Consider the following 111,430-nt stretch of genomic DNA (forward strand, 5'->3'; position numbering starts at 1 on the left):
GCCCTTTAGTTGTGGTGTGTTGTGTTATTTTTTTACGCCAACGCGGCGGGCGGCCGTTTTTCCCCGGGGCCCCGTCGTCGTACGTCACAGGCGTCAGTGGCTGCTGCCCGCCGTGGCCGGCGGAAGCTCCACCTGGACACCGGGGTCGCCCGCGTCCGCCGTGTAGTCCTGCGGCTTGGTCTCGTCGATGCCCTCGGGCGCCTTGACGGCCCGCATGACGAAGGTCAGGACGACCGTGACCAGGACGTTGAGCACGAACGCGGTGAGGCCGATGTAGCCGATCTCCCCGATGCCCGGGATCTCCTCCGACGACCCGCCGAAGTGCTTCTGTGTCGGCGAGGCCACCCCGTACGCGGCGGCCGTGCCGTAGATCATGCCGACCGCCCAGCCGCCGATCAGCGCCCAGCGGTGGAACCAGCGGGTGAACAGGCCGCCCACCAGCGCCGGGAAGGTCTGCAGGATCCAGATGCCGCCGAGGAGCTGGAAGTTGATCGCGACCGTCTTGTCCATGGTCAGGACGAAGACCAGCGCGCCCACCTTCACCAGCAGGGACACGATCTTGGAGACCTGGGTCTCCTGCTTCGGCGTCGCGTCCGGCTTGATGAAGTCCTTGTAGATGTTGCGGGTGAACAGGTTCGCCGCCGCGATCGACATGATCGCCGCCGGCACCAGCGCGCCGATGCCGATGGCCGCGAAGGCCACGCCCGCGAACCAGTCCGGGAACATGTCCTCGAACAGCTGCGGGATCGCCAGCTGCCCGTTGCTGACCTTGACCCCGGCCGCGATCGCCATGAAGCCGAGCAGCGCCAGCAGGCCCAGCATCAGGGAGTACAGCGGCAGGATCGTGGTGTTGCGGCGGATCACCTCACGGCTGCGCGAGGACAGCGTCGCCGTGATCGAGTGCGGGTACATGAACAGCGCGAGCGCCGAGCCGAGCGCCAGCGTGGCGTACGTCCACTGGCCCGCCTCGCCCGGCACCAGCGCACCGCGTGGCGCGCCCGTGGCCGGGTTGGTCTGGCTGTACGCCTCGCTCGCCTTGGCGAAGATCTCGTCGAAGCCGCCCAGCTTGATCGGGATGTAGATGATCGCCACCGCGATCACGATGTAGATCAGCGTGTCCTTGACGAACGCGATCAGCGCGGGGGCCCGCAGACCCGACGAGTACGTGTACGCCGCCAGCACGCCGAAGGCGATCAGCAGCGGCAGGTCCTTGACGAACCAGTTGGTGTCCTCGCCGCCGCCGACACCCATCACGTCCAGCACGGCCTGGATGCCGACCAGCTGGAGCGCGATGTACGGCATCGTGGCCAGGATGCCGGTGACCGCGACGGCCAGCGACAGCCCCTTCGAGCCGAACCGGCCGCGCACGAAGTCGGACGTCGTGACGTAGCCGTGCTTGTGCGACACCGACCACAGCCGGGGCAGGAAGGTGAAGATCAGCGGGTACACCAGGATCGTGTACGGCACCGCGAAGAAGCCGGCCGCGCCCGCCGCGTAGATCGCCGCCGGTACGGCCACGAACGTGTACGCGGTGTACAGGTCGCCGCCGAGCAGGAACCAGGTGACCCAGGTGCCGAACGACCGTCCGCCCAGGCCCCACTCGTCGAGGCTGTGCTCGTTCTCGGCCTTGCGCCAGCGCGCGGCCATGAACCCCATGGCCGTGACCAGCAGGAAGAAGAAGATGAAGACGGCGAGTGCCACGCCGTTCACGCCGTCGTTCACTGCGACGCACCGCCCTTCGAGGCCGAGCGGGCGCGCTGGTCACGCTGCCAGAGCTTGTACGCGATCATCGTCAGGGCGGTGGAGACCAGCACCCACAGCATCTGGTACCAGTAGAAGAACGGGATGCCGATGAACGTCGGGTCGGTCTTCGCGTAGGACCCGACCCACAACATGGCAACGAACGGTGCGACGAGACAGAGGGCGATGACGACGCGCACGGGCGTCACCACCGGCCCTCCTGTGGTTTCTGGGGCTTGTGACATCAGACGGTTCCCGTCCCCTCACTGATCACCGGCATCAATGCGCGGAAATGTAGGTCAGGGCGTAGCACGGTCGTAACCCCTCGTCCGCATAGCGGTATCCAGGCGCCGCTCAACCGAGAGGCAACAGCAACGAAAACCTTGTCAACCGCCCGCTTCGTCGGGTTTTGCGAGCCGGCTCAGGGCCCGGTCCGAGCCTGCTGCGGGCTCAGTCCTGGGGGCGCTTCAGGCGCGCGACGAACTTGTACCGGTCGCCCCGGTACACCGACCGCACCCACTCCACCGGCTGTCCGTCCCGGTCCCGCGAGTGCCGGGACAGCATCAGCATCGGCAGACCGACGTCGGTGCCGAGCAGGCCGGCCTCGCGCGGGGTGGCCAGGGACGTCTCGATGGTCTCCTCGGCCTCCGCGAGATGGACGTCGTACACCTCGGCGAGGGCGGTGTAGAGGGAGGTGTACTTCGTCAGGCTGCGGCGCAGCGCGGGGAAGCGCTTGGCGCTCAGATGGGTGGTCTCGATGGCCATCGGCTCGCCGTTGGCCATGCGCAGCCGCTCGATGCGCAGCACCCGCCCGCCGGCCGTGATGTCGAGCAGCCCGGCGAGCCGGTCGTCGGCGGTGATGTAGCCGAGGTCCAGCAGCTGCGAGGTGGGCTCCAGACCCTGGGCTCGCATGTCCTCGGTGTACGACGTGAGCTGGAGCGCCTGGGAGACCTTGGGCTTGGCGACGAAGGTCCCCTTGCCCTGGATGCGTTCGAGGCGCCCCTCGACGACCAGCTCCGAGAGCGCCTGGCGCACGGTGGTGCGCGAGGTGTCGAACTCCGCCGCCAGGGTGCGCTCGGGCGGGACCGGAGTGCCGGGCGGCGCCGTCTCGGTCATGTCGAGCAGGTGCTTCTTCAGCCGGTAGTACTTGGGCACACGCGCGGTACGGACCGTGGTCCCACCCTCGTTCTCCGCACTGCTGACGTCGGTGCTCATGCTCTGCCTTCCCGGCTCCGGGTGCCGAAACGACCGACATCCCCATCGGCCGCGGCTGACATCGTGGCACGGCTCGGGACGGGGGTGTGCCCCGCACGCTCCGTGATCCCCTTTGTATACCCCTGGGGCGGGGGCTGGTCCAGACCATGGAGGGCGGTCAGATCCCCTGCCACTCCGGCTTGTTGGCGTAGGTGTGCCGGAAGTAGTCGGCGAGCTTCAGCTCGGCGGCGGCGGCCTCGTCGACGACCACCGTGGCGTGCGGGTGCAGCTGGAGCGCGGACGCGGGGCACACCGCCGCCACCGGACCCTCGACGGTCGCGGCGACCGCGTCCGCCTTGCCCTCTCCGGTGGCGAGCAGGACCAGGTGACGGGCCTCCAGGATGGTGCCGATGCCCTGGGTGATGACGTGGTGCGGGACCTGGTCGATGTCGCCGTCGAAGAAGCGGGCGTTGTCCACCCGGGTCTGCTCGGTCAGCGTCTTGATCCGGGTGCGGGAGGCGAGCGAGGAGCACGGCTCGTTGAACCCGATGTGCCCGTCCGTGCCGATCCCGAGCAGCTGGAGGTCCACGCCGCCGGCCCCGGCCAGCTCCCTGTCGTACGCCTCGCACGCGCCCTGTACGTCCTCGGCGGTGCCGTCGGGGCCCATGAAGGCGTCCATCCCGATCCCGAGCGGCTCCAGCACCTCGCGCCGCAGCACCGAGCGGTAGGACTCGGGGTGGTCGGCGGGCAGTCCCACGTACTCGTCGAGCTGGGCGATCCGCGCCCGGGAGGCGTCCACGGCGCCGGAGTCCACCTGGGCCGCCAGCGCCTGGTAGACGGGCAGCGGCGTCGAACCGGTCGCCACGCCCAGCAGGGCGTCGGGCTTGCGTCGCAGGAGCTGTGCCATGGCCCCGGCGATGAGCTCGCCGCCCGCCTTGGCGTCCGCAACGATGACAACTTCCACGGTGGGCCTGCCGATCTTGAGGAGGACTCGACTGGGGCCGGATCCGTGAGCACGGATCCGTGCGGTGGTGCAATGTGGTTTAGACCAATCTCAATCTAACAGAGCGGGCGCGGTGGCCGCGCGCCGAAATTGCCATGTCCGACCGGCCCCGTGGGGGAATCCCAGGGGTTAGGCTGCGTGACGGACGCCCGCGCGGCACCGATGGGACGAACGGCGTCCGACGCATTTACAGGGACAGTGGTCTAGTCCACAATGCGTAGTAGGGCACACCAAGCCTGCCTTCCCCGCACAGGAAGGCGGAACCGAGGAACCGGAGCTCTCTGCCCTGACTGCCCCGGCTCCTCGTCCCTCGGCCGACCGGGACCGCACACCCCACGGCCGATGTTGCTCCGGGCTGCGGTGCCGGGAGGGTTGAGGGTCCCTCTCAGGCGCCGCGGCCCGCGGGTGTTTCAGGCCCCCGCGGACCGCCGGGTACGCTCGCTGACGTGCCCTCCATGAACGAACTCGTACGCCAGCACACCGCCCTCGACGACACCGATCTCGAGTGGCTCCACCTGCTGGTCTCGGAGTGGCAGCTGCTCTCCGACCTCTCCTTCGCCGACCTGGTCCTGTGGGTTCCCACCCGCGACGGCACCCGCTATGTCTCCGTCGCCCAGATGCGGCCCAACACCGGCCCGACCTCCTACCAGGACGACATGGTCGGCCACCTCGTCCCGCGCGGACGCCGCCCGATGCTGGACGCGGCCCTGGACGAGGGCCGGATCGTGCGCGAGGGGGACCCGGAGTGGCGCGAGGAGGTTCCCGTACGGGTCGAGTCCATCCCCGTACGGCGTGAGGGGCGCGTCCTCGGGGTCATCGCGCGCAACACCAACCTGCTCACCGTGCGCACCCCGAGCCGGCTGGAGCTCACCTACCTCCAGAGCGCCTCGGACCTCGCACAGATGATCGCGGCCGGCTCCTTCCCGTTCGCGAACCAGCAGCTGGAGATGGACGCCTCGCCCCGCGTCGGCGACGGGCTGATCCGCCTCGACGCCGACGGCATCGTCCAGTACGCCTCCCCGAACGCCCTGTCCGCCTACCACCGCATGGGTCTCGCCGCCGACCTGGTGGGTCATCACCTCGGGCGGACCACCGCCGAACTGGCCCCTTCCCGCGGTCCTGTGGACGAGGCGCTGGCCAAGGTCGCCAGCGGCTGGGCGCCGCGCGAGTTCGAGATCGAGGCGCACGACGGGGTGATCCAGTTCCGGGCGATCCCGCTCAAACCGAAGGGGACGCGCATCGGTTCGCTGGTGCTGCTCCGTGACGTCACGGAACTTCGCCGCCGCGAACGCGAGTTGATCACCAAGGACGCGACCATCCGGGAGATCCACCACCGGGTCAAGAACAACCTCCAGACGGTGGCGGCGCTGCTGCGCCTCCAGGCACGGCGCATCGGGTCCGAGCGCGGCCGCGCGGCGCTGGAGGAGGCGGTGCGCCGGGTGGGGTCCATCGCGATCGTGCACGAGACGCTGTCCCAGAACCTGGACGAGCGCGTGGAGTTCGACGAGATCGCCGACCGCGTCCTCGCGATGGTCGCCGAGATCTCCCCGGGCAAGGTCACCGGCCGGCGCACGGGCCGCTTCGGCATACTCGACGCCGAGGTCGCCACCCCGCTGTCGATGGTGCTGACCGAGGTGCTGCAGAACGCCCTGGAGCACGGCTTCCGCGAGGGCGAGACCGGCACCGTCGAGGTGTCGGCGGTCCGCGGCGGCACCACGAAGGAGACCCGCCTGCTGGTCACCGTGCAGGACGACGGCGTGGGCCTGCCCGAGGGCTTCGACCCGCACACCGCGGGCAACCTCGGTCTGCAGATCGTACGGACCCTGGTGGAGGGCGAGTTGGGCGGCACCTTCGACATGGTGCCGGCACCGGAGCGGGGGACCAGGGTGATCCTGGACATCCCGGTGCAGTCGGACAAGTAGCGGGCCGTCCGGGCCAGTGGCGGGCCCGGGCGGGTCGCGGGCCCGGACGGCAAAGAGCCCCGGACCACTGAAAGCGGCCGGGGCTCTTGCTCGACTGCGCGCTGCGGCTCGGGGGCGGGAGATGCGTACGCGCCGTACGCGCCGCCAAGCTCAGGCTGTCAGCAGGGGTGGGTTGTCAGGCGGATGCCTGACGGGCCCGGTTGCGGGCGGCACGGCGCTTCATCGCGCGACGCTCGTCCTCGCTGAGACCACCCCAGACGCCGCTGTCCTGACCGGACTCGAGTGCCCACTGCAGGCAGCTCTCGATCACCGGGCAGCGGCGGCAGACGGCCTTGGCTTCCTCGATCTGCAGCAGCGCAGGACCGGTGTTGCCGATGGGGAAGAAGAGCTCGGGGTCTTCCTCGCGGCAAACGGCGTTGTGACGCCAGTCCATGGCTGCTACCTCTCCTAGGTATGTAATGCGATTGCTTGTGAATGTGAACGCTTTCACGAATCCCCCGACAAGGGAAGGGCCGACCGCCAGGTTCGCTGGCGTGGTCCTTGGGTTTGAAGAGGGGTTCCGGTGATCTGTGGAGGCCGGTGTTGCGGGCCGTCCCGATCGCCAAGAAGAGACTCGCAAACCTCGGCGGCGGATACAACCCCTTCCGGAAAGTTTTTTTTGATTCTTCGGTGTCGACTAGGTCACAGCCGTACTTCTATGGGGTGGATCCTGGCCTAAACGTTCGACTGAAAGGACTTTGGCCCTTTCTGCTCACACAATCACACGCAGTGCACGGCGTACGCCTGTGAACGTCACGCTGGTTCGCAGCCCCAGGTGGTCACCGTCCATCTGGAGGGGCAGTGGCACCTTCGAATGCAAGGTGAAGCGCGTCAGATCGTGCTGGGAGACCACATGCCTGCCGCGGGGTCCGCACTCCGGGGACGAAGTGAGCAACTGGGTGCCATACCGGGCAACCGCGGCGGTGGAGAGCCGGTGCAGACCGAAGAGATCGAGCGCCGTATCGAACGAGGCCTTAGGTGACGCGTAGATCGGGCGATTGCCGAGAAACGTCCACGGCGAGGTGTTCGAGACTATGGAGAGCGCCAGATCGGTGACCGGCTCCTCGTCCGGGTGCTCGAACGTGATCACCCCGTTCCGGCGGTGCGGATCGCCGAGCAGCTGGCGGACCACCTGGCGCATGTACAGCGCGTGGGTCGACTTCCTGCCGCGCTCCCGCTGCTGCTCCACCCGGCCGACCACACCGGCGTCGAAACCCAGCCCCGCGTTGAAGGTGAACCAGCGGGCCGGGACGGCCTCGTCGTCCGAGCCCGGCGTGCCCGAGGTCAGACCCAGGCCGACGGTGCGCTCGCGACCCTCGCGCAGCGCGTCCAGCAGGACGCCGGTGGCCTCCACGGGCTGGTTGGGCAGGCCCAGGGCGCGGGCGAAGACATTGGTGGAACCGCCGGGGACCACGGCGAGACCGGGCAGGTGCTCCGGGTCGGGCCCCGCGTGCAGCAGACCGTTGACGACCTCGTTGACCGTGCCGTCCCCGCCGAGGGCCACCACCAGGTCGATGTCGTCGCTCTGCGCGGCCTGCCGGCCCAGGTCGCGCGCGTGTCCGCGGTACTCGGTGGTGACCGCCTCCAGCTTCATCTCGCTGGCGAGCGCGTGGATCAGTACATCGCGCGTGCGCGCACTGGTGGTGGTTGCCGCCGGGTTGACCACGAGAAGTGCACGCATGACGTGCAGGGTACCTACTGAGCGGTACCGGGCCCAGACCGAGTCGGGGGCGGAGGGGGAGACGGGGCGTGAACCTCGACACGGGGGCGTGCGCGGCGAGGGCTACCCTTCAGGGGTGAGCAGCGAGCAGACCCCCACCACCACCCCGGACGCCACCGGCCCCCGCCCACGCCGTCTGACGTACGCCGCGGCCCTGGCCGCCCTGGAGGGGCTCGCGCTGGTGGCAGGCGGCGTGTGGATGTCGGTCCTCGCCCTCACCGGCGAGCCGGACGACCGTCAACAGGCGATCACCGGCGGCGTGACGCTGATCGTGCTCGCGCTGCTCCCGCTGCTTGCCGCGCGGGGGCTGTTCGCCCGGCGGAGCTGGAGCCGCGGCCCCGCCGTCATCACACAGATCATCGCGCTGCCGGTGGCCTACAACCTGCTGCGCTCCGACAGCGTGGCCATCCCGGCCGGAATCGCGCTCGCCGTCGTGTCCGTCACCGCGCTGGTCCTGCTGGTCAACCCCGAGACGACCCAGGCCCTCGGCATCCGGGGGCCCGGGAACGCCGAGAAGTAGCGCCCGCCCCCGGACCTTGCCGGGGTCACGGGGCCCGGCGCGCACTCCCCCGGAGAGGGACCCGCAGCGGTGTTGTCGTCGGCTGCCGATTCCCCTCATGCTCGGCTTTGCCCGCGCGAGGGACCCCTGCCGCGTCGACGTCCTCCTCGGCCTTGCAGCCGTACGCTCCCCACGCTCGACTGCGCCCGCGCGGGAGGGATCCCCACAGCCCTCGCCCGGCCCGGCTGCGAGGCGCCGTCACCCGGGGGCGGCCCGATCCGGAAGACAGGCCCCGGCGCCCGCGTCGGGTCACTCCTCCACGAGCAGCTTCTCCCGAAGCTGGGCCAGGGTGCGGGCCAGCAGCCGGGAGACGTGCATCTGCGAGATGCCGACCTCCTGCGCGATCTGCGACTGGGTCATGTTGCCGAAGAAACGCAGCAGCAGGATCCGCTTCTCGCGCGGCGGCAGGTCCTCCAGCAGCGGCTTGAGCGACTCCCGGTACTCCACGCCCTCCAGCGCCTCGTCCTCGGCGCCGAGGGTGTCGGCGACCGCCGGGGACTCGTCGTCGGTGTCGGGGACGTCCAGGGACAGCGTGGAGTACGCGTTCGCGGACTCCAGGCCCTCCAGGACCTCCTCCTCGGAGATGGCCAGCTTCTCGGCCAGCTCGTGCACCGTGGGGGAGCGGCCGTGGAGCTGGGACAGCTCCGCCGTGGCCGTGGTGAGCGCCAGCCGCAGCTCCTGCAGCCGGCGCGGCACCCGCACCGCCCAGCCCTTGTCGCGGAAGTGCCGCTTGATCTCCCCGACGACCGTCGGGGTCGCGTACGTCGAGAACTCCACGCCCCGGTCGGGGTCGAAGCGGTCGACCGACTTGATCAGCCCGATGGTGGCGACCTGGGTGAGGTCGTCCAGCGGCTCACCGCGGTTGCGGAAGCGGCGCGCGAGGTGCTCGACGAGCGGCAGATGCATGCGCACCAGGCGGTTGCGCAGCTCCGCGTACTCGGGAGTGCCGTCCTGCAGCGTGCGCAGCTCGAGGAACATGGCGCGCGCCCCGCTGCGGTCCTGCGGGTTGTGGTGCGCGTGCCCGCCCTGGGTGCCCGGAGCACCGGGGGCGCTCCGCGCGCCCCGGGCGGCGGGCGCCCGCGGCGCCTCGTCCTCGGCGTGTCGCTCGTGCTCGCTCATCGTCCCGCCCGTCGCCCTTCCCCGAGCGCTCGCCTCGTCCCCCGCTGCCGGCCTGGCCCTGGCGGGGGCACCCCCCTGGCCCGGAGCGACCCCGGCCGGCCCGGCCGCGGGCGTGCCCCGCGCGGCACCGCCGGACTGCCCGCCGCCCGGGACGACGGTCTCCGTGGAGTCGTCCTCCGGATGCGGCCGGGCCTGCTCGGGGATGCCGTCGATGCCGTCCGGCACGCGCTCGGCCGGCAGCTCCCGTGTGCCGCGTTCTTCGTCCCGCACCGGCCCGTCCTCGCTCCTCACGCCGGCCCGGGTCCCGCGCCGCGCTGTTTGTAGAGGCTGATCGACACGGTCTTGTCCTCGTCCACGGCGGAGGAGACCTTGCCCGCGAGCGCGGACAGCACGGTCCAGGCGAAGGTGTCCCGCGAAGGGGCGTGACCGTCCGTGGTCGGCGCCGAGACGGTCACCTCGAGCGAGTCGTCGACGAGCCGGAAGACACAGCTGAGCACCGAACCCGGCACGGCCTGCTGGAGCAGGATCGCGCAGGCCTCGTCGACCGCGATGCGCAGGTCCTCGATCTCGTCGAGGGTGAAGTCCAAACGGGCCGCGAGACCGGCCGTGGCCGTACGCAGCACCGACAGGTAGGCCCCCGCGGCCGGCAGCCGGACTTCCACGAAGTCCTGGGTCGCGGGCTCGCCTGCGATCTGGGACACCCTCACCTCCAAGGTGGTACAAGCGTTTCAGGGCCTGATTCGCCCCCGGGTAACGCGCTACGTGGTTCAGCGGTGACGCTATCGCGCTCTCGACGGTCCTGTCCCCGGGACCCCGACCCGTATGCTGTCACTCATAGTAAAACTATGAATACGCTCCGTGGCTAGGGGTCTGCGGCTCCCAAATGGGAAGAGCGCGCGCCGCATTGACGTACCCAGACGTCAGACGGTCGAACCGTCCGGCACCGGGGTCACTCCGGGTCACACCAGTACGTGGTCCACGAAGCACCAGCGCCAGTCCTCGCCGGGCTCATGGGTCCGCATCACGGGGTGGCCGGTTTCCCTGTGGTGTTCCGTGGCGTGCCGGTTCGGCGAGGAGTCGCAGCACCCGACATGGCCGCAGGTGAGGCAGAGGCGCAGCTGCACCGGATCGGTGCCGTCCCGCAGGCACTCCGGACACGTCTCACCGAGCGGGACGGGTTCCGGGTGCGGCAGCGCGCCGGCATGCGTGCACTGTTTCATGATTGCCAGATTACGACGCCCGCGCGGGGGGCCGCGCGGAAAAACGAGGGTGGGCCGGACATGGATGTGATGCCGCTGCTGTTGCTGGTGGCGGGCAGCGCCGCGATCGCCGCGGCCGCCCGGCGCACCCCGGTGCCGCCACCGCTGCTGCTGGTCGCCGCCGGGCTGGCGGTCAGCTACCTCCCCGGCGTCCCCGAGTACACGCTCGACCCGCACATCGTCCTGCCGCTCATCCTGCCCCCGCTGCTGCACACGGCGGCCACCGACAGCTCCTACCTCGACCTGCGGGCGCAACTGCGGCCGGTGGCGCTGCTGTCGGTGGGGTACGTGCTGTTCGCGACGTTCGCCGTCGGCTGGGTCCTGTACCTGATCGTGCCGGGCCTGCCGCTGACCGCGGCGCTGGTGTTCGGTGCCGTGGTGGCCCCGCCGGACGCGGTCGCGGCGACGGCGGTGGCACGCCGGGTGGGCCTGCCGTCCCGGATCACCACCATCCTCCAGGGCGAGTCCCTGCTGAACGACGCCACCGCGATCACCGCGTTCCGGGTGGCCGTGGCGGCCGCGGTCGGCGAGGGCGCGACCTGGGCCGGGGGAGTCGGCGAGTTCCTGCTCGCGGCGGTCGGCGGGCTGGCGGTCGGCCTGGTGCTGATGGCACCGCTGCACTGGCTGCGCACCCATGTGAAGGAGGCGCTGCTGCAGAACACGCTCTCCCTGCTGATCCCGTTCGTCGCGTACGCCGTCGCCGAGCAGGTGCACGCCTCCGGTGTCATCGCCGTGGTGGTCGTCGCCCTCTACCTGGGGCACCGTGCGTGGGAGGTCGACTTCGCCACCCGCCTCCAGGAGGACGCGGTGTGGAAGATGGTCGCGTTCGTCCTGGAGTCCGCGGTGTTCGCGCTGATCGGACTGCAACTGCCCGTCGTCCTGAGAGGACTCGGCGAGTACGAGGGCATCGACGCCGCCTGGTACGCGGTCGCCGTCTTCGTGGTGGTCGTCGTGATCCGGTTCCTCTGGGTGTACCCGGCGACCTGGCTGCCGCCGATGCTGTCGCCGAAGATCAGGGAACGCGAGGGGAGACCCGGCTGGAAGGCGCCGTTCGTCATCGCCTGGGCCGGAATGCGGGGTGTGGTCTCGCTGGCCATCGCCTTCTCGATCCCGGCCGCCGCCGAGGGCGAGGACTTCCCGCAGCGCAACCTGCTGCTCTTCCTGACCTTCACCACCGTCATCGGCACCCTGGTCGTGCAGGGACTGACGCTGCCCCCGCTGATCCGGGTGCTCAAGCTCCCCGGACGCGACGTGCGGGCCGAGACCCTGGCCGAGGCCAACGCCCAGGCACAGGCCTCCCGGATCGCCGAGCAGCGCCTGGACGAGCTGCTCGCCGACGAGCGCAACGCCCTGCCCGCACCGCTCGCCGAACGCCTGCGCACCGTCCTGGAGCGCCGCCGCAACGCCGTCTGGGAACGGCTCGGGCAGGTCAACCCGGTCACCGGGGAGTCGGTGGACGACACCTACCGGCGGCTGTCCCGGGAGATGATCGGCGCGGAGCGCGAGGTGTTCGTCCGCCTGCGCGACGGCCGCTACATCGACGACGAGATGCTGCGCACGCTGCTGCGCCGGCTGGACCTGGAGGAGGCGGCGGCCTACCGGGAGACGACCTAGCCGCCCGTGGCCTGCCCGGCGGACCGGGCCGGAGGAAACCGGCGGCGCCCCGCACCCCGGGCGAGCGGGGGCGAAGCCGGGCGTGGAGGAGTCGGCAACCGACGACAACGCCGCCGGACGGCACCTCCCACACCCTTTCGGGCAGTGGGAAAAGGGCGTGCCGGACCCCGCGTCTCCGGCATGATCCGCCGGACAGGCCCTAAGGGAAGGGCCGCCCGGTGATCACCGCGGCGATCGTGCTCCCGCGCGGGAACGCGTTCTCCTCCGCCAGGGCGACAAGGGCGTAAAGCAACTTGGCGACATAGAGACGTTCGACCGGGATGCCGTGGCGGTGCTCGAAGTCCTCGGCGAACGCGTCGAGTTCCGGGGGGACGCGGGCGTAGCCGCCGAAGTGGAAGCGGTTGTCGAGGCTCCAGTCGCCGCGCGGGCCGCCGAACGCCTCGCTCTGCAGGTCCCGTATGTCATCGGCCAGGAAACCGCCCTTGAGCACGGGTATGCCCAGCGCGCGCGTCCCGCCGCCGAGCCCGGCGGCCAGTCCGGCCAGTGTGCCGCCGGTGCCGCAGGCCACCGCCACCACGTCCGCCCGGCCGGCCAGCTCCTCCCCGAGCGTCCGGCAGCCGCGCACGGCGGCGGGGTTGCTGCCGCCCTCGGGCACGACGTACGCGTCCTCGGCGTCCGCCGCGCGGAGCACGGCCGCCAGGGTCTCCGGCTCGGTCTTGCGGCGGTACGCCGACCGGTCGACGAAGTGCAGCCGCATCCCGTCGGCCGCGCACCGGGCCAGCGAGGGATTGAGCGGGCGGCCGACGAGTTCCTGCCCGCGCACCACGCCGACCGTGCGCAGGCCGAGCAGCCGGCCGGCGGCGGCCGTGGCGCGCAGATGGTTGGAGTACGCGCCGCCGAAGGTGAGCACGGTCCGCCCGGCCGCCTCGTCGAGGTTCGGCGCCAGCTTGCGCCACTTGTTGCCGACCAGCTCGGGGTGGATCAGATCGTCCCGCTTCAGCAGGAGCCTTACCCCGTGCCGCTCGAACCGCTGATCCGTGACCTCCCGCAGCGGGGAGGGCAGCCGCGGGCGCAGGCCCGCGAGGGCGTCGCGGGGGTCGGAGGTGTCGGAGCCGGTCACCGGGCCATTGTCGCCCGCGGCTCCTCGCGGCCGCGGCCGCGGTCCCGGAACATGCCGATCAGGGAGGGACCGCCCCGCAGGCACCACAGCGCGATCACCGGGTCGCAGATCGCGCAGCCCAGGGACGACGTGTGGGCGAACGGGACGATGGGGTTGCCCTTGACGTGGTGGACGACGTCCCACGCGGTGTGCAGCAGCCAGCCGACGCCGATGAACGTCCAGGAGTCCAGGCCGCGGAACGCGACACAGGTGACCAGCGCCGTGAAGGCGAACTCCCAGCCGCCCAGCCCGCCGCCGCTGAGGTAGGCGGCGCCCGCACCGGCGACCATGAGGGCGTTCAGGCGCCGCCGGTGCGGTTCACGGACGAGGGACATCAGCAGGGCGTAGAGGACACCGATGCCGACCGGGGCGACGTACTGCATGGCGGGGCCTTTTCCTGGAACCGTCGGGGACGGTCCACCACGCTAGGAGCGGGCCGCCGCGGGCCCCAGGGGAGCGAGCGACAGTTTCCAACGGGTTGTCGCCAGTGAGGCCGTGCGCCGTCGCGCCCGCACGTCCCCGCGTCACTTCAACCGGTCGCCGATCCGTTTCCTCATGGAGCCCATCGTGAACCCGCGCGGGTCCACCTTCCCCGGCTGCCACTCCTTGTGCCCGATCACCGACCGCTCGTTCCAGCCGTGATGACGGCACACGGCGGCCGCGGCCTTCTCGATGGCCTCCAGCTGGGCCGCCGGCCAGGGGTCCTCGCCGTCGCCGAGGTTCTCGCACTCGAAACCGTAGAAGTGCCGGTTGCCGTCGGTGTTCGCCTCGTTGTCCTTCGGCAGCGTCCTCTCGGCGATCACCGCGCGGAGCACGTCGTCGTCGCCGAGCCCGGCGTGGTTGGCCCTGCCGTAGCCGACGAGGTGGACCCGGCCGTCCTTGGTGATGACGCCGTGGCACAGGGGCCCGGGCAGCCCCTCGTAGCCCTTGCGGCAGATGTCGACCGTGCGGGCGCTGCCCTTGGTCACGGTGTGGTGGATCATCACGCCGTGGACCGGACCCCAAGGGCCCTTGTGGTTGCGGTTGTGGTCGCGCCAGTCACCGACCTCGACGACCGTGAGTCCTTCCGCCTTCAGAGCGCGCAGGAACGCGCTCGCGGACATGGGTGGGGCCATGACCGCCCTCCTTCGTGCCGGGCGGCGGCCGCCCTTCGCAACCGCTCGCTACCAGGCCTATACCTAAAAGGAGCGAGTTCAACTACTCGTCCGTCTCCTGTACGAGTCGATCCGGACAATTTCCTTCCGGTACGGCGCCGTCGAACAGACGCCCATGTCTGCCCAGTCCTCCCAAGATCCAATCCCGCTCGATCGGGTAATGGTGTGCGCACGCTGCGTGAGGAAGGCTTGATCGCGCAATGCCACGCCCGGCACGGCCGGGTGCGGGATCACCATTGGGGAGGGCATTCTCTATGTCGGTAGGCGAAGAGGTCCGCACGGAGCAGGCCGGGCAGCAGCAGAGCCTCGGTACCGCGGCCGCGCGGAACCTGGCCACCACGACCAAGTCCGTGCCGCAGATGCAGGAGATCAGCTCACGCTGGCTGCTGCGCATGCTGCCCTGGGTCGATGTGCAGGGTGGCGCATACCGTGTCAACCGGCGGCTGACGTACGCCGTGGGTGATGGCCGGATGACGTTCGTGAAGACCGGCGACCGCGTCGAGATCATCCCCGCGGAACTGGGCGAGCTTCCGGTGCTGCGGGGTTACGAGGACGACGAGGTGCTGACCGAGCTGGCCGCCCGCTGCCGGCAGCGGGAGATCGAGGCCGGACAGGTCGTCGCCTCCTTCGGCAGCCCGGCCGACGAGGTCTACCTGCTGGCACACGGCAGGGTGGAGCGGGTCGGCACCGGCCCCTACGGCGAGGACGAGTCCCTCGGAGTCCTCGCCGACGGCGCCTACTTCGGCGAACAGGCGCTGCTGGGCGGGGACGCCATCTGGGAGTACACCGCCCGCACCCTCACCGCCTGCACCGTGCTCGTGCTGCCGCGCGAGGCCGTCGAACAGGTCGCCGAGCGGTCGGACACCCTGCGCGAACACCTCCGCCGGCGGCTCACGGTCCCCGGGCAGCGCACCAACAAGTACGGCGAGAAGGAGATCGACCTCGCGGCCGGCCACAGCGGGGAGCCGGACATCCCGCACACCTTCGTCGACTACGAGGCCAGGCCGCGCGAGTACGAACTCAGCGTCGCCCAGACCGTGCTGCGCATCCACACCCGCGTGGCCGACCTCTACAACCAGCCCATGAACCAGACGGAGCAACAGATCCGGCTGACCGTCGAGGCGCTGAAGGAGCGCCAGGAGCACGAACTCGTCAACAACCGCGACTTCGGCCTGCTCCACAACTGCGAGTACGACCAGCGGATCCAGCCGCACAACGGCGTACCGAGCCCCGACGACATGGACGAACTGCTCAGCAGGCGGCGCGGGACCGGGCTGCTGCTCGCCCACCCGCGCGCGATCGCCGCTTTCGGCCGCGAGCTCAACAAGCGGGGACTCGTTCCCGAGACCATCGACATGGGCGGCAACCGCATCCCCACCTGGCGGGGAGTGCCCATCTACCCGTGCAACAAGATCCCGGTGACCGAGGCCCGGACGACCTCCATCATCGCCCTGCGTACCGGAGAGGAGGACCAGGGCGTCATCGGACTGCGGGCCGCCGGCATCCCCGACGAGATCGAGCCGAGTCTGTCCGTGCGGTTCATGGGCATCAACGAACAGGCCATCATCAAGTACCTGGTCACGGCCTACTACTCGGCCGCGGTCCTGGTACCGGACGCGCTCGGCGTCCTGGAGAACGTCGAGATCGGCCGTTGGCGATGACCTGCCGCAGGCTCCCGCCCCGCACGCCGTGTCCCCGCCCGCCCGGACGGGTACACCTCGGAGGTACGCGCTCGACGGGTGCGGAAGCGCCACACCTCCGCTCCTCCACCGAGCCGGTCCCAGGGGGAAGTCGATGACGGAGTCCATCACGGAGCCGAAGACGGGGCTTACGACGGAGAACACGACCGAGATGCCGGCCGTGCCGGAGCAGCGGCCCGGTGACGGGCACGAGGCGACGATGCTGCTGGAGCGGGCGCGGGCCGCGGTCGACCCGGTGCTGCGAGCCGCCCTCGGCTCGCTGCCCGGCCCGATGCGCCGCGTCGCGCTCTACCACTTCGGCTGGGAGCAGGCGGACGGCACCCCGGCCGGGGGCGGTTCGGGCAAGGCGATCCGCCCCGCCCTGGTGCTCGCCGCGGCCTCCGCCCTGGGCGGGCCCGTGGCCCGGGCGTCCGCCGTACGGGCGGCTGCCGCCGTGGAAGTGGTCCACAACTTCACGCTGCTGCACGACGACGTGATGGACCGGGACACCACCCGTCGCCACCGGCCCACCGCCTGGACGGTGTTCGGGGACGCCGACGCGATCCTCGCCGGGGACGCCCTCCAGGCGCTCGCCCTGCGGCTGCTCGCCGAGGACCCCCATCCGGCGGCCTCGGCGGCGGCGGCCCGGCTCGCGGACTGCGTGGTCGAGCTGTGCGCGGGGCAGCACGCCGACACGGCCATGGAGCAGCGGGACCCCGGCGAGGTCACCCTCGCCGAGACGCTCGCCATGGCCGAGGCCAAGACCGGCGCCCTGCTCGGCTGCGCCTGCGCGATCGGGGCGCTGTACGCGGACGCCGGGGAAGCGGACGTGGCGGCGCTGGACGGGTTCGGCCGGGAGGCGGGACTGGCGTTCCAGCTCATCGACGACGTGATCGGCATATGGGGCGATCCGCGCCGCACAGGCAAGCCGGCCGGCGCGGATCTGGCCGCCCGCAAGAAGTCGTTGCCGGTGGTCGCCGCGCTCACCTCCGGCACCCCGGAGGCCGCGGAACTCGCCGCCGTGTACGCGACACCGCATCACGAGGAGGACGACCTGGAGGAGATCGCGCTGGCCGTGGAGCGGGCGGGCGGCCGGGACTGGGCGCAGGCCCAGGCGGCCGACCGGATGGCCCGGGCGATGCAGGAAGTGGCCCGCGCGGTGCCCGATCCGGAGGCGGCGGGCGGGCTGTTGGCCCTGGCCGAGTTCGTGACACGGCGCACCACCTGACGGCCCGCCGGCCGTCACCCCGGCCCCGGCGCCACGGTGCCGTGCGGTTCCTGACCCCGCACGGCACTGTGGCCCCGGCCCGGCGGGTCCCGCACTTCCCCACGATGTGCGGGGCCCGCCCTTCCCGCCCCCGTCCCGCACTAGGCTCAACGTCCGTAAGTTCAGGGATGGTTGAGGCGAAGGGGCGGACATGGGCGTGGCGATCCGGACGGCTGGGGACGGAGACCGGGGGCTGATCGTCCGGCTCCTGGACGAGGCGTTCCAGGACGACCCGGTCAGTGGCTGGGTCTTCCCCGGCGACGAGTACCGCCGTACGACGCACCACAGGCTCATGGCGGCCTTCACCGACGTCGTGCTCGCCGAGGGGCGTGTCGACCTCACCGAGGACGGCTCGGCGTGCGCGCTGTGGATGTCCGTACCGGCGGACGACCCCGGGCACGGCGGGGAGCGGCGGGACGACGACGATTTCGCGCGGATGCGCCGGGCCGTCGACCCGGACAACGAGCGGGTGGAGCTGATCGGCCGGCTCACCGCGGGCGTCCACCCCTCGGGACGGGCCCACGCGTACCTGTGGATGATCGGCGTGACACCCGGCCGCCAGGGCGAGGGGCTCGGCACCGCGCTGATCGGCTCCGTCCTCGACCGTTGCGACCGGGAAGGGCTGGCGGCGTACCTGGAGGCGAGCAGCGAGCGCAGTGCCCTGCTGTACCGGCGCCTCGGCTTCGAGCCGGCCGGTGAGCCCCTGGCCCTCCCGGACGGCCCGTACATGTGGCCCATGTGGCGCGAGCCCCGCACCACCGGCTGACGGACCGGCCGGTCCGGGCCCGGGGAGCCGGCCGTCGGCGGGTCCGGGATCCCGAAAGGGACGTTCGGCCCTGGCCGTTGGCGCGCGTCCGGACTTCACTGGCTCGCGGGTGGCGCCCGCCGGCCGTACCGAGGGATCCGGCGGGTGTCGGACGACGAGGCCGGCGGGGGCGTGACGATGACAACGACGGGCGACGACGGCGCGACGGGCGGGAACATCGCGGTGGTGGGGCACGCCGACCTGACCCCGGACACGCTCCTGCTGGTGGAGTCCGTGTTGCGGACCCGGCTGGCGCGGCGGACCGCCCCGGCCGTGGCCATGGTGCGCCCCGGCGCGGGAACGCCATTGGCGTCCGGCCGGGCCGCGCGGGCGTCGGGGTGCCCGCTGGCCGTGGTGATCCCCACGCGTATCGGGGTGCCCGCCCTGCCGCCCCGGCGGGACCGGATGGCGGCCGGCGAACTGCTGACCCTCGCCGACGAGGTGCGCCTGCTGACCTACGACCCGGTGGACCGCGACTCCTGCGTCGGCGCGGACGAACGGCTCGTCGCCTCCAGCGGTCTCCTCCTGGCCGTCTGGGACGGTTCCCCGTCCGACGGCCGCGACGCCACCGCCCACCTGGTGACCTACGCCCGCGCCCGGGGTGTCCCCGTGGAGATCGTGTGGCCCGCGGGGGCGGCCCGGGAAGCACCGTCGGCCCTCCGCGCGGAGGGCTGACGGCGGGAGCAGGGACCATTGGCCCCTGCCCGCCAGTCCTCGCAGGGACCCTTCGACCCATGCGGACCCCTCTCCCCGCCGTCGATCATGGGCGCGCGGAACAGCCAGGGGAGGAAGACGTCCGGTGGACGAGATACGCATGGAGAAGGTCAGAGCCGCGGAGGACGGACGGCCCCGTCCGGTGCCGCCGTCCGAAGGGACCGCCGCCGGGGCACCCGCGGTGCGCCGGGCCGCGTGGGTGGACTGGCTGACCACCACCGACCACAAGAAGATCGGCACGCTGTACCTGGTCAGCGCGTTCGTGTTCTTCGTCGTCGGCGGGGTCATGGCGCTGATGATGCGCGCGGAACTCGCCCGGCCGGGCCTGCAGATCATGTCGAACGAGCAGTTCAACCAGGCGTTCACGATGCACGGCTCGATCATGCTGCTGATGTTCGCGATGCCGCTGTTCACGGGCTTCGCGAACTGGATCATGCCACTGCAGATCGGCGCGCCGGACGTGGCGTTCCCGCGGCTGAACATGCTGGCCTTCTGGCTGTTCCTGTTCGGCTCCTCGATCGCCGCCGCCGGTTTCCTCACCCCGGGAGGAGCCGCCGACTTCGGCTGGTTCCTGTACGCCCCGCTGTCGAACGCGGTCTACTCACCGGGCGTCGGGGCCGACCTGTGGATCATGGGCGTGGCCCTGTCCGGCTTCGGCTCGATCCTGGGCGCGGTCAACTTCATCACCACGATCATCTGCATGCGCGCACCCGGTATGACGATGTTCCGCATGCCGATCTTCACCTGGAACGTGCTGCTGACGGCGCTGCTGGTGCTGATCGTGTTCCCGGTGCTGGCGGCGGCGCTGTTCGCGCTGGAGTGCGACCGGAAGTTCGGCAGCCACATCTTCGACTCGGCCAACGGCGGGGCGCTGCTGTGGCAGCACCTGTTCTGGTTCTTCGGCCATCCCGAGGTGTACATCCTGGCGCTGCCGTTCTTCGGCATCGTCTCCGAGGTGATCCCGGTCTTCTCCCGCAAGCCGATGTTCGGCTACATGGGTCTGATCGGCGCGACCATCGCCATCGCCGGCCTGTCTGTGACCGTATGGGCGCACCACATGTACGTCACGGGCGGTGTGCTGCTGCCGTTCTTCGCCTTCATGACGATGCTGATCGCGGTGCCCACGGGCGTGAAGTTCTTCAACTGGATCGGCACCATGTGGAAGGGCTCGCTCAGCTTCGAGACCCCGATGCTGTGGACGCTGGGCTTCCTGACCACCTTCCTCTTCGGTGGTCTGACCGGTGTCATCCTGGCCTCGCCCCCGCTGGACTTCCACGTCTCCGACACCTACTTCGTCGTCGCGCACTTCCACTACACCGTCTTCGGTACGGTCGTGTACGCGATGTTCGCCGGATTCCACTTCTGGTGGCCGAAGTTCACCGGCAAGATGCTCGACGAACGCCTCGGGAAGATCACCTTCTGGACGCTGACGGTGGGCTTCCACTTGACCTTCCTGGTCCAGCACTGGCTGGGCGTCGAGGGCATGCCCCGCCGCTACGCCGACTACCTCGCCGCCGACGGCTTCACCGCCCTGAACTCCCTGTCCTCCATCGGGTCGTTCCTGCTCGGACTGTCGATCCTGCCGTTCCTCTACAACATCTGGAAGACGGCCAAGTACGGCGAGCCGGTCGGCGTCGACGACCCCTGGGGTTACAGCCGCTCCCTGGAATGGGCGACCTCCTGCCCGCCCCCACGGCACAACTTCACCACCCTGCCGAGGATCCGCAGCGAGTCCCCGGCGTTCGACCTGCACCACCCCGAGATCACCGCACTCGAATCGGCGAGGTGAGCCGTGCCGCAGCCCGTACTGGCGCTGGGGTGCGCGGTGGTGACGGCCGCCGGATCGGTCTGGTACCTGCCGGCCCTCGGCGACCTGCGCGCCGGAGCCGACCGGCCGCTGTCCCGCCGTACGGCGGCGCTCGCCTGCCTGGCCGCCTGGGGCACGCTCGGGGCGGTCGCCCCGGTGCTGCTCGTGGCCACGGTGTGGTGGATGCCGGCGGCCGTGGCGGCCGTGGGCGGCGCGGCCGCCGCCGCCCTGCGCATCCGTGCCGCGGTGCGGCACGCGGATGAGCAGCGGGAGGCGGCCCGGCAGTGGGCACAGTTGCCGCATGCCCCGCTGACCGCCGACGCCCACCGCTCGCGTGGCGCGGTCGCCGCCCTGGCCGTCGCCGGTCCGGTCGCGGGAGCGGCGGCCGCCGTCGTCCTCGGTGTGATCGTCACGGTCCCGGCCCTGGTCATGGGCCTCTTCCTGGTGATCGCCGTACGGCACACCCGTATGGTCCGCCGCACGACGGCGGGTCGCGGACACCACAGGCCCTAGGCGTCCGGACCGCCTGTATGCGGAATCCCCTCACCTACTTGTGCCTGATTCGGCAAACCCTCTTGCACCACTACAACTGAAGTACTACAACTGGAGTTGTTCAGACGAGGGCAGTCCACGGAAAGAGGCCGCGTTGCGAAAGCTCACGTACTACATCGCCTGCTCCATCGACGGCTTCATCGGGGACCCTGAGGGCGACGCGTCGGCGATGTTCGCCTACGTCGACGAGGAGTTCTTCGGATTCCTCGCGGCGGAGTACCCGGAGACCGTTCCGACCCACGGCCGCAGGCTGAGGAACATCGACGACCTGCCGAACAAGCGGTTCGACACGATCATCCAGGGCCGGGGCAGCTACGACCTGGCCCTGAAGGAGGGCATCACCAGTCCCTACGCCCACCTGCGCGAGTACGTCGCCTCCCGCACGCTGGGGGAGTCGCCCGACCCCAACGTCGAGATCATCGCGGACGATCTGGCCGGCCGGGTGCGCGCGCTGAAGGCGGAGGACAGCGCGTACGACATCTACCTGTGCGGCGGGGCCAGGCTCGCCGGCGAACTGGCCGACGAGATCGACGAGCTGATCATCAAGACGTACCCCATCGTGCAGGGCTCCGGCATGCCGATGTTCGACTCCGGCTTCGCGATCACGCAGTTCGCGCTGGAGTCGGTGCGCTCGTTCGGCAACGGTGTGCTGGTGCGGACGTACAGCAGGAAGCGCTGAACCCGCTCCGGGCCTACCCTGGGGGCATGGACAGCGAACAACCCGTCTGTCCCGCCTGCGGACAGCCGGTGGAGACGGTGGTCCGGCGCCACAAGACACTGGGCGCGTGGGTCCCGGTGTGGACGCACGGCCCGTGCCGCAACCCGAGGTGCCGGGAATCCCGCTCCCACGAAGCAGAACGGGAATCCCACTCCCACGAAGCGGAAACGGAAGCAGGGGAAGCCGTGAGCCGGGCACCCACCAAGCGCTAGCGTTGCGGCATGGGCGTGGTGGGGCGGTGGGGTGTGGGCATCTGGACGGCCGTCGTGATCGTCGGAGGCGGACTGACCCTGTGGCTGCAGGACGAGACCGAACCGCCGTCCCCGGCCGGCTGGGAAAGGGCGGACCCGAGCCCGGCCCCCCACCTCCCGAAGTGCCCGGTCCCCGAGCTGCCGCCGGACGTCGAGGAAGGCCCGGTGGCCGTCGTCTGCCCCGGCACCACCGGCTAGTCCGACCGGCGGGCCAGTCCGCCCGTTTCCGGATCACGGCCGGTCAGGCAGTACGTACCGCCCGCGGGGTCCCTCATCACCGTCCAGTGGCCGAACGCGGCCACGCACACCGCACCCAGCTCCTCGTGGAGCGCCCGGGTCGCCCCGATGTCGGCGCAGGCGAGGTCCAGATGGGCGGAGACCGGCCGTTCCTCCTCCAGCCGCTGGAGCAGGACGCGCACGGGCAGCCCGGCCGGCGGCCTGACCACATGGAACTCCGGGAGCGAACCGGGTGCCGAGTCCCAGCCGGGCAACAGCCCGCTCCAGAAGGCGACTTCGGCGTCGTAGCCGGACGGCGGAAGATCGAGGCACACCTGGTCCAGACGGCTGCCGTGCACGACGGGCGGCCGTGCCGACTCCCCCTGCCAGGGCACCGCGCAGAACGACTGCCCCGCGGGCGACCGCAGTGCGGCCCACCCCTCGTGCTCGCCGACCGTCTCCGCGCCCAGCCGCGACGCGTGCGCCACGAACTCCGGTACGTCGTCCACGGAGAAGTCGAGATGGGCGCCGCCCCCGCCCGAGGCGACCCCCTGAAGCTTCACGCAGGCGTCGGCGCCGTCCGCCAGCAGGGTGGCGAACTCCCCTTCGTCCCCCCGGACTTCGGAAAGCCGTGTGCCCGTGACCGCCGTCCAGAACTCGGCGGCCGGGGCGGCCTGAAGGGCGGGGCGGTCGATGAAGGCGTACGTCCAGCGGATGCTCATCGTCCGATCGTAGAGCGAGCGCTACGCCACTACTCGGCCCTGGGCCGTTCCATGAACCGCAGCATGTTCCCCGCCGGGTCACGGAACGCGCAGTCACGCATTCCGTACGGCTGGTCCACCGGCTCCTGGAGCACATCCACACCGGCGGCGCGGACGCGCTCGAAGAGGGCGTCGCAGTCGGTGGTGGTGAAGTTGACCCCGCGCAGCATGCCCTTGGCCAACAGCTCGGCCATCGCCTGCTTGTCACCGGGGGAGGCGTCCGGATTCGCGGCGGGCGGTTCCAGCACGATCTCCACGTCCGGCTGCTCCGGCGAGGCGACCGTCACCCAGCGCATCCCCTCGAACCCCACGTCGTTGCGGACTTCGAGACCGAGCACGTCACGGTAGAAGGCCAGCGCCTTGTCGTGGTCGTCGACGGCGATGAAGCACTGGGCGAGCCGTACGTCGTTTCCTGTGTCCATGCGCCCACGCTAGAAGGTTTCGCTCGGATCGACACGCGCCCGGCCCCGGACCGGCCGGGTGTACATCCGCGCCACGCACGGCGGAACGACCGCGCTCTCCTCGTGCGACCGGGCCCGGTACGCGCTCGGCGTCTCCCCGACCAGCTCGGTGAACCGCGAGCTGAACGACCCGAGCGAGGTGCAGCCGACCGCGAGGCACACCTCCGTCACCGTGAGATCGCCCCGCCGCAGCAACGCCTTGGCGCGCTCGATGCGCCGGGTCATGAGATAGGCGTACGGCGTCTGCCCGTACGCCTCGCGGAAGCTGCGCTGGAAGTGTCCGGCCGACATCAGCGCGGTCCGCGCCAGCTCCGGGACGTCGAGCGGCTCGGCGTACTCCCGGTCCATCCGGTCCCGGGCCCGCCGCAGCCGCACCAGATCCTCCAGCTCCATCCGCCCAGCATCCCACGGCCCGCGTGACCGCGGCAGCCGTCCCGCATACGCCGAAGGGCCCCGGCCGCAGAAACGGCACGGAACCCTTCGAAGTGTCCGCGAACCCGCGACGGCGCACCGATCGCCGGTCGTCGCGCGGGTCGGGCCGGGTCAGGCCTTCTTGGTCTCCCAGAAGATCTTGTCGATCTGGGCGATGTAGTCCAGCGCCTTCTGGCCGGTGGCCGGGTCCGTGGACGCCTTGGCGGCCGAGAGGGCCTTCAGGGTGTCGTTGACCAGCTGGTGCAGCTCCGGGTACTTCTCGAAGTGCGGGGGCTTGAAGTAGTCGCTCCACAGCACGGAGACGTGGTGCTTCGCCAGCTCGGCGCGCTGCTCCTTGATGACCGTGGCACGGGCCTGGAAGTGCGGGTCGTCGTTGCCGGCCATCTTCTCCTGGACGGCCTTCACCGACTCCGCCTCGATGCGGGCCTGGGCCGGGTCGTACACGCCGCAGGGCAGGTCGCAGTGGGCGCTGACCTTGACCTTGGGGGCAAACAGGCGGGAAAGCATGGAGCGTTTCCTTCCTCGTGATCGTCTTCTCACACTGGACATTACTCCGTGGCGGACGGCTTTTCGCGGGTGCCCCCGCGGGCTTAGGACAAAAGTCCGGGGTGAGACTGAGACTGGTGGAGGACGAACCGGGGAGGTGCCGGGAGATGCCGGAGCTGTCGCAGGACGCCGAGCGGGCGAGGGCGCCGCTGCCCTTCGGGGTGGCCGAGGTGACCGGGCCGTCCATGGTGCCCACGCTGCACCACGGGGACCGGCTCCTGGTGCACTACGGCGCCCGGGTCAAACGCGGGGACGTGATCGTGCTGCGGCATCCGTTCCAGCAGGACCTGCTCGTCGTCAAGCGGGCCGCCGAGCGGCGCGACGGCGGCTGGTGGGTGCTCGGGGACAACGCGTTCGCGGGCGGCGACAGCACCGACTACGGGGTGGTGCCCGACGAGCTGGTGCTCGGCCGGGTCCGCTTCCGCTACCGGCCGCGCGGTTCCGAGCGGCGTTCGCCGCTGGCCGTGGTGGGCTGGGCGCTGTCGTCGGCCCGGCCCGTGCTCTCCGGCCGGTCGGCCTCCAGGCGTTTGCGGGCGCGGTAGGCGGCCACGTTGGCGCGGGTGGCGCAGCGGTCGGAGCAGTAGCGGCGGGAGCGGTTGGTGGAGGTGTCCAGGTAGGCGTTGCGGCAGGGCGACGCCTCGCACAGGCCGAGACGGTCCACGCCGTACTCGGTGAGGTGGAAGGCCAGGCCCATCGCGGCGATGGCGGCGTAGCCGGCGGTGGCGTTGGACGGGTGGTCGGCCAGGTGCATGTGCCACAGCGGGCGGCCGTCGTCGTCGCGGAAGTCGTGGCCGGAGATCTGCGGGCTGACCGGGAACTCCAGCAGCAGTGAGTTCAGCAGGTCGACGGCGAGGGTCTCGTCGCCGCCGTCCGCCGCCTCGAAGACCGAGCGGAGCCTGGCCCGGACCGAGCGGAACCGCGTCACATCGGCGTCGGTGGTGCGCCGGGCGGCCGACTGGTTGGCGCCGAACAGATCGCGGACGGCCTCGACCGAGGTCAGCGTGTCCTTCCCCCGGGCCGGTTCCTCGGTGTTGACGAGGCGCACGGCGTAATCCGAGTAATAGGCCAGTTCCACTTGTAGTCCTTACGCAGGAGATCTATCGTCAGGAGCGCGGTCTTGTAATGGACGATTCCGCACCCAGGGTATTACGGGACGTATGCGAGGGAGGCGCTCGATGACGGACGCGGACACCACCACGGCCGCCGCCGACTGGCGGGCCTGGCAGGAGAGCTGGGACCGGCAGCAGGAGTGGTACATGCCGGACCGCGAGGAACGCTTCCGGGTCATGCTCGACATGGTGGAGGCCCTCGTCGGCACCGCGCCGCGCGTGCTCGACCTCGCCTGCGGCACGGGCAGCATCACCGCCCGGCTGTTCGACCGGTTCCCGGACGCCACCAGCACCGGCGTCGACCTGGACCCGGCGCTGCTCGCCATCGCGGAGGGCACGTTCGAGGAGGACGGGCGGGTCTCCTTCGTCACGGCCGACCTCAAGGACCCCGAGTGGCCGGCGAGACTGCCGTACGACTCCTACGACGCCGTGCTGACCGCGACCGCCCTCCACTGGCTGCACCGGGAACCCCTCGCGGATCTCTACGGGCACATCGCGGGGCTCGTCCGCGACGGCGGTGTCTTCATGAACGCGGACCACATGATCGACGACACGACGCCCCGGATCAACGCGGCCGAGCGCGCCCTGCGCCACACCCGTATGGATCAGGCCAAGGCGGACGGTGCCCTCGACTGGGCCCAGTGGTGGCAGCTCGCGGCGGAGGACCCGGTCCTCGCCGGACCGACGGCCCGCCGGTTCGAGATCTACGGCGAGCACGCCGACGGCGACATGCCGCCGGCCGCGTGGCACGCGCGCGTGCTGGGCGAGAAGGGGTTCGGCGAGGCGCGGGCGGTGTGGTGCTCGCCGTCGGACACCCTGCTGCTGGCGCTGAAGTAGCCGGGGGGAACGCGAAGGGGCGGTACGGAAGTCCGTACCGCCCCTTCGCCGTGCGCGCTCGTCCGCGGTCAGAGCACCTTGGACAGGAACGACTTGGTGCGGTCGTGCTGCGGGTTCGTCAGCACCTCGCGCGGGTGGCCGGACTCGACGACCACGCCGTCGTCCATGAACACCAGCGAGTCGCCCACCTCCCGGGCGAAGCCCATCTCGTGGGTGACGACGATCATCGTCATGCCGTCCTCGGCGAGGTCGCGCATGACGTCGAGGACCTCGCCGACGAGCTCCGGGTCGAGCGCCGAGGTCGGCTCGTCGAAGAGCATCAGCTTGGGCTGCATCGCCAGCGCGCGGGCGATGGCGACGCGCTGCTGCTGACCACCGGAGAGCTGGGCGGGGTAGTGGCCCCTGCGGTCGCCGAGGCCGACCCGGTCAAGGAGCCGCTCCGCACGCTCCCGGGCCACGGCCTTGGTCTCGCGCTTGACCTGGACCGGAGCCTCCATGACGTTCTCCAGCGCCGTCATGTGGGGGAAGAGGTTGAAGCGCTGGAACACCATGCCGATGTCCCGTCGCTGCGCCGCGACCTCCTTCTCCTTGAGCTCGTAGAGCTTGTCGCCCTTCTGCCGGTAGCCGACCAGCTCACCGTCGACGGACAGCCGGCCGGCGCTGATCTTCTCCAGGTGGTTGATGCACCGCAGGAACGTGGACTTGCCGGAGCCGGACGGACCGATCAGGCAGAACACCTCCCGCGCGTTCACCTCCAGGTCGATGCCCTTGAGGATGTGCGCGAGGCCGAAGGACTTGTGCACGCCCTCCGCCTTGACCATCGGGTGACCGCTCGGGCCGCTCACCACGTCCTTGTCGATCTTGCTCATCGGGTCACCTCCGGGCGGCCGAAGGAGTTGAACAGGCGGAGGTTCTTCTTCAGGCGCTGCAGCGGCGTCGGCGGCAGACTACGCGTCGAGCCACGGGCGTAGCGGCGCTCCAGGTAGTACTGGCCGACGCTGAAGACGCTGGTGAGGGCCAAGTACCAGATGGACGCCACGAAGTACATCTCGACCACCGCCAGTGAGGTACTGGAGACGTCGGTGGACCGCTTGATGAGTTCGTTGAACTGCACCGCGTAGGCGAGCGACGAGGTCTTCAGCATGTTGATGAACTCGTTGCCCGTCGGCGGCACGATCACCCGCATCGCCTGTGGGAGCACCACCCGGCGCAGCGTCTTGGCCTGGGTCATGCCCAGCGCGTGGGACGCCTCCGTCTGTCCCTCGTCGACGGACTGGATGCCCGCACGGACGATCTCGGACATGTACGCGGCCTCGTTGAGGCCGAGACCCAGCAGTGCCGCCAGGAACGGCGTCATCACCTGGTTCATCTCGTCCTTGTAGAACCCCAGGTTGAGGACGGGGAACACCAGCGCGATGTTGTACCAGATGAGCAGCTGGACCAGGACCGGCGTGCCGCGGAAGAACCAGACGTAGAAGTAGGCCACCGTGCTGGTGACCGGGTTCGACGACATCCGCATGACCGCGAGGATCACGCCCAGGACGAGGCCGAGCACCATGGCGAGCACGGAGATGTACAGCGTGTGCCAGGCGCCGGACAGGATCGTGCCGTCCGTGAGGTAGTCGGGGATGATGCCGTAGTTGATGTTCGCGTTGGAGAAGGCGATCCCGATCAGCACCAGGATGGCGATGACCACCGCGCCGGCCACCCAGCGGCCGTAGTGGCGCACCGGAATCGCCTTGATCTGCTCCGGCGGCACCGATGACGCCGGAACCTTGTCAACCGTGTCTGTCACAGTGACTGCCCTTCAGTGTCGCCGAGGTTCAGGAACCGCCGTTGATCTTCGCCTCGGTCACCGCACCGTCCGTGACGTTCCACTTCTCCAGGATCTTCGTGTACTCGCCGTTCTCGATGATGGCGTTCATGGCCGCCTGGAGGGCGTCCCGAAGCTGGGTGCTCTCCTTGCTGACGCCGATGCCGTACGGACCGGCCTCGATCTGCTCGCCGACGACCTCGAAGTCCTTGCCGCCGCCCGACGTCTTCGCGTTGTACGCCGCGACCGGGAAGTCGTTCAGGTCGGCGACGGACGCGCCCTGCTTCAGCCGGAGCAGCGCCTCGGGGTCGGTGTCGTAGGTCTGGAGCTTGATCGCCTTGTTGCCGTCCTCGGTGCACTTCTTGTTCTGCGCGTTCGCGATGCCCTCGGAGGTGGTGCCGCGCTGCAGCGCCACCACCTGGCCGCACAGGTCGTCCAGGGACTTGATGCCCTTGGGGTTGCCCTTCTGGACGAGGATCGACGTACCGGCGGTGAAGTAGTCGACGAAGTCGATGCCGTCGCCGGCCTTCTTGCCGGTGTCCGAGTCGATGCCGTTCTGGCGGTCCGCGGTGTCGTTCATCGCGGACATGATCACGTTGAAGCGGCCGGACTGCAGACCGACGATGAGCTGGTCGAACTTGCCGTTCTGGAAGTCGAACTCCACCCCGAGCTGCTTGCCCAGGGCCTCCGCGATGTCGGGGTCGATACCGACGGCCTTGCCGTCCTTCATGAACTCGACCGGCGGGTACGCGATGTCGGAGCCCACCTTGATGACGCCCGCCTTGCGGATGTCGGCCGGGAGCTTGTCGGCGAGGGGCGCGCTGGACGAGTCGGCGGTGTTGCTGTCGCTGCTCTTGTCCGTCTGGTCACCGCAGCCGGTGAGAAGCAGTGCGCCTGCGACCGCGATCGCGCCGGCCGCTGCAAGACGGGAACGCGCGGCGGTGGTACGACGGGTGGTGCTTGCGGTCATGGTGGGTTCCTCCGGCGGATGGGTGGAGATGCCGATGGGTGGGCCACTGCCGATGGGTACCGACAGCGCCGCAGGTCGACGAGAACACACGTCTTCGAGTGTCGCGACCTCGTGCGATTACGGCATCTTGCCATTCGGTCTGAGCCATTCAGGGGACCCGCGATGTCAAAATCGGATAACGGGTGACACTCGAACCGCACCACTCCGGGACATCTGACCGGACACTCTGCGGGAATCATCCGTTCCGGCCGGAAAATCTTCGGCTCATTCCAGGATGCGGACTCGTCCGCCGTGGTTTTTGTCGTGATTGTGGGCTTGCTCGTAGACCGTCCCGACCTTGTCCTGATATGGAGCGACAATTCAGAGCGGCGGCATGTGACCTTCGCGTTATGGACTCGTCGCCGACGGCGTCCGTCCGGTAAGAAGGTTCTTTACACCCCTCATCCGGGGCTCAGGGCGCGTGTGCGGCGCGCCCGTCGCGTTCGGCCCGTACGCATCAACCCTCCGGGCCTTGCGCGGTCCCGCCCACCCCTCACCAGGAGTGGCAACCCTCAAACCATGAACACTTAAGGGGTAAAACCAAGTGGCAGCGGAGATTGTCAATCCTCGCAGCGACAGCGAAAGCCGGAACGGTCGTACGGAGCAGGGCAACGGGGCCGAGCCCCTTGACTCCTTCGACCCGGCGTTCGCGCTGCACCGCGGCGGCAAGATGGCTGTGCAGGCCACCGTGCCGATCCGTGACAAGGACGATCTGTCCCTGGCTTACACGCCCGGCGTCGCGAAGGTGTGCAGCGCGATCGCCGAGCAGCCGGACCTCGTCCACGACTACACGTGGAAGTCGCAGGTCGTCGCCGTCGTGACGGACGGTACGGCCGTGCTGGGACTCGGTGACATCGGTCCCGAGGCCTCCCTCCCGGTGATGGAGGGCAAGGCCATCCTCTTCAAGCAGTTCGGCGGCGTGGACGCGGTCCCGATCGCCCTGGACTGCACCGACGTGGACGAGATCGTCGAGACCGTGGTCCGGCTCGCCCCGTCCTTCGGCGGGGTGAACCTGGAGGACATCTCGGCGCCCCGCTGCTTCGAGATCGAGAAGCGGCTGCAGGAGCGGCTGGACATCCCGGTCTTCCACGACGACCAGCACGGCACGGCGGTCGTGTCGCTGGCGGCGCTGCGGAACGCGGCGCGGCTGAGCGGACGGACGCTCGGTGAGCTGCGGGCCGTGATCTCGGGCGCGGGCGCCGCGGGTGTCGCGATCGCCAAGATGCTGATCGAGGCCGGTATCGGCGATGTCGCCGTGGCCGACCGCAAGGGCGTCGTGTCGCGGGACCGCGAGGACCTCACGCCGATCAAGGCGGAGCTGGCGTCGTTCACCAACAAGGCCGGCCTCTCCGGATCGCTGGAGTCGGCGCTGGCCGGTGCCGACGTCTTCATCGGAGTCTCCGGCGGCACGGTGCCGGAGCCGGCGGTGGCGTCGATGGCCGAGGGCGCGTTCGTCTTCGCCATGGCCAACCCCGACCCGGAGGTGCACCCGGAGGTCGCGCACAAGTACGCGGCGGTCGTGGCCACCGGACGGTCGGACTTCCCGAACCAGATCAACAACGTGCTGGCGTTCCCCGGCATCTTCGCGGGCGCGCTGCAGGTGCGGGCCTCCCGGATCACCGAGGGGATGAAGCTGGCGGCGGCCGAGGCGCTGGCCTCGGTGGTCGGTGACGATCTCGCCGCCGACTACGTCATCCCGTCCCCGTTCGACGAGCGGGTCGCCCCCGCGGTGACGGCCGCGGTGGCCGCTGCCGCCCGGGCGGAGGGTGTCGCCCGCCGCTGAGGTGCGCGGATCACTGGTTGGCCCCGTCCCCGGGTGGACGGGGCCAATTCTCTGTGCCGGGGGCTTGGGCCGCCCGGGTGGCGGATCCCGTCGTGTGGCAAGAGGGCGTGTCTCACAGCGGGGCCTGGTTCCTTCGGCGGGGCGGGGAACCTATCGTCAAGGTCATGTTCGCTGTCTACGCCGCCCGAATCGACCGCGACCAGCCGCTCGCGGGTCTGGAGTCGGGAGAGCGTCCCGCTCCCGAGGCCCGGCCCGGCTGGAGCACCGTCACGGTCAAGGCCGCCTCCCTCAACCATCATGACCTCTGGTCCCTGCGGGGCGTGGGCCTCGCGGAGGACAAGCTGCCGATGATCCTCGGCTGCGACGCCGCCGGCGTCGACGAGGACGGCAACGAGGTCGTCCTGCACTCGGTGATCGGACAGAGCGGGCACGGGGTGGGTCCCCGCGAGCCCCGGTCCATCCTGACCGAGCGCTACCAGGGCACGTTCGCCGAGCAGGTCGCCGTGCCCACCTGGAACGTTCTGCCCAAGCCGAAGGAGCTCTCCTTCGAGGAGGCCGCCTGTCTGCCGACCGCCTGGCTGACCGCGTACCGGATGCTGTTCACCAACGCCGGAGTGCGGCCCGGGGACTCCGTACTGGTGCAGGGGGCCGGGGGCGGTGTCGCCACCGCCGCGATCGTGCTCGGCAGGGCGGCGGGGCTGCGGGTCTTCGCCACCAGCCGGGACGAGGCCAAGCGGAAGCGGGCGCTGGAACTCGGGGCGGTGGAGGCCGTGGAGACCGGGGCGCGGCTGCCGCAGCGGGTCGACGCGGTGATCGAGACCGTGGGGGCCGCCACCTGGTCCCACTCGGTGAAGTCGCTGCGTCCCGGCGGCACGTTGGTCATCTCCGGTGCCACCAGTGGTGACCGGCCCTCGCACGCCGAGCTGACCCGGATCTTCTTCCTGGAGCTCAAGGTCGTCGGGTCGACCATGGGCACCAAGGACGAGCTGGAGGATCTGCTCTCCTTCTGCGCCGCCACGGGGGTGCGTCCCGTCATCGACGAGGTGCTGCCGATGGACCGGGCGCGGGAGGGCTTCGAACGGATGGATTCCGGCGGGCAGTTCGGCAAGATCGTGCTCACGAATCCCTGAGGGGCGAGGTTCGCCTCGACGGCCGGTCCGGGTCTCCGGGCCGGCCGTCGGCATGTCAACCGGGGTTGACGGCGGGGGAGTGTCAACGTATGTTGACATCATGACTGAGGCAACCGACCTCGCCGAGCGGGCGGGCGATCGCGACCCACGGGTCGGCCTGCGGGCCGTCGCCGCCCTGCGCCGGCTGCTGGAGCAACTGGAGACCGTGCAGGTGCGCAACGCGCGCCATCAGGGCTGGTCGTGGCAGGAGATCGCCACCGAACTCGGGGTCAGCAGGCAGGCCGTGCACAAGAAGTACGGGAGGCATTGATGTTCGAGCGGTTCACCAAGGACGCCCGTGATGTGGTGAAGGGGGCGGTCGGGCACGCGGAGGATACGGGAGCCGAGCGGGTCGGTGCCGAGCATCTGCTGCTGGCCCTGCTCGACCGGGAAGGGAGCCGGGCCTCGTTCGCGCTGGCCGCCCTCGGTGCCGGTGAGCGGCGGGAGTCGGTGCGGGCGGCGCTGGGGGAGGCCCGGCGGCGGGCCGGGCTGACGCAGGCCGAGACCGACGCCCTCGCCGGGCTCGGCATCGACGTGTCGGAGATCGTGGCCCGGGTGGAGGAGGTGCACGGGGCCGGGGCGATGTCCGGCGACCGGAAGACCGGGGGCCGGAGGTCGGGTCACCGGCCCTTCGACCGCGCGGCCAAGGACGTCCTCACGGGCGCCCTGCGCGCCGCCACCGCCCTGCGCGACCGCCGTATCGGCGACGAGCACCTTCTGCTCGCCCTGACCACCCGCCCCGGCGTCCCCGCCGAGGTCCTCGCCGACCACGGAGTGACGTACGAGTCCGTGACCCGGGTCCTCCACGGGGGCGGCGAAGCCAAGGCGGGCTGACCCCGGCGCAGGCGCGGCCCGAGGCGGGGCGGCCCGAGCCGGTCCGGCCGGGCGGGGGCGTGCCCCTCGGGCCGGGGTTCATCGGGAGCGGGTGAGTCCGGAGGGCTCCGCTCGGTTCGGGCGGGCAGGGCGGTTGTGGGGCCGCGGCCGGGTCCGGTGCGGCCCCGCCGGGCTCGTCAGAGGCTCGTCGGGGCGGGTGGGCCCGAGGGCACCGGCCCGGTCGGGTTGGTCCGGTGCGGGCCCGGTCGTGTCCGGTCGGGCCGGGAGGCTTACCCCTTCGGCGTGCGCAGGAGCACCCCGATGTGGGTTGCCGCCGTGGACAGGTGGCGGCGGGCGTCGCGGAGCTGGTCCGGGGTGACTCCGTGGTCGCGGGCCGCGTCGCGGATGTCGTCCCGGAAGCGGTCCAGCAGGCGGTCCAGGTCGCGGGCCGGGTCGCCGGTGGAGTCCGAGGCGTCCTCGTGCGCCCAGGCCGGGGTGTAGTCGGCGGGGAAGTCCTCGGGCGTCTCCGAGTACGACGGCTCCGAGGTCTTGTCGGAGGTCCCCGCGCCGGTGCGACCGAAGGCGAAGTCCTTGCCGAATCCGCTCATCCCCTTGGCCAGTTCACCGAGGCCCTCCCGCAGGCCTGTCGGCCAGTCGCCCCGGGCGAAGTGGTCCTGCACCTGCTCCTGGACCTGGCGCACGATGCGCTGCACCTCCTCCTGCGCCCTGTCCTGGGCCTCCTTGGCCTGGCGGCGGGCGCGCTGGGCCTCCTCGCGGGAGCGGCGGCTCTCGTCCTTGGCGCGGCGGGCCTGTTCCTTCCACTCCTGCTTGGCGCGGCGCATCTCCTCCTTGGCCGCCTGCCAGGCGTCCTTGTTGCCGAAGACCCCGAAGTCGCCGAAAGCGCCTTCCTCCTCGGTGGACGCCCCGCCCGTACGGCTCTGGCGGGCCTTGCCGGCCGCGGCCCGCATCTCGCGGCGCAGATCACCCGCCGCGCCGCTGACGTCGGCCCGGATCTCGGCGGCCAGCTCGGCGACCGACTCCCGGATCTCCAGCTCCAGATCGGCCAGCTCGCCGCTGCGGTCGGCCAGTTCGGCGCGGCCGGCGTCCGTGATGGAGTAGACCTTGCGGCCGCCCTCGGTGGTGTGGGTGACCAGGCCCTCCGCCTCCAGCTTGGCCAGGCGCGGGTAGACCGTGCCCGCGGAGGGTGCGTACAGCCCCTGGAAGCGCTCCTCGAGGAGGCGGATCACCTCGTAGCCGTGGCGCGGGGCCTCGTCCAGCAGCTTCAGCAGGTAGAGGCGGAGGCGTCCGTGGGCGAAGACGGGGGGCATGTCAGAGCACCTTCTTGTCGGTCGTACCGGCATTGTCTCCCGCGTCGTCCCGCGGTTCGGGCTCGTCCTGTCCGGCCGGGCGGCGCAGCAGGGCGATGGAGCCGGAGACGGTGGTGGCGCGCAGCTTGCCGCTGCCCGCGCCCAGACGGCCGGTGAGCTTGTGGGCGCCCCACATGCCCTGTACCCGGAGGTCGTCGAAGGCGTTGGAGATCGCGCCGCTCGCGGTGTTGGCCTCCACCTCGGCGTCCGCCGGGTCCGGCAGCCGGATGGCGATCTCGCCCGAGACGCTGGTCAGCTTGACGTCGGTGGGGCCGTCGGGGTCGAGGTCCACGATCATGGAGCCGCTGACCGTGTCCGCCCGTACGGAGGAGCCGGAGCCCTCGACGACGGTGAGGTCGCCGGAGACGGAGGCGAAGCGGAGGTCGCCGGTGACGGACTGGGCCTCCACGCTCCCGGAGACGGTGTCCGCGCGGACGGGGCCGGAGAGGGCGACCAGGGTGGTGTCGCCGGCGACGCCCTTCACCGAGGCGGCGCCCTGGATACCGGAGACCACGGCGCCGGCGCCGACCACGCCCACCTCGACCCGGGTCCGGGCCGGGACGGCGAGGGAGACCACCGCGCTGCGGTGCCAGCCCTTGCGGTCGAGCCACTTGAGGAAGCCCTTCCAGGGCAGGTCGTCGTAGGCCACCGTGAGGGTGCCGCCCTTCTGGGTGACGACCAGGGGTGGGCCCTCGATCTCGGAGACCTGGAGGTGGGCGGAGGGGGCGTCGGTGCCGACGATGTTCACTGTGCCGTTGACGATGCGGACGTGCAGGGTGCTCACGGGGGTGTCGAAGGTGAGCTTTGTGGGTTCCGCGACGGACCACTCGGGCATGGGGGACCTCCTGGGAACGAAGCGGTCGACGATGACGCGGCATATCGCGTCTTACGTGATTCACGATATATCGCGGCAGGGGAAAGTCAAGGCACTCGTTCTGGTGATCCGTCGGCCTGTGAGTGTGCCGATGGCGATGTGTACCGGTGTTGGTGCTGGGCGGGGGTGGGTCGCGCTGCCCGGCGCTTGCGGGGTGCCGTCGCGCCCACCCGTGCCGCCCTGGGGGTACCTCCCAGGCCCTTAAGGCACTGGGGGAGGCACGACTGCCCGCGGGAATGCGAAGACGCGGGGGCACGACTGCCCGCGGGAATGCGGGAACGTGGGAACGCGAAGACGCGGGGGCGCGGCTGTTCGTAGGAGCGGCGCGTGCGGCTGATCGCGGGCGACGCGGTGTGCGGATGGGGGCGGTTGGCTTGGCGGGGGTGCCGCCCCGTGGGGTGCTAGTCCTCGTCCTCGTCGTCCAGGCGGGCCAGCCAGGTGGCCAGGCGTTCCACCGGGACCTCGAAGTCGGGGTTGAGGTCGACGAAGGTGCGGAGCTGTTCGGCCAGCCACTCGAAGGTGACCTCCTCCTCCCCGCGCCGCTTCTCCAGTTCCTCGATGCCACGGTCCGTGAAGTACATGAGGTCAAGGATATGTGCGGGAAAACGGGCGGGCCGCACCCCCCGTGAGAGGGGTGCGGCCCGCGCGCGTACTGCTGCCGGTTACGCCTCGAAGACCTCGCGCACCAGCTGCTCCTGCTCGGCCTGGTGGCGCTTCGCGGAGCCGACCGCCGGGGACGAGCCGTGCGGCCGCGAGATGCGGCGCAGACGCTCGTCGTGCGGGACGTCGGCGCCGACCGCCAGGTCCAGGTGGTCGATCAGGTTGAGCGCGATGAACGGCCAGGCACCCTGGTTCGCCGGCTCCTCCTGGGCCCACAGGTACTTCTCGGCGTTCGGGTACTTCTTGATCTCCGCCTGGAGCTCCGCACCCGGCAGCGGGTACAGGCGCTCGATGCGGATGATCGCGGTGTCCGTCGCGCCGCGCTTCTGCCGCTCGGCCTCCAGGTCGTAGTAGACCTTGCCGGCGGTGAAGACGACCTTCCTGACCGCGGCCGGGTCGACCGAGGCGTCGCCGATGACCGGGCGGAACTGGCCCGTGGTGAACTCCTCCGCCTTCGAGGCCGCGGCCTTCAGGCGCAGCATCGACTTCGGGGTGAAGACGACCAGCGGCTTGTGGTGCGGGTTGTGCACCTGCCACCGCAGGAGGTGGAAGTAGTTCGACGGCGAGGTCGGCATCGCGACCGTCATGTTGTTCTGGGCGCAGAGCTGCAGGAACCGCTCCGGGCGGGCCGAGGAGTGGTCCGGGCCCTGGCCCTCGTAGCCGTGCGGGAGGAGCAGGACCACACCGGAGGTCTGGCTCCACTTCTGCTCGGCCGACGAGATGAACTCGTCCACGACCGTCTGCGCGCCGTTGACGAAGTCGCCGAACTGCGCCTCCCACAGCACGAGCGCGTCGGGGCGGGCCAGCGAGTAGCCGTACTCGAAGCCCATCGCCGCGTACTCGGACAGCAGGGAGTTGTAGACGTTGAGCCGCGACTGGTCCTCGGAGAGGTACTGCAGCGGCGTGTACTCCTCGCCCGTGCTGCGGTCGATGATGACCGCGTGGCGCTGGCCGAAGGTGCCGCGCTGGGAGTCCTGGCCGGCGAGCCGGACCGGGACGCCCTCGAGGAGCAGGGAGCCGAAGGCGAGGGTCTCGCCCATGCCCCAGTCGATGGTGCCGTCCTCGACCATCGACGCCCGGCGCTGGAGCTGCGGCAGCAGACGCGGGTGGACGGTGATGTGGTCGGGGATGTTGACCTGGGACTCGGCGATCCGCTTGACGGTCTCCGTGGTCACCGCGGTGTTCACGGCGACCGGGAACTCGGCCTGCGGGTCCGAGGGCTCGACCGCGGCCGGCTGCGAGGTGGCCTCGCGGACCTCCGTGAAGACCTTCTCCAGCTGGCCCTGGTAGTCCTGCAGCGCCTGCTCGGCCTCTTCCAGGGTGATGTCGCCGCGACCGATGAGGGACTCGGTGTACAGCTTGCGCACCGAGCGCTTCTTGTCGATCAGGTCGTACATCAGCGGCTGGGTGAAGGCCGGGTTGTCCGACTCGTTGTGACCGCGGCGGCGGTAGCAGATGAGGTCGATCACCACGTCCTTGTTGAACGCCTGACGGAACTCGAAGGCGAGCCGCGCGACGCGGACCACGGCCTCCGGGTCGTCGCCGTTCACGTGGAAGATCGGGGCCTCGATCATGCGGGCCACGTCCGTCGCGTACATCGACGAGCGCGACGACTCCGGGGCGGCGGTGAAGCCGACCTGGTTGTTGATGACGACGTGGACCGTGCCGCCGGTGCGGTAGCCGCGCAGCTGCGACATGTTCAGGGTCTCGGCCACCACGCCCTGGCCGGCGAAGGCCGCGTCGCCGTGGATCGCCACCGGCAGGACGGTGAAGTCCGTGCCGCCCTTGCCGATGATGTCCTGCTTGGCGCGGGAGACGCCCTCCAGGACCGGGTCCACCGCCTCCAGGTGCGAGGGGTTCGCGACCAGGGAGACCTTGATCTGCTCGCCGTCCAGGCCGGTGAAGGTGCCCTCGGCGCCCAGGTGGTACTTCACGTCGCCGGAGCCGTGCATCGACTTCGGGTCGAGGTTGCCCTCGAACTCGCGGAAGATCTGCGCGTACGACTTGCCGACGATGTTGGCCAGCACGTTCAGCCGGCCGCGGTGGGCCATGCCGATGACGACCTCGTCCAGGCGGGACTCGGCGGCCGAGTCCAGCACCGCGTCGAGCAGCGGGATGACGGACTCGCCGCCCTCCAGGGAGAAGCGCTTCTGGCCGACGTACTTCGTCTGCAGGAAGGTCTCGAAGGCCTCCGCCGCGTTCAGCCGGCGCAGGATGCGCAGCTGCTCCTCGCGCTCCGGCTTGGTGTGCGAGCGCTCGATGCGGTCCTGGATCCACTTGCGCTGCTTGGGGTCCTGGATGTGCATGAACTCGACACCGGTGGTGCGGCAGTACGAGTCGCGCAGCACGCCGAGGATGTCGCGCAGCTTCATCAGGGACTTGCCGGCGAAGCCGCCGACGGCGAACTCGCGCTCCAGGTCCCACAGGGTGAGGCCGTGCTCGACGATGTCCAGGTCGGGGTGCTTGCGCTGGCGGTACTCCAGCGGGTCGGTGTCGGCCATGACGTGGCCGCGGACCCGGTAGGAGTGGATCAGCTCGAAGACGCGGGCGGCCTTGGTGACGTCGTCGTCGTGGGAGGCGTCGATGTCCTTGAGCCAGCGGACCGGCTCGTAGGGGATGCGCAGCGCCTCGAAGATCTCGTCGTAGAAGTTCTTCTCGCCGAGCAGGAGGTTGGCGACCGCGCGCAGGAACTCGCCGGAGGCGGCGCCCTGGATCACCCGGTGGTCGTAGGTCGACGTGAGCGTCATGACCTTGGAGATGCCGAGCTTGTTCAGGGTGTCCTGGGAGGTGCCCTGGAACTCCGCCGGGTAGTCCATGGAGCCGACGCCCATGATCACCGACTGGCCGGGCATCAGGCGCGGCACGGAGTGGACGGTGCCGAGGCCGCCGGGGTTGGTCAGGGAGACCGTGACGCCGGTGAAGTCGTCCATCGTCAGCTTGTTGTCGCGGGCGCGACGGACGATGTCCTCGTAGGCCTGCCAGAACTCGAAGAAGTTCAGCGTCTCGGCCTTCTTGATGGCCGCGACGACCAGCTGGCGGTCGCCGTTGGGCTTCACCAGGTCGATGGCCAGACCGAGGTTGACGTGCTCCGGCTTCACCAGGGTCGGCTTGCCGTCCACCCGCGCGAACGAGTGGTTCATCGCCGGCATGGCCTTGATGGCCTGCACCATCGCGTAGCCGATGAGGTGCGTGAAGGAGATCTTCCCGCCCCGGGCCCGCTTGAGGTGGTTGTTGATGACGATGCGGTTGTCGAACAGGAGCTTCACCGGGACCGCGCGCACGGACGTGGCCGTGGGCAGCTCGAGGGAGGCGTCCATGTTCTTCGCCACGGCGGCGGACGGGCCGCGCAGGGTGACCTGCTCGGGGCCGGCCTTGGCCTCGGTCGCGGGCTCGGCCTTGGGCTTCGCGGCGGCCGGCTTGGCGGCGGGCGCGGCGGCCCTCGCCGGGGCGGGAGCCGGAGCCTGGGCCGGGGCGGCGGGCGCCTTGGCGGCCGGCTGAGCGGCGGGTGCGGCGGCGGGCCGCGCGGCCGCCGGAGCGGGCGCGGCGGGCTGGGCCGGGGTGGCCGGCTGGGCCGGGGATGGGGAGGTTCCCGCGGCCCCCGCGGCCGCGGTACCCGCCGGAGCCGAGGTCGCAGGCGCGCCCGGCTTGTAGTCGGCGAAGAAGTCCCACCAGGCTCGGTCCACCGAGTTCGGGTCCTGGAGGTACTGCTGGTAGATCTCGTCGACGAGCCATTCGTTGGCACCGAAGGCCGCAGCGGGGTTCTTACCCGCTTGGTCGGTGTCGGTCGAGATGCTCGAGTTACTGGGGGACTGTGGCGACACGGCGTCAACCGCCCTCTTCCGCTTCGCAAGATGATGGACAGCGGAAATAAAGGCTACGCCCCCGAGAGCGAGAAGGTCAGGCCGGGCCCGTCCATCGTCGTGTAAGTCACATCACGGCGGGTGTTTCGGCGCGGGAAATGGCGGGAAACAACCCTGGTTCCGCGTCTCCGGGCCGCTTCAGGGATCGCTCGGAGGGGCCCCGGCGCGCGGTTCGCGCGGGCCTCTGCCTGATCACACGTGTCCGTCAGTGCGAACACGGATGGATCTTGCGGCTCCGCTTCGAACTTTACGTCAACTTGGTACGGATGACGCTCCCGGAAGGGTGATGAGAATCCGGCAGCCCCGCTCGGATTCGGCCACTCCGATCCGGCCGCCGTGCAGATCGACGGCCCAGCGGGCGATCGCCAGGCCGAGACCGGTGCCGCCGTCGCTGCCCGGACCGTGCGGCCGGTTGACGTTGCCCCGGTTGAACCGCTCGAAGACGCGGTGCCACTCGGTCCGCGGGATGCCGGGCCCCTCGTCCAGCACCTCGAGCTCCAGCGACTCCGGCTGGTCCCCGGGCCGTGCCCGGACCGTCACCCGGCCGTGCGGCGGGCTGTGCTTGACCGCGTTGTCGATGAGGTTGGCGACGACCTGGTGGATGCGCTCGGGGTCGGCGTGCGCGACGAGTTCCAGCGGCGACACGTCGAGGTGCAGATGGACGTCCGTACGGGTGTGGCTGCCCGATCCGGAGGCCATGCCCGCGCGGGCCGTGGAGACCATGTTGGCCTCCTTCAGCACCCCGGACAGGTACGGCCACACCTCGAACCGCCGCTTCTTCAGCGGCACCACGCCGTTGTCCAGGCGGGACAGGTCGAGGAGCGTCTCCACGAGGCGGCCCAGCCGCTCGGTCTGCTTCAGGGCCGTGCGCATCGTCTCGGGGTCGGCCCGGGTGATGCCGTCGACGATGTTCTCCAGCACCGCGCGCAGGCCCGCGATGGGCGTGCGCAGCTCGTGCGAGACGTTGGCGACCAGCTCCTTGCGCTGGCGGTCCTGGGCCTCCAGCTCGTCGGCCATGACGTTGATCGTCCGGGCCAGGTCGCCGAGCTCGTCCCAGCGGTTCTCGCGCACCCGGCGGGTGTAGTCGCCGTGCGAGATGGAACGGGCCACGGCGTTCATGTCGTCCAGCGGCGCGGTGAGCGAGTGCGCCACGAACTGCGTGATGAGCAGCGTCGCGATCATCGAGAAGATCGTGATGAAGCGCAGCTCCGTCTTGGTGTGCACGGCGATCACCGACAGTCCCGTGGTGATCAGGACCGAGACGACGACCAGCGCACCCAGCTTGGTCTTGATCGAGAACGGGCGTACACCGCCCCAGGGCTGCCGCGCCCCGGGGCCTCTGCGTCCGGCCGGACCGTCGCTCATGGCGTCGGCGTCTCCAGGGCGTAGCCCACGCCGTGCACGGTGCGGATGCGCTCGGCGCCGATCTTCCGGCGCAGCGCCTTGATGTGGCTGTCGACCGTACGGGTGCCGGAGGCGTCCGCCCAGTCCCACACCTCGGCCAGCAGCTGCTCACGGGAGAGCACCGCGCGGGGGGTGTTCGCCAGGCACACCAGGAGGTCGAACTCGGTGGGCGTCAGATGGACGTCCTCGCTGCGCACCCGCACCCTGCGCTGCGCGTGGTCGATCTCCAGCTCGCCCAGGCGCAGGATGCCGCTGCGCGGGGTCGTCGCCGCGAGGGCCGCCCGCTCCATGCGGCGCAGCAGTACGTGCACCCGGGCCGCCAGCTCCCGCATGGAGAAGGGCTTCGTCATGTAGTCGTCGGCGCCGACGCCCAGCCCGACCAGCATGTCGGTCTCGTCGTCACGCGCGGTGAGCATCATCACCGGCACCGGCCGCTGGGCCTGCACGCGCCGGCAGACCTCCAGGCCGTCGAAACCGGGCAGCATGATGTCGAGGATCAGCAGATCGGGCTGCCAAGCCTCCGCCGTGTCCACCGCGGACGGGCCGTCGCCCGCCGTTTGCACCAGGAATCCCTCGGCGCGCAGGCGAGTCGCGATGGCGTCCACGATCGTCGCGTCGTCCTCGACCACCAGGACCCGGCGCTGGGCGCCGGGAGTGGTCGTGGCCGTGCCGTTGTGGGAGGTCTGTGTCTGCTCCATCGCCCGCCCCTGAGGTGTGCTTTTTCCGGAATCCGTGGGGTGATCCGTCGTCTGCGCATCACTGCGATTGACGCTTGAATGACCGCGTCAGGGCAGCAGCGTACGGGGATCCACCGCGGCTTTGCTATCCAGGGCGGACGCCGAGGTGCACGACGTCCGGAACGCCCCGGGCAACGGGGATCTCTTCGGTACGCACCTGTTGGAACCCGGCATTCCGCAAGGTTCCCTCGAATTCCGGGGACGGCTTCGCCGACCACACGGCGAGTACCCCGTCCGGCCTCAACGCCCTTGCGCAGGCGGCCAGTCCGGCCGCCGAGTAGAGCCCGTCGTTGTCCTCGGTGACGGTCCAGTCGGGCCCGTTGTCGATGTCGAGGCAGAGCGCGTCGAACGTGTCCGACGTCTCATCGAGGTAACGGACGAGATCCGCCTCGACGATCTCCGTGCGCGGGTCGGCGAGGGCCCGCGCGGAGAGCCCGGTCAGTGGCCCCGCACGGTGCCACTCGATGATCGCCGGTTCGCGCTCCACCACGGCGATCCGTCCCCAGCGGGGCTGCCCGGCGGCGTGCGAGAGCGAGAAGCCGACCCCGAGACCGCCGATCAGCACGTGCGGGTCCACCGCGCGGGGGCCGAGGGCGGCCAGCGCGGCGTCGACGAGCCGCCGCTCCGAACGGCCGTCGGAGGTGTCCATCAGGAAGCAGCCGTTGGCGATGATCTGCATCAGGTCGCCGTGCCTGCGCAGCACGACCTCGCCGTACGGGCCCTCGCGGCGGTCCAGGACTTCGGGGGGTTCGGGAATGTCGTACGGGGTGGACATGCGTTCATCCTGACAGTTCCCTCTCCGAGGCGGTCAGGGGCTCCGGCACCCCGGGACGGTGATCGCTCAGAGCGAACGCGGTCCCGGGAACATTCGGCGGCTCACAAGCATTGAGTCGGCATAGCTCAACTTGACTGCCGAAGGGGAGATCATGGCTGCTGAGTCCACACCGCTCGCCCTGCCTGTGCTGCCGCTCGACGACGAGGTCGTGCTGCCCGGGATGGTGGTTCCGCTGGACCTGAGCGATTCCGAGGTGCGCGCCGCGGTGGAGGCCGCCCAGGCCGCCGCCCGCACCGCACCGGGAAAGCCCAAGGTGCTCCTGGTGCCACGCGTCGACGGGACGTACGCCGGTACGGGCGTGCTGGGCACGGTCGAGCAGGTCGGCAGACTCGCCGACGGTGACCCGGGTGCCCTGATCCGCGGCCGGGACCGCGTGCGCATCGGCGCCGGGACCACCGGGCCGGGAGCCGCGCTGTGGGTGGAGGGCACCCGTATCGACGAGACCGTGCCCGAGCCGCTGCCGGGGCACGTGACCGAACTCGTCAAGGAGTACAAGGCGCTCGCCACCGCCTGGCTGCGCAAGCGCGGCGCCTGGCAGGTCGTCGACCGGGTCCAGGCCATCGAGGACGTCTCCGCGCTGGCCGACAACTCCGGCTACTCGCCGTTCCTGACCACCGAACAGAAGACCGCCCTGCTGGAGACCACCGACCCGGTGGCCCGGCTGAGGCTCGCCACCCAGCAGCTGCGCGACCACCTCGCCGAGCAGGACGTCGCCGAGACCATCGCCAAGGACGTCCAGGAGGGCGTCGACAAGCAGCAGCGCGAGTTCCTGCTGCGCCGCCAGCTCGAAGCCGTACGCAAGGAGCTGCGCGAGCTCAACGGCGAGCAGGAGGGCGAGGAGTCCGACGACTACCGCGCCCGCGTCGAGGCCGCCGACCTGCCGGAGAAGGTCCGCGAGGCCGCGCTCAAGGAGGTCGACAAGCTGGAGCGCTCCTCCGACCAGTCGCCCGAGGGCTCCTGGATCCGTACCTGGCTCGACACGGTCCTGGAGATGCCGTGGAACGAGCGCACCGAGGACGCCTACGACATCCGGGGCGCCCAGGCGGTCCTCGACGCCGAGCACGCGGGCCTGGAGGACGTGAAGGAGCGGATCACCGAGTACCTGGCGGTGCGCAAGCGGCGCGGCGACCGGGGCCTGGGCGTGGTCGGCGGACGGCGAGACCAGGGGGCGGCGCGAAGCGCCTCGGTTGAGGGTGGTGGTGGGCGACGGGGGGGCGGTGCCGTACTGGCCCTGGTGGGCCCGCCCGGTGTCGGCAAGACGTCGCTCGGCGAATCCGTCGCCCACGCGATGGGCCGCAAGTTCGTCCGCGTCGCCCTCGGCGGCGTCCGCGACGAGGCCGAGATCCGCGGCCACCGCCGTACGTACGTCGGCGCGCTGCCCGGCCGGATCGTGCGGGCGATCAAGGAAGCCGGGTCGATGAACCCGGTCGTGCTCCTCGACGAGATCGACAAGGTGGGCTCCGACTTCCGGGGCGACCCGGCCGCGGCCCTGCTCGAAGTCCTCGACCCGGCGCAGAACCACACCTTCCGGGACCACTACCTGGAGGTCGAGCTCGACCTGTCCGACGTCGTGTTCCTCGCGACGGCCAACGTCCTGGAGGCCATCCCGGAGGCCCTGCTCGACCGCATGGAGCTGGTCCGCCTCGACGGCTACACCGAGGACGAGAAGGTCGTCATCGCCCGCGACCACCTGCTCCCGCGCCAGCTGGAGCGCGCCGGACTGGCCGAGGACGAGGTGACGCTCGACGAGGGCGCGCTGCGCAAGCTGGCCGGCGAGTACACGCGCGAGGCGGGTGTGCGCACCCTGGAGCGGTCCATCGCGCGGCTGCTGCGCAAGATCGCCGCCCAGCACGAACTGGGGGAGCGGAAGCTGCCCTTCACCGTGACCGACGGCGACCTGCGGGGCCTGATCGGCCGGCCGCACCACGTGCCCGAGTCCGCCCAGGACCCGGCCGAGCGCCGTACCGCCGTCCCCGGTGTCGCCACCGGGCTCGCGGTGACCGGTGCCGGCGGGGACGTCCTCTACGTGGAGGCGTCCCTGGCCGACCCGGAGACGGGTGCGGCGGGGCTGACCCTGACCGGCCAGCTGGGTGACGTGATGAAGGAGTCCGCGCAGATCGCGCTGAGCTTCCTGCGCAGTCACGGCGCCGAACTGGAGCTGCCGGTGGGCGACCTGAAGGACCGGGGCGCGCACATCCACTTCCCGGCGGGCGCGGTGCCCAAGGACGGCCCGAGCGCGGGTGTCACGATGACCACCGCCCTGGCCTCGCTGCTCTCCGGCCGGCTGGTCCGCACGGACGTGGCGATGACCGGTGAGGTCTCGCTGACCGGGCGGGTGCTGCCGATCGGCGGGGTGAAGCAGAAGCTGCTCGCCGCGCACCGCGCGGGGATCACCACCGTGATCATTCCCAAGCGCAACGAGCCCGACCTGGACGACGTCCCGGCGGAGGTGCTGGACAAGCTCGACGTCCACGCCGTCACCGACGTCCGCCAGGTCCTGGAACTGGCGCTGTCGCCGGCCACCAACGGCGCGGTGCCTGAGGTTCCGGTCGCGGCGTGACGGACGCGATCGGATGAGGAAGGCCCGGGTCCCGTGAGGGAGGCCCGGGCCTTCACCGCGCCCGGCCGCTGCCGGCGGATCTGTCAGGCCGGTTCCAGACGCAGGCCCCGGGGCCACGACGGGAGCGGATCCACCGGCGGCACGCCGCCGGTGGGCCGTTCCGGCGGGAGATCCGCTCCCGTCGGCGTCCTGCCGCCGGCTTCGCCGACGGCCTCCACGCCCGGCAGGGACCGGCCGGGTCAGCCCAGCGCGAAGGTCCGCACCCGGTCCAGGGTGCCGTTGAAGAGGTCGTGGTCCCCGACGGTCGGGCCGGTCGAGGTGTACTGCCACATCGTGTACGTGCTCCAGCCCGCGGGCAGTTCGCCCACGGTGGAGGCGTACCGGGCGATCCACAGCGGGGTGGTGGCGGCGAAGCCGGCGTAGTTGCCGGTGCACTGCTTCCACCAGCTGGTGGCCGTGTAGATGACGGCGTCCCGGCCGGTGCGGTACCGGTACTGCTCCAGGAAGTCGCGGATCCAGCTCACCATCGCGCTCTGCGACTTGTCGTAACAGGCGTCGCCGTACGGGTTCCACTCGATGTCGAGCACGCCCGGCAGGGTCCGCCCGTCCGCGGACCAGTCGCCGCCGCGGTCGACGAAGTAGTCGGCCTGGGCGGCGCCGCTCGCCGTGTCGGGCGTACCGAAGTGGTAGGCGCCGCGGACCATGCCGGCGTCGTAGGAGCCGCCGTACTGCTGCGAGTGGTACGGGTTGGTGTAGTACGTCCCCTCCGTGGCCTTGGCGTAGGCCCAGCGGACCCCGCTGTTCCACAGGGTCGCCCAGGCGACGTCACCCTGGTGGCTGGAGACGTCCACACCCTCCGTCCGGGTGGATCGGACGGTGGGGAGGCCGCCGCTGCCGTCGTGGGCGGCGACACCCATGCCCATGCGGGCGGAGCCGCGCGGAGGCGCGGTGGGGGCGGATTCGGCCGCGACGGCCGGGTGGGGGAGGGAGAGCACCGCGAGCAGGACCGCGCCGGCGGTCGCGAGCGCGCGTATGCGGAGGGGGCCGGATCTGTGCACAGGCATGACGCATCTCCGAAAGGTCGGTGTGGGGCGAACCCGGAACGTGACCCACGTCCCATGTGGTGGGCGTGCCACGCAATCGCCTGGTGGGGAAACCGCACACGTGGACCACGACGGGGGCGGGGCGTTCTCTCCCACCGCCTGGAAGACGTGGGAGGCGCCCCCGGCCGCCGTTGGTCTACGCCTGCGAAATACTGGTGGAGCTGCGGCGACGTCGCCACTTGGCGGGAAACTTTCAGAGCCGGAAAACCGAAGCAGGGGCAGACGTGCACGAACAAGGACACCGAGGCGAAGAGCGCGCCGCCTCCCCGGAGCCCGCGCCGGGTGTGGACCAGCCGGGATTCCTCGCGCTGGAACGCGAGTTGACGGTGCTGCTGCGACGCGCCCGGGCCAGCCAGGGGGAGATGGCCCGCGCGGTCCATCCCGACCTGGAGCCGTCCGCGTACGGGCTGCTGGTCCGTCTGGATGAGTGCGGCCGGCAGCGGGCCACCGAGCTCGCCGCCTACATCGGCGTCGGCAAGGCGACGATGTCGCGCCAGCTGCGCGCGCTGGAGCAGCTCGGCCTCGTCGCCCGCGAGCCGGACCCCGCCGACGGCCGCGCCTGGCTGATCGCCCTCACGCGGGAGGGCCACGAACGGGTCCGCAGGGTCCGCGAGGCCCGCCGCGCGCGCTACGCCGGCCGGCTCGCCGACTGGAACCCCGACGAGGTCACGGAGCTCGCCCGGCTGCTGAACCAGCTCAACCGGGGCATGGAGAAGTGACCCCGTACGGGATACCGCTAACGGGGTGACAGCTCGGCGTACACCACCGTCGCGTCGTCGTGCGTCTTGCCGCGGCGCGGCGCCACCCGGTCCGCGCCCGCCCGCTCCAGGGCCCGTACGCGGTCCACCAGGGACCGGGCACCCTCCTTGCGGACCAGGGTGAGGCAGTCCGTCCAGTCGCCCTCGTGGAACCTCTCCACCCAGCGCGCCGCACCGTCCGTCAGGGCGGCCAGGGCGCGCACCCCGTCGCGCGGCAGCGAACCGGTGACCGCGCGGGAGGCCACCGAGGGATCCGCCGCCGCCGTGAAGAAGCCGCCCTCCTTGTTGCGCAGCGTGGTGTCCACCAGGGTGTGGGAGGCCAGGGCCGAACGGGGCAGCCGGTCCAGACGGTCGTCCAGGAACGGGGTGACCGTCCCGTCGGGGGACTCGACGAGCAGGGCCGAGTCGGACAGCACCAGGTAGTCCACCGAGGCCGGTGACCAGCGGGCCAGCACCACGGTCGCCTGCGGCGTACGGGGGTGAGAAAGGTCACAGGTTGCCGCGTGAGCGGCGGCGGTACGCGCGAGGGCGCGGGAGAGCAGCTCGGTCAGGGGAACATCCGGGAGGGAAACGGTCAGTTCGGTCAGCGCCCCGCCCAGTCGCGCGGTGAACCAGGGCACGGAATGCAGACATCCGCCGCCGTCCCCCGGTGGTGTGACCCCGTCCAGCACCACGAGCGAACCGCCCTGTCCGGAGGCCGGAAGCCCGACGCTCGCGAAGTCCTCGTTGGGGCGGCCGGGATCACCGGGCTCCGAAACAAGCTCCGTACGCATCCCGCCAGTCTGCACGACCCCTCCACAAGGGCCTTGAAAGGCTCTCGCCGGTCGCCGGATCCGTGTAGCCGCGCAGGTCAGGCGCCTGGTTTGGGAGGGAATACAGTGCTCCGGGAAGACGTGGCGGCGAATATTGCCACCGCCCGCCGCAGACGTCCAACCGGCCTGCCGTGCGGGGCCGCTGCGGGAGGTGGCGGAACTTGCCCCTCAACTCACCTCCGGGGTTCACTCCTTCGAGTGGCGGGTCAGGTGATGCGCATCCACTGTCCACGCTCACTGGGAGGGTCGGGGAGCGATGGGGGCGCCTCGCTGTCCGAGCACGGTCAAGAGCTCGGGGTGAACGCCCGCACCCGTTGACGGAGCGTCACCCGGATCCACGGGTACACGAGTCAGGAATGCGAGCACCGGTGCAGAAGTCGCGGCCTCGTCGCACAGGCAAGCAGACGGCCCCCACGGGGGACGCGGAGCAGAAGCCCACCGTCGGCAGGGGTCGCCCCACCCATGTACGCAACCGGCTCATCGTCGCCGTGGCCGTGGTGGCCGCCGCGATCGCCGCGGCCGGGGCACCCTCCGTACTCACGGCCTCCGGGCAGCTCAAGGACTCGCAGGACCTGGTGACGCTCGCCGAGCAGACCCAGGACGCCCTCACCCTGGCGCACTCCCTCGCCGACGAGCGCGACGAGGTCGTCCCCTACGTCGCGGCCGGCCGCCCCGAGTCCAAGGCGCCCTCCGAGGAGCACAGCGCCCGCGTCGACCGGCAGGTCGAGGAGCTGCGCACCGACACCGACATGCCGCAGGAGCTGCGCGACGGCCTCGACGCCGTCGCCACCGTGCGCAGAGCGGCGCTCACGGGCAAGAGCAGTGCTCTCGAAGCGCATCAGGCGTACTCCACCGCCATCACCCGGTTGCACCGGCTCGCCGAACAGCTCGCGGAGCGGATCCCGCCCCGCGCCGGCTCCGGCGCCTACGCGCTCACCGAGCTGGACTCCGCCGTCCAGCAGGCCGCCGCCACCCGCGGACTGCTGCTCGCCGCGCTGAACGTGCCGACCACCACCCAGACCGTGATCGACCCGATCACCGGCCTGCCGTCCACCGTCACCGGTTCCTCGGACGCCGACACGAAGCGGCGCGACGCGCTGACCGCCGCCGCGCTCCAGGCCCGGCTGCGCTCCGACGCGGCCCTCGCCGACTTCCGCGAGACCGCGCCCAAGGCCGCCCGCGGCTCCTACGACTCCACGGTCACCGGACCCGAGGTCGAGACCGCGGAGAAGTACCTGGCACGCCTCACCGACGAGCCCGTCCTCTCCGACGACGATCTCGACACCAGCGTCAAGAAGCTGCGGGCCGCGCTCACCGCGCGGATCGACACGATGCGCGGCGTCGAGTCCGCGCTCTTCGACCAGCGCACCAAGGACCTCGCCCGGCTCCGCGACGACGACGTCACCGCGCTGGAGATCCGGATCGCCGCCCTCGGCGCCCTGATGCTGCTCGCGATCGGCATCGCCACGGCGATGGCCCGCACCCTGACGCGCCCGCTGTCGGTGCTGCGCCGGGGCTCCGCCCGCCTCGCCGAGGCGGAGGACCCCCTCGGCCAGGAGCCGGTCGCCTTCACCGGCCGCAACGACGAGTTCGCCCAGGTCGTCCGCTCCGTCAACGCCCTGCACGCGCGCGCCGCCGCCCTCGCCGAGCGGATCGCCACCCTGGAGGCCGACCGCAAGCACCTCGTGGGCCAGCGGCAGAAGATGGCCGACGCCCGCGAGGAACTGCGCACCGAACTCGCCGAGTCCGCCGCCCATCTGGAGCGGCTGCGCGCCGGCATCGGCGGTACGTTCGTCAACCTCGCCCTGCGCACCTTGGGGCTGGTCGAGCGTCAGCTCGGCGTCATCGAGGGGCTGGAGGAGCGGGAGGACGACCCGGACCGGCTGGCCACCCTGTTCAAGCTCGACCACTTCGCCACGGTGATGCGCCGGCACAGCGAGAACCTCCTCGTCCTCGCCGGCACCGAGCAGGGCCGGCACACGGCGGGTCCGGTTCCGCTGGTGGACGTCGTACGGGCCGCGGTCAGCGAGATCGAGCGGTACGAGCGGGTCCGGATCGCCGCGCTGCCGCCGCACGCGCACATCGCCGGATTCGCCGCGGACGACCTGTCCCACCTGCTGGCCGAGCTCATGGAGAACGCCACCTCGTTCTCCCCGCCCGACCTGCCCGTCGAGGTCTCCGGCTGGCTGCTGGAGAACGGCGAGGTCATGCTCTCCGTCCAGGACGAGGGCATCGGCATGACCGGGGAGCGGCTGGAGCGGCTCAACGCCCGGCTGTCCGACTTCGACCCGGAGGTCACGTACGACGCGGAGGCCGAGGACGGTCTCGGCCTCGGCCTGTACGTCGTGGCCCGGCTCGCCCACCGGCACGGGGTCCGGGTCAAGCTGCGCGAGCAGAAGCAGGGCGGCATCGCCGCGGTCGTCGTCCTCCCCGATCCCCTGCTGGCGCCCGCCACCCCCGGCGCGGTCCCCGCCTCCGTCACCGGCACCACGTACGCCCTCCCGGGCGCCGACGCCGAGGCCAACTCCAACGTCCTCCACGGCCGCACGGAGCCGGACGACCCGCTGGTCGCCCTGGCGGAGAAGGCGGTACGCCACCAGGGCTCGCCCGGTGGTGAGGCACCGGGCGAGCCGACGGAGTCGCCGGCGGCGGGTGACGCGGACGGGTCCTCGCCGGTTTCTGCGGAGACCCCTGCGGAGGGTTCGGCAGGGCAGTCCGCGCAGGCCCCTGCGGAGGGTTCGGCAGGGCAGTCCGCGCAGGCCCTCGCGGGGAGCTCGGCAGGGCAGTCCGCGCAGGTCCGTGCGGGGGGTGCCGCGTCGGATGGCGTGGAGACACCGGCATCGGGTGACGCGGACGGGTCCTCGCCGGTCCCTGCGGGGGGCTCGGCAGGGCAGTACGCGCAGGCCCCCGCGGAGGACGCCCAGTCGGACGGTGACGACGAGCCGGCGGAGGCGGACGCCCCTGCCGGGGAGGCGGAGGAGTCCGCGCCCGGCCGCGGGGACGAGTCCGCGGACGATCTCGCGGCACATGAGGACGCGGAGGGCGCCGACGCGCCGGCCGAGCGGCCCGCCGAGGTCACGATGGAGCTGCTGATCCCGGTGCAGCCGGAGGCGGCCGACGAGCCGGCAGCCGCCCGGGACCACGGCGCCGACCGCACCGACCGCACGGCCGTTCCCGGCGCCCGGGGAGCCGAGACCGGCGACACCGCCGGTGTCGACGCCGAAGCCGGGCCCGCCGCCTCCGCCGAGCCCGGTACCGACGCCGTCGGCCGGCCGGAGGGCGAGAGCGTTCGCCCGGGGGCGGGTCACGCGGGTGGAAACGATGCCGCGGGCGCTGTCGCGCAGCCGTTCGGTGCGGGTGCGGACGACGTCGTCCGCCCGGGCGCCGGTCACGCGGCCGGAGACGAGGAGTCCCCGTCCGGTGCCGCGAGCCGGCCGGCCGGTGAGGCCCCGGAGGACGCCGCTTCCCCGGCCGCGTCCCACAGGGACGTACCCGGCGCGGACGCCGGGCCCGAGACTCGCCCCGGAGCCGGAGCCGGAGCCGGAGCCGGAGCCGGAGCCGGAGCCGGAGCCGGAGCCAGTGCCGGGCCCGAGGCCGGCCCCGGCGCCGACGTCGGCCCCGAGGCCCGCCCCGCAGCCGACGCCGGGAACACCGCACCGCTTCCGCGGCGGCCGGGCGCCGGGGCCGACGGTGACACGGAGCACGGGCGTGTCGCCGACGGGGACGAGGTCGAGGAACCGGTCACGGCCAAGGGGCTGCCCAAGCGCACGCCCAGGATCACCGCGCCCGTCGCGGCCCCGCGCCCTCGTACCGGGTCCGTGGACGCCGAGGCCCTGCGCCGCCGGCTCGGCGGCTTCCGCCGGGGGGCGGACGCCGGGCGCCGGGACGTCGAGGCGGAACTCGCCGAGCGGCCCGGCGGCCACCAGGTGCCGTCCGGCCCGGCCGTCACATCCGAAGAGACCACGGGGGGCACAGTCGAGGAGGCAAGCAGTTGACCGCGTCGCCCAGTACCGTCGGGCTGAGCAGTGAGGCCCGCAACCTGCACTGGCTGTTGAGCAACCTCGTCGAGGAGGTGCCCGGCATCCTCTCCGTCGCGGTGGTCTCCTCCGACGGCCTGCTCCTGCTGTCGTCCGACGACTCCCGGAACACGGCGGCCCGCGACGCGCGGAGCGCGAGACGCACCGGCCCCCGCGGCTCCGCCGCCGACCTGGCCACCGTCGTCTCCGGCATCGGCAGCCTCACCGTCGGTGCCTCGAAGCTGATGGACTTCGGTCCGGTCAAGCACACGATGGTGGCGATGGACGAGGGCAGCCTGTTCGTGATGTCCATCAGCGACGGCTCCCTGCTCGGCGTGCACGGCTCCGCGGACTGCGACATGAGCGTGGTGGCGTACCACATGGCGCTGTTCGTCGGCCGCGCCGGCCATGTCCTGACCCCGGAACTCCGCAGCGAGCTGCGCCAGTCCCTGGAGACCGAGTCCACCGGGAGTCGCCGATGAGCAGGCCCAGGAAACAGCTCCCGGTCCGCGGCGGCGACCGCAAACCCGCCCGGGTCCGCCCCTACTCGCTCACCGGCGGCCGCACCCGCTTCGGCCACGTCCTGCTCGTCGAGACGTTCGTCGGCGCCACCGCCGCGCTCGAAGCCGCCGGGGAACGCAAGGAGCTGACGAACAACCCGTCCGGCTTCCGGGGCATGCCGGAGATGCGGGCCATCGTCGAACTGTGCCGCCGTATGCGGACGGTGGCCGAGATCGCCGCGCTGCTGAGGATGCCGCTCGGCGTGGTCCGCGTCCTCCTCAGCGACCTCGCGGACCAGGGAAGGATCCGTGTCTACGGAACGGGAACCGGCCACGGCACGGGCCGCCCGGACCGCGCGCTGCTGGAAAGGGTGCTGAGTGGACTCCGTCGTCTCTGACGTCGCGCACGGCGTCTCCCCGCTCACGGAAGAGGGCGACGAGCCGCTGCTGCCCTGGCAGACGGACCGTACCCGCGCGCCCGTCGCCACGAAGATAGTGGTGGCGGGCGGGTTCGCCGTCGGCAAGACCACGCTGGTCACCTCCGTCTCGGAGATCACGCCCCTGCAGACCGAGGCGCTGATGACCGAGGCGAGCGAGGGCACCGACGACCTCACCGCCACGCCCGGCAAGCTGACCACCACCGTGGCCATGGACTTCGGCCGCATCACGCTCGACGACGACCTGGTGCTCTACCTGTTCGGCACGCCGGGCCAGCAGCGGTTCTGGTTCATGTGGGACGACCTGGTGCGCGGCGCGATCGGCGCCGTCGTGATGGCCGACACCCGCCGCCTGAAGGACTGCTGGCCGGCGCTGGACTACTTCGAGAGCTGCGGACTGCCGTACGTCGTCGCGGTCAACCACTTCGACGGCAGTGAGCGGTTCGACGCCGAGGACGTGCGGGAGGCGTTGACGATCCCCGCGCACATACCGGTCATGATCATGGATGCGCGCCGCCGGATCTCGGTCGTCGAGACCCTCCTGTCCCTCGTGGGTCACGCGCTCGACGAAACCCCCGAGTGACCTCCGAGCCATCCCCGAGCCATCCCTGAGCAGCCCTCTTAGGAGCGTCCCCGTATGCGGAAGATACTCGTCGTCGGAGCCGGCCAGTCCGGTCTCCAGCTCGCCCTCGGCCTCCAGTCGCACGGGTACGAGGTCACCCTGATGTCCAACCGGACCGCCGACGAGATCCGCGCCGGACGGGTCATGTCGACGCAGTGCATGTTCCACACGGCACTCCGGCACGAGCGCGACCTCCAGCTGAACTTCTGGGAGTCCCAGGCCCCGAGGATCGAAGGACTCGGCGTCTCGGTGGCGGCCCCCGGCTCCTTCGACCCGGGCCCCTCGCAGCGCGCGATCGACTGGCTGGGCAGGCTCGACGGGTTCGCGCAGTCGGTGGACCAGCGGGTGAAGATGGCCGGCTGGATGGAGACCTTCGCCCAGCGCGGCGGCCAGCTCGTCATCCACGGCGCGGCGGTCGGCGACCTCGACTACTTCTCCCGCACGTACGACCTCGTCCTCGTCTCGGCGGGCAAGGGCGAACTCGTGCAGATGTTCGCCCGCGACCCGGAGCGCTCCCCGTACAGCGAGCCGCAGCGCGCCCTGGCCGTCGCCTACGTCCACGGTCTCGGCCCGCGTCCGGAGCACCCGGACACGGAGGCGGTCCGCTGCAACCTGGTCCCCGGTGTCGGCGAGATGTTCGTCATGCCGACCCTCACCACCTCGGGCCGCGCCGACATCCTGTTCTGGGAGGGCATACCCGGCGGCCCGCTGGACGCCTTCAAGGACGTCAAGGACCCCTCGGAGCACCTCTCCCTGACCCTGGAACTCATGGAGAGGTTCCTCCCCTGGGAGTACGCGCGGGCCACCAAGGTCGAACTGACCGACGCCGGCGGCACCCTCGCCGGCCGCTACGCCCCCACCGTCCGCAACCCGATCGGCCGGCTGCCCGGCGGCGGCCTCGTCCTCGGCGTGGCCGACGTGGTCGTCGCCAACGACCCGATCACCGGCCAGGGCTCCAACTCCGCCTCCAAGTGCGCCGCCTCCTACCTCGCCTCGATCATCGAGCACGGCGAGAAGGAGTTCGACGAGGCCTGGATGCAGGGGACCTTCGACCGCTACTGGGAGACGGCCCAGCACGTCACCAAGTGGACGAACGCCATGCTCGCCCCGCCGCCGGAGCACATCCTGAACCTCCTCGGCGCCGCCGGACAGCTCCAGCCCGTCGCCGACCGCTTCGCCAACGGCTTCGACGACCCGGCCGACTTCGAGAACTTCTTCTACGACCCGAAGAAGGCCGAGGGCTACCTGATGGAGGTCTCGGGCGCGGCCGGCGCGTAACCCTCGTCGGGCCCCTCCGTCGCCCCGTCGGGGAGCTCCGGCGGCACGTACCGCCGTACGGGCTCCCCGTCCGGGTCGGGGCGTACGGCGCCGAGGACCGGGTTGGCCGCGATCGGGGAGACCTTGATCCGCGCGCCGGGGCGGGGCGCCTGCACCACCATGCCGTCGCCGAGGTAGAGGGCGACATGGGTGGCCTCCGGGAAGTACACGACGAGGTCACCCGGCCGCAGCTCGTCCAGCGGCACCCGCTCCAGCCGCGCCCACTGCTCCTGGCTGGTCCGGGGGACCGGTGTCCCGGCGGCGCCCCACGCCTCGGAGGTCAGCCCCGAGCAGTCGTACGTGTCGGGCCCCTCCGCGCCCCACTCGTACGGCTTCCCGAGCTGCTCCACGGCGTACCGCACGGCCCGTTCGCCCGCCGCCGAGGGAGGAGCGCCGCCGCTGCCCAGCGCGCCGGAGGTCACCAGCTCCTCCTGCGCCTCGGCCGTGTTGCCCCGCTCCAGCTCGGCCAGCGCGGCGAGCTGCTCGGCGGTGAGCGAGGCGAGGAGTTCCTCGACCGCGCGGAGCCGTTCGCGGACCTCGTCCCGCTCCTTCCCGCGCCGCTCGGTGAGGGCGAGCCGGGTGTCGAGGGCCTTGCGCGCCCGGCGGGCCAGCGTGTCGGCCTCCCGCTCGTCACCGGTCAGCCGGCCCACCGTCTCCGCTCGCTCCCGCGCCAGCCGCCCGATCACATGCCCCTGGTCGAGCGCGCGCCGCGGATCGCGCGCCAGCAGCAGCCGTACGTAGGGGGAGAGGCCGGTGACGCTCTGGTACTGCTGGCGGGCCAGCCGTCCGGCCGCGCCCCGGCTGTCGTGCAGGGAGAGCCGGGTGCGGGCGAGGGCGTGCTCCAGCCGCGCGGTCTCGGCACGCTGCCTCTTCAGCCGTTCCTCGGTGGCGTTGTAGGTCTCGGTGGCCTTCTCGGCCTCCCGGTACAGGGTCTGAAGCTCCGTCAGCAGCTCGGCGACGGAACGCTCGCCGGAGCCGGAGCCTCCGCCCGGTTCCGGGGCGGCCGCCGCGGGCACGGGTGCGAGGACGGCCCCGGCCGCCAGTACCGCCGTACACACCAGACGCAGCAGCTTCCCTGACACTCCATCACCTCCGACGCGGGGCGGCTCGTCCGCTCCGCATCGCGAGCATCGGGCGGGTGTCCGCGGTCCGCTCGCCGAGTGTGCGCGGTTCGGCGCAACCCGGTCACCCGTCGGCGTCGTCCGGCTTGCCCTTCGGCGTGGCGTCCGGACCGGGTGCGGGCTTCGACCACGGCCACTTCCGGCCGTCGCCGGCCCGCCCCGTGGGGTCGTACAGGTACTTCCAGCCCCGCGTCAGCCCGGTCCGTGCGCTCCGCGCCCGGGGCACCCGCCGGTAGACCAGTACGGTGGGCGGGCCGCCGTCCGGGGCCGGGACGGGGATGCGGTACGTCTTCGGCGGGTGCCCGGTGATGCCCAGCAGCACGGGCAGCGCACGCCCGTCCATGGGGCCGCCCTCGAACGGGGTGTCTTCGCTCTTCACGCCCCCAGTGTCGGCGATCCGCGGGCCGTCAGAGGTCCGCGGCCAGCTCCCGCACCAGTGCGTCGGCCTGCGCGTCACGCCGCGCGGTCACCGTCAGCACCGCCACGAACTGCTCCACGAGCCAGTCCCGCAGTTCGTCCAGGGGCGGCTGTTTGTCCTCGTCGAGCCAGATCAGCGAGGCCGCCTCCACGGCGGTGATCCACATCCGGATCGTCATCCGGAGCCGGGGTCCGGGTTCGGCGACCCCGAGATGGCTGAGGATGTGCTCGGCGGCGGCCCGCCGTACGCCGTCCACGATGGCGGTCGTACGGGAGGTCTCCACGACGCTCCCGCCCTGGAGCAGCGCGCTGAACCCGGTGTCGTGCTGGTCGACGAAGGCGAGGTAGCGGTCGAGGGCGCGGGACAGCCGGGGCAGCAGCGGGCCCTCGTGCGGTTCGTCGAAGCAGTGCCGCAGCTCGTCGGCGGCGGAGCGGAGGGCCGCCTCGTAGAGCTGCTGCTTGCCGCCCGGGAAGTACCGGTACACCAGGGGGCGTGACACGCCGGCCGCCTCCGCCACGTCGTCCAGGGAGACGTCCTCCGGGGCGCGGTGGGCGAAGAGGGAGAGCGCGGCCTCCAGCAGCTGGCTGCGGCGTTCCTCGACACTGAGCCGCCGGTAGGCGGGGGTGGGGGCCTGCGGGGTCATGCCCGCAGGGTATCCGCCCGCCCGTCTACGCGAGCGGCCCCGACGACCGCCGCGGCTTCCGTCCGGTCCCGCGCAGCACACCGATGTCGTCGAGGGTCACCAGCTGGATTAGCGATCCGTAGTAATTCTGTGACAGGCTGTCACGCGCACGCCCGGCGCCCAGGCGACGTCGGGCACCCTCCTCGGTGAGGTCGCGAGAGCTCACCGACCAGCGTCCGGAGGGACGTGCCACGAGGGCCGGCAGCTCCCGCTGTTCAGCACCAGGGCGCGAAGGCGATTGGCTTACATCCCTGAGCGGCATAGGGGATCACTGAGCCAATCAGAGACGCTGTGCCCGATGTGCGGCCGTGCCGCGTAGCAGCGAGCCGTTCGGGGTGTGGTGGTCGGGTGCGGGGGCCCGTCTACGCGAGCAGTCCGGACGACCGCCACAGCTTCCGTCCGACCCCGCGCAGTACGCCGATGTCGTCCAGGAAGTCCGTGAGACGCTTCGAGCCCTGCTGCATCACGTCCCGGCGGTGGGCGCTCGCCTTGACCTGGGCGACGGCCTTCTGTCTGTCCAGGCCGACGTTCGTGTAGACCTCGGGGTTCACGAAGGCCACCGAGAACACCCGGGCGAACTCTCCCGAGGTGACCCGGGTGAACTCCTGCGACCACTTCGGCGCGGTCACCATCTGGCGTCGCAGCTCCTCACGGGCGTAGCGCACGTGCCGGGCCTCCTCGACGACGTGGATGCGCGTGACGCCCCGGATCAGCGGCTGGACCCGCTCGTCCGGGAAGGTCAGCCGCTGCATCCAGTCCAGGACCTCCTCGCCGAGCAGGGTCGCGGTGAAGGAGCCGGGGGTGGTGGAGATCGTCTTGAAGAGGCGGCCGAGGTTCTGGTGGACGCGGCTCACCGGGTACCAGGGCGTACCGCCGCGCGATATCACCCGGGCGAACATCTTGGAGTGCCGGCACTCGTCCTCGATCTCGGTGAGGGCGTACCGCACGTGCGCGCTGGTGGCGGACTTGTCGTAGATGTGCCGGACCAGGAGCTGCATCAGGATCAGCTCGAACCAGATGCCGAGCGAGGCGAGCGCGGCGGCCTCGTGCCGCGAGAGCAGGATGCGCTGCTCCTCGCTCATCCGCTTCCACATCGGGGTGCCGTACAGCGACACCAGCTCCGGCGGCCAGAACCACTTGCCCTCCTCGAAGGGCGCCTCCCAGTCCAGCTCCTTGTCCGGGTCGAAAGAGTGCCTGGCGGACGACTCGAGCAGCCGCTGGGCGACCTGCTCCCGGTCCTTGAGCAGCCCGAGCGCGTCCCGCAGATCATCGAGCGCGTCGGCTTCCGACAGGGTCGTCATGGTGGTTCCACCTCGGGGGGCGTCTCGGGTTACCGGCGGGTCACCCACTTATGAGACTGCCTGTCAGCAAGCCCGTCAATCCCTTGCGCACGACTTGTCGACGACCGGTCCACCGGGTGGGCGCGTCATCGGCGCGCGCCCCGGATCACCTCTTGGAGCCTCGTCTCGGCGTTCGTCCTGGGTACGCTGACGGTGCCGGTCAGACTGCAGCACATGGGAGCGATCATGAGCGCCGCACACGACTACGGGCTGGACGACGACTACGAGTGGCCTCGTCCGCCGGCGGGTGGCTGGACGGCGGACGACCTGGACAAGCTTCCCAACCTGCCTCCGCACACGGAGCTGATCGACGGGAGCCTTGTCTTCGTGAGTCCGCAGACCAACTTCCACTCGCGCGTCATCCGCCTTCTGGACAACGCCCTGCTGGCTCAAGTGCCGGACGAGTTCGACGTCCAGCGCGAGATGACCATCAAGCTCAATGAGCGCAACCGCCCGGAGCCCGACGTCATGGTGTTCAAAGCGGACGCTGATATCGGGCCGGGGCAGACCTGGTACCGGCCGGAGGACGTCCTGATCGCCGTGGAGGTCGTTTCCAAAGACTCGGAAGAACGAGACCGCGAGGTGAAACCGCGGAAGTACGCGCGGGCGGGCATCCCGCACTACTGGCGCGTCGAGCGGAACGACGGTCTCCCCGTGGTCTACGTCTACGAACTCGACACGATGACCAAGTCGTACGTACCCATGGGCATCTTCCACAACCGTCTCAAGCTCACCGTCCCGTTCCCCGTCGACATCGACCTCACCGCCGTCGACCGCCGCCGCTAGACCGAGCAGCCCAGCCCTTCCGGCACCTCCCCGATCAGCGGCTGCGCGCCGCCCGCGGGGAACGACGTCCGCAGGGTGAACGCGTACGGTGTCGGGCCGTTGGCGCGCAGGTGGAGGAGGCGGGACTCGGCCTCCGCGACCGTCGGGCGGTGGCCCGCCGGGACCCACCACAGGGTCACCATCGCCTCCTCGACACGCTCGAACCACTCCCTGCGCCGCGCCAGCAGCTCCCGGTGGCGGCCCTGGTACATGAACGCCGTCAGGGCGTCGGTGTCCCGCCACACCGACATGTTGACGATCAGCCAGGAGTCGCCGAAGACGGCGATGTCCGTCGCGTCGCCCCCCTCGCTCTGCAGGCGCCAGACGAAGCCGTCGGCGGCGTCGGCGTCCGCGTTCACCGGGTCGAGACCGTCGACGAAGTCCTTCAACTGTGGGGATTCCAGAGGGGCTTTGAGGCGGGCGATGTTCACCTGGGCGAGTTCGTACGCGGTGTCGGTCATGTACCGAACGTTAGGTCGGGAACGTGCGGCTCCGGCACCCCCGTCTCATCAAGTGGGCCGCTCAGCCTACGAGTTCAGCACCGCCTCCATCACCGCCCGCGCGATCGGCGCCGCCGTCCCGCCGCCGCTGATCTCCCGCCGGTTCGCCGCCGCGTCCTCGACCACCACCGCGACCGCCACCTTCGCCTCCATGTCCGCACCGCCCCGCGCCCAGGAGATGAACCAGGCGTACGGCGTACCGGAGTTGCCCAGCCCGTGCTGGGCGGTACCGGTCTTGCCGCCCACGATCGCACCGGGGATCGCGGCCTTCTTGCCGGTGCCGTCCTCCACCACGCCCCGCATCAGCTCCCGCAGCCGCGTCGCCGTCGCCGGGTACATGGCCCGCCGTACCGGACGGGAACCCGCCGTCGACACCGTGCTGCCGCCCGCCCGCGTGGTCCGCTCCACCAGATACGGCTCCCGCACCTGCCCGCCGCCCGCCACGGCCGCCGCGACCATCGCCATCTGCAGGGGCGTCGCCCGGGTGTTGTACTGCCCGATCGACGACAGCGCGAGCTGCGCCCGGTCCACCGTGGTGTCGAAGGTGCTGCGCGCCACCCGGAACGGGATCCGTACGTCCGGGTCGTTGAAACCGAAGGCCTCGGCCGTCGCCCTCATCCGCTCCACCCCCGTGGTGACCCCCAGCTTGGCGAACACCGTGTTGCAGGACCAGACGAACGCCTCCCGCACCGAGGCGTCCGCGCACCCCTCGGACCCGTTGGTCAGCCGGGTCCTCGTCCCCGGCAGGGTGTACGGGTCGGGGGAGTCGGTCGGCCCGTCCAGGTTCCTCACCACCCCGGCGTCCAGCGCCGCCGCCGCGGTGACCACCTTGAACGTCGAACCCGGTGGGTACGTCCGCCGCACCGCCCGGTTCAGCATCGGCCGGTCCGGATCGGCGTTCAGCCGCGCCCAGGCGTCCCGCGCCACCGCACCGTTCCCGGACAGCAGCGCGGGATCGTACGACGGGACCGACACCAGCGCCAGAATCCGGCCGGTCGACGGCTCCACCGCCGCCACCGCGCCCTTCCGCGAGCGCAGCCCCTCGTACGCCGCCCGCTGCGCCGCCGGATCGATCGTCGTCACCACATGACCGCCCGCGTTGTGACCGCGCGTGAACTCGTTCCACAGCGGCAGCGGCGCGAGCACCGGGGCGGCACCGGACAGCAGCCCGTCCTCCGTGTGCTCCAGCAGTGTCGTGCCGTACTCCTGCGAGGCGAAGCCGGTCACCGGGGCGTACAACGGCCCGTCGCGGTACGTCCGTTCGTAGCGCAGGTGCTCACCGGTGTCCCGCGATCCGGTGACCGGCCGCCCGTCGACCAGGATGTCGCCGCGCGGCTGCCGGTAGCGGGCGATGGTGTCCCGGCGGTTGGCCGGGTTGGCCTCGTAGTCCTCGGCGTGCAGGACCTGCACACGGGTCGCGTTCACCAGCAGTGCCACCAGCAGCAGGGCGCAGAACAGCGCGGCGTGCCGGATGTGCCGGGTCACCGGGGCGCACCCCCGCCGCCCTGCCGCCGCGCGGAGTCGCCCAGCCGGACCAGCAGCGCCACGATCGCCCAGTTGGTCACCACCGACGAACCGCCCTGCGCCAGGAACGGCATCGCCATCCCGGTCAGCGGGATCAGCCCGGTCACCCCGCCCGCGATCACGAACACCTGGAGCGCCACGAGCGAGGCGAGGCCCACCGCGAGCAGCCGCCCGAACGGGTCGCGCAGGGCCAGCCCCGCCCGGTAGCCGCGCTCCACCAGCAGCCCGTAGAGCAGGAAGATCGCGGACAGCCCGGCCAGGCCCAGTTCCTCCCCGGCCGTCGCCAGGATGAAGTCGGACTTGACCGCGAAGCCGATGAGCACCGAGTGCCCGAGCCCGAGCCCGGTGCCGAGTGTCCCGCCCTCCGCGAAGGCGAACAGGGACTGGGCGATCTGGTTCGGGCCCTCGCCCGCCTCGATGGAGCCGAACGGGTGCAGCCAGGTCTCGATCCTGTGGTGCACGTGCGGCTCCAGCCGGCCCACCGCCACCGCACCCAGCGAGGCCAGCAGCAGCCCCACCGCGATCCAGCCCGTGCGGCCGGTGGCGACGTACAGCAGGACCACGAACAGGCCGAAGAACAGCAGCGAGGTACCGAGGTCCCGCTCCAGCACCAGCACGCCCACACTGACCAGCCAGACGGCGAGGATCGGGCCGAGCACCCGCCCGGTGGGCAGCCGCAGCCACCGGACGCGGCGGCCGGCATAGGTGAGGGCGCCTCGGTTCGCGGCGAGGTACGCGGCGAAGAAGACCGCCAGCAGCACCTTCGCGAACTCGCCGGGCTGGATGGAGAATCCGGCGACCCGGATCCAGATCCGCGCCCCGTTCACCGCGGGGAAGAGGATCGGGACCGTCAGCAGGACCAGCGCGACGGTGACGCAGACGTAGGCGTAGTTCTGGAGCACCCGGTGGTCGCGCAGCACCAGGACGACCATGATGAACAGCGCCACGCCCAGAGTCGACCAGATGAGCTGGGTCGGGGCCGCCGGATCGCCCGGCGTCTCCAGGTCGAGCCGGTAGATCAGCACCAGGCCGAGACCGTTGAGCAGCACCCCGATGGGGAGCAGCACCGGGTCGGCGCACGGGGCGCGCCAGCGCACCGCCAGATGGGCGACCAGCGCGAGCACGCCGAGCCCGGCGCCGTAACCGGCGGCGCCGGGCGGGACGGTGCCGTTCCTGGCGAGGCCGACGGCGCAGTATCCGTACACCGACAGCAGGACGGCCAGGACGATCAGGGCGAGTTCGACGCCGCGGCGCCCGGTGAGGCGGACGGTGGGCGCGGGGGGATCCGCCGTCGCCAGGGTGGTACCGGCCTTGCTCATGTCCGGAACTTAACCGAATGGGGCGCCTTGCGTGCTTCGTTCATCAGCACCAGCGTGGCGCGGGACCGAGGTTGTCGATGTGGGCGGCCGGGCCCCACGCCCAGGTGCCGTCCGTGAGGAGGTACCAGAGGGGGTTGCCCTTCACGTTGTCGCCCGGGGCCTTGCAGAAGATCGAGACGACGTCGCCCTTGTGGGCGTACCGGATGATCTGCGAACCCCGGTTCGGGGCGCTGCGCAGGGCCAGGGAGTTCACCGTGACGACACCCCTGTACTGGCCCTGGTTGCCCTGGTTGCCGAGGTTTCCTTGGTCGCCCTGGTGGCCGCCGGCCTGGTTGGCGTTGCCGTTGCCGCCTTGCTGGTTGCCGTTGCCGTTACCGCCCTGCTGGTTGTTGGCGTTGCCGTTGCCGCCTTGCTGGTTGCCGCCACCGCCTTGCTGGTAGCCGCCGCCTTGCTGGTTGGCGTTGCCACCGCCACCCTGCTGGTTGTTGCCGTTGCCGCCTTGCTGGTAGCCGCCGCCTTGCTGGTTGGCGTTGCCGCCACCGCCCTGCTGGTTGTTGCCGTTGCCGCCTTGCTGGTTGTTGCCGTTGCCGTTGCCGCCTTGCTGGTAGCCGCCGCCCTGCTGGTTGGCGTTGCCGCCACCACCCTGCTGGTTGTTGCCGTTACCGCCCTGCTGGTTGTTGCCGTTACCGTTACCGCCCTGCTGGTAGCCGCCTTGCTGGTTGGCGTTGCCACCGCCACCCTGCTGGTTGTTGCCGCCACCGCCTTGCTGGTAGCCGCCGCCCTGCTGGTTGCCGTTGCCGTTACCACCCTGCTGGTTGCCGTTGCCTTGCTGGTTGCCGTTGCCGTTGCCGCCCTGCTGGCTCCAGTTCCCCTGGCCGCCGCCCTGGTTCGGGTCGTCGGCGGCGACGGCGGGGGCGACGGCGGCCGCGACCACGAGGGCCCCGGCGGCGAGAGCTATGGGCAGGCGGCGGGTGAGCGGGGGACGCAGGGACATGGGGTACCTCCACATGCGGAGAAAACGGGTCGAAGGTGACTTATCGCCACACTAGGAGCGGCCCTCCGTGCCCGCCCGCCCTGCTGCGCCATCGGGACGGCACCGCCCGCCCCGCCTACTCCGCCAGCTCCTCCAGCAGCCGCGCCGTGGGCAGCCCGGCACGGAGGTAGTCGACGAACAGGTCGTTGTGCAGGGCCCAGGGCGAGCGGCGGGAGCGGATCAGCCGGATCGCCGCCTCGGCGGTCCTGCCCTGCCGTACCAGCGCGTGCGCGACCACCAGACCCGAGCGGTTGTACCCGTGGTAACAGCGCACGAGGACCGTACGGCCGCCGTCCAGTGCCTCGCACGCCGCCTCGGCCAGCCGGATCACGCCCGCGAGCTGCGTCCCGTCCAGCGGCCCGTCGGGGATCGGCCACACCTGGTGCTCGACCCCGGGATCCGGCCCGTGCCCGGGGAGCCGCAGCAGCGTCTGCACGAGATCGAACTGCCGGTTCACCACGGCGAACTCCAGCCGGCCGGAAAGGACCCGGAACTCGTGTCCGCCCATCCACAGGCCGGGCACGATCTCGTTCCACGGGCTGTCCGGAGCCGGTACGTCGGGTTGCCTCCTGCGGGTACGCAACGGCGCCTCCCCACCCTCACCGCCCAACTCCTCTCAAAGGTAACCACCTTCTTGCCCCCGGAGCACCCGCCTGTTCCCATGGACGTGAGGTGATGATGCATGGACGGGCTGCGCGTCATACCGACCTGGCGGCACGGCCGGGAAAGGCTGTACGTCCGCCTCCCGGACGGCCGGAACCTCGCCTGGTACGACCGTGAGACGGCCAGGGTCAACCTGCTCGGCGAGGACCACGAGGAGGACGTGCTCACCGCGCTGGGCCCCTTCCTCACCGGCCCGGTCTCGGTCGGCCCGCCCCCGGTCCCCACCCCCGCCGAGCTGGCACGTCTGTCCCTGCACCCCGACGACGACCTCGCGCCGAACCGCCCCGGCGAGGCCCTGCTGATCGACCTCGACCGCGATCCCGGCCCGCCCCGCCGCCTCCGCCCCGACCCGCGCCGCAGGGCGCTCACCGCGGAGCGGACGGTGGGCGATGCCCTGGACCGCATGGACGGCGCCGGCTGGCACACCCTGCACTCGATCCCGCTCCCCGGCGGCGACCGCATCCACCACCTGCTGATCGGCCCCGGCGGCCTGTACGCCGTCCACGCCCTGTACGCCCACCGGCAGCGGGTGACGGTCGCCGACCCCCGGGTCGCCCTGGGCCGCCACGAACCGCGCCCTCTGCTGCACAGGGTCCGGGCCGACGCCGACCGCGCCTCCCACGCCCTGACGGCCGAGGTCCGCCCGGTACTCGTCCTGGTCGGCGCGTCGGCCGTGACGGTCCCGGACCCGCCCCGCGAGGTGCGCGTCCTGACGGACGCCGACGTGGAGACCCTGACCCGTACGGGCGGAGTCCTGAAACCGGCCGACACGGAGGCCCTGCACGCGATGGCCCGGGACCGGAACACCTGGGCCCGGCTGTGACCGGCCGCCCCGCCGTCCTCTCGGCGAGGAACACCATAAGATGAGAATCTCGTGCAAAGTGTGACAAAAATCCGACCGTGATCGGCGGACGGCCGGACCGGAAAGGTGCTGCACATGAGATCCATCTGGAACGGCGTGATCTCGTTCGGCCTGGTCAGGATCCCCATCAAGCTCGTGAACGCCACCGAGAGCCACGCGGTCCCCTTCCGCGAGATCCACGCGGAGGACGGTGGCCGGATCCGCCACCGCAAGTTCTGCGAGCTGGAGGACCGCGAGGTCACCGCCCAGGAGATCAGCAGGGGCTACGAGGAAGCGGACGGCACGATCATCCCGATCACCGACGAGGACCTGGCCCACCTGCCGATCCCCACCGCCAGGACGATCGAGATCGTCACCTTCGTCCCCGAGGACAGCATCGACCCGCTCCAGATGAGCGCCGCGTACTACCTGGCGGCGGGCAGGGCACCGGCCGCCAGGCCGTACACGCTCCTGCGGGAGGCCCTGAAGCGCGGCAACAGGGTGGCCATCGCGAAGTTCGCGCTGCGGGGCAGGGAGCGCCTGGGCATGCTCCGCGTGGTCGGCGAGGCGATCGCCCTGCACGGTCTGCTCTGGCCGGACGAGGTCCGCGGCCCCGAAGGGATCGCCCCCGACGCGGACGTCACCCTCCACGACAAGGAACTGAACCTCGCGGACGACCTGGTGGACGCCCTCAGCGAGGTCGGCCTGGAGGACCTGCGCGACGAGTACCGCGAGGCGGTGGAGGAGGTCGTCGCCGCCAAGATCTCCGGCGAGGCCCTGCCCGAGGTGCCCGAACCGGAGCGCGTCGTCGAGGTCCTGGACCTGACGACGGCCCTGGAGCGGAGCGTCCGCGCGGTCCGCGGCGAGCCGGAGGTCAAGCGGTCGCCGCAGCGCGGGACGACCCGTTCGTCCCCGAAGGAGACCGGCGGCAGGAAGTCCACGTCGAAGGCGGAGAAGAAGACGGCGTCCCCGGTGCGCAAGCCGACGTCGAAGACGAGCCGGACCGGGAAGAAGAAGACGACGGCGAAGAGCACGGCCGGGAAGACACCCTCGAAGAAGACCCCGTCCCGCAAACGCTCGGCCTGACCGCCCGCGGAGCCGGAGGCCCGCACACCACCGCCACGAGGACGGCACGCGGCCCACCGGCTCCGCCTACGCCGCCAGTCTCGGCGTCGGCGCCGTGTTGTGCCCGTCGGTTCCGCCTACGCCACCCGCCTCAGCGCCAGCACCGCGTTGTGTCCGTCGGTTCCGCTTACGCCACCCGCCTCAGCGCCAGCACCGCGTTGTGCCCGCCGAACCCGAACGAGTTGCTCAGCATCAGATCACCGGTGTCCGGCAGCACCCGCGGTTCCCCCGCACCACGTCCAGGTCGATCGCGTCGTCGACCTCCCCGCAGCCCACCGTCGCCGGCACCACCCGGTGGTGCAGCGTGAGCACCGCGGCGACCGCCTCCGGCGCGAACCCGGACGAACGATCGCAGTCGTGCGAGTGTGCCGACGGGCCCCGCGGGACGCCCTCGCAGGGCACCATGTGCCCTATGGCCGACAACCGGATCGTGAACACCCACCAGTCCGAGGCGTGGAACGGCTACGAAGGCCGGCACTGGGCCGACCACCAGTCGCGCTACGACGCCCTCAACGACCCCGTCAACGCCCCGCTCCTGTCCGCCGCCCGCATCCGGGACACGGACGGCGTCCTGGACATCGGCTGCGGCAACGGACACCTGACCAGGCTGGCCGCCCGCACCGCGGACCACGCCGTGGGCGTCGACCTGTCGGCCCCCATGCTGGAACGGGCCCGCGCGAGCACCGCTGCGGACCACCTCACCAACGTCTCCTACCTCCAGGCCGACGCCCAGGTGCACCCGTTCGAGCCCGCGGCCTTCGACGTCGCCCTGAGCCGCTTCGGCATCATGTTCTTCGCCGACCCGGTCGCCGCGTTCGCGAACATCGGACGCGCCCTGCGTCCGGGCGGACGCCTGGCCTTCGTCTGTCCGCAGTCCGTCGACCGCATGGACCAGTCAGTGATCTTCGCGGCGGTGGCCGAGCACGTCCCCCTGCCTGACTTCTCCGAGAAGACGGAGACGGGCCCCGCCGCCTTCGCCGACCCGGCACGCACCCGGCACGTCCTGGGCGACGCCGGCTTCGACGCGATCACCGTCACCCCGCTCGAAGCGCCGCAAGGATGGGGCACGGACGCGACCGACGCCGCCACGTTCCTCTTCGGCTGGGGCCCGATGCGCCACTGGCTGCGCGACGCCGCCCCCGAGGGCGTCGCCCGCGCCCGCCAGGCCGCCGCCGACGCCTTCCGCGCGTACGAGACGGAGGACGGCGTACGCCTCACGGCCCGCCACTGGCTGGTGACGGCCACCTGGCCGGGCACCCAGGGACCCGCGTGACACCCGGCCGGGCCGTCCGCCGGCGAGGCCGGGGCGGGCGCGGGACTACGGCCGGCCGAGGACGCCGCCGGCCGTCCCGCCCCCACCGGTGTCCACGCCGCCGCGGGGCTTGGGCGTGGCGAAGGGCGCCGTGTCCTGCCGGCACGTCGTTCCGGGCGGCGGAAGGGTGCCGTCGACGAGGTAGCGGCTCTCGTACTCGTTGACGCAGCCGCTGGGGTTGAACAGCGCGGTGTGCCCGTGCCCGCTGTGGGTGAGCAGACGGGCGTCGGCCAGTGCGCCGGCCATGGCCCGAGCTGCCGAGTAGGGGGTCGAGGGGTCGTACGTGGTGCCGACCACCAGGACGGGATGCGCCGTCGGCCTGTCCCACGGTCCGCGGTAGCGGTCGGCCGCCACAGCCGGCCAGTCGGTGCACACCACGGACGCCCAGGTCCAGTGGCGCCCGGCGTCGCCCGCGCGGGCGGCGGCGGCCTCCTCCAGGACGGGGTAGACGGCGGGGTCCCGCGGATGGGGACTGTCACCGCAGAACACCGCACCGGCCTGTTCCTCACCCACGTACGGATTCGGATCCGGGACCGGCGGGGCGGGCGGAAGCGCCGACGGCCCGGGGACGCGCCCCCGCCACAGGTCCTGCAGCCTGCCGGCGAGGTTCGTCCACCCGGGGTGGACGATGTAGAGGCCGCTCACGATGTCGGAGACCGTACGGGCGTACGTCCACTCGCCCACGGGACGCGCCCGGAGCCGCCGCATCAGCTCGTCGTACTTGTCCAGGGTCGCTTCCGGGCCGCCGGCGGAGAAGGCGCACCGGTCGGTGGTGGTGGACCCGCACAGGGTGAGGAACTGCTCCAGGGTCGCCGCCGCCGTGCGGTCCGCACCCATCCGCAGGAAGGCCGTGGACCGGGGCTCCTCGTCGGAGCCGTGGTTCGTCCACGCCTCCGGGTCCCAGTCGCTGTCGAGGACCATCGCGCGGACCCTGTCGGGGAAGAGGTTGGCGTAGGTGGCGCCCAGGAACGTGCCGTAGGAGATCCCCAGGTAGGTGAGCTGCGGGTCACCCACCGCCCGGCGGAGCCGGTCGAGGTCGCGGGCCGTGTCCGCGGTCGACACATGACGCAGCAACTCGGGGTCGCGCCGTTCGCAGCGCCGGCCGAGATCCCTGTACGCGGCGGTGTAGACGGCCCGCTCCTTCTCGCCCACCGGGAATCCCGCCGGTTTGCCCGCGTCCCAGGCGGCGGCCTCCTCGGGACTCGCGAAGCAGTTCACCGCGGTGCTGTTGCCGACCCCGCGGGGATCCCAGCTCACGATGTCGAACCGCTCCCGCACCTCCTGGGGGAAGGACTCGTAGTTCTGCGGCATCTGCACCGTTCCGGGACCGCCGGGGCCGCCGGGGTTGAAGAACAGGGTGCCGACGCGCGCTCCGGGCCCGGTGGCCTTCCGTCTGACGACCGCCAGCTCGATGGTGCGCCCGCCCGGGTCGCGGTGGTCCAGCGGCACCTCGGCGGTGGCGCAGTCGAACGGACTGCCCTGGACGCAGGGTCTCCAGTCCAGCTCCGGCGTGGGCACCGAGGGTGCCGGCCCGCCGTCGGCGGCGGTGGGACCCAGCCCGGTGAACGCGGTCGAACAGGCCACCACCGCGGCGACGACCGCGGCACGACGCCGACGCCCGGATATCGGCCCAGGTATGTGCATGGCCTTCGTCCCTCACACTCGAACGCCCGACACCACCCCGACCGGGGCACCGGCACGCCTCCGCGTCAAGAACACCCCGCCCCGGCAGGACACGCGAGCCGACAGCAGCCGACCGACGGACGGACATTCAGTACGAGATCGGGAACATGCCGTCCACCCCGAAGTCACGGAGTGCGGCACCGTGTCCCTGACCGTCCTGGGTGAGACATGGGGGACCGACGGTGTGGGAGCAGCTATCCGCCTTGGCAGGCGTGATCGTGGGAGCCGCCGGCTCCTACGCGGCGACCGGCCTCACGGGACGGAGCCGGTGGCGCCGGGCCAGAGCCGAACGCCGGGACCAGAAGAGACCGGACACCTACGCGTCCTACGCGCTCGTGTGACGTGACCTCGGCATTCCGGGGCCGCTCCCGCTGTCCGGCAACTGGCCACGCGTCCGGCAGCGGCAGGGCGAGTCGAGCTGAAGACGGCCGACGCGTGCCCCGGATCCACCTGCTTTCCAGCGGGTGAACCCGGTCACCTCCGGTGCCGCCCGGCCAGGCGCAGAGGACGTTCCCCCCGCTACGGCCGTGCCGCACCCGCGTCCGGGACCGGTCCCGGACCGTCCTGCAGGCGGAGGTACTCGTCGTCCCCGAAGTCCGGGGCGTGGAAGGGACGTGTCGTCGGAGGCGGCGCTGCCGGGGAAGCAGGGCGAGGCGCCCCTTCCAGGGCGGAGAACTGCAAGGTCAGATCGATGAGGGGGCTCCCATTCATTACGAGTCCCTGCGGGACCCGGCGTGCCGTGACCGGGCACAGCGGTCCTACAGCTTGGTCATCTTGGAGTACGGGCTCAGGATCCGCCGTTCCTCCGAGCCGAAGTTCACGACCGCGGCGATCCCCTCCTCGATACCGGTGACCCGACCGAGGCCGTACATGTCGTGGGTGACCTGGTCACCCACGGCGAACTGCTTGGGAGGCAGCGCGACCGGGGCCTTGAAGGGGCTCGTGGGCAAATGGCGTTTGGGTGCAGCAGACTTTGTCATTGCCCCCAGTATGCGCCTGCCGTGTCCGGCTTGCTGCGGTCCTGCGACGCCTGAACCGTCACACTCCCACAACGCCGTCGACCGGCCGACCTTCGCGATCCGGTGAGCGCGAGCGGCGCCGGGGGGACTGACCTGCGGAAAGACACACAGGGACATGCGGAACGGGCTCCTTCCGGCGTCATCGCCCCGACCCGGGACGGGAGCGGACCGGCGGGACACCACGCACGAACGGCACGAAGGCCTGGCTGTCGTGGAGGTGAGGATGCCCGAACCGGAGGTCGACCATGTCCTCGGCGGCGTCCGCCACGACGTACAGGTCCCCGGCCCCGTCCGGCCCGCGTCGGCCACCGTCGTCGCCACCCTGGACACGCGGGCGCGGGAGATGGACCACTGGATGGCCCGCTGAGCCGGCACGACCGGCGCACCCTGGTGCCGACCCGACATCCTGGGCCTGCCGGCCGCCCACAAGGAAACCGTGCCGCCACCGTCCGGCGCGGCACCGGACGGTGGCGGCCTCGAACGAAGCAGCTCGCCGACGCGCCCGGCCGGCCCGACACGCCACGCTTCGACTGGGTGATGGCCGGCACCCATGGGTGAGCCGGAGGCCGTCGACTTCGGCTTCGGCTTCGGCTTTGCCACGCTGGACGGCGACGGCGGCCGAATCGTCTCCGACCACCAGTACTTCGACCCATCCCACCGGCCTACGTGGTGCCGGCGCCCGGCGAGGCGGCCTGACCGCGTCCCGCGGCGTCCCGCGCCGCCCCCGCCGGGTCCGGCCCGGCGGGGGCGGACGCGTGCAGGCGGGTGAGCAGCTCGCCGGTGGGTCCGTCGGCGGGCAGGAACACCTCGACGGCGAGTTCGGCGACGGTGACGTCGAGCGGCATGCCGAAGGTGGCGATGGTGCAGATCAGGGAGAGCTCCGTGCCCCGGTGGCGCAGCCGCAACGGTAGCGTGAGGTCGGCCTGGTCGGTGCGCGGCGGCCGGGTCGGCTCGCCACCGCCCGGGTAGGCACACAGCTCGCGGTACAGCTCGGCGAGGCCCGGCTCGGCGGTCAGCTCCACGCGCCGCCGCAGGCGCGTCAGCAACTGGGCGCGCCAGTCGGCGAAGTTGATGATCCTCGGCCGCATGCCCTCGGGGTGCACCGCCAGCCGGAGCGCGTTGACGGGGGGCCGCAGCAACTCCGGCGCGGCGCCCTCGGCGAACAGCTGGAAGCCGCTGTTGCCGAGCACGACGTTCCAGTTGCGGTCCACGACGAGGGCGGGGAAGGGTTCGTGGCCGTCCAGGATCTGACGGAGCGCACCACGCACGGGCGACATCCCGGCGACGTCCGGGGGAGAGTCCGTGTAGGAGGGCGCGTAACCGGCCGCCAGCAGCAGCTGGTTCTGCTCGCCCACAGCCAGACCCAGTTGCCGGCCCAGACGCAGGACCATGTCCCGGCTGGGCTTGGACCGCCCGGTCTCCAGGAAGCTGAGGTGACGCGCGGAGATCTCGGCCCGGGTGGCCAGGGCGAGCTGGCTGTAGCCCCGCTGCTCCCGCCACAGACGCATCAAGTCGCCCACCGGGCGGGTTACTTGCCGGCTTTCCTGCACCTCGGTCATCTCATCACCCTGCATCGTCCTCGGCGTCGGACACAACCGCGGGAGCGGGCCGCGCACGAGGAACAGCGTTCGTGCGGGGCAGCGCCTGGACCAGCAGGGCCAGGACGGCGGCGACCCCGCACAGGAAGACGATCCCCCGGTCGAAGGCGTGGGTGAAGGACGAGGCGTCGGGCCGGTCGCCCAGTGCGCCGTAGAAGATCACGCCGATCACCGCGACCCCGATCGAGTTGCCGATCTGCAGGCCGGTGGTGAGCACGCCGGAAGCGGAACCCGCGTACCGCGGGTTGACCCGGGCGAGCACCGTGGAGGCGAGCGGGGCGACCACGAGACCCATGCCGGCGCCGTCGATCACCAGTCCGGGGACGAGCCACGCGGTGTGGCCGCCCGTGCCCAGCCGGCCGGCGGTGACGCCGATGACGACCAGGCCGACGACCATGAGCAGGGCGCCGACGGCGAGCACCTGACGGCCCAGCCGGGCGGCGAACCCGGTGGCGTTCATCGAGGTGTACAGGTAACCGGCGCCGAGGGCGGCGAAGAGCAGTCCCGCCTCCAGCGCGCTCAGACCGCGGCCGGCCTGCAGGTAGAGGGCGAGGACCAGGAAGAAGGACGCCTGGCCCATCCAGAAGACCAGCTGGCAGGCGAGTCCGACGACGAAGGCACGGTCGCCGAACATGGGGATGTTCACCAGGGGCGAGCCGCCCCTCCTGCCGATGGACCGCTCCATGGCCACGAAGGCGGCCATCAGCACCGCGAACGCGCCGAAGGACAGCCAGGTCCACAGCGGCCAGCCCTCCTCGCGGCCCTCGATGAGCGGCAGCACCAGGGCGACCAACGCGAGGGTGACCACGACGACACCGACGACGTCCAGCCCCGGACGGCCCCCGGCCTTCGACTCGGGGACCACCTTGAGGGTCAGCCCCATGATCAGCAGGCAGACCGGCAGGTTCACCAGGAAGCAGGACCGCCAGCCCCACCCGGCGACGTCGGCCTCGATCAGCAGACCGCCGATCAGCTGCCCGAACACGGCCGCGAGCCCCATGGCCAGGCCGTAGCCCGCGAACGCCTTCACGCGCGCGGCCCCGGTGAAGACCGTGCTCAGCAGCGCCAGCACCTGCGGGGCGATCAAGGCGGCGGCGAGACCTTGCAGCACCCGGGCGAAGACGAGCGAGCCGCCGGACTGGGCGACGCCGCACAGCAGCGAGGCGACGGTGAACAGGCCCAGACCCAGCAGGAACATCCTGCGGCGCCCGTACAGGTCGCCCAGCCGCCCGCCGGTGATGAGACCCACGCCGTAGGCCAGTCCGAACCCGGCGACCACCCACTCGACGGCGGAGGCGCCCGCGCCCAGGTCGGTCTGCAGCGAGGGGAGGGCGACGTTGACGATGAAGAAGTCGAGGGTGGTGATGAAGACGCCGGCCAGCACGGTCGGCAGGACCAGCCGGTGGGGCGCGGCCGGACTCCCCTCCGCCGGCGCGGGCGGGGAGGGCGCCGGGGCGCCGGGGCTGATTCTGGTGGTCATCGTGGGTACTCCCGATCGATCACAGGGGTGTTCACCCGGCGCCCACGGCCGGGCACAGACGTGTCCGAGTGCTCACCCACCGTGTCGCCCGGAGATCGACGGGGTCAATTACCCACCAGGTAAGCACCGGCCCCCGACCCGCACCCGTGGCTGCGGCCATGTTCCATGCCGGCGTGCGCGACAAGGGGCGGCCGACGCTGCCCAGGGGCGCCCGACGGGCGGGCCACCTGGCAGTACGCGGACGAGGTCCGCGTGGGTGAGCCGCACATCATCCGACGTCGGATCGGCGGATACGAGATCTTCCATCCCAGCCCCGCTTGAGGGACGGAGGGCCACTGCCGACGGATGTCGGTCGGCGGTCCTCGTGCGGTGTGATCGGCGTGATTCCCGGCGGGAAGGTTCACGTGCCGCATGGATTGTCATACTGTCCGACTAGCCTTCGGTGTATGGGGCTTGGCGACATCAGGTACGAAGACGTCATCGCGGCGACCGAAGAGTTCCGCAGTCGGGTCTGCCGCACGATCGGGTGACATCTGATCTGGCTTGCCCTGTGGGGTGGGTGAGAAGGATGTCGCTGTGCCCAAGCCATATCCGGAAGAGTTCCGCCAGGACGTCGTGCGGGTCGCGAGGAACCGCGGGTCGGGTGTGACGGTCGAGCAGGTGGCCACCGACTTCGGAGTCCATCCGATGACGTTGTGGAAGTGGATGCGTCGCGCGGACATCGACGACGGGACCAAGCCCGGAACGACCAGCCAGGAGAGCGCAGAGCTTCGGGAAGCGCGTCGGCGGATCAAGCTGCTGGAGCAGGAGAACGAGGTTCTGCGGCGGGCCGCGGCTTATCTGTCGCAGGCGCATCTGCCGGGAAAAGAATCTACCCACTCGTGAAGGAGCTGGCCGGGGACGGGGTGCCCGTCACGGTTGCGTGCCGGGTGCTGAAGCTCGCAGGATAGCCCTACTACCGCTGGCTGGACCAGCCGGTGACCGATGCCGTGCTGGAGGAGGCGTATCGCGCGAACGCGCTGTTCGACGCGCACCGTGACGACCCAGAGTTCGGCTACCGCTTCCTGGCCGACGAAGCCCGCGGCGCCGGGGCCGTGATGGCGGACCGGACCGGATGGCGGATCTGCCGGGACAACTGCTGGTGGAGCGTGTTCGGCAAGAAGCGCGGCAAGGGCAAGAAGACCAGCCCGCCAGTGCACGACGACCTGGTCCGCCGTGACTTCACCGCGACCTGTGAGAACCGGCTGTGGCTCGCCGACATCACCGAGCACGCCACCGGCGAAGGCAAGCTCTATCTCTGCGCGGTCAAGGATGCCTTCAGCAACAGGATCGTGGGCTACTCCATCGACGAGCGGATGAAGTCCCGCCTGGCCGTGGCCGCCCTGGACAACGCCGTGGCCCGGCGTGGAGACGTCGATGGGTGCATTCTGCACAGCGATCGCGGATCGCAGGGCGAATTCAAGTAGTCGTCGCAACACCTTGATCAGGGAGGTGTTGGGTGGGACGACCGGGGAAGTTGATGCCGCAGGCGCCGGCTGGGGCGCGACGGCAGTGGGCTGCGGATCGGGCGATGCGGGCGCCGATGCGCTCGCCCGGGCGTCCGGAGCCGTCGCGCGCTGTGCTGCGGGAGTTCTGGCGTGTGATCGCGTCGGGTGTCACGACGGTCCAGGCCGCGGAGAGTGTGGGCGTGTCGGCTCCGGTCGGGATCCGGTGGTTTCGGCACGCTGGCGGGATGACGCCGCTGAGCCTGGACGAGCCCGCCGGCCGGTACCTGTCGTTTGCCGAGCGTGAGGAGATCGCGCTGCTGAAGGCACAGGACAAGGGCGTGCGCGAGATCGCTCGCACGATCGGCCGCGATCCCGGGACCGTTTCTCGTGAATTGCGCCGGAACGCTGCGACCAGGGGCGGGAAGCCGATCTACCGGGCCGTCGTGGCGCAGTGGAAGGCACAGCAGGCCGCGAAGCGTCCGAAGTCGGCGAAGCTGGTGGGTAACGAGCGGCTGCGTGAGTACGTGCGGGACCGGCTTGCCGGGAACGTTCGCAGGCCTGACGGCAGGATCGTGTTGGGCCCCAGGACACCACCGTGGAAGAGGTTGAACAAGCCCCGCCGTCAGGACCGACGGTGGTCGACGGCGTGGAGCCCGGAGCAGATCGCGCATCGGCTGAAGGTCGACTTCCTCGATGATGAGTCCATGCGCATCAGTCACGAGGCCATCTACCAGTCGCTGTTCATCGAGGGGCGTGGTGCGCTCAAGCGTGAACTGGTGACCTGTCTCCGAACGGGGCGAGCGCTGCGGGAGCCGAGGGCCAGGTCACGGAACAAGCCCCAGGGGCATGTCACCACCGACGTCGTCCTGAGCGAGCGCCCCGCCGAAGCCGACGACCGTGCCGTGCCCAGGCACTGGGAAGGCGACCTAATCATCGGGACGGGCAGGTCCGCGATCGGCACGCTGGTCGAGCGCAGCAGTCGTTCGACGCTCCTGGTCCATCTGCCCTGCTTGGAGGGCTGGGGCGAGAAGCCGTACCTGAAGAACGGGCTGGCCCTCGGCGGCTACGGGGCCCTCGTGATGAACGCCGTACTCACGGCATCGATGACCATGTTGCCCGACCAGTTGCGCAAGACCCTGACGTGGGATCGAGGGAAGGAGCTCTCGGGCCACGCGCAGTTCGCACTGGACACCGGCACGCGGGTGTTCTTCGCTGACCCGCACTCACCGTGGCAGCGCCCGAAGAACGAGAACACGAACGGTCTGCTGCGGCAGTACTTTCCCAAGGGCACCGACCTGTCACGCTGGTCGGCTGACGATCTCGCGGCCGTCGCTCACAAGCTCAACAACCGGCCACGAAAAATCCTCGGATGGAAGACGCCTGCCGAAGTCTTCGATGAGCAACTACGATCGCTTCAACAAGCCGGTGTTGCATCGACCGGTTGAACTCACCCAGTTCCGCTCCCGGAAGTTCGTCCGGGCGCTCGACCGTCACCGGATGGCCGGATCGATAGGAAGAGTCGGGGCGGCCGGCGACAACGCGGCCATGGAGTCCTTCTTCAGCCTGCTGCAGAAGAACGTCCTCGACCGCCGCGTCTGGGCCACCCGCGAAGAACTCCGGATCGCGATCGTAACCTGGATCGAGCGGACCTACCACCGACGCCGTCGACAAGCCACACTCGGCCGACTGACCCCTATCGAATTCGAGACCGTCATGACCACGCCGGCCCTCCAAGCCGCGTGACCGAACCTGTCACCCGAAGTTGCATCAGACCCTAAAACCAGCCCTCGGAGGTGGGCAGGTAGGTGATGTCACCGACCAGCCTGGTTCCGAGACGCTCGGCATGGAAGTCACGGACGATCAGGTCCGGGGCGGGCTTCGCCTTCACGTCGGGCCGGCTCAACGAACGCCTCTTGCGCCGGCTGACGCCGCGCCCACGCATTACGCGGGCGACGCGCTTGCGGTTCACTTGCCGGCCCAGGCGGCGCAGTTCGGCATGGATCCGTGGGACACCGTAGGTGTGGCAGGAGACCATGTGCAGCACGGTGATCTCGTGCGCGAGCGCATCGTCGATGGCCTGCCGCTTACGCCGGGCGGCCTCACCCTCGCGCCAGACGCAGTAGGAGGAACGGGCGACTTTCAGCACCCGGCACAACAGGACGATCAGGTACGTCGCCTTCTCCGCATGGATCAACCGGTACAGCTCGCTCACCGGCCCTTTTCCTTCACGAAGAAGGCCGTCGCTTTTTTCAGAATCTCGATCGTCTGCTGCTGTTCGCGGACCTCCTTGCGCAGTCGCTTGAGCTCCTCGCGCTCGGCGCTGGCCAGCTCACCGGAATCGCCCTCGCCCCGGTCTGCCTTCGCCCGGCGATACCAGCCGCGCAGGGACTCGGAACTGATCCCGAGCTCCCGGGCGACGGCGGTGACTGTCTTGCCCGAAGAGTAGACGAGCGCGATCGCATCCCGTTTGAACTCCTCGGTGTACCGCTTCGCGTACTTGCTTCCCACCTGGCGCTATTTCCTCTGGAACCTCAAGATCCCAGTCTCCAGATGTCCACGATCAAGGGGAAGCTTCACTTGGGGATCTGCCCCAAACCTCGGCCCTCCCCTCCAAGAGAGCCGGGATCGTTCGTCTGCAGGCGTGTGAGTGGTAGGGCTGGCGGAGTGGGTCGGGGGGCAGTCCCCCGCCGGCCGGCCACCCCAAGGGGCGCACCTGGGTTCTTCGGGGGGCGCCAAGACCAAGCCCAAAGGGTCACCGCGGTGTGCCTTGGCGCCCCCCGAAGAACCCAGGTGCGGCTACTGCTGCCCGACCGACGAGGGACCACCCCGCTCAGCCTGGATCCACTGCGGGGCGATAGGTTCGAGGTAGGTCCAGGATCAAAGAGAAACAGGCCGCCGACTTCGTCGGCGAGCTGCCGCGAAAGATCAGAGCTAGGATTATGAGTATGACTGCAGACGAGATGCCGCTGAGCAGGGACGCGGTGGAGCCCGCGAGCAACTTCTACGTCTGTACCATTTCGCGCAAATCCCCACGCAATTGGACTCTCTGCCGCGAGATCGGGCTGTACGGCATCCCCGGCCATCGTCGTGCACCGAGAGCCAAGAAAGGCGATCGCATCTTCATCTGGATGGGTGGCAAGGGGTATATTGCCGAGGCAGTTATCACTGAAGAACCGCGGACGCCGAAGAATCGATGCGAGGCGCCTTGGCCCGGCGGGCTCTACTCTTTCGGATGGGTGATTCCCTTCGATATCGTGCTAGAAGTAAAAGATGGCGTCCCATTCCCATTCATTGGCCAGCGCCAGGAGCGCACTGGAGTTTCGAAGTCTGGCTTGCAAAAAAGTCTCGTCTTGCTTAGCACCGAGGGTGCCGAGGTCATCAGAGAGGCGCTGCGCGAGCGCGCCGAGAACGAAACGTCCACCTAAAAGGATCGGTCAAACAAAGGTGTTAAGGAAATCAACTGCGTCGGCCGAAGTGCCAAATGTGGCCTGGATGACGTCTCCATTCGTGTACGCGATCCGGATCTCGAATCGCAGGAACGGAACAGCCTCCACACCGCAGGAGTAGGACCTGACAGCCTGAATAGCATCTTGCACGGAAACGTATTGCTTGCCGTTTCCGTGCAACGGAGTGACGATGACGTAATCAATGCTCCTCACGACGCGGCGCTCCAGCTCGGTGACAAAGTCGCGGAACTCGTCAGCGTGAGCGGTGCGCAACGCAGTCGCCAACCCCCGCTTCTCAGCGTAGGTCTTGTTGGTATAAGCGTCGCACTGCTCCTGCCAGAAGTCGTCTGGCGTGCCCTCACCGAGTCCCTCAATATCTATATCAGCATCGCGGAAGACCTTCGTCGTGGTCGGGAAGTGGAGATGCAGCACCACGAATCCGCTTGACCGCATCTGCTGCAGGGACGGCGCTGACCACTGTCCAGCCACCACCGCAGCAGGCGTCGGCTTAACGTTATTCCATTTCGCAAGCACTGGGAGCACAGCTCCCTGAATCTCTTGCGCCTTAGCCTTAGAGTGCTTCGTGTACCGCCGCCATGCCGCCTCTATGAAAGCCGCTGGATTTCCAGCCTTTCTGGAGCCGCCTCCGCGCTCCAGCACGAAGTCAAGGTCGTGGCTGTTCCCCAAGTCGTCGGTCCATGTAACCAGCGCGCCGGAGCGCACTCCGGGGCGAGGACCTTTGCTGTCTAGGTACAAGTCATGACGGTCGGCGATGTCCTGGAGGACCGGCTCCAGCGCTTCCTCTATGACGTTGCCGATGATCTGCCCGAGGAGGTGACCCGGTGCTGTCGCCATATTCAGCCCTCAATCCAAAGGCGACCCTCGTGAAGAGGGTGATCGTGTTTCCGGTTCTTCCACTTCGTGTTACGGTCGCGGACCTTCTCGAAGCGCCACTCGTTGAACCCGGCCGAGAGTGCGAGCTCTCCAAGCCAGCGCTCGACCGGCACATGAACGCCGTACGGGGCTGAATCCCCAACGACGTAGCAAACCTTTACGCCTGGCGCGCTTACCCGCCGGAGCGCGTGCCAGATTTTCGCAGAGTCCAAGAAGTAGCCCGCAACCATGAGGTCGTAGGCTTTATTCCCGCCCTTTGTGCTCCTGACTTTCGCCAGCTCAGCAAAGACGGCCAGCAGCTCTTTACGGATCGGCTCCAGCAGCGGCGACTCTAGCGCCTCAGCAGGGTCCCAGCCGCCCATGTGCTGGGTCGCTGACTTCATCAGCTTCTTTCGCAGCGGTTTCAAATCGCCCCAGCCGACGATCTCGCCGAGGAACGATTGCTCCAGTCGCGTCGCATCGGCATAGTCAAAGTTGTTCGCGTAGGGCGGCGACGTGACAATGAGGTCTGCCCATCCATCCGGGACACCCTCCAGAGTCCGGGCATCGGCTTCCATGATCTGCCCCTCGGGTGCTGATCTCCTAGAGCCCATTGCCCACATGTCTTGCGCGAAGAGTTCGACGCGAGCTTCAAATGCCGAAAGCGGCTCCGCGACACGGCTCTTCGTCTTGTTTGGAAGCACGTACTGCCACTGTGCGGTCCCAGCAGGAGAACAGGCACGAATGATGCTCACCAACGCCAGCCATAGCAGCTCGTCGTACTCGTCCCCAACTCGGAGGCGCTCGATCGCATCGCGTACACGCAGCAAGTCAAGTAGGGCCTCCCGGTCAGGGAAGCACTTAGCAATCAATGGCGAGGACGGCTCCGTTACGGGGCTGCCCTTTCCAGCCTCAAGTCGAACCTCGTCGGCGCGCTTGATGAGAACGTCGGGATCGGCTCGCCATGCGAGCTTGGCTTTCGCGATGCGGGTGACGAACGGGTGCACATCGACGCCGACGCCAGTAGCTCCAACTGTCTCGGCAGCAATGACGGTGGTGCCAGAGCCACCAAAGGGGTCGAGCACATGCTTCGCCTCGGACTCCTCAATCACCGTCGCAGCCCACTGGGCTGAGAAACCAGCGCTGTATCGGAACCACCGGTGCACTGGAAGCCGCATGTTGTCCACGAATGTGGTGGTGTTAGCCGCTCGTTTCACTTGCGGAACATCCATCGGCAACGGTGGTTGAGTCACGTCGATCCTCCTAGCGACGGGTCGTCCGTGTGCCCGCCTGCACTGAGATGCTCGCAAGGGTATCGGAGCGCTCCGACAGCTTAGCCTCGATCTTGTATGAGGGTCCGCCGACGGAGTCGGTGGGCCCTTTCGCTTTCCGGAGCTTACGGTAGGCTGGCGGCCCGGCTGTCGTGTGGGCGCCGGGTTCCGCTGCCCGGGACGGATGATGTTGTCGTCGGGACGGTGGACGTTACCGGTCAGCCGGGGTTTGGCAGGAGTGCGAGTCGTTCGAGGGCGCCTGTAATCTCGCCGGTCCAGGGCCAATGCTTGACGAGGCGGAGGATCTTGCGGCGGCCGGTGGTGACGAGCTGGGCGGCCGCGGAGAACAGACGGAATCACAGGCGTCGAGGCTCCCGGAGCCGTGCGGTGCCGGTGCGGGCGAGCATGGGTATTCAGGGAGCAATGCTCATTACCTATGGATCGGCTCGGGAGGACACACGCGAAGGGCGTACCTTCCCGAGTGATCGATTGACTGGCATCGAGTAGGCCCGCGTTGCCGCGCGGGTCGGGAAGGCATGCCCGTGCTCAGCGTAGTGAACGCCGACGGCTCCTCTCTAATCGACGAGATCGTCCGCGAGGGCGCACGGCGGATGCTGGCCGCCGCGCTGGAGGCCGAAGTGAACGCTTACATAGCCGAGTTGGCCGAACAGCGAGACGACAAGGGCCACCGCCTGGTCGTGCGCAATGGCTACCACCAGCCGCGCAAGGTAACCACGGCGGCTGGGGTCGTCGAGGTCAAGGCGCCGAGGGTGAACGACAAACGCGTCGACGAAGCCACGGGTGAGCGCAAGCGGTTCTCCTCGGCGATCCTGCCGCCGTGGCGCCGCAAGTCCCTGAAGATCAGCGAGGTGCTGCCGCTGCTCTACCTGCACGGCCTGTCCTCTGGCGACTTCGTGCCCGCGCTGGAGCAGTTCCTCGGCAGCTCGGCCGGGCTCTCCCCGGCAACGGTCACCCGGCTCACGCAGCAGTGGCAGGCTGACTACGCCGCGTTCATGGACCGCGACCTTGCAGAGGTGGACTACGTCTACGTGTGGGCCGACGGCATCCACCTCAACGTTCGCCTGGAGGAAGCTAAAGCCTGCGTGCTCGTCCTGGTCGGCGTGCGTGCCGACGGCTCGAAGGAACTCGTTGCGCTCAAGGACGGCTACCGCGAATCGGGCGAATCCTGGGCCGACCTGCTGCGCGACTGCGCCCGCCGGGGCATGCGCGCCCCCGCCCTGGCGGTCGGCGACGGGGCCCTGGGCTTCTGGAAGGCACTGGCCGAGGTGTTCTCCGACACCCGCGAGCAAAGGTGCTGGGTTCACAAAACCGCAAACGTGCTCGATGCCATGCCGAAGTCCGCACAGCCGGGCGCGAAGAAGGCCATCCAGGACATCTACAACGCCGAGGACAAGCAGCACGCGCAGGCAGCGATCAAGACGTTCGCCCAGCTCTACGGTGCGAAGTTCCCCAAGGCCGTCAAGAAGATCACCGACGACGAGGCCGAGCTGCTGGCGTTCTTCGACTTCCCCGCCGAGCACTGGATCCACCTGCGGACCACCAACCCGATCGAGTCCACGTTCTCCACCGTCCGGCTGCGGACCAAGGTCACCCGCAGGTTCGGCTCGCGCACCGCCGCCCTGGCCGTGGTCTTCAAGCTCGTCGAATCCGCCCAGCAGCGCTGGCGGGCCGTGAACGTACCCCACCTCGTCGCCCTTGTCCGGGCAGGTGCCTGCTTCGAACACGGCCAGCTCGTCGAACGCCCCGAGGCGGTCGCAGCGTGAGCACCCTCGCGGCCCAGGCCATCAGCACCAGCAGGCTGGACCTGCTGGTGCTGCACCTCGAACACGCGGAGGAGATGGCCGCTGTGCTGTCCGATCCGGCCCTGCACACGTTCATCGGCGGCACGCCGGACACGCCGCAAGCCCTGCGCTCGCGCTACCAGCGCGTGATCGCGGGCTCTCCCGATCCGACCGTGTCCTGGCTGAACTGGGTAATCCAGCTTCGTGACGAGTCCTGCCTGACGGGCACAGTTCAGGCGACGGTCAGCCCCTCCGGCCGCGGCCCCATCGCCGAGATCGCCTGGGTGGTGGGGACTCCATGGCAGGGCAAAGGCATCACCACCGAAGCAGCCCGGGGACTCGTCGCCTGGCTCGGCCGGCAGCCGGTGCACACCGTCATCGCCCACATCCACCCCGAACATCGGGCATCTGCCGCTGTCGCCACTGCCGCCGGGCTCACCCCCACCGACGAATGGCATGAAGGCGAGATCCGATGGCATCGGAGCATCAGACGATAACTTCAACGATCCAGAGGTCTTGATTATTACTCGCGGGCGCCCGCGCCAATTCCCCAGAGGTGATCCACCGCCGCTATGCAGGCGTCGTCGACGACAGCGAAGCGGAGAACAACAAGAAGATCGAAAAAACGATGGGGTGGGACATCGGCCCTCACTGATTACCCGTCAGGGCGCTACAGTCACCGACCATGCGAACATCCGGCAGGCGTGTAGCGCCCTTCATCCTCGTGACTCTCCTGGCTGGTTGCGCCACAAAGACCACAACGACGAAGGCTGGTGGGGTGACGACAACCGTCGTCCAAGACAGCCAGTGGGTCACGGCACTGATATCTGCTGGGGCTGTCCTGATCAGCTCGGCTCTAGCGGCGTGGACGGCTCACCACTACACAAGCCGCACGGAGAAGGCAAGGCAAGACCACGCTGACAAGCAGGAAGATTCCAGGCGACGCCACGAGTCAAAGCTTGCCGAGGAGCAGCGAGTGCGAGACCAGGTGATCGCGACGGCGACGGCCATCTCCAAGATGCTCCATGACTTCCGTGTCAAAGCCGGGGCAGCTGCTGAGGCAGTCAACGTCGACGCAGCTGAGCTGTATGACGAGTGCCTAACGCTTGTGCGCAAGCACCATGACGATGCGCTGCCCGTGATCGAGGTCATGCCAGACGCTTACCTACGGGAATGCGCCAATGAGGTCTTCGAGGTGCACGGGTACTGGGCTGCCGACTCTGCAGATGCCATGGTGAACGACACCAGCATGCCCGACAGAAGCGGCTTGGATGGCAGCCGGGCACGGTTCTATGACCACGCTCGGACGATCATCAGGAACGCTGCGGTGTGACCCACACGCCCCTCACACGCGATCAGTGCGCAACAGCGAGAAAGAGCGGGAGACAGTGAGACTGTCTCCGGTTACGTCCGCTGGAGTGGTGTATCGACGGCCACTCGGTGATCTCGTTTTGAGGCTATGTGGTGAGTTCGGCGGGCAGGGCGGGGTCGTCGTTTTCTGACTCGATCGGGTGGAGTCGAGCCTTGGCGAGGAGTTCGCGGCCCATGTAGCGGCGGGCTTCGGTCCACTCGTCGTTCTGCTCGGCCAGGACCGCCCCGACGAGCCGGATCACGGCGGTGCGGTCGGGGAAGATGCCGACCACGTCGGTGCGGCGGCGGATCTCCTTGTTCAGCCGTTCCTGCGGGTTGTTCGACCAGATCTGCCGCCAGATCTCACGCGGGAAGGCCGTGAAGGCGAGCAGGTCGTGCTGGGCGGCGTCCAAGTGGGCTGCCGCCTTGGGGAACTTGACCTCCAAAGCATCCAGGACGTGGGTCATCTGGGCCTTCACCGCGTTGGTGTCGGGCTGTTCGAACACGGTCCGCAGCAGCGTTGCCACCCAGGGCTGGGCCGACTTCGGGACCTGGCTCAGCAAGTTCCTCGCGTAGTGGGTGCGACAGCGCTGCCACGACGCGCCGGGCAGCACCACGCCGATCGCGTCCACCAGGCCGGCATGGGCGTCGGAGATGACGAGCTGGACGCCGGACAGGCCGCGGGCGATCAGCGAGCGCAGGAAGGCGATGCAGCCGGCGCCGTCCTCGGCGGTGGCGACGTCCAGGCCGAGGATCTCGCGATGGCCGTCGGCGTTGACGCCGACCGCGACCAGGGCGTGCACGTTGACGATGCGACCGCCTTCTCGGACCTTCTGGGTGAGTGCGTCGATTCAGACGAACGAGTACGGGCCGGCGTCCAGGGGCCGGTTACGGAAGGCGGTGTCGGCGTACACGTGAACGTCCCCACCCGCGTACGGATGAAAAGGGACAGTTGCTGATGTCCGGTCCCGGGAGATGCTTGACACTTCGGTCCCAGCTGATGGTTGACGGTGGCCGTGTTCGGCTTTTCTGTGCACGTCGTTGCGGCGTGTGTGGGGAGGCTGGGATTGGCGCTGGTGGAGTTGTCGGTTGTCGAGCAGCGGTATCGGGCTGTGCTTGCGGTGCTGGCGGGTGCGACGGTGACGGAGGTTGCCGCGTCGCTGGGGGTGTCGCGGCAGACGGTGAGTGGGTGGAAGTCGCGGTATGGGGCCTCGGGTCTGGTGGGGCTGGCGGACCGGTCGCGTAGGCCGGCGTCGTGTCCGCATCAGGCCTCTGCCGAGGTGGAGGCGGCGGTGTGTGAGCTGCGGCGCAAGCATCCGAGGTGGGGTCCGCGGCGGATCGCGTTCGTGCTGGAGCGGTCCGGGAGCGTCACGCCGGTGCCGTCGCGGATGACTGTCTATCGGATCCTGGTGCGGCATGGGCTGGTGGAGCCGGGGGTTCGGCGGCGGAAGCGGTCGGATTACAAGCGCTGGCAGCGGGGCCGTCCGATGCAGCTGTGGCAGATGGACATCGTCGGCGGGGTCATGCTCGTCGACCCGGTCACCGGGGAGCTGACCGAAGCCAAGGTGGTGACCGGGGTGGACGATCATTCCCGGTACTGCGTGATCGCGCAGGTGGTGGAGCGGGCGACCGGGCGGGCGGTCTGCGCGGCGTTCGCCCGGGCCTTGCAGCGGTTCGGGGTGCCGGAGGAGGTGCTGACCGACAACGGCAAGCAGTTCACCGACCGGTTCGGGCAGGGTGGTGAGGTGCTGTTCGACCGGATCTGCCGGGAGAACGGGATCGCGCACCGGCTGACGCAGCCGGCGTCGCCGACCACGACGGGCAAGGTCGAGCGGTTCCACCAGACGCTGCGACGTGAACTTCTTGATGACTGCGGCGCGTTCGAGAGCATCGAGCAGGCTCAGGCGGCGCTGGATCGCTGGGTGGAGGAGTACAACTCCTCGCGGCCGCATCAGGCGCTGGATATGCAGTCTCCGGGAGACCGGTTCGCCCCGGTGTCCGAGGAGGAGCGGGACGTCCTGGGCCTGAAGATCCCCGGAGTGCTGGCGCTGGTGCCGCAGCAGCGGACACCTCCAAAGGATCCGGAGCCGGTTTCGACCGGAGCCTCCGAGGTTCCTGCCGTCCTGTCTGAGGTGGTCCCGGCAGCGGTGCCGGTGGAGCCCGGCGCCCCGGTGGAGTTCGAGCGGGTGGTGCCGGCGAGTGGGAATCTGCAGGTCGCGGGCAAGCAGTTCTGGCTGGGGCCGGCCCGCTCGGGGCTGACGGTGACGTTCTGGGCGGACACCTCGGTGATCCATCTGCTGATCGCCGGGACGCGGATCAAGACCGTGCGCTCGCACCTGTCGGTGGCGGATCTGGGACGGCTGGCGGTCCGGGGCGGACGTCCGGCGGGGCCGGCCCCGCTGCCGGGCGGTGACGGGGCGGCGTTCGAGGTGGATCGGGTGGTGAACAACGGCGGCCTGGTCGGTCTGGGCGGCCGCCAGGTGCTGGCGGCGGAGATCCTCGGCGGCCGCTGGGTGGGCATTCGCATCGACGGCGAGACGCTGTCGTTCTTCGACCCATCCTCGCGGGAGCTGCTGCGGGTGCGGCCCAACCCTCTCAGCGGTGAGGAGGTGCGCAGGCTGCGGGGCCTGCGGTCGGCCGGACCGCCACCGTGTCCGGGCACAGAGCCGGTGCGGGTGCAGCGGCGGGTCAGTGCGGTGGGCACCGTCATGGTCTGCCGCCAGGTCGTCTCCCTCGGCCGCCCCTACGCGGGCCAGACGGTGACCGTCCACGTGTCGGACACGACGATCACTGTCGAGCTGGACGGCCAGGTCCGGGTCATCCGCCGCACGACCGACGTCCCGGTCCGCAACGTCAAGGCCAACAGGCCCCACAAGGTTTCCGATGTTGTCTAGGCCCACCGTCAAGCAACAGCCGGGACCAGAACGTCAAACATCACCTGGGACTAGACATGGTACGCCTTCGCTCTCAGGTACCTCGCCATGAAGTGGCCTCATGCCGCCCCCAACACACGGGACGGCATCAATGAAGCCCTCACCAGCGTGACGCTGGAACTCCTCGACGAGCGCGCCGGACGGCCGTCCGACGAGGTGATCCGCAGAGCATTGCGTAACTGGGCCTTCGTGCTGCCGGGGCCCGATGACCGGGAAGTCCCGGACGACGTGCGGAACGTTCTCCACTGGGTGTCCAAGGCGTCCCGGCCGCTCGCCGATCTCGCTGAACCGGCCACGGCTCGCGCGGTCCTCGACTCGCTGAAGCTCAAGCTCGATGGCACGGCGGCAGCGGTGGAGACCGTGCGGCGTAAGCGTCGGACGTTCGTCAACGCCGCGAATTACGCCGTCGACCTGGGGGAGCTGCGTGAGAACCCCATCACGGCTGTCCGCTGGCAGAAGCCGAAGGTGTCCAACCAGGTCGATCCGCGGGTCGTAGCCAACCCGGAGCAGGCGCGGAACCTCCTGGCGGCGGTTTCCTACGTGGGCGGGTACCGGCGTGCCCGTGGTCGTCGCCTCGTGGGTCTGTTCGCCGCCATGTACTTCGGCGGTCTCCGGCCGGCGGAAGCGGTCGGCCTCGTCGAGACGGACCTGAACCTTCCCGGGCAGGGCTGGGGCTCGGCGCTGCTCCACCGGACCCGTCCGTCCGTCGGCAAGCAGTGGACCGACTCAGGGGAGACTCATGACGACCGCGGGCTGAAGAACCGGCCGACCGAGGACGTCAGGCGGGTGCCCATCCCGCCCCACCTCGTCGCCGTGCTCCGCGAGCACCTGGCCACCTTCGGCACGGCAGACGACGGGCGGCTGTTCTTCAGCGAGAAGGGGGCGGTTGTCCCGTCCTCGACCTACTACCGCGTGTGGCAGGAGGCTCGGCTCCTCGCGCTTCCGCCTGCCGTCGCGGCCTCGCCGCTCGCAAGTCGGCCGTACGACCTTCGGCACTCGGCGCTGTCGACATGGCTCAACGCGGGCGTCGACCCGACCGAGGTGGCCGAGCGAGCTGGCAACAGCGTTGAGGTCCTGCTCACCCGCTACGCGAAGTGCCTTGACGGGCGCCAGGACGTTGCCAACCGGCGCATCGAGGACCTGCTGCGCGAATACGAGTGACAGACCGTTGTGAGATCTAGGCCCCCCGGACCTCCTAGTCGGGGGGCCTAGACGTGTGGTTCCGACGTGTTCATCAGTAATGGCGATCACTAACCAGGCAGACCGTTCGGACGCGGGCCAGGCATGCCGCCCGCTGTCTGGAGGACGAGGTCTCCCCTTACTTTCCTTTCTTCGCGGCTGCTTGCGAACGCCGAATCACGACCAGCACGGCTGCAGTACAAACGATGATGAATACCGTCATTCCAAGGCCTACCGACTGGATGGCGAGCGAGCCGAGCAAGAGAACGATCGCCAGTAGGAACAAGCAGCCGATGCTCCCGTAGGCACACGAAACGATCATGGGATCCTCGCGCATGTATCCCCCCAAGAAGTTGAACCAGCAAGCAGCGAGCATAGATCTAAGGCGCCACAGCCGGCCGGATGCCCGATGCACACGCCTCGCGGACCCGCACGCCTTAGAAGACGTGTCGCGCCTCGGGGAGCGCTCCACAGACCGTGGCGGCGAAGAGTCGCGAGGTTGGGGGTGTTGGCTGCGTCTAAGGTGCCGTCAATCTGCCGGATCACGGTCTACCGCTGTGGGGTTCCGTGGTCGGTGATGCCTTAAGGTCCCGTCCACGCCTCGTCCACAGGCTCCGACACACGGCCGCTCCGAGCGGCACACGCCTGCACATACGCGAAGACCCCGGCCTCAGCGTTTCCGCTGGTGACGGGGTCTTTGGGCACTTCCTGCGAAGTGCCCCCGGCAGGATTCGAACCTGCGCACACGGCTCCGGAGTGATTGCGCCGATCGAGCCATGCACCCCCTCTGACCTGCGCGGGAGCCAGTCCGTTGTGGTACGGGGACACACAGTGTGTCGGAGCTGTGTCGCAGGAGCCCTCAGTTGGCCGCGGCCGGGCACTGCGCCGGCCGCTTTTCCCGTGCGGGCTCCCCGCTCGATCTGGTGCGCTTGTGGTGCGAGCCGCCGGTGGTGTTGCCGCTAGTGCTGCGGCAGGGGCTCACTTCCTGCGACGCTTGCTCGCCCTCTTCTTCAGTTCGGCCTGGCCACGCTTCGTCCAGTCGCCTTGATGGAGGTAGCAGCGCGCTGTGCCCTTCATCGTCTTGTTCTGGCAACGGTGCCCAGCGGCGGTCGGCCAACCGCACTTCCCTTGCTTCCACTCACCCACCGTCCACCCCCGGTAGTTCGCTTCATGGGCCGGAACCCAGCGTGCACTTCCTCGCACGTCTCAGGGGAGGGCGCATGGCCGACGGCATGGAAGCTCCACGCGCACGCGAGTCAGTACAACCGGCGCACGGTCTCGTGCGCACGCTTTCCAACTGTCCGCGTGGCGGTACCGGGTCGTTCGTGCAGGATGAAAGGGCAGGTCACACGGGATGTGTGTACGGCGGTGGATGCTGACGGCCGTCAGCGCACTGGACAAAGGCCAGGACAACGCATGCTCCCCGCTGACCAGCGTGGATGCGTGACCTCTCCGAAAGGCCCGTGCTTGCGATCACTCGGCAGTAGTCTCATCCAGTACTGCTGACGGCAGAGTCGGAGGGGGATCGTCGATGACGGATGCCTATTCGTCGCAGAAGTCTGTGACGCGCTGGGATGTCTCTATGGGGGACCTGCCCAGGCAGGTTGTGGCCGCCTCGGAGGGCAGTCGTTTGTTCCTGCTCCCCGACAAGACGATTGACGGCGTAGGACTTTACAAAGATGACGTGGTCGGCCTTATCAAAACGCTGAGGCATCACGGTGTGGACATCGACTTCGCCTCCGCTCGGGAAGACAGGCGCTACCTCAGCGAATTCGGTGCCACTGACGTGGTGGCAGTGATTGCGATCGCAGTGGCCGGCAACCTCACTGGTGACATGCTCAAGGGCGTTGCCCTGGCTGTTTGGCATCGGGCTCGTTCGGCGCTCGGAGCCGACTCCGCACGGGAGGAAGTGGGCTCCGCGAATGTAACCGTCCGTATCGCCGAGATCGAACGCAACGATCGAGGAACTGTCGTGCGGGGTTTGGAGGTCACCAGTCAGGTAGCAGATATCGAAGCCCTTATCCGGGATGCAATCTCTGACCGTCGGCCGACACAGCTACCTCCTGGATTGTCAGACGCGGACGAATCTGAGGACGCGGCCGAGTGAGATTTCATGGACGCGCCATCCGTACCGGCGTGCCGCTTCCTCCGGCGGCGGGCCCGGCCCGCCTAGCAATGATGTATCGAGACGGTGTGGAGGCTCTGAAGGACTCCGCGCGCTTGTACGGGCAGTGCTGCCGCAGTATGGCGCAGACCTGGGGCTTGGATGCTTCGCAGACTCCCTCGTGGGAAGCTACGACCGCTTTCATTCAGCGTCACGGCCTGTGTTCTATGGAAGCGCAACGAGACTTCCTAGCCGAGGTCTGGTCACGGGCCCAAAGGCGACTGCGACGTGAGATTATCCGGCGTACGCACACTTCGCCTCCTCACATTGGTCTTCCAGCCCCGCGTGCCGAGGGATTCGACCACCGGCAGTACACGATGATGGCGAAGGCGCTGCACTTGCAGCCTGGCGCGCAAGCGCATGCTGGTCCGTGGCACGACTTGGAGATTTCGGCCCGCACGTCCCTCGCGCGGGCAGTCGATGCCTTCAATTTCCTGGAGGACACCGAACTCGCCGAATTTGCCCATGAACATGCGCACAAGGTCGCCGCCCTGGTGGGCGGCATCTTCGGTTGCGGTATCGAGTACAGCGAAGACACTTACTGGGACACCTGCCCGATCTCGCTCATGCACCGCAGATTTGGAATGTCTGTCGGGTTTACGACGACACGATGCTGCTCTTTGTGCGGGGAGGACCTCGATCTTTGTGAACACTTGCTCGACACCCGTTACGAGGTGAAGGTTCACCGCAGCCCCGAGGGGCTGTGTAATGCGTGTGGGCGTCGTAGCTGTTCACACAACGATGGTGACGTCGTGCTGGCTTACCCTCATCCGGTCATGGGCGACGTGCAACTTCACGAAATAAGCCTGGTGACTAGACCGAGAGACCCACTGGCCCGCATCACGAAGATCGAGCTCGATCATCAACTCCTCGCACGCAGCTTGGGAGAGCAGCCCAACGGCCACGACGTCCGGTGCTACTGATGTCTCCATCCCTGTGACGGCTTCACGACGCCGACGCTTCAGGACTGAAGAATGAGGGCCTGAGCCGATTGGACGGAACGACGAGGACCAGGTTAGATTCTGGCGATTTTAAGGGGGCATGATGCGAACCGTAAAAATGGAACGTGGGGGCGAGTCGCTCATCACCGAAAAAAGGCGCTGGCCGATGAGAGACGCGGGTGATGGGTTTATTGCCCATGAAAGCGACTTGGGGGGCGTGACAGCCACTGACTTGCAGGCGGCTCTCCGCTCCTATTGTAAATTTGTTTGGGGAGACCCAAGTCGGGGCGAGACCGACCTCGCAGTATCTGACGTACCGGAGGAATACCTGGATGACGAGGCCCCTCCGGGTGATATCGGGTTTTCCCTGAAGGACGGGCAGTTATTTCTATCGCTGACGGCCTGGCTGGAGGATTACATCGATCTTCCAGACGCTGGGGAAGCTTACGAAGAATCTCTCAGTCTATTGCTAGAAAGGATGGGGTGCGAGCTATTCCATCTGGGGACTCACCCTAACGCCGGCAGCGCACCTCCCTATTTCACCAATATTGACATTAGTATTCCGATTCGCGGCAAAAGATTGGCTGAAATGTATGCGATCGGCCAAGATGTCAAAGCTTTCTTGGGTGCTCTGCAAGGCGGCATCCTCACTAGGGACACCGCCGTTAGTTTACTGAGGGCAGAGAAGGGAGAGTTGCTGATTGGTCAGCCGGAGGGGCCCTGGCTTGATGTAAAAGTTGACCACTATGACCTATCGGGACGTGCGGGCAAGATTTCGTTGGCTCAATCGGTAGCCAGATTCGCAAATGCCGAGCACGGCGGAGTAGTAGTGGTGGGAATGAAGGCGAAGAAGGTTCCGAATGGCGAGATCATCAAGACAATCCACCCGGTCCCCATGGACCCACGCATGCAGAAGAAGTATGAGCTTGCGATTGACCAGCATCTATTCCCGCCACCTGATCATTTGACCGTTGAGCTGGTGCCGCATGACTACGGGATGCTTGTGGTGATCAGCTTTCCTCCGCAACCAGAAGAATTGAAGCCTTTCCTTGTTCATGGAGCCATCTTGGATGGGTCTGTTGAGGGGGCTTTTATCAGTATCGTCCGCAGGCGGGGCGAATCTTCGATACCAATTACTGCCCCCGCAATTCACGCGACGATGGCCGCCGGAAGGGCGCTTCTGCGGCGGGGGGAGGTGCGCGGGCTGGACACCGACTGAAGGCTGCATCAAGCCTGCCCTCGCCCAGCAACCCGCAGATCGGAAGTTGCCTCCGGCTCCTACGTCCATTGAGAGGTCGGCTTCGCCGACGGGCTGTAACACCCTCTGCGTGTTGCAGCCGTCTGTGACCGGACAGCCCGGACAGCGGCACTTTGAGCTGTCCGGGGTGTTTATGCAGGTGAGAGCCCTAACCGGACAGCCGGACAGTGCGGACACCTTCCAGCGCGGTTCCATCAGACCCGGACAATCCGTCCGGGTCCGCTCCTGCTCAGTGCCGCACGCTGGTCATTGGCGGTAAGGGCTGAGATCACTTACCCCTTCCCCGCCGCGTCGGTACCGTGAAGGCGCCCCTACTCAGCAGCGGGAGGCAACACCACATGCGTGGTCTTGGAGATCACCTCAGCATCGGCGAGCGCATCGCGTTCTACCGGAAGCGCCGCGGCTACACGCAAGAGGTGCTGGCCGGTCTGGTCGGTCGTAGCACTGACTGGCTCGCGAAGATCGAGACGGGACGTCGGAAGCCTCCCCGAATCGACATGCTCGCGGAGCTGTCGCGCACCCTGCGCGTGCCTCTCGGGGATCTACTCGGTCAGACCGTGCTCATGGAAGACGAGCGGCAACAGGACGATGTCCCCGCCGTACGTGATGCCCTCATGAGCCCGCGTCGGCTCTCACGTCTGCTCTTCGGCCCCGAGGCTGAGACCCAGCTTCCGACACCTGCCCCTGTGGCCGTGCGTGTCGAGCAGGCATGGAACGACTATCAGGGCGGACGGCTCGGCAGCGTGATCGCAGCCTTGCCGGCGCTTCTTCAGACCGCACAGGAACTGGAGGACCGAGCGGCGCGCCGCGGCGATGACCATGGCGACTGCTGGGCAGTGTCAGCCCGTACGCACCACCTTGCGGCTACGACTCTTGCGAAGATCGGCGAGTCGGACATCTCATGGCTTGCTGCCGAGCGCGCGATGCGAGCCGCTGACGAGTCGGACGACCCGCTCGTGTTGGCGTCGGCTGCGCGATCCGGCACGCATGCCTTGCTCGCCAACGGGCGCTATGACGATGCGCTGGAACTGGGCAACACGGCAGCTACGTGGCTGTCGGCCCAGGTGACCGACAGCGACCCGGCGGCGCTCAGCCTTCTGGGCATGATCCACCTGCGTGCCGCCGTCGCGGCGGCACGGCATCAGGACCGGCCCACCGCAACGGCGCTACTGGACCGCGCCGAAGAACTCGCGGATGACCTTGGGGCGGATGGGAACTACTGGCAGACCGGGTTCGGGCCGACGAACGTGCTCCTCCATCGCCTGTCCATTGAGCTGGACCTCGACAACGTCTCGTACGTGGTGGAACACGGTCGGATCAACGTCGACCACATGCCGCAGGAGCGCAGTGTCTCGCACCGTATTGACTTCGCCCGTGCCCTGTCCCTCGCTGGACAGGGGGATGAAGCGTTCGCGGAGCTACGTACGGCTGAGCGGACATCGCCGCAGCTCGTACGCAACAATCCGAGGGTGCGCGAGACGCTGCGGGACCTGATCAAGCAGTCTCCCGTGACCGGCGGTTCGCGTTCGTCCGAGGTGTTCGTGATGGCTCAGCGATGCAGGGCGGTGCAGTGAGTTCAGGCAAGCGCGGGGTGCTCGGTGTGGTCGGGTCGGCAGCCGGAGGCGTTGAGGCTCTGCGCACCGGTCTTGTCGAGCCCGCGATGGACCGAGGATGGCAGGTGGCCGTCACTCTCACGCCGACCGCAGGTAAGTGGCTGCGGATGATCGGCGAGGTTGAGCGGCTGGAGAAGCTCACCGGCCTGCCTGTGCGTGACGAACCGCGTCTCCCCGGAGAAGACCGACCGCATCCGCCGGTTGACTGCTACGTGGTCGCCCCCGCGTCGGCCAACACGGTTGCCAAGCTCGCGACCGGCCTCATGGACAACCAGGCGCTGACACAGGTTGGCGAGGCCATCGGCACCCTCGGTCTGCCGGTTGTCGTTTTCCCCCGGGTGAACGCGGCGCACGCTCGCCACCCCGCGTGGCAGGGCCACGTCGACGCCCTTCGGGCCGGGGGAGTGCACGTTGTCTACGGCCCGGACGTCTGGCCGCTGTACGAACCGAGGGAAGCGCCGGCGGGGCGCGAACTCCCGTGGGCTGCAGTGCTCGACGCCGTGGAGGAAGCCACTCGGTGACGAGTCGTCAACCTGCCTGACCTGCAAGGAAAGAGGACCCGGACAGTCTGTCCGGGCCCTCTTCCGTTTCCGGTCGCATGCTCATTGGCATGTCAGGGATCAGTGAGCGGAGCGGCGAGTTGGGAGGCCTGACTCCCACGGAACTTGCCTTGATTGAAGCGAGTCTGAACGAGGCGCGCGCCACGATCGAACGACTGCTGCGGCGAGCGGACGAACTTACGGCGAGGGTGGAGTCTCGTCGCCGACAAGCTGTTCAAGGCGGTCCAGTCGCTCACCGAGCAGACGAAGAGCGTCATGAATCGAGCTGAGTTCTGCTGCCAGGGCGGTAAACGCGGGACTACTGCCCGGCTCGGTACCGAGAGGTACCGATGGATCTCGGACGAACGTCCCGCGACCCTGCTGGGTGAGAACCAGTCCCTCGTCACGGAGCTGGCCGTAGGCGCTCTGCACGGTCATGAGCTGCACGCCAAGGTCTTTCGCGAGCTTGCGAGCCGCAGGGAGTCGGTCTCCCGGATCGTACTCGCGGTTCGGGCCCGTGATCTTTTCGCGAAAATCCGCGGCGATCTCCTTGGCCGTGGGCGTCTGCTTGGGCGCTTCTGGACTCTGCTCCATGGGTTCGAGAGTAGCTGGACCTAGGTCAATCTCTACGCCTCCGTCCGACTCTCTTGACAGCCAGATTGACATAGGTCAATCTGAAACCTCCGCGGCGCTGGGACTCCCCAGCAAGGTCGCCCGGTGCCGCGGTCCTCCCTGCCCTTCGACTCAGGAGAGCACCATGCGCACGTACGTCGGCCATCAACAGGCCGTATCCGTAGAGGACTTCGTGGAGCTGGCCCTTGGCACCCCGGTTGAGCTCTGGCTCGGGGCCGAGGGCGAGACGGACGAGGAGCGTGCGGCCCGCCTGGACGCGGCGCGCGACATCCTCGCCGACCCCGAGTACAGCAACCTGCCGGACGACGTGGCCCGCATCGCCGCCGAGGTGATCGAGGCGCACGCCCCGGAGCTGTTCAACGTCGTCTCACTGGCGCGCCCCGCGAGGCGCCGCCGGTCCTCCCGGAAGGGAGCGGCGGCATGACGACCGCAACCGAGACGGCACGGCCGGCGGTGCCGCCGCTGACGAAGCCGGAGATGGGCCTTGCCGGACTGGGCGCGCTGGCCGCGGCCGGTGTCGGCGCCCTGGGGCTGATCGCCTCGTTCGACGCGGTCTCCTCCGCCGCCGCCCGCTGGGGCTTCGGCGCACCGTGGATACTGCCGGTCGGCATCGACGTGGCCATTCCGGTGTTCACCGTGGCCAACCTGCTGCTGATCCGGATGGACATGGCGTTGGCGTGGGTGCGGTTCGTGCCCTGGGCGCTGACGCTGATCACGTGTGGGCTGAACATCGCCGCCGGGCACACGCTGTGGGCCAAGGTCGCACACGGCACGATGCCCCTGCTGTGGGTGGTGTTCTCCGAGATCGGCGCCCACGTCTACGCCGTCCGGATCGGCGCCGCCACCGGCCGGCGGATGGAGAAGGTGCGGTTCTCCCGCTGGATGCTCGCCCCGCTGTCGACGTTCGCCCTGTGGCGGCGGATGACGCTGTGGGAGATCACCTCCTACTCCGAGGCACTGAAGCGGGAGCGTGAGCGGCAGCTGGCCCGCGCCCGGCTGCGCGAGCGGCACGGCCGGCGGTGGCGGTCGAAGACCCCGCGCCCGGAACGGGTGCTGCTGAAGCTGGGCGAGCTGACCCCGGCGAGCGAGGACGTCCCGCCCGTGCCGCAGCAGCAGACGGAGAAGCCGAAGCCGGAGGCGCCCAAGACGCCGCGCAAGCGCCCGGCCAGCACCAAGGGCAAGGCCAAGACTGCCAAGGCGCCGCGGACCCCGGCGGAACTGCTCGCCGAGGCACGCGAGGCCACGGCCGACTGGGCCGATGACGCGATCAACGCGGAAGCCATCCGGACCACGCTGCACTGCTCGGCTGGCAACTCTCGTGTGCTGCGCGACCTGTTGCTGAGCGAGCGGGCCGAGGGGCGCCGCCTGCACTCCGTCGACGGCGACGAGGGGACCGAGGAGGCGGCGGCATGAACACCGTGTTGACCATGCTGGCCGCGGCGGCGCCGGTCGCCTCCGGCTGGACGGCGCACACGCTGTGGCTACGGCGGCGCCTGAACGTCGCCCGCCGTGACCCGCTGACCGGGCTGCGGACGCGCGAGGCGTTCACTCGTCGCGCCACGGCTCTGCTGCGGGATCCGCGGGCGATCGTGGTGCTGGCCGACGTCGACCGCTTCAAGCAGATCAACGACACCTTCGGGCATGCGGCCGGGGACGCGCTGTTGAAGGCGACCGCGGACCGGCTCGCCTACCACGTCGGCCGCTCCGGGGTGGCCGGGCGGCTCGGGGGCGATGAGTTCGCCGCCGTGCTGATTGACGACCACGGCACCACCTCCGACCTGCTCGCCGTGCTGCATGGCGTGCTCGCCCGCCCGGTCGACGGCCAGGACCCGGCCGTACACACCACGGTCTCGCTCGGCTGGGTGCGCGCTGCGGACTTCCCCGGCGACGACCTGTCCGCTCTGCTGCGGCGGGCGGATGAGGCGATGTACGCGGCCAAGCAGGCCCGCGCAGGTACCCGCCGGGCGGGGCTGGGGCGGCTGTTCGCCACGGTCACCGGACGCCGCGCCGGCCGCGTCGGGGCCCGGACCGATGCGCCGGTCGTGGGGGTGGCGGCCTGATGTCCGCCTACGGCAAGTGCTTCGACCCGTCCGGCGCCCGGTTCGGAGTCCCCACGTACCCGTGGCGATTCGCTCCGGACGGCTACGCCACTCGCCGGCAACTGCGTGCGGCCGGTCTGCGGCCGGGCGGACAGCCGATCGCCGCACAGGTGATGCGCCGCCACCGGGGCCGCAGGGCCGGGGTGCAGGTCGCCTACCTCTACCGCGTCGACTGCGCGAAGCCGGTGCGGCCGATGACCTCTCGCAAGTGGGGTGCGCTCGCCCTGGCGATGCTCGCCCGCCGCACCTGCCCGCAGTGCCGGATCACCTACAGCTACTGCATCCCGACCTCGCTCGGGGTGTGCCTCCTCTGCGCCTATCCCGAGGAACAGCGCGCCGCCTGACCTGTACGGGGCCCGGTCCCAAACCGACCAAAGCAGCGGCCGGGCCCCGCATCCTCCCAGAGAGAAGGAACCCTCAGTGAAACATCCCGACGACGACAACGAACTCTTCAATCGGCTCGAAGCCGAGATGGCCGCCGACTCCGACGGCGCCGTGGTCGACCTGGGCAAGGCCCGGTCGGCCCGCACCGAGTCGGCCGACCGCGCGCCCGACGCGTCGCCCGATTCCAGGCCCGACCGGTCGGGCGACCCGCAGCCGACCGAGTCGGCCGACCCGGGCGAGGGGGAGTCGGGCGACTCCGGCCCGACCCTGGTCGACCGTCCGGCGCCGACTCAGTCGGGCCCCGGTCTGATCGACCGCATCCGCGACTCCGAGCGGCTGGACATCCTCCCGGCGTGGGTGAAGTCGGGCCCGGAGTTCGCCGACGCGATGCGGTGGCTGGCCGGGCACGTCTGGCACACCATCGCCTTCCACGCGGTCCGCGTGCCGTTCCTGTACGTGCCCAAGCTCATCTGGCGCTCGCCGCGCGGCCTGGCCAACACCCTGACCCGCGTGGGCCGCTGGGCCGTCGACGCGGAGGGTGAGCCGCTGAGGCAGGCCGAGGCGCGCCGGGAGAACTCCGAGCTGTACCTGAAGCTCTCGCGGCAGCGTGACCGGCGGGTGCGGCTGCGGATGCTCCTCACCATCCTCGGTGCACTGGCCGCCCTGGTCATGGGCCTGTTCCTGGTCTACGGCGCCGAGCCGCGCACGCAGGTCATCGCCGCCACGCTCACCGTGCTGACGCTGGGCTGGCTGGGCGCGCCGGCGGATGCGCCGCTGGCCACCCGCGCGGTCATCAAGACCGAGGTGCAGAAGCTGACCAGCGACATCGTGGTCAAGGCCATGGCGTCCATCGGCATCGGCCAGATCGCCAGTGCCGTGGCCAAGGGTCAGGACGGCATCAAGTTCGTCGCCCCGATCACCCGCGAGGGCCCGGGCTGGCGCGCGGACATCGACCTGCCGCTCGGGGTGACCGTCGCCGACGTGGCCGACCGGCGCGCCCGACTCGCCTCCGGCCTGCGCCGCCCGCTCGGCTGCGTGTGGCCCGACGCCGATCCCAACGAGCACGAGGGGCGCCTCATCCTCTGGGTCGGGGACCGGGACCTGTCCAAGACCGGACTCGTCAAGTGGCCGCTCGCCAACGCCCGCAAGCACGACATCTTCAAGCGGATCCCGTTCGGCATCGACCCGCGCGGCCGGGCTCAGTCGGTGCCGATGATCCAGCACAACATCCTGATCGGCTCGCTGCCCGGCCAGGGCAAGACTGCCTCCGTGCGCGTGCTGGCCTGCGGCGCTGCCATGGACCCGTCCGTCGAACTGTGGTTGCACGAGAACAAGGGCACCGGCGACCTGGACTCCCTCGAATGCGTCTCGCACCGGTTCGTCTCCGGCATCGACGACGACTCGATCAAGTACGCGGCCGACTCCCTCAAGCTGCTGCGTGAGGAGGTCATGCGCCGCGCGGCTGCGATCAAGAAGCTGCCGCGGGACCTGTGCCCGGATAAGCGCATCACCCGCGCCATCGCCGACAAGCGCTCGCTCAAGCTGTGGCCGCTCGTGGGCGTGTTCGACGAGTGCCAGAACCTGTTCGCGCACCCCAAGTACGGCAAACAGGCAGGTGAAGACGCAGAGTTCATCATCAAGCTCGGTCGCGCCCTGGGTGTGATCCTCGTCCTGGCCACGCAGCGCCCGGACAAGGACTCGCTCCCGACCGGCATCAGCGGCAACGTGTCCATCCGCTTCGCCCTCAAGGTCGCCGGGCAGGTCGAGAACGACATGATCCTCGGTACGTCCGCGTACAAGAACGGCGTTCGCGCCACCTCGTTCCGCCCGGAGATTGACGCCGGTAACGGCTACCTCGCCGGCGCCACCGCGCTGCCGGTCGTGGTGCGCACCGCCTACCTGGACGACCACGCCACCCACGCCATCGCCCAGCGCGCCTACGCCCTGCGCAAGGCCGAGGGAACCCTGTCCGGCCACGCGCTCGGAGAGGACCCCGAGGCCGTGACCGGTCCGTCGTACGACCTGCTCGCCGACGTCGCCGCGGTCGTGCCGCCGTCGGAAGAGCGGGTGTGGAACGAGCGGATCGCCGCCCGACTGGCCGAGTTGCGGCCGGAGGTCTACGGCGGCTGGAAGGGCGAGAACGTCACCAGCGCGCTCAAGCCGCACGGCATCAAGACCCGCGACGTGGCCGGGACCACCGACGACGGCACCCGCACCACCCGCCGCGGCATCGTCCGCGCCGACCTCATGAAGACGATTGCTGAGCGTGACGAAAAGCGGGGCGCCGCCTAGCCCTGGACGGTGCTACCGGTAGCACCTCGCCCTGCTACTGGTAGCACCCCCGCTAGCACCCTGCACAGCGCCTGATCTGCGATCTAGCGCATAGCACCCCACCTGCGAAAACCCCGAAAACCGCCTGGAAGGGCCTCTCATGACTCCCATCGCCCTTGCTATCGCCTGCCTGTTCGCCATCACGCTCGGTTACGTCGGAATGTGCGCGGCCAGCCCGTTCGGCACCTGCCGCAAGTGCAACGGCTTCGGCTTCGCCATGGAAACCGACCGCAAGGGACGGCCCAAGCGCGGCAAGAACTGCCGCCGCTGCAAGGCCACCGGCAAGCGCATACGCGCCGGCCGCTGGCTCTTCAACCGAGCCCAGCGGATCTACCGCGAAGGCACCCACTGACCACCCGCCCACCCCGCCGAAGGGAGGTTCCGCCCGTGGCCGTCACCGTCTCGCTCGTGGCCCTGTTCGGACTCGTCCTGTTCTTCCTGCTCCGCTCCAAGTCCCTCGGTTACGGCGCCGCGTTCACCGCCGCCGGGTTCGGTTTCTTCCTCGCCTCCACCGGCGCCGCCGGACCCATCAACCAGCTCGCCGCCGCCGTCATCGACGCCATCCAGCACCTGTGAGGAGCACCGCCGTGAACGAACCGACCCTGCCCGCGCCCTACGTGCCTACCGAGCCGTACGCGCCCGCCCCGGCCGCGGTCGAACTGGCCGCCGAGCGCGGGCCGGTGGTGTGGGTGCCCGACGCCTACGGGCGCATGGTCCCCATGCCCAAGCACCTCGCCCCGCCCCCGATGGCCCGCCCCGAGCCGCGCGACCTCACCCCGCTGCCCCTGCTCGACCCCCTCGCCCAGCGCCTGATAGGCGCCGGCATCGGCGGCGGCGCCCTCGCGGCCGGCGTCGGCTACGGCATCGGCGAGGCCGTCAACGCGCTCGCCGGGCTCGGCTCCGGCGCCCTGGTCTGGATCGCGCTCGCCGTGCTCGCCTGGCGCGCCCCCGTCCGCGCCGTCGCCGGCGCCCGTGGCAGCACCGTGAACATCCGCAAGGCCGTCATCAAGCGCAGCCACTTCCACGGCTGAACACCCGAGAGGAGAGACGTGTTCGAGATCCGCGTCATCTGCGACCCGGCCGACACCGACCGCGTCACCGCCGCGCTCAGCGGTGCGTTCACCGCCGGCGCCGTCCGCACCTACCCCACCCGCGACGTCGAGCGCACCCGCCTGTACGTCACCGCCGATCACCGCCCCGAGCCGGGACCGTGGCCCACGCCGGACGAGGCGTACGCGCTCGCCCCGAGCCTCATCCGCGAGATCGGATGGACCGCTCAGGCGGCCGCCGACAAGCCGTTCGGCGAGCACCTGGGGCGGGAGTTCTGGCTCCGCAAGGCCGCGCTGCTGGACCGCATCGCGCTCCAGGGCGAGGAGGACGGCACGCCAGGTGACGCCGACGAGGTGGCCACCGAAGCGGCCCGCCGGCTCATCGACTGCGACCGAGAGGGCGAGGGCGACTACCACGGCGCCCCCTACTGGCCGGAGCACCCGGCCACCGCCGCCGACCCGCGCGGCTACGTCCGCCAGGAATACGCCCACTGGGCCAAGAACCACTAGCAACGCCGCGGCGGCGGGACTCCCCAGCAAGGTCGCCCGCCGCCGCGGTTCTCCCTGCCCATCCGCAGACAGAACAGGAGACCCCAGCATGCCGCACCTGGACGGCTCTGCCCAGCTCACCGCCGCGCTTGACGCAGCGTCGCGCGACTGGCGCGTCTTCCCCCTGATCCCCGGTGACAAGCGCCCAGCCGTCTCCGACTGGGAGACCCGCGCCACCACCGACCCGGACCGCATCACCCGCGCGTGGTCCGTCGCCGCCTTCAACGTCGGCATCGCCACCGGCCCGTCCGGCCTGGTCGTCATTGACCTGGACAAGCCCAAGCACCCCGACGACACTCCGCCGGCCGCTTGGGCCGAGCACGGCGTCACCGACGGCGCTGACGTGCTCGCCGTGCTCTGCGAGCGCCACGGCCAGCCCTTCCCCGCCGACACCTACACGGTGCGCACGTGGAGCGGTGGCACCCACCTGTACTTCCTCGCGCCAGAGGGCGAGCCCCTGCGCAACACCGCCGGGGACAGCGCTCGCGGGCTGGGCTGGAAGGTCGACACCCGAGCGTGGGGCGGGCTCGTGGTCGGCGCGGGCAGCACCTTCGCCGGACACCCGTACGAGGTCACCCACCACGGCCCCGTGGCGTCTCTGCCGGGCTGGCTCGCCGAACTCCTGCGCCCGGCCCCGCTGCCCCCGCAGACGCCCGTCACGGTCGCCCTCACGGGCCACGGACGGCGCACCGCCTTCCTCCGCTCCGCGATCAACGGGGAGGTGCAGCGGGTCACCGGCTCCGGCCCGCACGAGCACAACAACAGCCTCTACATCGCCTCCGTTGCCCTCGGACAGCTCGTTGCCGGAGACGAGTTGAGCGAAGCCGACGTCACCGGCTGGCTACTCACGGCCGCGCTCCAAGTCGGCCAGGGCGAGCGCGAGGCACGGCGCACCATCGCCTCCGGCCTGCGTGCCGGAGCACGTCGCCCCCGGACGGTCGCCGCATGAGCGCCAACCCCATTCCGCCCCTGCACCTGTACTCCGTGCCCAGCGACCCCGAGACGGCCCCCACGGTGCCGCTCAAGCGGGAGCGCCCGCGGACGGCATGGACGGCCGATCAGCTCATGGCTGCGCACTTTCCCGAGCCGAAATGGGCCGTGCCCGGCATCCTCGCCGAAGGCGTCAACGTGCTCGCCGGACCGCCCAAGGTCGGCAAGTCGTGGCTTTCCCTCGGACTGGGGCTGTCGGTCGCGGCCGGCGACAAGGCGTTCGACTCCGTGCCCGTCGAGGGCGGGCCGGTGCTCTACCTCGCCCTGGAAGACACCCCGCGCCGTCTCCAGACCCGCATGGGCAAGTTGCTCGGGGGCCAGCCCGCGCCCGCCGGTCTGACCCTGGTCACCGAATGCCCGCCCTTCCCCCAGGGCGGGACTGAGGCCATCGCACAGTGGCTGGAGCGCAACCCCGACGCGCGCATGGTCGTCATCGATGTGTTCGCCAAGATGCGCGGACAGGCCCCGGCCGGGGTGTCGGCGTACGACGCGGACTATGTCGCTGTCGGCTACGCCAAGCGGCTCGCCGACCACTACGGCGTGGCCGTCGTCCTCGTGCACCACGTCCGCAAGGCAGGCTCCGAAGACTTCCTAACCGAGGTCTCCGGCACCAACGGCATCGCCGGAGCCGCTGACGCCACGCTCGTGCTGAAGCGTGCGCGTGGGCAGGCGGACGGCATCCTGCACGTCACCGGCCGCGACGTGGACGAAGCCGAGTACGCCCTCAGCTTCCAACCCGCCTCTGGCGCCTGGCACCTGTTGGACGGCCCGGTCTCCGACCACACCGTCAGCGACACCCGCGCCACGATCCTGCGGTACGTCCGTGCCCACCCCGGCGCCAAGCCGAGGGACATGGCGGATGAGCTGCCGCATGTCGACATCGACACGATTCGCCGCACTTGCAACCGCATGGCCGACGCCGGACAGCTCAGCAAGGACGCCGGCGGCCGGTACTACCCGGACACCGAGACCCGGACGCAGGGTGCCCAAGAGGTGTCCGCACTGTCCGGCTGTCCGGTGACCACGTCTGACCAGCACGAACACCCCGGACAGTCGGAATTGGAGCTGTCCGGCCTGTCCGGTGCGGACGAAGCCGAAGGGATGGCGAAATGAGCGCCCGTACACGGGACGAGAAGATGACCGTCAAGGAGGTCATCGCTGATCTGAAGGTCGCCCCGTCGACTTTCTACCGGTGGCGCCAGCTCGGGAAGGGGCCCCGCGCGATCAAGCTCCCGAACGGCGACGTGCGGATCCGGCGGTCGGAGTACGAGCGTTGGCTCGCGGAGCGGGAGGACGCTGCGTGAGCGCTGAGAACGACACCCCGGCCGGGCTCCCTCGCGGGTCGGCCCGGCCGGGCTACTCCTTCGACGTCAGGCTGTGGAAGGTGACCAAGACCGGCCGCAAGTCCCGCCCGTGGCGCCTCCGGTGGGTGGTCGCAGGGCAGGTGCACGGCGACACGTTCACCACGTTGGCTCTCGCGGAGAGCCGACGGTCCGAGCTGTGGCAGGCCATGAATCGGCGTGGTGAAGCGTTCGAGATCGAATCGGGACTGCCTGAGTCCGAGGTACGCGCGGCGGCCGAAGCCGCCGAAGCAGCGGACGCCGAGTCGTCGTTGCGATGGTCCGAGTTCTGCCGGAAGTACGTGGCCGGACGGTGGCGTACGGCTGCGGCCAAGACCCGTGAGGGCATGGCGGACGGCCTTGCGGCCGTGACGCTCGCCATGGTCAAGCGTGGGGACGACGCTCCCGACGACGAGACCCTTCGGCTGGCCTTCCGGTGGGGGATCGTGCCCGCGAACGCGGGGGAGGACCCGCCGGCCGAACTCAAGGCCGCATACGACTGGGTCACGACGACCGACCGGCCACTGGGTGATCTGGCCGACCCCGAAGTGTTCGAGGATGTGCTGTACCGCCTCGGGTACAAGCTGGACGGCACCCCGGCGGCGGGCGACACATACAAGCGGCGCCGCCGGGCCCTGAACACCGCCCTCGAACACGCCGTGGTGACGGGGGAGCTCCCGGAGAACCCGCTCCAGCGCGCTCGCCGGAAGCACGTCGGGTCCAACGATGTCGTTGACCGCCGCGTCCTGGTGAACCCCGTGCAGGCCCGCCAGTTGCTCACGGCCGTCTCCTACGTCGGGTCGTGGGACCGGTGCCGTGGGCGGCGGCTGGTGGCCTTCTACGCGGTCCTGTACTACGCGGGCCTGCGCCCCGCGGAGGCGGTCGGGCTGCGATTGTCGGACTGCCACCTGCCCGAGACGGGTTGGGGCACGCTGACCCTGCGGGAAACGCGGCCCGTCTCCGGGAAGCAGTGGACCGACTCGGGGGAGCGGCACGATCGCCGGGGACTCAAGGCGAGGGAGGCGACCAGCGACCGGCCGGTGCCTATTCCGCCTGTGCTGGTCGCGATCCTCCGCGCGCACCTTACGGAATTCGGGACGGCCAAGGAGGAGCGCGTCTTCGGCAACGAGCGCGGGGGAGTCGTCGGGTCCTCCACCTACTGGCGCGTCTGGGAGGAGGCACGTGCCTACGCCCTCCCGCCTGAGCGCGTCGACTCGCCGTTGGCCGGCCGCCCGTACGATCTGCGGCACGCCTGCATAACGCGGTGGCTGAACGCTGGGGTGCCGATTGCCGAGGTGGCCCGTCGGGTCGGCAACTCGCCGGAGGTGATCCATCGGCGATATCACGGCTGCGTCGACGGACACGAGGAAGTCGCCAACGCCAAGATTGCTAAGTCTTTGGAAGAAGACGGAGACATGGTATAGAAGCAGATCTGGCGCGCTATGCACACGCTATCTGCAACACCTGCGCTTAGTTCCGCCAGATACTGCAAAGACTGGTGCGGTGAACGTGTGCTGTCCTGTCTGACAAAACCACTCGCACCTCAGATTGCTCTTGATTCTAAGGTTTTCTGGGGTGCGTGTTGGGTCTTTCAGGCAACGGATGAACCTAGCAGCGATGCTAGGGAAAAGATCTGCAAGCGACTCGCCAGGCTGCGCCATCGATCGGGAGACGTTGTTATTGTTTGTTCCTTGTCGGTGGCATGCGTGACAACCAGAGCCGCTGTATGTTCTGTTGCGGATCATGGTTTCCCATACGTGTCCGCACTTGCTGCATTGCCATTCTGCTACATCGAACGAAGAAGGCGAGCACAAGGACAGGTCGTACTCGGGTCGGGTGAGGTTCTTTCTGAATTCAGTGAGAAGCCCGGGATATTTCTTCGCCACAGACTCGAACCTCACTCCTCCCTTAATTGTCGCCCAGGCGTCTGCTGCCTGCCCCAGGGCTCTCTCTCTTTGCGCCTTACTCAGTGTTTTGAATTGGAGTCCGCGAGCAACCATGGTCGGACCGAGTGAAGACGCCCAGGTCCACGGGTCGATTCCGTTTCTAGTGTCGTCACTGACTTCTACATGTTCGCCAGGGATGTGAGGGAGGCCTTGAGCGCGAACCCGCACATAGTCCAAATCACGCAGGAGTACGCTCTTTCTGGCATCCTTTTCCCGGTGGCGGTCTGTGCTGTGAGTGTGGAACGGGTCCAGGTCCACATAGAGTTGAACCGACGGCACGAAGAGATCTACTCGGGGAGGGCGTCCCGAGGCTCCACGCACGTGCTCTACGGCGTGGTCGCATACGACGTCGGCCCCTATTGCTGCTGCGAGCAGGTACTGCACCTCAAGCTCGAAACGCGACCTGCCTGCTGACGTGCACTTGGGGCAGCCGGAACCATATGTTCGGGTCAGAACGTTAGCTTCCCATTCGTGCCCGTAACTGCATTTCCAGAGACACCGGTCATTGCTACGTATTCTCAGGTACTCGGGCCCTACCTCTGGCGTTGTCAAGTTCTTTACGAAGGATTGGCTAATCTGTGGGTAGATTTCTCTGAGTGACTCTCCTTCTTTAGGGGCTTTGCGGCGCGCGGCGATGCGTCGGTCGTAACACTTCCGGCATCCGGATCCGCTTCGATTCTTGTGTGAGCGAACACGGGATGCGACGCTGGCTATCCATGTGTGACCGCAAGTTGAGCACAGCCAGGCGCACTTATCGCCAGATCCAGGTCTGAGCATGGTTAAATCATGATCCGGCGTTGTTTCGTTTCTGATGAACTCCTTAGCGACTTCTCCGAGTGCATCGTGTGCGGTTTGGGATGTGCCCTGTGGTTTGCGCTTCCACTTGCCCCGCCTTGCTGCAAAGCAGGCGGGGCAGCCTGTTTTGTTGGATACGCGGTTTTGTGGAACCGCCACCCATTCGTTGTTGCAGAAACGGCAGCGCCAGCGGCATTTGTAGCCACTGTGTGGCTTGAGTTGTGAGGGGGTGAGTTCATTCTCTAGGTTGGCAACAAATTCTTGGGCCAGTTCGGGGTGTAGATCTGCAAGGGACTCACCTTGGCGAGCTATCCTGCGTGCATTGATTGTCCGTAGGCGTGCGCACTTCGGGCATCCGCTGCCGGCGCCGCCTGTAGTTCGCTTGGTGACGGTGCACGTCCACTCATGGGCACATGCTGTGCAGCGCCACCTGCACCCACGTTGGTCGGAAGGCTGAAGCCAGTCACTCGTTACGTCGTCGTGGCCGATGACTGCGACCAGCTCTGTCGCGATGTGTGGGTGTGTGAAGGTGAGCGCGTTTCGCTGTCTGTCGGTCATATCTACCGAGCGCGACATGTCCCCCCTAGCAAGTCGAAACCAGCCGCATAGTACGGCCCGTTTGCTGCTGCAGGGCATGACTCGCTTGATCTCTGGTGCAAGCTTCGAAGAGCGCGCCAGGGGCAAGCTCAGAGCGATCTATGGGCGATGTCCTGTAGAGGGGGCTCGTGTGTGGTGACAGTGCGAGGGGGCATGCACTGTGTCGGGGGTGTGTCGCGGACAGTGAGAGACGACGAGAGAGGGCGGGAGTCAGTGAGACTGACTCCCGCCCTCTTCTGTCGGCATCCGCCCTGGTCAGCGCATGATGGCTGCTGATCCTCGGCGAGTGCCCCCGGCAGGATTCGAACCTGCGCACACGGCTCCGGAGGCCGTTGCTCTATCCCCTGAGCTACGGGGGCGTGTCCGTCGCGGTGATCGCGGCGACGGGTAGAACACTACCAGTTCCGCGAGGGTGGTCATGAACCCGTTTTCGCAGCAGGCGGCAGCCGGCCGGGTCGGTCCGGAGTGCGGGGTGTCGCCCGTGCGGGGCGGAAGTGGGGAAACGCCGGACGTGGTGGCCGGGGGCGACCTACTCTCGAGTTGTGCCAGGCGCATCGGGCCGGGTTCTTGTTGTGGACGACAACAAGGTCATCCGGCAGTTGATCAGGGTCAACCTCGAGCTGGAGGGCATCGAGGTCGTGACCGCGGCCGATGGTGCCGAGTGTCTGGAAGTCGTCCATCAGGTGCGGCCCGACCTCGTCACCCTCGATGTCGTCATGCCGCGGCTCGACGGACTCCGGACGGCCGCCCGGCTGCGCACCGATCCCCGGACCAGTCATCTTCCGCTCCTCATGGTGAGTGCCTGCACCCAGTACGAGATCGAGAACGGGCTCGATGTGGGAGTGGACGCCTTCCTCGCCAAGCCCTTCGATCCCACGGAGCTCGTCCGGGTCGTCCAGCGGTTGGTCCTGAGTCCCCTCGGACGTGTGCGCGGGACCGGGGACGCCGAGCCGGCCGCCGGGCACGCGGGAGGGTGAGACGGGCGGCCGTCCACATCTCGGGACCGCGGCCCAACTCATTCGTCTACCCACCCCCCTCCTCCCCTACGCTTGTCCCGTGACCCCCGTCGAGCTCTCCCGCACCGTGCTGCACGCGGTGCGCCGTGCCGTCGACGAGGGGGAGCTGAGGGTGGTGCCGCCGGAGAAGGTTCTCGTCGCGCCTCCCGGGCCCGGAGGGTGCGGGGACTACGCGACCAATGTCGCCCTTCAGCTCGCGCGGCCGGCCGGGCAGCCGCCCCAGCGGGTCGCCGAGATTCTCCGGCCTCGTCTTCTGGGTGCCCCCGGCATCAGTGACGTCGTCGTCACCGGGCCCGGGTTCCTCAACATCAGCCTCGCCGACGCGGAAGGGGCCGTCGGGCTGGTGCGCGAGATTCTGCGGTGCGGTTCCCGGTACGGGCACGGTGACGCGCTGAGCGGCCACACCGTCCGGTTCCGTGCGGTCCGTGAGGTGCGGGCCGTTGTCCAAACAGAGGCTCTCGACCGGATTCTTCGGTCGCAGGGCGCCGTCGTGCACCTCGAGGACGATCACGGCACCGTCGTCCGGCCCGTTCCCGCGCCCGCCGACCCCTTCCGCCTCGGCCCCGACGCCGCCCGCTGGGCCCTGCTGTACCCCGCCCCGCACGACCGGCCCCGGATCGGCGACGAGCATCTGGTGCAGCGGGAGAGCAATCCGTTGTTCCGGGTCCGGTACGCCCATGCCCGCACCCGGGCGCTTCTCCGTAACGCCGCTGATCTTCAGTACCGCCCCGAGCCCGGTCCGGTGGCGGACGCGCAGTCCCTGCTCCAGGTCCTCGCCGACCACCCCCGTGTCCTCGTCGCCGCCGCCACCCACCGTGCGCCCGACCGGCTCGCCCGGCAGCTCGTCGCCGTCGCCGACGCCGTGCTGCCCCTGCTGCCCGCCGTGCTGCCGCTCGGCGACGAGAAACCCTCGGCCGCCCACCGCGCCCGGCTCGCGCTCGCCGAAGCCGCCGGGACGGTGCTGGCCGGCGGCCTGTCCCTGCTCGGCATCGACGCACCAGACCACCTCTGAGAGAGCACGCGAAAAATGAGCCGTTCCGCACACCCCGCCGGGCCCCGTCACGCCGACGTCCTCCCCGAGGGGCACTACTCCGCACCGCCCACCGACCTCAACGCCCTCGACTCCAAGGTGTGGGCCGAGACCGTCACGCGTGACACGGACGGCGTGCTCACCGTCGGCGGGATCGACGTCAAGCGGCTGGCCGAGGAGTACGGCACGCCCGCCTACGTCCTCGACGAGGACGACTTCCGGGCCCGGGCGCGGGCCTGGCGCACCGCCTTCGGCAGCGACGCCGACGTGTTCTACGCCGGCAAGGCGTTCCTCTCCCGGGCCGTCGTGCGGTGGCTGGACGAGGAGGGGCTCAACCTCGACGTCTGTTCCGGGGGCGAACTCGCCACCGCGCTCTCCGCCGGGATGCCCGCCGAGCGCATCGCCTTCCACGGCAACAACAAGTCCGTGGCGGAGATCCGGCGGGCCGTCGAGGCCGGGGTCGGGCGGATCGTGCTCGACTCGTTCCAGGAGATCGTCCGGGTCGCGCACATCGCGCAGGAGCTCGGCAGGCGGCAGCGGGTGCAGATCCGTATCACCGTGGGCGTCGAGGCGCACACGCACGAGTTCATCGCCACCGCGCACGAGGACCAGAAGTTCGGTATCCCGCTGGCGGGCGGGCAGGCCGCGGAGGCCGTGCGGCGGGCGTTGCAGCTGGACGGTCTCGAGCTCATCGGGATCCACTCGCACATCGGGTCGCAGATCTTCGACATGTCCGGGTTCGAGGTGGCCGCGCACCGGGTGGTGGGGCTGCTCAAGGACATCCGGGACGAGCACGGGGTCGAGCTGCCCGAGATCGATCTCGGGGGTGGGCTCGGGATCGCGTACACCAGTGACGACGACCCGCGCGAGCCGCACGAGATCGCCAAGGCGCTGACCGAGATCGTCACCCGGGAGTGCGAGGCCGCGCGGCTGACGACCCCCCGGATCTCCGTCGAGCCGGGGCGGGCCATCGTCGGGCCCACCGCCTTCACGCTCTACGAGGTCGGCACCGTCAAGCCGCTCGACGGGCTGCGGACCTACGTCTCCGTGGACGGCGGGATGTCGGACAACATCCGGACCGCGCTGTACGACGCCGAGTACAGCGTCGCCCTCGCCTCCCGGGTCTCCGACGCCGAGCCGATGCTGTGCCGGGTCGTCGGCAAGCACTGCGAGAGCGGGGACATCGTGGTGAAGGACGCCTTCCTGCCGGGGGACCTGGCACCCGGTGACCTCATCGCCGTACCGGCGACCGGGGCGTACTGCCGGTCGATGGCCAGCAACTACAACCATGTGCTGCGTCCGCCCGTCGTCGCCGTCAGGGGCGGCGAGGCGCGCGTGATCGTGCGGCGGGAGACGGAGGAGGATCTCCTCCGTCTCGACGTCGGATGAGCGACGACGCAAGAAGACCGTGACCGGGTGGCGGAAGATCTTCTGTCTTTCCGGTCATGAAAATGAAATAGATGTCTCACGATCCGGACATAACGCAGAAAGTTCCGTCCGGTGAGTGAGACTGGTGCAACCGAGACGGTAATCAGGAAACGAGGTCGGATGATGCGTACGCGTCCGCTGAAGGTGGCGCTGCTGGGCTGTGGAGTGGTCGGCTCAGAGGTGGCGCGCATCATGACGACGCACGCCGACGACCTCGCCGCCCGGATCGGGGCCCCGGTGGAGCTCGCGGGCGTGGCCGTGCGGCGGCCCGACAAGGTGCGGGAGGGGATCGACCCCGCCCTGGTCACCACCGACGCCACCGCGCTCGTCAAACGCGGCGACCTCGACATCGTCGTGGAGGTCATCGGCGGGATCGAGCCCGCCCGTACGCTCATCACCACCGCCTTCGAGCACGGCGCGTCCGTCGTCTCCGCGAACAAGGCGCTGCTCGCCCAGGACGGCGCCGCGCTGCACGCCGCCGCCGAGGAGCACGGCAAGGACCTCTACTACGAGGCCGCCGTCGCCGGTGCCATCCCGCTGATCCGCCCGCTGCGCGAGTCCCTCGCCGGCGACAAGGTCAACCGGGTGCTCGGCATCGTCAACGGCACCACCAACTTCATCCTCGACAAGATGGACAGCACGGGCGCGGGGTACCAGGAGGCGCTCGACGAGGCCACCGCGCTCGGGTACGCCGAGGCCGACCCCACCGCCGACGTCGAGGGGTTCGACGCCGCCGCCAAGGCCGCCATCCTCGCCGGGATCGCCTTCCACACGCGGGTGCGGCTCGACGACGTCCACCGCGAGGGCATGACCGAGGT

Annotated in this window: 108 protein-coding genes, 1 tRNA gene and 5 pseudogenes (1 of these 114 running past the window's edge); 62 read left to right on the forward strand and 52 right to left on the reverse strand. The window is 69.9% G+C overall.

What is annotated here, in order from left to right:
* Positions 1-93: 93 nt before the first annotated feature.
* The 4 genes from mctP to nagB all read right to left on the reverse strand — a co-directional run bounded on the left by mctP (position 94) and on the right by nagB (position 3,898).
* Complete coding sequence (gene mctP, locus ACFV5H_RS11845) at positions 94-1,722, reverse strand: monocarboxylate uptake permease MctP (RefSeq protein WP_385051887.1); 1,629 nt, start codon at positions 1,720-1,722, stop codon at positions 94-96.
* Positions 1,719-1,985 carry a DUF3311 domain-containing protein gene (locus ACFV5H_RS11850; protein WP_385051889.1) on the reverse strand — a complete coding sequence of 89 codons (267 nt, stop codon included), beginning with the start codon at positions 1,983-1,985 and terminating at the stop codon, positions 1,719-1,721. Before ACFV5H_RS11850 ends, mctP begins: the two co-directional genes overlap by 4 nt.
* Before the next feature lie 205 nt (positions 1,986-2,190).
* On the reverse strand, positions 2,191-2,955 hold the full coding sequence (locus ACFV5H_RS11855) for a GntR family transcriptional regulator (protein ID WP_385051892.1): 765 nt from the start codon (positions 2,953-2,955) through the stop codon (positions 2,191-2,193).
* A gap of 157 nt (positions 2,956-3,112) precedes the next feature.
* Positions 3,113-3,898 (reverse strand): glucosamine-6-phosphate deaminase, encoded by a 786-nt coding sequence (gene nagB, locus ACFV5H_RS11860; protein WP_385051895.1) that lies wholly within the window; start codon positions 3,896-3,898, stop codon positions 3,113-3,115.
* 485 nt (positions 3,899-4,383) lie between these two features.
* On the opposite strand from nagB, the gene ACFV5H_RS11865 reads away from it, so the two are divergent.
* The gene (locus tag ACFV5H_RS11865; protein ID WP_383455794.1) at positions 4,384-5,859 is read left to right on the forward strand and encodes a sensor histidine kinase; all 1,476 of its coding nucleotides are present in this window, start codon (positions 4,384-4,386) and stop codon (positions 5,857-5,859) included.
* Positions 5,860-6,034: 175 nt separating this feature from the next.
* Here the strand turns inward: ACFV5H_RS11865 and ACFV5H_RS11870 are convergent, their stop codons facing one another.
* Entirely contained in the window at positions 6,035-6,292 is a 258-nt protein-coding gene (locus ACFV5H_RS11870) for a WhiB family transcriptional regulator (protein WP_030219886.1), read from the reverse strand.
* A 318-nt stretch (positions 6,293-6,610) separates the two neighbouring features.
* A complete protein-coding gene (locus tag ACFV5H_RS11875; RefSeq protein WP_385194319.1) occupies positions 6,611-7,579 on the reverse strand; it encodes a diacylglycerol/lipid kinase family protein in 969 nt (322 codons plus the stop codon).
* Between the two features lie 115 nt (positions 7,580-7,694).
* Here ACFV5H_RS11875 and ACFV5H_RS11880 point away from each other — a divergent pair, with 115 nt between their 5' ends.
* A complete protein-coding gene (locus ACFV5H_RS11880) occupies positions 7,695-8,138 on the forward strand; it encodes a hypothetical protein (protein WP_385194321.1) in 444 nt (147 codons plus the stop codon).
* Positions 8,139-8,426: 288 nt separating this feature from the next.
* On the opposite strand, the gene ACFV5H_RS11885 is transcribed toward ACFV5H_RS11880, so the two are convergent.
* From ACFV5H_RS11885 to ACFV5H_RS11895, 3 genes are all read right to left on the reverse strand, one after another.
* Entirely contained in the window at positions 8,427-9,566 is a 1,140-nt protein-coding gene (locus tag ACFV5H_RS11885) for an RNA polymerase sigma factor SigF (RefSeq protein ID WP_385194323.1), read from the reverse strand.
* Between the two features lie 17 nt (positions 9,567-9,583).
* Complete coding sequence (locus ACFV5H_RS11890; RefSeq protein ID WP_004925829.1) at positions 9,584-9,997, reverse strand: anti-sigma regulatory factor; 414 nt, start codon at positions 9,995-9,997, stop codon at positions 9,584-9,586.
* Between the two features lie 258 nt (positions 9,998-10,255).
* Positions 10,256-10,516: a UBP-type zinc finger domain-containing protein gene (locus ACFV5H_RS11895; RefSeq protein WP_385051908.1), complete on the reverse strand. Its 261-nt coding sequence runs from the start codon at positions 10,514-10,516 to the stop codon at positions 10,256-10,258.
* Between the two features lie 60 nt (positions 10,517-10,576).
* Here ACFV5H_RS11895 and ACFV5H_RS11900 point away from each other — a divergent pair, with 60 nt between their 5' ends.
* Positions 10,577-12,169, forward strand: coding sequence for a Na+/H+ antiporter (locus ACFV5H_RS11900; protein ID WP_385194325.1), 1,593 nt, complete (start codon positions 10,577-10,579; stop codon positions 12,167-12,169).
* Positions 12,170-12,368: 199 nt separating this feature from the next.
* Here the strand turns inward: ACFV5H_RS11900 and ACFV5H_RS11905 are convergent, their stop codons facing one another.
* From ACFV5H_RS11905 to ACFV5H_RS11915, 3 genes are all read right to left on the reverse strand, one after another.
* The gene (locus ACFV5H_RS11905; RefSeq protein WP_385194328.1) at positions 12,369-13,289 is read right to left on the reverse strand and encodes a 1-aminocyclopropane-1-carboxylate deaminase/D-cysteine desulfhydrase; all 921 of its coding nucleotides are present in this window, start codon (positions 13,287-13,289) and stop codon (positions 12,369-12,371) included.
* Positions 13,286-13,711: a DUF6010 family protein gene (locus ACFV5H_RS11910; protein WP_385051916.1), complete on the reverse strand. Its 426-nt coding sequence runs from the start codon at positions 13,709-13,711 to the stop codon at positions 13,286-13,288. The genes ACFV5H_RS11905 and ACFV5H_RS11910 overlap by 4 nt, the downstream gene beginning before the upstream one ends.
* A gap of 141 nt (positions 13,712-13,852) precedes the next feature.
* A complete protein-coding gene (locus tag ACFV5H_RS11915) occupies positions 13,853-14,443 on the reverse strand; it encodes an N-acetylmuramoyl-L-alanine amidase (protein WP_385051919.1) in 591 nt (196 codons plus the stop codon).
* Between the two features lie 293 nt (positions 14,444-14,736).
* Between ACFV5H_RS11915 and ACFV5H_RS11920 the strand changes: the two genes are divergently transcribed.
* The 9 genes from ACFV5H_RS11920 to ACFV5H_RS11960 all read left to right on the forward strand — a co-directional run bounded on the left by ACFV5H_RS11920 (position 14,737) and on the right by ACFV5H_RS11960 (position 22,473).
* A complete protein-coding gene (locus tag ACFV5H_RS11920; protein ID WP_385051922.1) occupies positions 14,737-16,143 on the forward strand; it encodes a family 2B encapsulin nanocompartment shell protein in 1,407 nt (468 codons plus the stop codon).
* A gap of 190 nt (positions 16,144-16,333) precedes the next feature.
* Positions 16,334-17,389: a family 2 encapsulin nanocompartment cargo protein polyprenyl transferase gene (locus ACFV5H_RS11925; RefSeq protein ID WP_385051976.1), complete on the forward strand. Its 1,056-nt coding sequence runs from the start codon at positions 16,334-16,336 to the stop codon at positions 17,387-17,389.
* Between the two features lie 190 nt (positions 17,390-17,579).
* Positions 17,580-18,194, forward strand: coding sequence for a GNAT family N-acetyltransferase (locus tag ACFV5H_RS11930; protein WP_385051924.1), 615 nt, complete (start codon positions 17,580-17,582; stop codon positions 18,192-18,194).
* A 177-nt stretch (positions 18,195-18,371) separates the two neighbouring features.
* Positions 18,372-18,908 (forward strand): hypothetical protein, encoded by a 537-nt coding sequence (locus ACFV5H_RS11935; RefSeq protein ID WP_385051979.1) that lies wholly within the window; start codon positions 18,372-18,374, stop codon positions 18,906-18,908.
* A gap of 139 nt (positions 18,909-19,047) precedes the next feature.
* Complete coding sequence (gene ctaD, locus ACFV5H_RS11940; protein WP_385051982.1) at positions 19,048-20,736, forward strand: cytochrome c oxidase subunit I; 1,689 nt, start codon at positions 19,048-19,050, stop codon at positions 20,734-20,736.
* Positions 20,737-20,739: 3 nt separating this feature from the next.
* Positions 20,740-21,267, forward strand: coding sequence for a hypothetical protein (locus ACFV5H_RS11945; RefSeq protein ID WP_385051926.1), 528 nt, complete (start codon positions 20,740-20,742; stop codon positions 21,265-21,267).
* Between the two features lie 133 nt (positions 21,268-21,400).
* The gene (locus tag ACFV5H_RS11950) at positions 21,401-21,985 is read left to right on the forward strand and encodes a dihydrofolate reductase family protein (RefSeq protein WP_385051929.1); all 585 of its coding nucleotides are present in this window, start codon (positions 21,401-21,403) and stop codon (positions 21,983-21,985) included.
* A 26-nt stretch (positions 21,986-22,011) separates the two neighbouring features.
* Positions 22,012-22,236 (forward strand): hypothetical protein, encoded by a 225-nt coding sequence (locus tag ACFV5H_RS11955; protein WP_385051932.1) that lies wholly within the window; start codon positions 22,012-22,014, stop codon positions 22,234-22,236.
* A gap of 9 nt (positions 22,237-22,245) precedes the next feature.
* Entirely contained in the window at positions 22,246-22,473 is a 228-nt protein-coding gene (locus ACFV5H_RS11960) for a hypothetical protein (RefSeq protein WP_385194330.1), read from the forward strand.
* On the opposite strand, the gene ACFV5H_RS11965 is transcribed toward ACFV5H_RS11960, so the two are convergent.
* From ACFV5H_RS11965 to sodN, 4 genes are all read right to left on the reverse strand, one after another.
* Entirely contained in the window at positions 22,470-23,213 is a 744-nt protein-coding gene (locus tag ACFV5H_RS11965) for a VOC family protein (RefSeq protein ID WP_385194332.1), read from the reverse strand. The two genes, ACFV5H_RS11960 and ACFV5H_RS11965, sit on opposite strands and share 4 nt — an antisense overlap.
* 29 nt (positions 23,214-23,242) lie before the next feature.
* On the reverse strand, positions 23,243-23,674 hold the full coding sequence (locus tag ACFV5H_RS11970; protein ID WP_385051942.1) for a VOC family protein: 432 nt from the start codon (positions 23,672-23,674) through the stop codon (positions 23,243-23,245).
* A gap of 9 nt (positions 23,675-23,683) precedes the next feature.
* Positions 23,684-24,106, reverse strand: coding sequence for a helix-turn-helix transcriptional regulator (locus ACFV5H_RS11975; RefSeq protein ID WP_385051944.1), 423 nt, complete (start codon positions 24,104-24,106; stop codon positions 23,684-23,686).
* Positions 24,107-24,256: 150 nt separating this feature from the next.
* Positions 24,257-24,652 carry a superoxide dismutase, Ni gene (sodN, locus tag ACFV5H_RS11980; protein ID WP_004983535.1) on the reverse strand — a complete coding sequence of 132 codons (396 nt, stop codon included), beginning with the start codon at positions 24,650-24,652 and terminating at the stop codon, positions 24,257-24,259.
* Between the two features lie 146 nt (positions 24,653-24,798).
* On the opposite strand from sodN, the gene sodX reads away from it, so the two are divergent.
* A complete protein-coding gene (sodX, locus tag ACFV5H_RS11985) occupies positions 24,799-25,233 on the forward strand; it encodes a nickel-type superoxide dismutase maturation protease (RefSeq protein WP_085571550.1) in 435 nt (144 codons plus the stop codon).
* Here sodX and ACFV5H_RS11990 read toward each other — a convergent pair.
* The gene (locus ACFV5H_RS11990; protein ID WP_073932419.1) at positions 25,116-25,766 is read right to left on the reverse strand and encodes an ABATE domain-containing protein; all 651 of its coding nucleotides are present in this window, start codon (positions 25,764-25,766) and stop codon (positions 25,116-25,118) included. The two genes, sodX and ACFV5H_RS11990, sit on opposite strands and share 118 nt — an antisense overlap.
* Before the next feature lie 100 nt (positions 25,767-25,866).
* On the opposite strand from ACFV5H_RS11990, the gene ACFV5H_RS11995 reads away from it, so the two are divergent.
* The gene (locus ACFV5H_RS11995) at positions 25,867-26,637 is read left to right on the forward strand and encodes a class I SAM-dependent methyltransferase (protein WP_385051948.1); all 771 of its coding nucleotides are present in this window, start codon (positions 25,867-25,869) and stop codon (positions 26,635-26,637) included.
* A gap of 68 nt (positions 26,638-26,705) precedes the next feature.
* Here ACFV5H_RS11995 and ACFV5H_RS12000 read toward each other — a convergent pair whose 3' ends face one another.
* Genes ACFV5H_RS12000 through ACFV5H_RS12010 form a run of 3 tightly spaced genes read right to left on the reverse strand, consistent with a single transcriptional unit; the run spans position 26,706 to position 29,420 of the window.
* Positions 26,706-27,506, reverse strand: coding sequence for an amino acid ABC transporter ATP-binding protein (locus ACFV5H_RS12000; protein WP_385051951.1), 801 nt, complete (start codon positions 27,504-27,506; stop codon positions 26,706-26,708).
* A complete protein-coding gene (locus ACFV5H_RS12005; protein WP_385051954.1) occupies positions 27,503-28,432 on the reverse strand; it encodes an amino acid ABC transporter permease in 930 nt (309 codons plus the stop codon). Before ACFV5H_RS12005 ends, ACFV5H_RS12000 begins: the two co-directional genes overlap by 4 nt.
* 28 nt (positions 28,433-28,460) lie before the next feature.
* Positions 28,461-29,420, reverse strand: coding sequence for an ABC transporter substrate-binding protein (locus ACFV5H_RS12010; RefSeq protein ID WP_385051957.1), 960 nt, complete (start codon positions 29,418-29,420; stop codon positions 28,461-28,463).
* A 583-nt stretch (positions 29,421-30,003) separates the two neighbouring features.
* Between ACFV5H_RS12010 and ACFV5H_RS12015 the strand changes: the two genes are divergently transcribed.
* The 4 genes from ACFV5H_RS12015 to ACFV5H_RS12030 all read left to right on the forward strand — a co-directional run bounded on the left by ACFV5H_RS12015 (position 30,004) and on the right by ACFV5H_RS12030 (position 33,245).
* Complete coding sequence (locus ACFV5H_RS12015; protein WP_085571545.1) at positions 30,004-31,242, forward strand: NADP-dependent malic enzyme; 1,239 nt, start codon at positions 30,004-30,006, stop codon at positions 31,240-31,242.
* A 164-nt stretch (positions 31,243-31,406) separates the two neighbouring features.
* Positions 31,407-32,372, forward strand: coding sequence for a zinc-binding dehydrogenase (locus ACFV5H_RS12020; protein WP_385051960.1), 966 nt, complete (start codon positions 31,407-31,409; stop codon positions 32,370-32,372).
* 100 nt (positions 32,373-32,472) lie between these two features.
* Positions 32,473-32,682, forward strand: a complete 210-nt coding sequence (locus ACFV5H_RS12025; RefSeq protein ID WP_030219802.1) for an HTH domain-containing protein — start codon at positions 32,473-32,475, stop codon at positions 32,680-32,682.
* Positions 32,682-33,245, forward strand: a complete 564-nt coding sequence (locus tag ACFV5H_RS12030) for a Clp protease N-terminal domain-containing protein (protein ID WP_385051963.1) — start codon at positions 32,682-32,684, stop codon at positions 33,243-33,245. Before ACFV5H_RS12025 ends, ACFV5H_RS12030 begins: the two co-directional genes overlap by 1 nt.
* A gap of 269 nt (positions 33,246-33,514) precedes the next feature.
* On the opposite strand, the gene ACFV5H_RS12035 is transcribed toward ACFV5H_RS12030, so the two are convergent.
* The 7 genes from ACFV5H_RS12035 to ACFV5H_RS12065 all read right to left on the reverse strand — a co-directional run bounded on the left by ACFV5H_RS12035 (position 33,515) and on the right by ACFV5H_RS12065 (position 42,901).
* Positions 33,515-34,552, reverse strand: coding sequence for a helix-turn-helix transcriptional regulator (locus ACFV5H_RS12035; protein WP_385051966.1), 1,038 nt, complete (start codon positions 34,550-34,552; stop codon positions 33,515-33,517).
* 1 nt (position 34,553) lies between these two features.
* Positions 34,554-35,426: a DUF4097 domain-containing protein gene (locus ACFV5H_RS12040; RefSeq protein ID WP_385051969.1), complete on the reverse strand. Its 873-nt coding sequence runs from the start codon at positions 35,424-35,426 to the stop codon at positions 34,554-34,556.
* Between the two features lie 440 nt (positions 35,427-35,866).
* Entirely contained in the window at positions 35,867-36,046 is a 180-nt protein-coding gene (locus tag ACFV5H_RS12045) for a DUF6104 family protein (RefSeq protein WP_128557595.1), read from the reverse strand.
* A gap of 81 nt (positions 36,047-36,127) precedes the next feature.
* Positions 36,128-39,946: a multifunctional oxoglutarate decarboxylase/oxoglutarate dehydrogenase thiamine pyrophosphate-binding subunit/dihydrolipoyllysine-residue succinyltransferase subunit gene (locus tag ACFV5H_RS12050; protein WP_385194335.1), complete on the reverse strand. Its 3,819-nt coding sequence runs from the start codon at positions 39,944-39,946 to the stop codon at positions 36,128-36,130.
* Between the two features lie 291 nt (positions 39,947-40,237).
* The gene (locus tag ACFV5H_RS12055) at positions 40,238-41,350 is read right to left on the reverse strand and encodes an ATP-binding protein (protein ID WP_385194338.1); all 1,113 of its coding nucleotides are present in this window, start codon (positions 41,348-41,350) and stop codon (positions 40,238-40,240) included.
* Positions 41,347-42,087, reverse strand: a complete 741-nt coding sequence (locus ACFV5H_RS12060) for a response regulator transcription factor (protein WP_385047626.1) — start codon at positions 42,085-42,087, stop codon at positions 41,347-41,349. Before ACFV5H_RS12060 ends, ACFV5H_RS12055 begins: the two co-directional genes overlap by 4 nt.
* Positions 42,088-42,211: 124 nt before the next feature.
* Positions 42,212-42,901, reverse strand: a complete 690-nt coding sequence (locus ACFV5H_RS12065) for a spermidine synthase (protein WP_385194341.1) — start codon at positions 42,899-42,901, stop codon at positions 42,212-42,214.
* A 151-nt stretch (positions 42,902-43,052) separates the two neighbouring features.
* Here ACFV5H_RS12065 and lon point away from each other — a divergent pair, with 151 nt between their 5' ends.
* The gene (lon, locus tag ACFV5H_RS12070) at positions 43,053-45,521 is read left to right on the forward strand and encodes an endopeptidase La (RefSeq protein WP_385047630.1); all 2,469 of its coding nucleotides are present in this window, start codon (positions 43,053-43,055) and stop codon (positions 45,519-45,521) included.
* A 239-nt stretch (positions 45,522-45,760) separates the two neighbouring features.
* On the opposite strand, the gene ACFV5H_RS12075 is transcribed toward lon, so the two are convergent.
* Complete coding sequence (locus tag ACFV5H_RS12075; protein ID WP_385047633.1) at positions 45,761-46,585, reverse strand: lysozyme; 825 nt, start codon at positions 46,583-46,585, stop codon at positions 45,761-45,763.
* A 263-nt stretch (positions 46,586-46,848) separates the two neighbouring features.
* On the opposite strand from ACFV5H_RS12075, the gene ACFV5H_RS12080 reads away from it, so the two are divergent.
* A complete protein-coding gene (locus tag ACFV5H_RS12080) occupies positions 46,849-47,343 on the forward strand; it encodes a MarR family winged helix-turn-helix transcriptional regulator (RefSeq protein ID WP_385047635.1) in 495 nt (164 codons plus the stop codon).
* 17 nt (positions 47,344-47,360) lie between these two features.
* On the opposite strand, the gene ACFV5H_RS12085 is transcribed toward ACFV5H_RS12080, so the two are convergent.
* Positions 47,361-48,155, reverse strand: coding sequence for a protein phosphatase 2C domain-containing protein (locus ACFV5H_RS12085; RefSeq protein WP_385047637.1), 795 nt, complete (start codon positions 48,153-48,155; stop codon positions 47,361-47,363).
* A 395-nt stretch (positions 48,156-48,550) separates the two neighbouring features.
* On the opposite strand from ACFV5H_RS12085, the gene ACFV5H_RS12090 reads away from it, so the two are divergent.
* From ACFV5H_RS12090 to ACFV5H_RS12110, 5 genes are read left to right on the forward strand one after another with little or no spacing between them, the layout of a single operon-like run.
* A complete protein-coding gene (locus ACFV5H_RS12090) occupies positions 48,551-52,189 on the forward strand; it encodes a nitrate- and nitrite sensing domain-containing protein (protein ID WP_385194344.1) in 3,639 nt (1,212 codons plus the stop codon).
* On the forward strand, positions 52,186-52,692 hold the full coding sequence (locus ACFV5H_RS12095) for a roadblock/LC7 domain-containing protein (protein ID WP_085576392.1): 507 nt from the start codon (positions 52,186-52,188) through the stop codon (positions 52,690-52,692). Before ACFV5H_RS12090 ends, ACFV5H_RS12095 begins: the two co-directional genes overlap by 4 nt.
* The gene (locus tag ACFV5H_RS12100) at positions 52,689-53,108 is read left to right on the forward strand and encodes a DUF742 domain-containing protein (protein WP_385047642.1); all 420 of its coding nucleotides are present in this window, start codon (positions 52,689-52,691) and stop codon (positions 53,106-53,108) included. The genes ACFV5H_RS12095 and ACFV5H_RS12100 overlap by 4 nt, the downstream gene beginning before the upstream one ends.
* Positions 53,089-53,730 (forward strand): ATP/GTP-binding protein, encoded by a 642-nt coding sequence (locus tag ACFV5H_RS12105; RefSeq protein ID WP_385047645.1) that lies wholly within the window; start codon positions 53,089-53,091, stop codon positions 53,728-53,730. Before ACFV5H_RS12100 ends, ACFV5H_RS12105 begins: the two co-directional genes overlap by 20 nt.
* 54 nt (positions 53,731-53,784) lie before the next feature.
* A complete protein-coding gene (locus tag ACFV5H_RS12110) occupies positions 53,785-55,047 on the forward strand; it encodes a styrene monooxygenase/indole monooxygenase family protein (RefSeq protein ID WP_385194348.1) in 1,263 nt (420 codons plus the stop codon).
* Here the strand turns inward: ACFV5H_RS12110 and ACFV5H_RS12115 are convergent.
* The 4 genes from ACFV5H_RS12115 to ACFV5H_RS12130 form a co-directional block, all read right to left on the reverse strand.
* On the reverse strand, positions 55,011-56,168 hold the full coding sequence (locus ACFV5H_RS12115) for an NlpC/P60 family protein (RefSeq protein ID WP_385194351.1): 1,158 nt from the start codon (positions 56,166-56,168) through the stop codon (positions 55,011-55,013). The two genes, ACFV5H_RS12110 and ACFV5H_RS12115, sit on opposite strands and share 37 nt — an antisense overlap.
* Positions 56,169-56,271: 103 nt before the next feature.
* Positions 56,272-56,586: a hypothetical protein gene (locus tag ACFV5H_RS12120; protein WP_385194354.1), complete on the reverse strand. Its 315-nt coding sequence runs from the start codon at positions 56,584-56,586 to the stop codon at positions 56,272-56,274.
* Between the two features lie 28 nt (positions 56,587-56,614).
* Entirely contained in the window at positions 56,615-57,268 is a 654-nt protein-coding gene (locus tag ACFV5H_RS12125; RefSeq protein WP_385047658.1) for a TetR/AcrR family transcriptional regulator, read from the reverse strand.
* A 401-nt stretch (positions 57,269-57,669) separates the two neighbouring features.
* Positions 57,670-58,608: a diiron oxygenase gene (locus ACFV5H_RS12130; protein ID WP_385194356.1), complete on the reverse strand. Its 939-nt coding sequence runs from the start codon at positions 58,606-58,608 to the stop codon at positions 57,670-57,672.
* 225 nt (positions 58,609-58,833) lie between these two features.
* On the opposite strand from ACFV5H_RS12130, the gene ACFV5H_RS12135 reads away from it, so the two are divergent.
* Positions 58,834-59,433, forward strand: coding sequence for a Uma2 family endonuclease (locus ACFV5H_RS12135; RefSeq protein ID WP_385194358.1), 600 nt, complete (start codon positions 58,834-58,836; stop codon positions 59,431-59,433).
* Here ACFV5H_RS12135 and ACFV5H_RS12140 read toward each other — a convergent pair.
* The 5 genes from ACFV5H_RS12140 to ACFV5H_RS12160 all read right to left on the reverse strand — a co-directional run bounded on the left by ACFV5H_RS12140 (position 59,430) and on the right by ACFV5H_RS12160 (position 64,431).
* Positions 59,430-59,933 carry a DUF3291 domain-containing protein gene (locus tag ACFV5H_RS12140; protein ID WP_385194361.1) on the reverse strand — a complete coding sequence of 168 codons (504 nt, stop codon included), beginning with the start codon at positions 59,931-59,933 and terminating at the stop codon, positions 59,430-59,432. The two genes, ACFV5H_RS12135 and ACFV5H_RS12140, sit on opposite strands and share 4 nt — an antisense overlap.
* A 66-nt stretch (positions 59,934-59,999) precedes the next feature.
* A complete protein-coding gene (locus ACFV5H_RS12145; protein WP_385047667.1) occupies positions 60,000-61,457 on the reverse strand; it encodes a penicillin-binding transpeptidase domain-containing protein in 1,458 nt (485 codons plus the stop codon).
* Positions 61,454-62,815 carry an FtsW/RodA/SpoVE family cell cycle protein gene (locus ACFV5H_RS12150; RefSeq protein ID WP_385047670.1) on the reverse strand — a complete coding sequence of 454 codons (1,362 nt, stop codon included), beginning with the start codon at positions 62,813-62,815 and terminating at the stop codon, positions 61,454-61,456. Before ACFV5H_RS12150 ends, ACFV5H_RS12145 begins: the two co-directional genes overlap by 4 nt.
* A 43-nt stretch (positions 62,816-62,858) precedes the next feature.
* Positions 62,859-63,809 (reverse strand): SH3 domain-containing protein, encoded by a 951-nt coding sequence (locus ACFV5H_RS12155; RefSeq protein WP_385047673.1) that lies wholly within the window; start codon positions 63,807-63,809, stop codon positions 62,859-62,861.
* A 115-nt stretch (positions 63,810-63,924) separates the two neighbouring features.
* On the reverse strand, positions 63,925-64,431 hold the full coding sequence (locus ACFV5H_RS12160) for a protein phosphatase (RefSeq protein ID WP_385047676.1): 507 nt from the start codon (positions 64,429-64,431) through the stop codon (positions 63,925-63,927).
* Positions 64,432-64,530: 99 nt separating this feature from the next.
* Between ACFV5H_RS12160 and ACFV5H_RS12165 the strand changes: the two genes are divergently transcribed.
* Positions 64,531-65,334 (forward strand): nuclease-related domain-containing protein, encoded by an 804-nt coding sequence (locus ACFV5H_RS12165; RefSeq protein ID WP_385194364.1) that lies wholly within the window; start codon positions 64,531-64,533, stop codon positions 65,332-65,334.
* Positions 65,335-65,439: 105 nt separating this feature from the next.
* Complete coding sequence (locus ACFV5H_RS12170; RefSeq protein WP_385194367.1) at positions 65,440-66,438, forward strand: Ku protein; 999 nt, start codon at positions 65,440-65,442, stop codon at positions 66,436-66,438.
* Positions 66,439-66,604: 166 nt separating this feature from the next.
* Here ACFV5H_RS12170 and ACFV5H_RS12175 read toward each other — a convergent pair.
* Positions 66,605-66,804 (reverse strand): annotated as a pseudogene (locus tag ACFV5H_RS12175) (3-oxoacyl-ACP synthase); the annotation flags it as partial.
* A gap of 85 nt (positions 66,805-66,889) precedes the next feature.
* Here ACFV5H_RS12175 and ACFV5H_RS12180 point away from each other — a divergent pair.
* Complete coding sequence (locus tag ACFV5H_RS12180) at positions 66,890-67,750, forward strand: class I SAM-dependent methyltransferase (RefSeq protein WP_385194369.1); 861 nt, start codon at positions 66,890-66,892, stop codon at positions 67,748-67,750.
* Between the two features lie 45 nt (positions 67,751-67,795).
* Here ACFV5H_RS12180 and ACFV5H_RS12185 read toward each other — a convergent pair whose 3' ends face one another.
* Positions 67,796-69,433 carry an alpha/beta hydrolase gene (locus ACFV5H_RS12185; protein ID WP_385194371.1) on the reverse strand — a complete coding sequence of 546 codons (1,638 nt, stop codon included), beginning with the start codon at positions 69,431-69,433 and terminating at the stop codon, positions 67,796-67,798.
* A 797-nt stretch (positions 69,434-70,230) separates the two neighbouring features.
* On the reverse strand, positions 70,231-70,452 hold the full coding sequence (locus tag ACFV5H_RS12190) for a CarD family transcriptional regulator (protein WP_385047691.1): 222 nt from the start codon (positions 70,450-70,452) through the stop codon (positions 70,231-70,233).
* A 262-nt stretch (positions 70,453-70,714) separates the two neighbouring features.
* Between ACFV5H_RS12190 and ACFV5H_RS12195 the strand changes: the two genes are divergently transcribed.
* Positions 70,715-70,858, forward strand: coding sequence for a hypothetical protein (locus ACFV5H_RS12195; RefSeq protein ID WP_385047693.1), 144 nt, complete (start codon positions 70,715-70,717; stop codon positions 70,856-70,858).
* Between the two features lie 295 nt (positions 70,859-71,153).
* Here the strand turns inward: ACFV5H_RS12195 and ACFV5H_RS12200 are convergent, their stop codons facing one another.
* Positions 71,154-72,050, reverse strand: coding sequence for a helix-turn-helix domain-containing protein (locus ACFV5H_RS12200; protein WP_385194374.1), 897 nt, complete (start codon positions 72,048-72,050; stop codon positions 71,154-71,156).
* A gap of 4 nt (positions 72,051-72,054) precedes the next feature.
* The gene (locus ACFV5H_RS12205; RefSeq protein ID WP_385194376.1) at positions 72,055-73,569 is read right to left on the reverse strand and encodes an MFS transporter; all 1,515 of its coding nucleotides are present in this window, start codon (positions 73,567-73,569) and stop codon (positions 72,055-72,057) included.
* 576 nt (positions 73,570-74,145) lie between these two features.
* Here ACFV5H_RS12205 and ACFV5H_RS12210 point away from each other — a divergent pair.
* The 4 genes and pseudogenes from ACFV5H_RS12210 to ACFV5H_RS12225 all read left to right on the forward strand — a co-directional run.
* Positions 74,146-74,454, forward strand: coding sequence for a transposase (locus tag ACFV5H_RS12210; protein ID WP_385194379.1), 309 nt, complete (start codon positions 74,146-74,148; stop codon positions 74,452-74,454).
* A gap of 92 nt (positions 74,455-74,546) precedes the next feature.
* Positions 74,547-75,035, forward strand: coding sequence for a transposase (locus ACFV5H_RS12215; RefSeq protein ID WP_385194381.1), 489 nt, complete (start codon positions 74,547-74,549; stop codon positions 75,033-75,035).
* 53 nt (positions 75,036-75,088) lie between these two features.
* On the forward strand, positions 75,089-76,501 hold the full coding sequence (locus tag ACFV5H_RS12220; RefSeq protein WP_385194384.1) for an IS30 family transposase: 1,413 nt from the start codon (positions 75,089-75,091) through the stop codon (positions 76,499-76,501).
* A 4-nt stretch (positions 76,502-76,505) separates the two neighbouring features.
* Positions 76,506-76,799 (forward strand): annotated as a pseudogene (locus tag ACFV5H_RS12225) (IS3 family transposase); the annotation flags it as partial.
* 31 nt (positions 76,800-76,830) lie between these two features.
* Here ACFV5H_RS12225 and ACFV5H_RS12230 read toward each other — a convergent pair.
* Together ACFV5H_RS12230 and ACFV5H_RS12235 are read right to left on the reverse strand one after the other, a co-directional pair.
* Positions 76,831-77,268, reverse strand: coding sequence for an IS3 family transposase (locus tag ACFV5H_RS12230; RefSeq protein WP_385194386.1), 438 nt, complete (start codon positions 77,266-77,268; stop codon positions 76,831-76,833).
* A complete protein-coding gene (locus tag ACFV5H_RS12235; RefSeq protein WP_385194389.1) occupies positions 77,265-77,564 on the reverse strand; it encodes a transposase in 300 nt (99 codons plus the stop codon). Before ACFV5H_RS12235 ends, ACFV5H_RS12230 begins: the two co-directional genes overlap by 4 nt.
* 437 nt (positions 77,565-78,001) lie before the next feature.
* On the opposite strand from ACFV5H_RS12235, the gene ACFV5H_RS12240 reads away from it, so the two are divergent.
* Positions 78,002-78,481 carry a hypothetical protein gene (locus ACFV5H_RS12240; RefSeq protein ID WP_385194392.1) on the forward strand — a complete coding sequence of 160 codons (480 nt, stop codon included), beginning with the start codon at positions 78,002-78,004 and terminating at the stop codon, positions 78,479-78,481.
* A gap of 9 nt (positions 78,482-78,490) precedes the next feature.
* On the opposite strand, the gene ACFV5H_RS12245 is transcribed toward ACFV5H_RS12240, so the two are convergent.
* The 3 genes and pseudogenes from ACFV5H_RS12245 to ACFV5H_RS12255 all read right to left on the reverse strand — a co-directional run.
* On the reverse strand, positions 78,491-79,357 hold the full coding sequence (locus tag ACFV5H_RS12245; RefSeq protein ID WP_385194395.1) for a hypothetical protein: 867 nt from the start codon (positions 79,355-79,357) through the stop codon (positions 78,491-78,493).
* 2 nt (positions 79,358-79,359) lie between these two features.
* On the reverse strand, positions 79,360-80,562 hold the full coding sequence (locus ACFV5H_RS12250) for a DNA methyltransferase (RefSeq protein WP_385194398.1): 1,203 nt from the start codon (positions 80,560-80,562) through the stop codon (positions 79,360-79,362).
* A gap of 302 nt (positions 80,563-80,864) precedes the next feature.
* Positions 80,865-81,059 (reverse strand): annotated as a pseudogene (locus tag ACFV5H_RS12255) (IS1380 family transposase); the annotation flags it as partial.
* Between the two features lie 123 nt (positions 81,060-81,182).
* Between ACFV5H_RS12255 and ACFV5H_RS12260 the strand changes: the two are divergent.
* The 3 genes from ACFV5H_RS12260 to ACFV5H_RS12270 all read left to right on the forward strand — a co-directional run bounded on the left by ACFV5H_RS12260 (position 81,183) and on the right by ACFV5H_RS12270 (position 83,781).
* Complete coding sequence (locus ACFV5H_RS12260) at positions 81,183-82,430, forward strand: IS256 family transposase (RefSeq protein ID WP_385194400.1); 1,248 nt, start codon at positions 81,183-81,185, stop codon at positions 82,428-82,430.
* On the forward strand, positions 82,427-82,945 hold the full coding sequence (locus ACFV5H_RS12265; protein WP_385194403.1) for a GNAT family N-acetyltransferase: 519 nt from the start codon (positions 82,427-82,429) through the stop codon (positions 82,943-82,945). Before ACFV5H_RS12260 ends, ACFV5H_RS12265 begins: the two co-directional genes overlap by 4 nt.
* 281 nt (positions 82,946-83,226) lie before the next feature.
* Positions 83,227-83,781: a hypothetical protein gene (locus ACFV5H_RS12270; RefSeq protein WP_385194406.1), complete on the forward strand. Its 555-nt coding sequence runs from the start codon at positions 83,227-83,229 to the stop codon at positions 83,779-83,781.
* 124 nt (positions 83,782-83,905) lie between these two features.
* On the opposite strand, the pseudogene ACFV5H_RS12275 reads toward ACFV5H_RS12270, so the two are convergent.
* Positions 83,906-84,697: pseudogene (locus tag ACFV5H_RS12275) on the reverse strand (IS256 family transposase); the annotation flags it as partial.
* Between the two features lie 168 nt (positions 84,698-84,865).
* Here ACFV5H_RS12275 and ACFV5H_RS12280 point away from each other — a divergent pair.
* The 7 genes and pseudogenes from ACFV5H_RS12280 to ACFV5H_RS12310 all read left to right on the forward strand — a co-directional run bounded on the left by ACFV5H_RS12280 (position 84,866) and on the right by ACFV5H_RS12310 (position 94,407).
* The gene (locus ACFV5H_RS12280; protein ID WP_385194408.1) at positions 84,866-86,692 is read left to right on the forward strand and encodes an IS481 family transposase; all 1,827 of its coding nucleotides are present in this window, start codon (positions 84,866-84,868) and stop codon (positions 86,690-86,692) included.
* Positions 86,693-86,746: 54 nt separating this feature from the next.
* Positions 86,747-87,892, forward strand: a pseudogene (locus ACFV5H_RS12285) (tyrosine-type recombinase/integrase); the annotation flags it as partial.
* Between the two features lie 1,549 nt (positions 87,893-89,441).
* Positions 89,442-90,017 carry a hypothetical protein gene (locus tag ACFV5H_RS12290; protein ID WP_385194411.1) on the forward strand — a complete coding sequence of 192 codons (576 nt, stop codon included), beginning with the start codon at positions 89,442-89,444 and terminating at the stop codon, positions 90,015-90,017.
* A gap of 377 nt (positions 90,018-90,394) precedes the next feature.
* Positions 90,395-90,997, forward strand: coding sequence for a hypothetical protein (locus ACFV5H_RS12295; RefSeq protein WP_385194414.1), 603 nt, complete (start codon positions 90,395-90,397; stop codon positions 90,995-90,997).
* A 118-nt stretch (positions 90,998-91,115) separates the two neighbouring features.
* Positions 91,116-92,234 (forward strand): hypothetical protein, encoded by a 1,119-nt coding sequence (locus ACFV5H_RS12300; RefSeq protein WP_385194417.1) that lies wholly within the window; start codon positions 91,116-91,118, stop codon positions 92,232-92,234.
* Positions 92,235-92,611: 377 nt separating this feature from the next.
* Positions 92,612-93,847: a helix-turn-helix domain-containing protein gene (locus tag ACFV5H_RS12305; RefSeq protein ID WP_030784516.1), complete on the forward strand. Its 1,236-nt coding sequence runs from the start codon at positions 92,612-92,614 to the stop codon at positions 93,845-93,847.
* Positions 93,829-94,407: a flavoprotein gene (locus tag ACFV5H_RS12310; RefSeq protein ID WP_193448638.1), complete on the forward strand. Its 579-nt coding sequence runs from the start codon at positions 93,829-93,831 to the stop codon at positions 94,405-94,407. The genes ACFV5H_RS12305 and ACFV5H_RS12310 overlap by 19 nt, the downstream gene beginning before the upstream one ends.
* Before the next feature lie 216 nt (positions 94,408-94,623).
* On the opposite strand, the gene ACFV5H_RS12315 is transcribed toward ACFV5H_RS12310, so the two are convergent.
* On the reverse strand, positions 94,624-95,019 hold the full coding sequence (locus ACFV5H_RS12315) for a GntR family transcriptional regulator (protein ID WP_030784520.1): 396 nt from the start codon (positions 95,017-95,019) through the stop codon (positions 94,624-94,626).
* A gap of 163 nt (positions 95,020-95,182) precedes the next feature.
* Between ACFV5H_RS12315 and ACFV5H_RS12320 the strand changes: the two genes are divergently transcribed.
* From ACFV5H_RS12320 to ACFV5H_RS12380, 13 genes are all read left to right on the forward strand, one after another.
* Entirely contained in the window at positions 95,183-95,482 is a 300-nt protein-coding gene (locus tag ACFV5H_RS12320) for a hypothetical protein (RefSeq protein ID WP_364119146.1), read from the forward strand.
* Entirely contained in the window at positions 95,479-96,471 is a 993-nt protein-coding gene (locus ACFV5H_RS12325; protein WP_385194423.1) for a DUF2637 domain-containing protein, read from the forward strand. Before ACFV5H_RS12320 ends, ACFV5H_RS12325 begins: the two co-directional genes overlap by 4 nt.
* Positions 96,468-97,118, forward strand: a complete 651-nt coding sequence (locus ACFV5H_RS12330) for a GGDEF domain-containing protein (RefSeq protein WP_385194425.1) — start codon at positions 96,468-96,470, stop codon at positions 97,116-97,118. The genes ACFV5H_RS12325 and ACFV5H_RS12330 overlap by 4 nt, the downstream gene beginning before the upstream one ends.
* Complete coding sequence (locus tag ACFV5H_RS12335) at positions 97,118-97,501, forward strand: RRQRL motif-containing zinc-binding protein (protein ID WP_385194427.1); 384 nt, start codon at positions 97,118-97,120, stop codon at positions 97,499-97,501. Before ACFV5H_RS12330 ends, ACFV5H_RS12335 begins: the two co-directional genes overlap by 1 nt.
* Positions 97,502-97,577: 76 nt before the next feature.
* Complete coding sequence (locus ACFV5H_RS12340; RefSeq protein WP_385194430.1) at positions 97,578-99,833, forward strand: cell division protein FtsK; 2,256 nt, start codon at positions 97,578-97,580, stop codon at positions 99,831-99,833.
* A 139-nt stretch (positions 99,834-99,972) separates the two neighbouring features.
* Positions 99,973-100,224 carry a hypothetical protein gene (locus ACFV5H_RS12345; protein WP_385194433.1) on the forward strand — a complete coding sequence of 84 codons (252 nt, stop codon included), beginning with the start codon at positions 99,973-99,975 and terminating at the stop codon, positions 100,222-100,224.
* Positions 100,225-100,259: 35 nt separating this feature from the next.
* On the forward strand, positions 100,260-100,448 hold the full coding sequence (locus ACFV5H_RS12350) for a hypothetical protein (protein ID WP_164351553.1): 189 nt from the start codon (positions 100,260-100,262) through the stop codon (positions 100,446-100,448).
* A gap of 11 nt (positions 100,449-100,459) precedes the next feature.
* On the forward strand, positions 100,460-100,903 hold the full coding sequence (locus tag ACFV5H_RS12355; RefSeq protein ID WP_385194435.1) for a hypothetical protein: 444 nt from the start codon (positions 100,460-100,462) through the stop codon (positions 100,901-100,903).
* Between the two features lie 18 nt (positions 100,904-100,921).
* Positions 100,922-101,431 (forward strand): hypothetical protein, encoded by a 510-nt coding sequence (locus tag ACFV5H_RS12360; protein WP_385194438.1) that lies wholly within the window; start codon positions 100,922-100,924, stop codon positions 101,429-101,431.
* Between the two features lie 88 nt (positions 101,432-101,519).
* On the forward strand, positions 101,520-102,419 hold the full coding sequence (locus ACFV5H_RS12365) for a bifunctional DNA primase/polymerase (RefSeq protein WP_385194440.1): 900 nt from the start codon (positions 101,520-101,522) through the stop codon (positions 102,417-102,419).
* On the forward strand, positions 102,416-103,573 hold the full coding sequence (locus ACFV5H_RS12370; protein ID WP_385194443.1) for an AAA family ATPase: 1,158 nt from the start codon (positions 102,416-102,418) through the stop codon (positions 103,571-103,573). The genes ACFV5H_RS12365 and ACFV5H_RS12370 overlap by 4 nt, the downstream gene beginning before the upstream one ends.
* Complete coding sequence (locus tag ACFV5H_RS12375; protein WP_111004752.1) at positions 103,570-103,764, forward strand: AlpA family transcriptional regulator; 195 nt, start codon at positions 103,570-103,572, stop codon at positions 103,762-103,764. The genes ACFV5H_RS12370 and ACFV5H_RS12375 overlap by 4 nt, the downstream gene beginning before the upstream one ends.
* A gap of 80 nt (positions 103,765-103,844) precedes the next feature.
* Positions 103,845-105,224, forward strand: coding sequence for a tyrosine-type recombinase/integrase (locus tag ACFV5H_RS12380; RefSeq protein ID WP_385194445.1), 1,380 nt, complete (start codon positions 103,845-103,847; stop codon positions 105,222-105,224).
* Positions 105,225-105,251: 27 nt separating this feature from the next.
* Here the strand turns inward: ACFV5H_RS12380 and ACFV5H_RS12385 are convergent, their stop codons facing one another.
* Positions 105,252-107,177, reverse strand: a complete 1,926-nt coding sequence (locus ACFV5H_RS12385; protein ID WP_385194448.1) for a zinc-ribbon domain-containing protein — start codon at positions 107,175-107,177, stop codon at positions 105,252-105,254.
* A 248-nt stretch (positions 107,178-107,425) separates the two neighbouring features.
* Positions 107,426-107,497: transfer RNA gene (locus ACFV5H_RS12390), tRNA-Arg, on the reverse strand.
* Positions 107,498-107,632: 135 nt separating this feature from the next.
* Between ACFV5H_RS12390 and ACFV5H_RS12395 the strand changes: the two genes are divergently transcribed.
* From ACFV5H_RS12395 to ACFV5H_RS12410, 4 genes are all read left to right on the forward strand, one after another.
* Positions 107,633-108,115, forward strand: coding sequence for a PleD family two-component system response regulator (locus tag ACFV5H_RS12395; RefSeq protein ID WP_385047714.1), 483 nt, complete (start codon positions 107,633-107,635; stop codon positions 108,113-108,115).
* A 79-nt stretch (positions 108,116-108,194) separates the two neighbouring features.
* Positions 108,195-109,166, forward strand: a complete 972-nt coding sequence (gene nrtL / locus ACFV5H_RS12400) for an ArgS-related anticodon-binding protein NrtL (protein ID WP_385194452.1) — start codon at positions 108,195-108,197, stop codon at positions 109,164-109,166.
* A gap of 15 nt (positions 109,167-109,181) precedes the next feature.
* Positions 109,182-110,573, forward strand: a complete 1,392-nt coding sequence (gene lysA / locus ACFV5H_RS12405) for a diaminopimelate decarboxylase (RefSeq protein ID WP_385047719.1) — start codon at positions 109,182-109,184, stop codon at positions 110,571-110,573.
* Positions 110,574-110,732: 159 nt separating this feature from the next.
* Positions 110,733-111,430, forward strand: partial view of a homoserine dehydrogenase gene (locus ACFV5H_RS12410; RefSeq protein WP_385047721.1) — the 5' portion only. Its footprint extends 595 nt past the window's final position; only the first 698 of its 1,293 coding nucleotides appear in the window; its start codon is at positions 110,733-110,735; the stop codon falls past the right edge of the window.

Source organism: Streptomyces sp. NPDC059787, from assembly GCF_042732315.1.
Taxonomy (GTDB): Bacteria; Actinomycetota; Actinomycetes; order Streptomycetales; family Streptomycetaceae; genus Streptomyces; species Streptomyces atrovirens.

Excerpts from the sequence above, each read along its gene's own strand:
- ACFV5H_RS12180 (WP_385194369.1), top strand. The coding sequence starts at position 66,890 with ATGGCCGACAACCGGATCGTGAACACCCACCAGTCCGAGGCGTGGAAC.
- ACFV5H_RS12335 (WP_385194427.1), top strand. The coding sequence starts at position 97,118 with ATGTCCGCCTACGGCAAGTGCTTCGACCCGTCCGGCGCCCGGTTCGGA.
- ACFV5H_RS12130 (WP_385194356.1), bottom strand. The coding sequence starts at position 58,608 with ATGACGACCCTGTCGGAAGCCGACGCGCTCGATGATCTGCGGGACGCG.
- ACFV5H_RS11910 (WP_385051916.1), bottom strand. The coding sequence starts at position 13,711 with ATGCAGTACGTCGCCCCGGTCGGCATCGGTGTCCTCTACGCCCTGCTG.
- ACFV5H_RS11855 (WP_385051892.1), bottom strand. The coding sequence starts at position 2,955 with ATGAGCACCGACGTCAGCAGTGCGGAGAACGAGGGTGGGACCACGGTC.
- ACFV5H_RS12185 (WP_385194371.1), bottom strand. The coding sequence starts at position 69,433 with ATGCACATACCTGGGCCGATATCCGGGCGTCGGCGTCGTGCCGCGGTC.
- ACFV5H_RS12060 (WP_385047626.1), bottom strand. The coding sequence starts at position 42,087 with ATGGAGCAGACACAGACCTCCCACAACGGCACGGCCACGACCACTCCC.
- ACFV5H_RS11965 (WP_385194332.1), bottom strand. The coding sequence starts at position 23,213 with ATGAGCATCCGCTGGACGTACGCCTTCATCGACCGCCCCGCCCTTCAG.
- ACFV5H_RS12245 (WP_385194395.1), bottom strand. The coding sequence starts at position 79,357 with ATGGCGACAGCACCGGGTCACCTCCTCGGGCAGATCATCGGCAACGTC.
- ACFV5H_RS12370 (WP_385194443.1), top strand. The coding sequence starts at position 102,416 with ATGAGCGCCAACCCCATTCCGCCCCTGCACCTGTACTCCGTGCCCAGC.
- ACFV5H_RS11895 (WP_385051908.1), bottom strand. The coding sequence starts at position 10,516 with ATGAAACAGTGCACGCATGCCGGCGCGCTGCCGCACCCGGAACCCGTC.
- ACFV5H_RS12330 (WP_385194425.1), top strand. The coding sequence starts at position 96,468 with ATGAACACCGTGTTGACCATGCTGGCCGCGGCGGCGCCGGTCGCCTCC.
- ACFV5H_RS12150 (WP_385047670.1), bottom strand. The coding sequence starts at position 62,815 with ATGAGCAAGGCCGGTACCACCCTGGCGACGGCGGATCCCCCCGCGCCC.
- ACFV5H_RS12165 (WP_385194364.1), top strand. The coding sequence starts at position 64,531 with ATGGACGGGCTGCGCGTCATACCGACCTGGCGGCACGGCCGGGAAAGG.
- ctaD (WP_385051982.1), top strand. The coding sequence starts at position 19,048 with ATGGAGAAGGTCAGAGCCGCGGAGGACGGACGGCCCCGTCCGGTGCCG.
- ACFV5H_RS11925 (WP_385051976.1), top strand. The coding sequence starts at position 16,334 with ATGCCGGCCGTGCCGGAGCAGCGGCCCGGTGACGGGCACGAGGCGACG.
- ACFV5H_RS11955 (WP_385051932.1), top strand. The coding sequence starts at position 22,012 with ATGGACAGCGAACAACCCGTCTGTCCCGCCTGCGGACAGCCGGTGGAG.
- ACFV5H_RS12305 (WP_030784516.1), top strand. The coding sequence starts at position 92,612 with ATGCGTGGTCTTGGAGATCACCTCAGCATCGGCGAGCGCATCGCGTTC.
- ACFV5H_RS11930 (WP_385051924.1), top strand. The coding sequence starts at position 17,580 with ATGGGCGTGGCGATCCGGACGGCTGGGGACGGAGACCGGGGGCTGATC.
- ACFV5H_RS12085 (WP_385047637.1), bottom strand. The coding sequence starts at position 48,155 with ATGCGTACGGAGCTTGTTTCGGAGCCCGGTGATCCCGGCCGCCCCAAC.
- ACFV5H_RS12385 (WP_385194448.1), bottom strand. The coding sequence starts at position 107,177 with ATGCCCTGCAGCAGCAAACGGGCCGTACTATGCGGCTGGTTTCGACTT.
- ACFV5H_RS11915 (WP_385051919.1), bottom strand. The coding sequence starts at position 14,443 with ATGGCCCCACCCATGTCCGCGAGCGCGTTCCTGCGCGCTCTGAAGGCG.
- ACFV5H_RS11850 (WP_385051889.1), bottom strand. The coding sequence starts at position 1,985 with ATGTCACAAGCCCCAGAAACCACAGGAGGGCCGGTGGTGACGCCCGTG.
- ACFV5H_RS11900 (WP_385194325.1), top strand. The coding sequence starts at position 10,577 with ATGGATGTGATGCCGCTGCTGTTGCTGGTGGCGGGCAGCGCCGCGATC.
- ACFV5H_RS12290 (WP_385194411.1), top strand. The coding sequence starts at position 89,442 with ATGACGGATGCCTATTCGTCGCAGAAGTCTGTGACGCGCTGGGATGTC.
- ACFV5H_RS12030 (WP_385051963.1), top strand. The coding sequence starts at position 32,682 with ATGTTCGAGCGGTTCACCAAGGACGCCCGTGATGTGGTGAAGGGGGCG.
- ACFV5H_RS11935 (WP_385051979.1), top strand. The coding sequence starts at position 18,372 with ATGACAACGACGGGCGACGACGGCGCGACGGGCGGGAACATCGCGGTG.
- ACFV5H_RS12055 (WP_385194338.1), bottom strand. The coding sequence starts at position 41,350 with ATGAGCGACGGTCCGGCCGGACGCAGAGGCCCCGGGGCGCGGCAGCCC.
- ACFV5H_RS12345 (WP_385194433.1), top strand. The coding sequence starts at position 99,973 with ATGACTCCCATCGCCCTTGCTATCGCCTGCCTGTTCGCCATCACGCTC.
- ACFV5H_RS12195 (WP_385047693.1), top strand. The coding sequence starts at position 70,715 with ATGCCCGAACCGGAGGTCGACCATGTCCTCGGCGGCGTCCGCCACGAC.
- lon (WP_385047630.1), top strand. The coding sequence starts at position 43,053 with ATGGCTGCTGAGTCCACACCGCTCGCCCTGCCTGTGCTGCCGCTCGAC.
- ACFV5H_RS12295 (WP_385194414.1), top strand. The coding sequence starts at position 90,395 with ATGGCGAAGGCGCTGCACTTGCAGCCTGGCGCGCAAGCGCATGCTGGT.
- sodX (WP_085571550.1), top strand. The coding sequence starts at position 24,799 with ATGCCGGAGCTGTCGCAGGACGCCGAGCGGGCGAGGGCGCCGCTGCCC.
- ACFV5H_RS12045 (WP_128557595.1), bottom strand. The coding sequence starts at position 36,046 with ATGTACTTCACGGACCGTGGCATCGAGGAACTGGAGAAGCGGCGCGGG.
- ACFV5H_RS12020 (WP_385051960.1), top strand. The coding sequence starts at position 31,407 with ATGTTCGCTGTCTACGCCGCCCGAATCGACCGCGACCAGCCGCTCGCG.
- ACFV5H_RS12110 (WP_385194348.1), top strand. The coding sequence starts at position 53,785 with ATGCGGAAGATACTCGTCGTCGGAGCCGGCCAGTCCGGTCTCCAGCTC.
- ACFV5H_RS12200 (WP_385194374.1), bottom strand. The coding sequence starts at position 72,050 with ATGACCGAGGTGCAGGAAAGCCGGCAAGTAACCCGCCCGGTGGGCGAC.
- ACFV5H_RS12375 (WP_111004752.1), top strand. The coding sequence starts at position 103,570 with ATGAGCGCCCGTACACGGGACGAGAAGATGACCGTCAAGGAGGTCATC.
- ACFV5H_RS12010 (WP_385051957.1), bottom strand. The coding sequence starts at position 29,420 with ATGACCGCAAGCACCACCCGTCGTACCACCGCCGCGCGTTCCCGTCTT.
- lysA (WP_385047719.1), top strand. The coding sequence starts at position 109,182 with ATGAGCCGTTCCGCACACCCCGCCGGGCCCCGTCACGCCGACGTCCTC.
- ACFV5H_RS11975 (WP_385051944.1), bottom strand. The coding sequence starts at position 24,106 with ATGGAGCTGGAGGATCTGGTGCGGCTGCGGCGGGCCCGGGACCGGATG.
- ACFV5H_RS12090 (WP_385194344.1), top strand. The coding sequence starts at position 48,551 with ATGCGAGCACCGGTGCAGAAGTCGCGGCCTCGTCGCACAGGCAAGCAG.
- ACFV5H_RS11995 (WP_385051948.1), top strand. The coding sequence starts at position 25,867 with ATGACGGACGCGGACACCACCACGGCCGCCGCCGACTGGCGGGCCTGG.
- ACFV5H_RS12325 (WP_385194423.1), top strand. The coding sequence starts at position 95,479 with ATGACGACCGCAACCGAGACGGCACGGCCGGCGGTGCCGCCGCTGACG.
- ACFV5H_RS11960 (WP_385194330.1), top strand. The coding sequence starts at position 22,246 with ATGGGCGTGGTGGGGCGGTGGGGTGTGGGCATCTGGACGGCCGTCGTG.
- ACFV5H_RS12100 (WP_385047642.1), top strand. The coding sequence starts at position 52,689 with ATGAGCAGGCCCAGGAAACAGCTCCCGGTCCGCGGCGGCGACCGCAAA.
- ACFV5H_RS12310 (WP_193448638.1), top strand. The coding sequence starts at position 93,829 with ATGCAGGGCGGTGCAGTGAGTTCAGGCAAGCGCGGGGTGCTCGGTGTG.
- ACFV5H_RS12240 (WP_385194392.1), top strand. The coding sequence starts at position 78,002 with ATGACTGCAGACGAGATGCCGCTGAGCAGGGACGCGGTGGAGCCCGCG.
- ACFV5H_RS11870 (WP_030219886.1), bottom strand. The coding sequence starts at position 6,292 with ATGGACTGGCGTCACAACGCCGTTTGCCGCGAGGAAGACCCCGAGCTC.
- ACFV5H_RS12190 (WP_385047691.1), bottom strand. The coding sequence starts at position 70,452 with ATGACAAAGTCTGCTGCACCCAAACGCCATTTGCCCACGAGCCCCTTC.
- ACFV5H_RS12300 (WP_385194417.1), top strand. The coding sequence starts at position 91,116 with ATGATGCGAACCGTAAAAATGGAACGTGGGGGCGAGTCGCTCATCACC.
- ACFV5H_RS12125 (WP_385047658.1), bottom strand. The coding sequence starts at position 57,268 with ATGACCCCGCAGGCCCCCACCCCCGCCTACCGGCGGCTCAGTGTCGAG.
- sodN (WP_004983535.1), bottom strand. The coding sequence starts at position 24,652 with ATGCTTTCCCGCCTGTTTGCCCCCAAGGTCAAGGTCAGCGCCCACTGC.
- ACFV5H_RS12035 (WP_385051966.1), bottom strand. The coding sequence starts at position 34,552 with ATGCCCCCCGTCTTCGCCCACGGACGCCTCCGCCTCTACCTGCTGAAG.
- ACFV5H_RS12065 (WP_385194341.1), bottom strand. The coding sequence starts at position 42,901 with ATGTCCACCCCGTACGACATTCCCGAACCCCCCGAAGTCCTGGACCGC.
- ACFV5H_RS12075 (WP_385047633.1), bottom strand. The coding sequence starts at position 46,585 with ATGCCTGTGCACAGATCCGGCCCCCTCCGCATACGCGCGCTCGCGACC.
- ACFV5H_RS12260 (WP_385194400.1), top strand. The coding sequence starts at position 81,183 with ATGCCCGTGCTCAGCGTAGTGAACGCCGACGGCTCCTCTCTAATCGAC.
- ACFV5H_RS12320 (WP_364119146.1), top strand. The coding sequence starts at position 95,183 with ATGCGCACGTACGTCGGCCATCAACAGGCCGTATCCGTAGAGGACTTC.
- ACFV5H_RS11920 (WP_385051922.1), top strand. The coding sequence starts at position 14,737 with ATGTCGGTAGGCGAAGAGGTCCGCACGGAGCAGGCCGGGCAGCAGCAG.
- ACFV5H_RS12220 (WP_385194384.1), top strand. The coding sequence starts at position 75,089 with ATGCCGCAGGCGCCGGCTGGGGCGCGACGGCAGTGGGCTGCGGATCGG.
- ACFV5H_RS12000 (WP_385051951.1), bottom strand. The coding sequence starts at position 27,506 with ATGAGCAAGATCGACAAGGACGTGGTGAGCGGCCCGAGCGGTCACCCG.
- ACFV5H_RS12040 (WP_385051969.1), bottom strand. The coding sequence starts at position 35,426 with ATGCCCGAGTGGTCCGTCGCGGAACCCACAAAGCTCACCTTCGACACC.
- ACFV5H_RS12135 (WP_385194358.1), top strand. The coding sequence starts at position 58,834 with ATGAGCGCCGCACACGACTACGGGCTGGACGACGACTACGAGTGGCCT.
- ACFV5H_RS11970 (WP_385051942.1), bottom strand. The coding sequence starts at position 23,674 with ATGGACACAGGAAACGACGTACGGCTCGCCCAGTGCTTCATCGCCGTC.
- ACFV5H_RS12140 (WP_385194361.1), bottom strand. The coding sequence starts at position 59,933 with ATGACCGACACCGCGTACGAACTCGCCCAGGTGAACATCGCCCGCCTC.
- ACFV5H_RS12315 (WP_030784520.1), bottom strand. The coding sequence starts at position 95,019 with ATGGAGCAGAGTCCAGAAGCGCCCAAGCAGACGCCCACGGCCAAGGAG.
- ACFV5H_RS11875 (WP_385194319.1), bottom strand. The coding sequence starts at position 7,579 with ATGCGTGCACTTCTCGTGGTCAACCCGGCGGCAACCACCACCAGTGCG.
- ACFV5H_RS12205 (WP_385194376.1), bottom strand. The coding sequence starts at position 73,569 with ATGACCACCAGAATCAGCCCCGGCGCCCCGGCGCCCTCCCCGCCCGCG.
- ACFV5H_RS12155 (WP_385047673.1), bottom strand. The coding sequence starts at position 63,809 with ATGTCCCTGCGTCCCCCGCTCACCCGCCGCCTGCCCATAGCTCTCGCC.
- ACFV5H_RS12025 (WP_030219802.1), top strand. The coding sequence starts at position 32,473 with ATGACTGAGGCAACCGACCTCGCCGAGCGGGCGGGCGATCGCGACCCA.
- ACFV5H_RS12365 (WP_385194440.1), top strand. The coding sequence starts at position 101,520 with ATGCCGCACCTGGACGGCTCTGCCCAGCTCACCGCCGCGCTTGACGCA.